We start from the raw sequence: 115,343 nt of genomic DNA, 5'->3' as shown, positions 1-115,343 counted from the left end.
CTCTTGTGCATTTAAATTTTTCTCTTCCGCCATCAAAATCCCTCCACTTTATGCTCTATTAATCTCTAAAATTTCATACTTACTTATTCCATCTGGAACAGGTATTTCCACTATATCTCCAACTCTCTTACCTATAAGTCCAATTCCAACTGGTGATTCATTAGATATTTTATTCTCCATTGGATCAGCTTCTGCAGAACCTACTATTATGAAATCAACTATTTCATCAAAGTCATAGTCCTTAACCTTTACTACTGTACCAACTCCAACAATTTCTTTATCTATTTCACTTTCATCCACTACAGATGCATTTTTAAGCATATTTTCTAGCTGAGCAATTCTTCCTTCCACAAAAGCCTGCTCATTTTTAGCTTCATCATATTCTGAGTTTTCACTTAAATCTCCAAAGGAAAGTGCCACTTTTATCTTTTCAGTTATCTCTTTTCTTTTCACTGTTTTTAAGTATTCTAATTCGTCTTCTAACTTTTTAACCCCTTCATAAGTCATTACATATTTCTTCTCGCTCATTTCTTGTCTCCCCTTTTAAATATTCTAATACTTTATCATTAAGATCATAATTTAATTCCAACACAACAAACTATTTTATTATAACATAAATTATAATTTATAATCATTTAAGTTATTATAAATCAGCAAATTTATAATGTCAACATTTATACTCTTCTAAGTAATTCCCTTAAATTAAGGGTTAAATCCAAACTCATTAATGTAAATATCATTACTTTTCAAATCCGCTTCTATTTCTCTTCCTGCAATATGGCTCAGAATAGCTCCAACCAACTGAGGTGTATATTTTAAGGATTGCTCTTCCCAAGGTACTGTAAAAGTAACATTGTTCACATGCAAATTATGACTATTTTGGGGCATATATCTGTCATCAATATACCATATATTTAGTTTTTCATTTTTAGGATCTATGTTTATAGAAGTTATAATAAAATCTACATCATTTAATAGGTATTCATATTCTCTAGTTATAACCGGCGTAACCCCATATCGAGCTATTAAATATTCTCTTACTTTTCCTAAATATTCTATATTTTTTGATACAAGTACTACATTATTACTGAATTTACAAAGTTCCTCTATTATATATTTATTAATATAATCACCTGCATCTATAACTCCTATACAACTACTTCTTATATTTTTAAAGTTTAGTCTCAAAAATAGTTTCACACTTTTAACTACGCTAAATGCAAATAGTCTTTTTTGATAATCATTGAACCACTTATAATCCAAAATTCTCCACACATCAGGTGCTAGTGATTTATATTTTAACCCTCCAATATTTTCTGCTCTCTTTATGTTCTTATTATATGACTCTGGATGAACATTAGAAGGTATATTTATATTTATAACAGAAAGATTCAACTCCTTTATAAATTTTTGATACTCATATGTTATTTTAAACCTGTCTTTAACTTTTCCTATAAAACTGTTATCTCTATAAAGCTCCTGGTAGGATTTTAAACTTAAAATATTATTCACGCAAACACCCTTATAATTGTTATATATAATTGTATTCAACTATATAAGTTTAGATTACTATAATTTAGTGCTTTTATTTTCTAAATATTGTCTATAATCTCTAAGTATGTTAAATACATCTTCTCCATTTTCTTGTCTATTTATAATGTCTTTAATTGCAGTACAATTACTTAATCCTTTTATATACCAAGCTAAATGTTTTCTCATTTCTCTAACTGCTTTTCTTTCTCCATGGTAGTATATAGCCTTCTTAAGATGTTCTATACACATATCTACTTTTTCCAAACTGGTAGGTGGATTAATATCTTTCCCATCAAATCTAGCTATAATATCTCTAAATATCCATGGATTTCCCATTACTCCTCTAGCTATCATTATCCCATCGCAATTAGTGACCTTTTTAATGTTTATAGCATTTTCTGAAGAAAAAACATCTCCATTTCCTATTACAGGTATACTCACACTTTCCTTAACTTTTCCTATAATACTCCAATCAGCTTTCCCAGTATACATTTGCTGTCTAGTTCTTCCATGAATTGTAACTCCATGTGCTCCTGCATCTTCCATATACTTAGCAAATTCTACTGCATTTATACTATTGGAATCAAAACCTTTTCTAAACTTCACAGTTACAGGTTTAGAGGATGCTTTTCTTACTTCTTTAACTATTTCTGCAGCTAATTTAGGCTCCCTCATAAGTGCAGAACCTTCTCCATTTTTAACTATTTTAGGCACTGGGCATCCCATGTTTATGTCCACTAAACATATATCTTCATTATCATTAAAAGTTTCTGCAGCCTTAGCCATTATATAGGGTTCACTGCCAAATATCTGTACTCCTACAGGACTCTCTTTATTTGAGATTTTTAAAAGCTCCACAGTATTTTCATTACCATAGTACATACCTTTAGCACTTATCATTTCAGTATATACCAATTCGCAACCCATTTCCTTACAAATTTCTCTAAAGGCAACATCTGTAACTCCTGCCATAGGAGCTAAAAAAACGCCCTTGGGGAAATTTAGGTTACCTATTTTCATCTTAACACCTACTTCATATTCTTTTCGTATATTATCTTTAGACCTTGTAATGTTAAAATTGGATTTATTACATCTATAGTTGTTGATTCTTCATATATAAGTTTAGAAAGCCCTCCTGTAGCCACTACTAAAGGCTCATTTTCTCCTAAGGATTTCATTTCTAATTTTATCTTATTGACTATGTAATCTACCTGTCCTATATATCCGTATATAATCCCAGCTTGCATACTAGCAACAGTATTTTTGCATATTATAGTTTCAGGTTTTACAAGTTCTACTCTAGGAAGTTTGGCTGCTCTCTCAAAAAGTGCATCAGATGCAATTCTCATACCTGGACAAATAACTCCTCCTAGATAATCACCCTTTTCTGATATAATACAAAAGGTAGTCGCAGTTCCAAAATCGATTATTATTAAAGGTCTTTTATATATTTCATGTGCTGCTACAGCATTGACTATTCTATCAGCACCCACTTCCTTGGGGTTATCATATTTTATATTTATTCCAGTTTTTACTCCAGGTCCAACCACTATTGGCTGAGTATGGAAATATTTTTTTATCATATGTTCCAAAGAATACATTATATTAGGCACTACAGAAGATATTATTACTCCTTTTATATCTTCTATACTTAATTTATGTAAATCAAATAACTCTTTTACTTGTATTCCATATTCATCTGCTGTTCTTCTTGAATCAGTTGACAATCTACATTCAACTATAAGCTCATCATGTTTATATATTCCTAATACAATATTAGTGTTTCCAACATCTAAAACCAAAACCATTTTAAACACCCCTTATATAAATCATAAGAGCAGCTTTTCAAGCTGCTCTTACTAAAACTCAAGTAATATAGAAATTAACAATTTAATTTTAACAATTACATTTATTTTGTCAAGTGTTTTATACTTTTATACACCAAATAATGAAAGCAATACTCCAGCTGCCACTGCAGTACCTATAACTCCAGCCACATTAGGTCCCATAGCATTCATAAGTAGGAAATTACCTGGATCTTCTTCTTGTCCCACTACTTGTGCAACTCTAGCTGCCATTGGCACTGCCGAAACCCCTGCAGCACCTATTAAAGGATTTACCTTTCCTTTAGTTATTTTATACATTATTTTTCCTATAATTACTCCTGCTGATGTACTTATACCAAAAGCTATCATTCCCAAAACTACTATCATTATAGTTTGAGGTTTTAAGAATATTTCTGCATTAGCTGTAGCCCCAACAGTAACTCCTAAGAATATAGTTACCACATTTATCAAACCATTTTGTGCCGTTTCTGAAAGTCTTTCAACTACACCACATTCTTTAAATAAATTTCCTAGCATCAACATACCAATTAGTGAAGCTACTGAAGGAAGTAATAATACCACCACTACTGTTACAGCTATAGGGAATATTATTTTTTCTACCTTCCTAACCTTTCTAAGCTGTCCCATTCTAACAGTTCTCTCTTCCTTAGTAGTAAGCGCCCTCATTATTGGAGGTTGAATCAACGGAACTAAAGCCATATAAGAATAGGCTGCCACTGCTATTGGACCTAAAAGCTCCGGTGCTAATTTACTTGAAAGATATATAGCTGTAGGACCATCTGCTCCTCCTATTATTCCAATAGAGGATGCTTGTTGTGGAGTAAATCCCATCAATATTGCACATATAAATGTAAAGAATACTCCAAATTGTGCACCTGCTCCCATTATAACACTAGATGGATTAGCAAGCAGTGGACCAAAATCTGTCATAGCTCCTACACCTAAGAATATAAGTGGTGGATATATGTCCGCTTCTACTCCCTGGTACAAGTACCATAAAAGTCCTCCCACGTGATCCTTTGTTGGTGGAGCCATAACTCCTGATGCTGGCAAATTAGCCAAAAGCATTCCAAAAGCTATTGGTAAAAGAAGCAGTGGTTCAAACTCCTTTTTAATAGCCAAATATATAAGCACAAAAGAAATAATAATCATTACCAATTGTTGCCATGTCATTCCTACAAACCCAGAAGAAAGCCACAGGTTCTTTAATGAATTTAAAATCATAGCTCTTTCCCCTCTTCCTATTATTGAATTACTGCTAATACATCTCCCGTATTAACCATAGCTCCTTCTGCTACGTTAACATCTATAACGTTTCCATCATGAGGTGCCATAATTTCATTTTCCATCTTCATAGCTTCTAGTACAAATAGTACATCTCCTTTTTTAAAGCTATCTCCTGCTGATTTATTTATCTTTAATATTTTTCCTGGCATTGGACACTCTACATTTTCTCCATCTGCATTAGATTTTTTAGTTTCCACTGTCTTTTTTTCTACCGGTTTGACTTCTTTTTTCTCTTCCTTAACCACAGAAGTTGTTGAAACCTCTGAAAAATCTCCTTTTACTTCTTCTACTTCAACTTCATATCTATTTCCATTAACAGTAATTACATACTTTTTCATATTATAAACCCTCCTAATTATCTCAAACTATTCTTTATAGCAGAATCTTTCCATCCATTTCCATTCAACCGCCTTATATTTTTAATTACTAAATTCTGAGATGGCACATCCATATAAGATGATAAAGCTGCCATTATAGCTGCAATAACTTCCAAATCTGCCTCTTCAGAGCTTATACTAATTTCTTCCTGATGCTTTTCAATAACTAATTCCTTTTTATCTATTTCTAAATCCTTTTTACTTTTTCCTGACACTTTATTTGAATTATTTAGTAAAAAAGTTTGAGCTTTTATTATTAAAGCTATAAAAACCAATATTGAAAATACTATAAGCATAGCAAATAACGTAACTTCTAATGCCCCTACAAAAGTTAATGTTTTCATTTAATCCGCCCCCCTAAACCAATATACTTCCATGTTTCTTAGGGTACCTTAACTCTCTTTTACTCCCTAGCATATCTATAACCGCAAATAATCTTTGCTTTGTTTCAGACGGCATTATTATATCATCCACATGTCCCTTTTCTGCCGCTGTATATGGATTTGTAATTTCATCTATGTGTTCACAAATCACTTTTTTCTCCTTTTCCTTAGGGTTTTCGCTAGCAACTATTTCTTCTCTAAATATTGTCTTTATCATATCTTCAGGCGTTGTTAATGATATTTTAGCACTTGGCCATGCATAGCATATATCAAAGCTAACTTCTTTACTTCCTAAAACTGCATATGCAGGTCCATATATTTCACCTATTATTAAAGAAATCTTAGGTACTGTTGCATCACTTAAAGCATAGATCAATTTAGACGCTTGTAATGCCATACCTTGTTTCTCCTGTTTTAAATCAATTTGGAATCCCTTAGTATCAACTAAAGATATTATAGGTATATTAAAACTATCACAAATCTTTACAAATCCTATTAGTTTATCTATACATTGAATATTTAAAGTACCCTCTTTTATATTTTTATTAGTGCCTAGTATTCCTACTGTGGTTCCATTTATTTTAGACAAACCCGTAAATACAGCTTCTGCCCATTTCTTATTAAGCTCTAAGAAGCTTTCTTTATCACTTATTCCATCTACTACTTCATATATATCATAGTTTTCACCATCGGCGATGCTATTTAATTTTTCCTTAGGTATATTTAATTCCACATCTTCAACACTCAAAGGAATGTTGTCCATATTATTTGAAGGTATATAGGATAAAATTCTTCTAGCAAAACCAATCGCTTCCTCTTCATTTTCTACTATTACATGAGCACTTCCATTTTCATTAGCATTTTCACCATCTGAATAAACTTTAGAATCTACAAATATCTTTTCTTTCTCTGTAAGTTTATTTGAAGGAGTTACACATAAAGTACTGTTATTCTTTGTCATTACAACAAAATCGCTCATAGCTGCACTTAAAGCCGATAATCCTTCGCATGGTCCCATTACCAACGTTATTTGTGGGATAACACCAGAATTTTGTGCATTTCTTTTTAACATTTTTCCATAAGCATTTAGAATATCTAACCCTTCTGCAATTTTAGCTCCTGAGGAGTCTAAAATCTGTACTAATGGTGCTCCCATCTTAACTGCCATATCCATTAATGAAGCTATTTTTTCAGCATTTACACTACCAATAGCTCCTCCATCCACAGTATAGTCTTGACCGTAAGCATAAACCAATCTACCATTTACTGTGCCATATCCAGTTACTACTCCAGCTCCGTTTTGGCAAATTAGACCTCCTAATTCTATAAAGGAGCCTGAGTCAAATAATTTAATCATTCTTTCCTTGCAAGTATTTTTACCCAAATTGTGTTGAGCTTGTATTTTTTCTCCACTTGCTTTTTCATTTTGAATTTTTACATTCATAAATTTTTCCACATAACTCATTGACGTTCCTCCTAACTAAAATAAACAACTAACCCCTACATTAAGGATAGCATATAAATCCTTTTTTGTATATAAATTTTTGCAAGTTTTATTTCATTTTTCTGTGTATTTAAAAAATAAAAAAAGCTAGCTTTTTTATCAAAAGCTAGCCTTTTTTAAACAATTTTATCTATAAACTTTTCTCATTTTCTTTAATCTCTTCACTATTTTGCTCTTTTGAAGAAACTTCTTCATCTGAAACATCTTCTTCTGCTAATTCATCAGTACTTTCCACAGAATCTACTGTTTCTTCTCTATTGTCCATTTCAGCTATGATCTCTTCTAAAGTTATTTTTCCGTCTATTAACGCATTAAACTCATCTGCATTTAATTTTTCCTTTGCCAATAATGCCTTTGCTACATCATGTAGTTTATTTACATGTTCAGTAAGCAATCTCTCTGCTTTCATATAAGCTTCATCTATTAATCTTTTTATTTCACTATCTATCTTAGAAGCTATCTCTTCACTAAAATCTCTATTTCTTCCAATATCTCTACCTAGAAAAACTTCTTCGTGTCCTGTTCCAAAGGCTATAGGTCCAAGTTCTTCACTCATACCAAATTCCATTACCATCTTTCTAGCTATATTAGTTGCTCTATCTATGTCATTTTTAGCACCAGTACTTATATCTCCTATGATAAGTCTTTCTGCAACCCTTCCACCTAACAATCCAACCATTTCGTCTTCCAATCTAGATTTAGAAGTATATGCTCTGTCCTCATCTGGAAGATGCATTGTATATCCACCAGCCATGCCTCTTGGAATTATGCTAATTTCATGCACTGGATCAGAATTAGGTAAAAATTTCATTACAACTGCATGACCTGCTTCATGGTAAGCAGTGAGGTTCTTATCCTTCTCACTTATTACCCTACTCTTCTTTTCTGGTCCAGCTATTACTCTAGTAATTGCCTCTTCTAGCTCATCCATGCCTATAACTTTTCTGTTGTTCCTTACAGTTAAAAGAGCTGCCTCATTCATTAGATTCTCTAAGTCTGCTCCAGTAAACCCTGGAGTTCTTTTTGCTAAAACATTAAGCTTAACTTGAGGATCCAAAGGTTTGCCTTTAGCATGAACCTTCAAAATTTCTTCTCTTCCTTTTACATCCGGCTGTCCTACAAGTATTTGTCTATCAAATCTGCCTGGTCTTAATAATGCAGGATCTAATATATCTGGTCTATTAGTTGCAGACATAATTATGATTCCCTCATTTACTCCAAATCCATCCATTTCAACTAACAACTGATTTAGAGTTTGCTCTCTTTCATCATGTCCTCCACCTAATCCTGCACCTCTTTGCCTTCCAACTGCATCAATTTCATCTATAAAAATTATACAAGGCGCATTTTTCTTTGCTTGTTCGAATAAATCTCTAACTCTTGATGCACCAACACCTACAAACATCTCAACAAAATCAGAACCTGATATACTAAAAAATGGTACTCCGGCTTCTCCTGCTACAGCTTTTGCAAGTAAAGTTTTTCCTGTACCTGGAGGTCCCACAAGTAAAACTCCTTTAGGTATTCTAGCACCAACTTCTAGGTATCTCCTAGGAGATTTTAAAAATTCTACTATTTCTTCCAGTTCTTCCTTTTCTTCTTCTGCTCCTGCCACATCCTCAAATGTAACCTTCTTTTTATCATTGGTAGCCAACTTAGCTCTGCTTTTTCCAAAATTCATAACACCCCTATTGCCGCCACCTTGAGACTGTTGCATAAATATAAATAAAAATCCCACTAATACAACAGTAATTATTATACTTGGTAGCCAGCTAATCCACATAGGTGTTTTAGATGGTTGATCATATTTTTCATCTATATAATATGATTTTGGATTTTGACTGATAAAATCATACAATCTTGCTTTATCTACATTAGCTTGTATTTGCTTATTATCTTTTAGTTTAGCTAAGACAGTACCATCTTGCTTAACTTGAATTTCTTTTACATTATCTTTTTTCCATTCCTGAGTAAATGTTCCGAAGGATACCCTTCCTGTACTGGTTCCTGATTCTACATAAGCCAATGCTGCAAACATAACCAATACAAGTACTATTATCCAAACTACTGCACCGGACATTTTCTTCATTTAAGGCCCTCCCCTCTATTTATACTACTATAAGATTTTATCATATAGTAAATTTATTGACAATAAATCCTCAACTAGTACCTATTACTTTTAATTTTTTATAGATTACAATCATAGTTTTTCACTAACATATTTAAGTTATTCTTAGCTTAAGTATAAGTCTACTTAAAAGTAACCACAAAAGTAGCCACCCACTAACACTATGATTACAAAAACTTATCCATGCTCCTAATGATTCTATCATACAGTTTAAAAAGTTAAGGTATTAGTTCTGCTAGACATGTGGCAAATTTATTATTTCATGTAAACTTCTTCTTTTAATATACCTACAAAAGGAAACTGTCTATAATTTTCAGCATAGTCCATGCCATATCCCACTAAAAAATAGTCTGGGACTTCATAACCTATGTATTTTACATCTATATCTACTTTTCTCCTTTCAGCTTTATTAAGCATGCATGCTATTTCTAAACTATTTGGGTTTCTTGAACTTAAATATTTCATAAGATATTTAAGAGTTATTCCTGTATCTATTATGTCTTCTACTATAAGCACATCTTTACCCTTAATTTCAAAATCTAAATCTTTTAGTATTCTTACAACTCCTGAAGTCTGAGAAGAGTTACCATAACTTGATACATCCATAAAGTCAATATGGCAAGGTATAGATATTTCTCTTATAAGATCTGTCATAAACATAACAGAGCCCTTTAGTATACCAATCAAAATCAAATCTTTCCCTTTGTACTCTTCACTTATTTTTTTTGCTATTTCCTTTGTCTTCTCTTTTAATTGTTCAGCAGTATATAGAACCTCTTTTACATCCTCACATACATATGCGGTCATCTTTATTCCCCTCTCTTAAACTGGATTTTTAATATTTTCTTTGTATTTTTATCAATTTTAAATTTCTCACTTATCCTATATCCCCACACCCATGCTATTTCATCTCCAAAGCATATCAGTGGTATTTCATCTCTCTCTTCCTTAGGAACTTTTAAATCCATGAATATATCCTTTAATTTTTTTGTACCTCTCATCCCAATAGGTTGAAATTTATCTCCTTGTCTTCTATATCTATAAGTTATTTCCCCTTTTACCTTTTCATAATCAAAATACTTGGTAAAATTATTTCCTTTTAAATTATATTCTTCTTCTTTTGTTTGTATTTCAATCTTTAAATAAAGATTTTTCTCTTTTATTAAATATTTTTTATCCATTTCTAATGTTAATTCTTTTTTTTCTTTATTCACAGTTGATATATTTACATACATATGAATGTCCCCATAATTATTTGTAGCAACTAAGTTCTCAGGTAAATTAATCTTTTTTCCCGTACAACCCTTTTGAATATGTATTATATCATATATGTGTTTTGTCTCTAAATTATACAAATTTCCTTTTAATTTTTTTAAGGCTATTCTTATAACTCTAGACAATATAGCCTCATGTTCTTTAAATAATTCTTTTCTTACTATAATTTTACCATATTCTAAAGTACAATACTCCTTATATTTATCACTTGCTACTAAATCTATGTATTCATTATCCTTAAAAAGTATATTTGCAAATCTATTTATAGTACTAACTATATCATTATTAAAATTTTTTTCTATGTATGGTATTAATTCCAACCTAACTTTATTTCGGGAATATATACTCTCAAAATTCGTTTTATCTATTCTAGCATTAATTTTATTATCATTGCAATAACTTTCTATTTCCTTTCTAGTTAATTTTATTATAGGTCTCACAACTATGCCATCTCTTATAGGCTTTATTCCAACTGCGCCAGCCAAACCAGTACCCCTCATTATCCTCATAAGCACAGTTTCCGCTTGATCGTTAGCGTTATGAGCCACAGCAATTTTTTGAGCTACCAGCTTATTTTTAAGTTCATAGAAAAAATTATACCTAGCATCTCTTCCTGCTGTTTCACAGGATATATTTTGTTCTAAAGCTATGGAATTTATATCTATTCTTTTACTATAGTACTGTACATTTATTTTTTTACAGTATTCTTTAACGTATCTCTCATCGTCATCTGCCTCATTTCCTCTTAAGCAATGATTTATATGTGCTACAACTATTTCTATATGTAGCTTTTCCTTAAGTAAATAAAGCATATGAAGTAAGCACATAGAATCTGGCCCTCCAGATACTCCAACTATTACCTTATCGCCCTTTTTAAACATTTGGTATTCATCGATAGTACTTAACACCTTTTGTAACATTTAAACACTTCCTACAAAATTATATTTTCATAATAAACAATTATAACATAAATAAAGAATGAGAATAAGTTTTTTTAGAACTTATTCCCATTCTATTAAAAAACATATATAAAAACAACCCTTTATGTGTGTTTTAGTATAAATTACCTGTACTTTTATTTAAGCCCCACTGAACTCCAATTTCTAGCATATGATATTTTTAATATAAATCATACACCTTTGACACCATTATAGTCATATCATCCCTAACCTTGCCCTTATTTAATTTCATAGATTGCTCCATAAGTCCTTCAGCAACTTCTCTAGGATTATTACTATTGATTCTTTCTAAATATTTAATTACCCAATCATTTCTACCTACATTTTCACTATTATAATCTACCACACCATCTGTAACCATTACAATCATATCTCCATTATTAAGTTTACATTTTTTCAAATCTGCATCCACCTTATCTAATATTCCAATAGGCAAACTTTTAGACTCTATGGTTTTTACTCTATTAGATTTTTTTATAAAAGTTGAGGCCGCTCCAACTTTTATAAATTCTGCTTCACCAGTATATAAGTTTATATTTCCCAAATCTACAGTAGAGAATTTTTCCTCTTCGTAAAACTTTAATGACATAATAGAATTAACCGCATTAATAGAGGTATTTTCACTAAATCCTGAGTTCATAAAATTTTCAATCATTTCTACTACTGCTGTGCTTTCCTCACTAGCCTCTGGGCCAGATCCCATTCCATCACTTAATAACATTATATAGTTTCCATCATTACCTTTCCCAAAACTATAACTATCTCCATTATATTCTTCTCCATCCTTGCACCTTCTCTTTACATAGGAGGATATATGGTATTTAGGCATCTCTTTAAAGTTTACAGTACATTGTCCTGTGTTATTGTCTATAAAACATCCCTCTTCCTCTATACACATACTTCTTCCAGTAACCTCATCTATCAAAGGCAATATTTCTTTAACACATTTTTGTTTGCTTGTACAACTATCCATAGTCAATTTTACAGCACTGCGCCCGTTTTTGTCTAAGAAGCATGTAACATCACTATATTTTATATTTTCCTTATTTAATATTCTTATAACTTCACGCTCTAAAGTAACATTAAAATGAACCCCGTATGCAAAGTCATCAGTAGCTTCTTTTATAGACTTTGCCATATTACTTATCTGATCTGATAATATCTTTCTTCCTTCCTGTAATCTTACATTTAAAAGCTCACTTATTATATAATTATTTCCTATTTCCTCCGTGTTCTTTAATAAAAATTCTTTGTTTATGCACTTTCTATCAATTTCTTTTGGAATTATCTTTCGCCCTTGTTGATAGTTTTGTATCAGTTCTCCAAAAGCAGAATAAGTATAGTGCAATTCTCTTTTCCAACACATGCCCTTCATACTGCAATTGCTACAAACCCTATCAGCTAAATTTTCTATCAAAGATGCACTTTTATTTTTCATACTCAAGTTTTCATTTTTGGATAAATGAGCCAAAGTATCTGACATATTATTAAGTACTGTTGAAAAACTATTTAATCTTTTTTCAAAAATTTTTTTAACCTTTTCAATATACTCTTCACTAATATACTTTTCCTTTTCTTCTCTATTAACCTCTAAACTCACCCTCTCATAAAAGCTCCTTGGTATTAATAAAAAAATTGTAGCAGCTATTATAGGCTCTATAAGTTTAAATTGCTGAACACTTTTAGAATAAACCGTCACTATAAAAAATGTTATTATAAATGCCAAAGACGTAGCCCATCTACCCATTTCTCTGAAAGCCCCTCCTATTAAGGCACACAAACCATAAATACTAGTATATATGCTTATATCCTTTGCTCCTAATCCTATGACTGCTCCAAGTGCTACCCCTGTAGCAGACCCAATACCACTTCCACTTACATAAGTTAAAATAGATATAAATGTCAATGACAATACATTCCATAAAGATATGTTTCGTATTTTTATTCCATAAGTACCCGCTAATACCAAGGATACAAATATAGCCATAGTTATTAATTCTTCACTGTTATATAGATGTTTTGTATTTAATTCTTTAAAGCATAAAATAGAATGATCAATAATAAAATATAATGGAATGATACACGCCATTTCTAAAAAACAAAACAATAAAGTTGTTCCCATGGGTTTTTTTAATATAAACAGCTGGTACATAATAAATTCTAAGAGTATTATGCTACACGTAACTATAACCTTTTTACTTCTACTAATACTTTTTAAGCAATAAAATATTACAGTTACCAGGGATATAGCTATTAAATATTTTCCTATTCCCTGTAATGAATTATGTATCCAAACATAACCTAAAACACTTCCAGCACAAGGGAACAAGAATACATAATCCTCAAAGTAGCACAACATAGCTATAAGCAATGCAATGCCAAAAGGAGCCATAAAATTCATTATAGTAACTCTGCTCATAAATAAAGCTATAATGAAACTAATTACCCCTTTCAGTATTACATTTAAATTTAAACTTTTTTTGTTTTCTTCCTCCTTCTGCACTCCAGATACTCTTTGGTATGGAAAAACATTAACACCGTATTGCATATTCACCCTCCCCAACCTTAATTAATAAATTAATTATAGCAAAATTGAGTGGTAATAATTGTCAATATATCTGTCTAAAACAAATTTCTTTAAGACAATAAAAAACATAAATTGGTAATTTTCTTCCATTATTTGTAATATGTATTGCTATATTATTATTGCCTCTATACTGGTTTTTAATATAAATTCTTAAGCTATATGTCATTTTAGACGTTACTTTTTTTTTAATAAACAAACTATATAAAAAAGTCGTTATATATACTCTTTTGATATGATTTAGGGAAATTTTTTTGTTAAAAGAATTTAAGAAATGTAAAGTTCTTAGAAACTAAAAAACCTCACAAAAATGTGAGGTTTCTTGGTAGCGGAAATAGGACTTGAACCTACGACACTTCGGGTATGAACCGAATGCTCTAGCCAGCTGAGCTATTCCGCCATGTGGTTGCGGGGACAGGACTTGAACCTGTGACCTTCGGGTTATGAGCCCGACGAGCTACCAGCTGCTCCACCCCGCGACATTTGGTGCTGAAGACCGGAATCGAACCGGTACGGTGTTTTAGCACCGCAGGATTTTAAGTCCTGTGCGTCTGCCAGTTCCGCCACTCCAGCGAGTTTTTGCCTAATCTCAAGGACAGATTTTATTATATAGTATATATGAAGACATGTCAACAACTTTTTAAAATATTTTTAATTTCCATTTTAAAAAACTCAATTTTCCAACCCCAAACATTAGTGCCATTAGCCCATCACCATCAGCACTTGATATTGAAATATATAATTTGACCACTGCACTTTCGAACATAATTTTCAAGTTATACATTAGATAAATAAAGGAAATAAAAATATAATTTTTATTTTATAACTGCGAAAATTGAATTAACTATTGATCCCTATTAATTTATGCAGTATTAAAAAGCATCAACCATATTAATAAATATGACTATGCTATAAATAAAGGGCTATTAAAGTCTTTATTTATACTTTAATAAGCCCTTAGTATTCTTTTAAATACTACATACCAGAACCTCTTTTATTGCGGCCACCATTCTTCATATTTTGGTGCTTCTTTATGTCTTGGAATTTTTCCTCACTTTCCTTTAGAAACTTTGAGATTCTATCTTCAAAGTTTACAACTTCATTCTTAGCTTTTTCCTTTTGCCAGTCAATTTCTACTGGCCTAACAGTTTTTTTAACTGGATTAGCCTGCTTTATTGATAGGCTCATTCTTCCATTATCATCTATGGAAAGAACTTTAACTTTAACTTTTTCTTTTTCTTTTAGATGTTTACTTACATCTTTTACATATGATTCTGAAACCTCAGAAATATGTACTAGTCCTGTTTTGCCCTCCACTTCTACAAACGCACCAAAATTAGTAATATTTACCACTGTACCTTCTGTAATACTTCCTACTTTTAAGGTCATGTTAAAAAGACTCCTCCTTAATAAAATAATGTTCTATAGAAAATAATTTTGAAAACTAATTTAAACTACTTTGAACTTTCCTTAGATGAATTGTTGATTACAGGAGTCTCTCCTTTTTTAATAAAGTTTAATTTTTCACGTGCTATCTTTTCTATATAGCCATCACTTTTAGACATTTGAACTTGATCCTGTAATTCATTATTTTTTTTCTTAACTGCACTTAATTCCTGTTTCTTTTGATTCTTTTCTTCTTTAACTCTTCCTATTGTCACTTGTTGATTTACAAAAATACCAATCATGTAAACCACTAATATAGCCAGTATTATTTTTTTAAAACTAATCTTTTTTTTCATAACACATATCCTCTTCTTTTTAATAATATAGACTATATATATATTTTAAGTTGCTTTTACTTTTTATTCAAGGTATTTTTGTACTTTTTATTTTTTTTCTTTTTTTTTGAAAATGCGTAGGTAAAAACTCCAAATATATAACTAACATTATTTACCGTTATACGCAATATTTTTCCAATACCTCTGTTAGTTTTACTTGTGAATCTCAAAAAATGTTTACTAACTATCTTCAAATAAACAAATAAACCAAAGGCAATATAAATATAACAATAAAATCCCATATATGCATAATTTGTAATAAACAAAAATATAAAAACAATTATAGCAGCAAAAATCCAAAATAGCACATCTTGTATAAATACTATTATCTTATTATTACATCTGCCCCGTATACTTCTATACACATCAAATAAAACCCCTGTTAGCACCCCTGCTAGAATATTATATAAAAGTAATTCTAATTGAGAAATAGTAGATAATATCATATGCGTATTTACTTAAACAGCTTGCTTATAATGCTGTCATTATCCTTTTTCTTTTCTCTATTCATGTAAGTGCAGGAGTCAATAGTTCCAGCTATTACCAGTTCACCATTTTGGACATCTAATTTATTCATTTTTAAGTTATTTCCCTTTACTTTTAACTGTCCTAATTCGGTAGTTAAATCTATTTCTTCTTCGTTAAAACTTATTACTTCTTGGACACCTGTAAGACTTAATCTTTTTCTACTATCCAAATTTAAAATACTTTTATGTTCTTCTATTTTAATCTCTTTTCTTACCTCCATATTAAACCTCCTATAATCCTATAGTATCTATACTTAATATATGATTATAGGCTTATCATTAGTACAATTACTCTATTAATTCATACATTTCCTTAGCTGCTTCCTTTTTAACGTGTTCTGCTATATTAATTATTTTTGCTTTTAATTTACCGTTTGCAAATTCTATTTCTATTATGTCTTCTTCATTTACTTCAGTGCTTGGTTTAGCAACCTTACCGTTAATCCAAACTCGTCCACTTTCACAAGCTTCTTTTGCGATAGTTCTTCTTTTTATTATTCTTGATACTTTAAGGTATTTATCTAATCTCATTTAATTCTCCCCCTCATACATTAATTTATTAGTAATTCAACTTTCGCAGTTGAAAAATAAAAATATAAAATTTAAAATGAAGAATAAAGCTCTTTTAGAAACTAACTATAATTTGAAATTTACATGTAAGTAATAGGTAATAGCTAAGAAGTAAGAGTTAAAGATAAAACTCAAAGAGTTTTTTATAATTAATTTATAAGTAACAGGTAATAAGTAATAGTTATGGTGAAAATTCAGCTTTGCTGAATTTTTTAAAGAAACTCTTACCTTTTACCTATTAGTTCTTACCTTTTCACTCTTACTTCTTACTTTTTACCTCTTACCTACTCTACAAATTCTTATTTTACATTCTAAATTTTAAATTTAAAACCCTTATTAATCTAATGTAGAGCTTGAACTTTATGTGCAAAAGTTGAGTTAGCAAAATAATTATTTGCATACCTTTTATTAAAGAAAAAACCTAGATTTGCATCTAGGTTTTCCTTTATGTAGCCAATATTATCCAGTAATTATTTGTTTACTCTTTCTTTAAATTCTTTTCCTGCTTTAAATACTGGAACAGTTGATGCTGGAATTGTTATTTCCTCTTTAGTTCTTGGATTTCTTCCAACTCTTTCAGCTCTTTCACGAGTTTCAAAAGTTCCAAATCCTATTAATTGAACCTTTTCACCTTTTTCTAATGTTTCTTGTACGCTTTCTATGAATGCCTTTAATGCTGTTTCTGCATCCTTCTTAGTTAATTTACTTTTTTCTGCCATACTAGCGATTAATTCTGCTTTGTTCACCTTTGTTACCTCCTTAAATAATTAGAGTACGCTATTGAATAAGCATATTCTTCATTTTTTTTTAAATTCCTTCTAAATATTAAATTAATTTTTTAATAATTTTGCTTCATTCCAGAAATTGTCCATTTGCTCTAATGTCATTTCTTCTAAAGTTAGCCCATTTTCTATGGCTTTATCCTCTATATACTGGAATCTACTTATAAATTTATATATAGTATAATTTAAAGCATCTTCAGGGTCAATGTCAAGAATTCTAGCTACATTTACACAAGAAAATATTAAATCTCCCAGTTCTTCTTTTATTTTGCCCTTATTTTTGCTTTTATATACATTTTTTACCTCATAAAATTCTTCTAGGACTTTCTCAAAGGCCGGTTCCACAGAATCCCAATCAAATCCCACCTTAGCTGCCTTGTATTGAACCTTATTAGCTCTTATAAGAGCCGGTAGCATCTTTGGTATATGATTTAATGAATCTGTATAGCTATTTAAACCTTGCTCTCTTTTCTTTATCTTATCCCAGTTATCTAGTACTTGACTTGAATTATCTACTTTTATGTCACCAAATATATGCGGATGTCTGTTTATCATCTTATCGCATATACATTTTATAACATCATTTATATTAAAATATCCCTCTTCTTCTCCAAGCTTTGAATGAAATACAACTTGAAGTAACACATCTCCTAGCTCTTCAATTAAATTATCATCATTTTGTTCATCTATTGCCTCTATTACTTCATAACACTCTTCTATTAAGCAACTTTTTAAAGTTTCATGAGTTTGTTCTTTGTCCCATGGACATCCATCTTCTCCTCTTAGTATATCCATTATTTCTTTTAAATCATAAAAATCTTTTGTATTTTCCAAATCTTTAGGAACGTATATAGAAGTTAGATAATCTATATCTTCCTGCCTATCCAGTTCATATAATTTTATTTTTCTTATACTCTCTAGTCCCTTTACTCCTGCAGCCCTAACAAAATATATGTCTGTTTCATCATGATAATATTCTAATAAAGCTAGTTTAACTTCTGAAGCTATAAACTTATTATATACTTGAGTTATTATAAGTCCAACCCTTTTATCTAATATTTGTTTTTTTATATCAAAAGCATCGATTATTTTAACTCCTTCTATAGGGTCTATCTTAAGACTTTCCATTAAGGCATCTACAAAACTTACTGCTGGCAAAATCTCACTGTCTATTCCTTTAGCTTCACAAATTTTATTTAATATATTCACAGATTTTTCTGCTACCAAAGGGTGACCCGGCACAGCATAAACTATATCTTCATTGTGCTGTACACTTTTGTTAATCAAATCCTCTGCAATAGAATTATAAACTTCATCAAAATTCTTATATTTTTCATATAATTCATCATAGGTTTTAAAACTTACACCCTGTTTTTTTATATATTCTACTGTAGGATGTTTTGCAGTTCTCAAATATACGTATTTTGATTTTTTTAATAGTTCTATAACTCCTATGGTCAATGCATCTGGGGACCCAGGTCCTAGTCCTACTATTTTAATCATAAGCTTCCCCTCTTTATTACTATTTTCTTATGAATCTCTTTTTTACATTATTATAACTAAATATGCCCAATACACATATTAATATGCCATAAACTACTATACCAGCTAATATTGATAAAAGGCAAGAAATATTTATGCTCATTGTATAATTATATACGTACTTATAAATAAATACAACAAAAAATGTCATTATTACTGATGCATATAAAGGTTTTATCATTACTTGATAATAATTAACAGATACTTTCAAATGTTTTTTAAGCACTTTCATGTTTAACATAGATGCCACAATATATCCTAAAATAGTTCCTATAACTGCTCCATATACGTTTATAGAGGGTATTGAAACTAAATAAAAAGTTACTAATGATTTTATTATGCATCCTATAAACAAATTTATTACTGGTTTTCTAAAATTTCCTGTACCTTGAAGAATAGATGTAGTAGTTTGTGCCATTATTATAAACGGTATTGATATACTTAAATATTGTAATATTTTGTACCCTCCTATTTGCCTATTAAAGACCAAATTTAAAATAGGATAGGACATAAAGTTCAATCCAAATAATGAAGGTATTGATATAATAAAAGAAATTTTTAATGCGGTTTCCACCTTCATTTTAACTTCTCTTTTCCTATTTAAAATAAAAGCTTCTGAAATTATAGGAACTAAAGAGCTTCCTAATGCCACAGATATGCCTAGTGGTACATTTATAAGCACAGATGCCTTTCCTGTAAGCTGACTATACAATACCGTGGCTTCTGTAGAATTAAAACCTGCCTGCAAAAGTTTTTGAGGTACTAATATTGAATCTACAAGGCTCATTATTCCTCCCACTGCTGCTCCTAAGGAAATAGGGATAGCTATATTCAGTAACTCTTCCATAATTCCTTTATCCCTTTTTATACGCCCAATATAAAACTCTTTTCTTACTCCTATATACTTGCCACATAAGTATATATCTGAAATTATACCTCCTGCGGCTGCTCCTAATGCTGCTCCCGCCGCTGCAAATTCTATTCCCTTCGGAAGTAATAAGTAAGCAAGTCCAACTCCAAATACAACTCTTCCAACCTGCTCTAAAATCTGAGAAATTGCTGTAGGATTCATATTTTGAAGTCCTTGAAAAAAACCTCTTAAACAACTCATAACAGCTATAAATACTGGAGCTATCGCTATGCAAATTAAAGCATAGTAAGCCTTAGGATTCCATTTTAATGCCTCCACTATATTTTTAGAAAAAGCTAATAAACTTCCTGTAAATCCTATGCTTAAAATACCCATTAATGCTATTGAATCTCTTAAAACTTGTACCGCTCCACCTCTGTCATTTACTGCATTTCTTTCAGAAACCATTTTTGACACTGCTATTGGTATTCCTGAAGATACTGCTATAAATACAGCATATAAGGGATATGACATTTGATAATATCCCATTCCTTCATCACCAATTAAATTTTGCACTGGTATCCTGAAAAATATACCTAAAAATCTTGTAAACACACTGGCAAGTCCTAAAATTAAGGTTCCCCTTATTAGTGACTGTTTTTTCATATACTCCCCAACCCCTAAATAATGTTATATCTAATAGATATTTTAAACTTTTTTCTAATATTACTTATGATTTTATTTTAAAATTGAATATTTATTAGTTTTAATGTCAATAATCTAAAATGAAAAATAAATGGCAGATAAACTGCCATTTATTCCATTTGTTTTCCTAAGAAGGTTGATGCTGTTTGAGCTAATTTAATCTCTAAGTCAGGAGACTCTTTGTTTTCTTCCTTACTTATTAAAATTACTGCTCCTATGGCGTCACCCTCTGCTATTATAGGTGCTATAACCTGACCAAAATATTTTTCTTCTACTTCTTCATCTTCGTACAAAGGTACTAATTTACTTTTTTCTAATAATACATTTTTCCTTGATTCTATTATTTCTCCTAATTCATTACTTATTCTCTTATCTAAATATTCTTTTTTTGTTGTTCCGCTAACTGAAACCATACTATCTTTGTCACATATTATTACTATGTTTCCAGTAGATTGGTTCAAAGCTTCAGCATATTCATTAGAAAAACTTGTAAGTTCATTAATTGGCGAATATTTCTTTAAAATTATACCGCCCTCTCTATCTGTAAATATCTCCAATGGATCTCCCTCTCTTATTCTTAGAGTCCTTCTAATTTCTTTTGGTATAACAACTCTTCCTAAATCGTCTATTCTTCTTACTATACCTGTTGCTTTCATTTATTTAATTCCCTCCTTAAAATTAAAGTATGTAAAATTACTTGTACTCATATTATCTTTCTAAATATGAAATTTTATACACAAATGTTATGTAATAGCCTCTATAATATAAAAAAAGATACTTAAAAGCCTTATATTAGCTTTCAAGTATCTTTTTTTATATTAATTAACACTATAAATTTTTTTCATAAGTTTTAATTTTAGCATCTTTTTTCCATTGTTCCAATAACTCTTTCCACTTATTTTCTTTCTTGCTTTCTACAACTAACTTATTTATTTCCTCTTTCACTTGATCATATTTTTTAATTGGATACTCTTCTTTTTCTATACACTTAATTATATGCCATCCAAATTGAGTTTTTATAGGTTCAGATATTTTTCCTTTTGAAAGAGCCTGTGATGCAGTCATAAACATTCTATCATAATTAGGATCGTTATAATTAATAAATCCTAAATCTCCACCTTGCTCATTTGCTGCTTTATCAGTAGACATTTCTTTAGCTACTTTTGCAAAATCCTCTTTTTTATCTAATCTAGCCTTGGCTTTTTTAGCTTCTTCCTCTGTTTTAACTAATATATGTGCTACATGTATTCTATTTGGTTTTTCAGTAAACTCTGCCATGTGTGAATCATAATATGACTTCATTTCTTTTTCACTAGCTTTCACGTCTTTTACAGCTTTCTCATATACCTTAGGTGCTAGTACTCTTATCCTTAAAAAATCCTTTAGAGTCTTTTCTGTAAAACCACCTGCAGTCATATCTTTTTTAAATTCTTTTTCATCTTTGTAATTTTTCTTTATAGTATCAAATTGCTTATTTACTTCTTCTTCAATTTTCTTTTCATCATTTACTTTAAGTTCTTTTGATTTTTGAACAATAATTTTTTCCATGGTTATTTCTTCCAATACGCTTTTTCTTGCTTCCTTCAATTGTGATTTAGCTTCTTCATTATTTTCATAATCCTTGCCATACTTAGCTTTTATACTCTCTACAGTTTTAACCATTTGAGGATGTTCATCTACTTCCCCTCTAGTTATCTTTTCTCCTTTAACTTTAGCTACTGTTGATTTTTTAATACGCTCTGGTGTTTTTTCTATTAAATTACATCCTGTCATAGATAGCATAAATGCACCTATCAATACCGACGCAATTATCTTTTTAGTCTTGTTCACAATACATTCCTCCCTATTTTCTAAGCCCTAAGTAAACTCATAAATTAATTCTATCATAAAACTAATGGTTTTCAACTAATTTACTTATAAATTGGACCACATCTTTCATAATTTTTACTATTTTTTGTCTTTTCATTCCTTCTAACTTATATGCTACAGCAGGTTTCTCACCAAGTTTAAATATTATATTTTTTCCATATTTATCTATGATGTTTTTAACAAGTTCCTGATTAAAATACCTTTTACTATGAAATCTAAATAGCAATTCTTCCTTTTGATCTATTATTTCTTCTATTCCATATCTACTTCCTAAAGCTCTGCTATATGATATGTCAATTAAATTATTAACCGCTTCTGGTATGTCAGAATACCTGTCTTCTATTTCTTCTTGTACATCCATCATATCATCATATGATTCTATTGCTGCTATCTTTTTATATATCTCTATCTTCTGAGTTTCGTCTTTTATATATGTTCCAGGTATATAAGCATCTACATTTACTTTAATATCTGTTTCTACTTTTTCCTTTTCTATGTCTCCTCTTAATTGTTTAACCGTTTCTTCTAGCATCCTGCAATACAAATCATAACCAACTGCAGCCATATGACCATGTTGAGCAGAGCCCATCATATTGCCTGCACCTCGTATTTCTAAATCTCTCATAGCTATCTTAAATCCTGAACCAAGTTCTGTGAAATCCTTAATGGCCTTTAATCTTTTTTCCGCTACTTCTGTTAGCACTTTATCTTTTCTGTAAGTAAAGTAAGCATAAGCTATCTTATTAGAACGCCCTACTCTTCCTCTCAATTGATATAATTGCGATAAACCCATTTTATCCGCATCATATATAATCATAGTATTTACATTTTGTATATCAATACCAGTTTCTATTATTGTAGTGCAAATTAATAAATTTATTTTGCCATCCATGAAATCCATCATAACTTGCTCTAATTCTCTTTCTGTCATCTGTCCATGAGCTATTCCTATAGAAGCTTCTGGCACCAGTTTGCTTAAATAACCTGCCATATCTTTTATATTCTTAACCCTATTGTACACAAAGAAAACCTGCCCCTCCCTACTTATTTCCTTTATGATAGCATCTCTCATTAGTTGTTCATTAAATTCTACCACATAAGTTTGCACAGGATATCTATCCTCTGGGGGAGTTTCAATTACACTTATATCCCTAACCCCTGTTAAAGACATATGCAAAGTTCTAGGTATTGGTGTAGCTGTTAAAGTCAACACATCTACATTTTTCTTCATTTCTTTAATTTTTTCTTTATGAGTAACTCCAAATCTCTGTTCCTCATCTACAATTAAAAGTCCAAGCTCTTTAAACTTTACATCCTTTTGTAGGATTCTATGAGTACCTATTAATATATCCACATTTCCTTCTCTCACGCTTTTCAATGTATTCTTTTGTTGTGCTGTTGTTCTAAATCTACTTATCATATCTATTTTTATGGGAAAATCAGAAAATCTTCTTATAAGGTTATTATAATGTTGTTCTGCCAATATAGTTGTAGGAACTAAAAAAGCTACTTGTTTTCCTTCCATTACTACTTTAAATGCCGCTCTCAACGCTACCTCAGTTTTACCATAGCCCACATCACCACAAAGAAGTCTGTCCATTGGTTTATCAGATTGTAGATCACATTTTATATCTTCTATTGCAGTAATTTGGTCTGGAGTTTCCTCAAAAGGAAATTCATCTTCAAATTGTTTTTGCCATACTGTATCTTTACTATATTTATGTCCTTTTACAGTAGACCTTATGGCATAAAGCTTAATAAGCTCTTCCGCTATATCATTTATAGATTTTTTAACCTTACTCTTAGTTTTATTCCATTCATTACTACTTAACTTATTTATTTTTGGTGCCTTTCCTTCACTACCTATATATTTCTGCACAAGATCCAGTTGTTCAACTGGCACATAAAGTTTATCATCCTTATCATACTCTAATTCTAAGTAATCCTTTTTGTGCCCTTGAACATCTAATTGTTTTATGCCTTTATATACACCAATACCATGATTGGCATGTACTACATAGTCTCCTAACCTTAGTTCTGAAAAACTCTTTATCTTACTAACACCTTTACCTTTTACCTTTTTTCTTTTTAATTTTCTTTTAGATTCACCAAAAACTTCCTTATCAGATATAATACATAACTTTACTTCATCAAATTGAAAACCTTTCAAAAGGCTTCCAGAAGTAATAATAACTTGCGATAACTTTATTTCATCTATATCCTCACTATAAAAACTTTCTATACCCATTTCTCTTAAAGTATTTACCAACCTTTGTCCTCTAGTCTTAGTTCCTGATAATATTACAGTAGTGTACCCCTTACTTTTTTTATCCCTTATATCATCTATCAAAAAATCTAGTTGTCCATGATAATTACTTAAAGTTGCAGCAAAAAAATCTACTTCTTTACTGTACTTTATGATATTACTTGGTTTTCTGATGGAGTCTATACTTATAAACAAGTTGTTCTTTAAAAGCTGAATACTCTCTTCTTTAGTAAACAGTAAGTCCCATTGTCTAGGAAGTATGCTTGCCCTTTGATAAAAGTTTTTATAATCTTCTTCAAATTCAAAATATACACTATCTAGCTTACCCATGCATCTCTGAGCATCTTCTAATATTATAAACGGATTATTTATATAATCCAGTAAAGAAGATTTTTTTTCGTAAAAGTACGGTATGAATCCTTCAATATTATCGAATTTCCACGTTTCCTTTAAATATTCTAGATTTTTATTTGTACTTTTAATTAAATTCTCTAGATTTTCCTTTAGTTCTTTACTTTTAAAATTACTCTTTGCATTTTCTAAATCTTTTAAAATTTCTTCATACCCTCTATCTAAATCCTCTGAAGTAATTATTACCTCTCTAGCTGGAAATATTTCTATAGAGTTCACCTTTTCTATACTTCTTTGAGTCTCTAAATTAAAGGTTCTTATGGAGTCTATTTCATCTCCAAAAAGTTCTATTCTATATGGTGCTGATACTGTTGGAGGGTATACATCTATTATACCTCCCCTTAAACAAAATTGACCTTTTCCATCTACTGATGGAGTCCTATCATATCCGCTTTCTACTAACTTTTTTATAAATTCTTTTAAATCTAAATTGCCTCCAGTAGAATATTTTAAAGTATACTTTTTAAATAATTCCACTGGAGTATATACTGATGCTATTGCTTCCACTGTAGTGATTATTATCTTCTTGCTCCTCTTCAGCATTTCTCTTATTACTTTCAATCTTTCCCATCTTAAATCTCCTGACAGTGCATATATATTATAAAATACTGTTTCCTTTGCTGGAAAATAATATACATTATTGGTATAGAAACACATATCTTCATATAAATTTCTTGCCTCTATATCACTATGAGTTAATATCAAAATATTTGTATTAAGTTCATCATATATGCCATTTATAAAATAGCTTCTGCTAGAATCAGCTATTCCATATACCTCTACAGGAACTCTCTTCTCTTCTATGCTAGTAAGTATTCTTTTAAATTTGTCATTTTCTTTTAAAGGCTTCATGAGCCCTTTTAATTTCATACAAAACACCTCTCAAGATTTCAAACTTATATATTTATGCCATTGAACTGATTCATAGCTTCACTCATACCCTTGCTTATTATACCCTCTGTAGCATCTGCGGCTACCACTAAAACTTTCTCTATTTTATCCCTTTGTTCTTTGGAGAATTTACCCAAAACATGAGAAACTAACCCACCTTCAGGTGAGCCTGCACCAACTTTAATTCTATTAAATTTATCTGAATTCAAATTAGCTATTATGCTTTTTATTCCATTATGCCCCCCAGCGCTTCCTTGAGGTCGCAATCTAATTCTACCAACTTCTAAGCTTATATCGTCATATATAACTATAATATTTTCATTGTTGACCTTGTAAAAATTCACAGCTTCTATAAGACTTTCTCCACTTAAATTCATATAGGTCTGTGGCTTCATTAATATTACTTTTTCATTACCTATTAATCCTTCACCATATATACTCTTAAATTTTCTCCTATTCAATTGAATATTATACTTCCTTCCAATACAATCAATTACATCAAATCCTAGATTATGCCTGGTCTTTTCATATTCTTTTCCTGGATTTCCTAGTCCTATTATTAAAAACATAATTACCTCCATTGATACTACACATGTTTGATATATATTTTAGTATATATTAGCATTTTTTATATGGCAAGTTATTCGAAATTATATAAACATTAAATAATAGTTATCTTGAACATCAAATTAAACAGCATACCCACTAGTGGAGCTGCTGTTTAATTTACTATAATATTATATTTAAACTAATCTGCTTCAGCTAATCTAACTTTATATTTTTCAGTCTTGCCATTTCTCCATACTTTACAGGATACCACATCTCCGACTTTATGTTCAAATAATATAGCTGATAAATCGGAAAAATTCCTTATCTTTTTATTATCAAATTCTATCATTATATCTCCTGCTTGGATTCCTGCTCTTTGCGCTCCTCCATTTGGCACTAATTTACTTACATAAACTCCCTCTATTCCACCGGTAGCTTGCGGATTAACTGTACCTCCGTATATTCCAACAACAGGTCTTACAACTTTACCATTATTCTTAAGCTGCTCTACTATTTCTTTAGCTTCATTTATAGCTATAGCAAATCCCATTCCTTCTGCATTAACCTGGGCTCCTATCTTTAAACTGTTTATTCCTATTATTTCTCCATTTTCATTGCATAGGGCTCCTCCACTATTACCAGGATTTATAGCTGCATCTGTTTGAAGTACTTTATATATAGATTCTCCAGATACTATTTTTCTATTTAAAGCACTTATAATTCCTGCTGTAACAGACCCTGCAAATTCTTCACCAAGTGGATTACCTATAGCTATAGCTAAATCTCCCACTTTAACTTTAGAAGAGTCACCAAATTTTGCCACAGGCAAATTTTTAGAATTTATTTTTATTACTGCTAAATCCGACTTAGGATCTGCTCCAATTACTTTAGCTTCTAATTCCTTTCCACTTGATAACTTAACGGTTAATTTAGTTGCATTTTCAATTACATGATTATTAGTAACAATATACCCTTCTTCACTAAAAATTATACCTGACCCAGTTCCTTGTTTTACATCTCCAAAGAACCCCTCAGCTCTATTGCTTATTGCTACTACTGCCGGTCCAACAGTCTCTGCCACTTTATTTATTGGGTTTCCTTTAACTATCTGTGTAACAGCACCATTACCGCTATTTATATTTTTAGTAGGTACATTTTTAGAATTATCATTTGATTGAGAATACTTATTTTCAACTACATAATTTGCTGTAACGGCTCCAGATACCATGGCTACTAATATAAAAACAATAAAATATGCTATTTTTTTAAAAAAGCTATTTTTTTTATTTTTCCTAAATTTTATATGATAATTATTATCACTGTTATTCATTTGTTCACTATTATTTTCTCTATACTCGCCCATACACAGTACCTCCCGAATTAGTAATATTTAATTCTAATATACTATAATTTAATTTATAAACTTTTATGAAAGGTTTAATTTTTTGTTAAAGTGAATGTAAATTCCACTCCATCTGCCTTATTTTCCACCCATATATCTTCTCCTAACTGTGACAATATACTCCTAACTATAGGTAGCCCCAATCCAGTGCTTACTTTAGAGGATCTAGCCTTATCTGCTTTATAAAATCTATCCCAAATATGATTTAAATCCTCTTCATCAATATTAGGTCCACTATTAAATATACTAATATACACTTTTTTACCTTTACTTTTTGTAGTTACTTTAATTTGACCACCTTCATTAACATACTTTAGTGCATTATCTATTACATTTGTTATTATTTGTATAGTTCTATCCCTGTCTGCTAAAACATATAACTCCTCTTGTTCAAAGCACACATCTACTTTTAATTCCTTTTTTATTATACGAGTTTCAAATTTTATCACTGCCAACCTAATTATTTCATTCAAATTTAATTCTCTTATTTTTAAAGTAAACCTTCCAGACTCTATAGCAGATAAATCTAATAAATCATTTACTAACCGGGTTAATCTTCCTATTTCCTCATAGACTATTGATAAATAATAATTTTTTTTATTTTCTGGTATTATTCCATCTAGCATTCCGCCTATAAAACCTTTAATAGATGTTATAGGTGATCTTATTTCATGAGATACGTTGGAGATAAATAATCTCCTATTGTTTTCAACTTTTTCCAAGGAATCTGCCATAATATTAAAAGAATTAGCTAATTCCCCTATTTCATCATTAGATTTAATACCTACTCTCTTATCTGCCTCACCTTTTGAAATTTTTCTGGCTACACCATTAATTTCTGCTAAAGGCTTTATTATAATTTTCTGTGAAAAATAATATATAACTATACTAGACACCACTATAGCTAAAATAGCCGATGCCCATATTATTTTGTATACATTTTTTAGCGCCTCTTTTATATTATCTAAAGAGGTATGCATTATTATAGTACCTTTAAAACTATTTCCGTAATCTATTGGTATTTCTATTGTATGCACAGGAACAGGAAATAAATTGCCGTAATTTCCTTTTTTTTCTATAAATCTTTTTAATCTTAACTCTTTTAAATCATTAGTTAATATCTGCTTTCCTAAAAGTTTTTTATATTTTTCATTAGATATAGCATATATGTATCCATATTTATCTGTAATCCATATATCTACATTCAGATAATCTCCTATTAATTTTAATTGTTTATTCATTTCATAGGAAGAAATATCCCCATACATATACTGTACTGCTGAGTCACCTATTAGTGTAGCTTTCTCAGCTAGTTCATTTTTATTCTGCTCAAAATAGTAGTTTTCAAACCATAGTGATAAAACTGTAGCAAGAATGGTAAAACTAATGGCTATTATTATAGTATACGTGGCAACCATTTTAGAAAACAAGCCTTTTTTCATGTTTATTTCACCTCAAACTTATAGCCAACACCCCATACAGTTTCTATTTTCCAATTAGAGCCGCCTTCCAATTTTTCTCTAAGCCTTTTTACATGAACATCAACAGTTCTAGAGTCACCTGGATAATCATATCCCCATACTTCACAAAGCAATTGCTCTCTTGTGAAAACCCTATTCTTATTACTTGCTAAGTAGTACAATAACTCAAACTCTTTAGGAGGCATCTTTATTTCTTCTTCTTTATAGATTACCTTATATGAATTAATATCTACCATTAATTCATCAAAATTTAAAACCTCCTTATTTATATTTTCAGAATTATATCTTCTTAAAACTGCCTTAACACGAGCTAACATTTCTTTTGGTTCAAATGGCTTTACTATATAATCATCAGCCCCTAATTCTAGTCCTAAAACTTTATCAAAAGTTTCTCCCTTAGCCGTTAGCATTATTACTGGTATTGAACTGTCTTTTCTTATCCATTTTAGTACATCTATACCATCAATACTAGGTAGCATTATGTCTAGGAGCACTAAATCTGGTTTATACTCTATGAACTTTTCCTCTGCAGCTTTTCCATTATGAACGCAAGTTGTGTTATAACCTGAATTTTCCAAATACATTTTAATTACTTCACATATGTTTTCATCATCATCAACAATTAATATTTTTCCTATGCTTCCTTCCATTTTTCTCGACCTCCTATATGTTAATTTTAAACATAATTTTTACATACTTATTTACTTTAAATTTACCACAAAATATATTATTTATTATAGTTTTAATTAAAAATTTACAAATATTTCACTGTATATACAAATAGGCATGCAATATCGTAAAATCATTACAATAGTGCATGCCTCAAGTAATTAATATGTATTATAGTCTAATCTAGTCTTCAAACAATTTGCTTACTGATATATCTTCATATATTCTTCTTATAGCTTCTGCAAATATTGAAGCCACAGATAATGTAGTAAATTTATCTAATTGCTTATCTTCTGGTAAATCTATAGTATTTAACATAACCAATTCCTTAATTGCAGATTTCTCTATTCTTTCTATTGCTGGTCCAGATAAAACTGCATGGCTACAACAAGCATAAACCTCTTTTGCTCCTAAATCAACTAAAGCATTAGCTCCATTAGTTATGGTACCTGCAGTATCTATCATATCATCCAATAGTATAACTCTTTTTCCTTTTATATCTCCTATTACATTCATAACTTCTGAAACATTTGCTTTTGGTCTTCTCTTATCTATTATAGCTATTGGACAATGTAATCTATCAGCAAATTTTCTAGATCTTGCCACGCTGCCTAAGTCCGGAGAAACCACTACAACATCATCTTGTTCTTGGAAGCCATTTTTAATAAAATGTTTAGATAAAGTAGCTGCTCCCATTAAATGATCCACTGGGATATTAAAATATCCTTGTATTTGTGATGCATGTAAATCCATAGTAAGAACTCTATCAGCCCCTGCTGCTGTTATTAAATCAGCAACTAGTTTAGCTGTAATTGGATCTCTTGCCTTTGCTTTTCTATCTTGTCTTGCATATCCATAATAAGGAATAACCGCTGTTACTCTTCCTGCAGATGCTCTCTTGAAAGCATCTATCATTATTAAAAGTTCCATTAAGTTATCATTTACTGGTGCATTTGTTGATTGAATTACAAAAACATCTGCTCCTCTCACTGTTTCTCCTATGTTTACAGAAATCTCTCCGTCACTAAAAGTAGAAACAACGGCGTCTCCAACATTTAATCCTAATATATCTGCAATTTCTTTAGCAAGTTTAGGATTAGAATTACCTGTGAATATTTTTATATTTTTGCCATGGGTTATCATTATGTAAACCTCCTTATATTTATTTCCTTAAACCTTTTTTATCTACCCATCCCTCTTTGTTTACCTGTTTTGCTCTGCCTATAGCAAGAGAACCTTCAGGCACCTTTTCAGTTATAGTAGAACCTGCTGCTATGTACGTGTTATCTTCTACTTCTACAGGTGATACTAAGTTTGTATTGCATCCTATGAAAGCGTTGTTTCCTATTATAGTTTTATATTTTTTCTTTCCATCATAGTTCACCACAACAGTTCCACATCCAAAATTGCATCCACTGCCCACTTCTGCATCACCTATATATGTTAAATGTGAAACTTTAGTTCCATCACCAATAGTAGACTTTTTAATTTCAACAAAGTCACCAATTCTAGCACTTTTACCTATATTACTTTCTGGTCTTATATACGCAAAAGGCCCAACAGTAGTATTTTCGCCAACTTTACTATCCAATATTACTGAGCTTTGAACAGTTACGTTATCTCCTATTACACTGCTATTTATTCTAGAATTAGGATACAAAATACATCCCTCTCCTATAGTAGTTTTTCCTTCCAACACATTTCCTGGATATACTATAGTATCTTGTCCTATTTGTACTTCGTCTCCTATATATGTGTTATCAGGACTTATTATAGTAACTCCATTTTCCATATGGTATTTATTTATCCTATTTTTCATTATTTCTTCCACTTGGGATAACTGTACTCTAGAATTTACACCTAAAGTCTCTTCAAAATCAGTGTCTATAGCACCAACCTTTTCTCCTTCATTCTTTAAAATTGATATAACATCGGTTAAATAGTACTCTCCTTGAGCATTATTATTATTTAGCTTTTCTAAAGAATTTAAAAGACTAGTTATGTTGAAACAATACATTCCTGAGTTTATTTCATTTACTTTCTTTTCTTCTTGGTTACAATCTTTAAACTCTACTATTTTCTCTACTGAACCTTCTGCATTTCTAATTATTCTTCCATATTCAGCAGGATCATCTATTACTGATGTTAAAATAGTAGCTTTAAAGTTATTTTCCAAATGATACTGTATAAGTTTTTTTACTGTTTCCGCTTTTATTAAAGGTGCATCTCCTGTAAAAATAGTAACTACACCTTCTTTATTTTGCAAAAATTCTTTAGCGCACATTACTGCATGACCTGTACCCAATTGCTGTTCTTGTAAAGAGTATATCACATTTCTATTTTGTGTAGCCTCTTTAACCATTTCAGAACCTGTTCCTATTACTACATTTACGTCATCTATTTCTGCTTTCCTCATAGTGTCTATTACGTGATTTATCATCTCTTTGCCGCATACTTTATGTAAAACCTTAGGCATACTAGATTTCATCCTTTTGCCTTTCCCTGCAGCTAATATCATAGCACATTTATACAATTCTAACACCTCTTTTAGGCATATTTTTAATATATTGTTCACTTTTACTTATTAATAAAACACACATATTCTATTATATTTTAAAGATAAATTATTTTCAACATAACTATGACTTTTTTCAAAAATTACTATAAAAAAAAACAAAAAGGAGTTAAAACCCCTTTTTATTCTACAACGTTATCTTCATTTTCTATATCTTTATTCTTTACCTTCTCATATTCATCAAAAATTGCTTGTTGAATTTTTTCTCTTGTATCTGTATTTATTGGGTGTGCGATATCTTTAAATTCCCCATCTGGTGTTTTCCTACTTGGCATTGCTATAAATAATCCACTTTTTCCTTCTATAACTTTTATATCATGAACTACGAATTCATTATCAAAAGTTATAGATACTATTGCTTTCATTTTGCCTTCAGTAGCAATTTTTCTAATTCTAACGTCTGTAACTTGCATATAAATCCACCTCCGCGAGTATTAACTATATACTAATTCTCTATTATTCTCAAAATTCCTCCTAAATATTCTAAAAAATATTCATTTTTTAGAATATTTCAACTTTCAGTTTTTATTCTATCACTTTATTCTGGAAGAAGGGCATATATTTACACTGCCATTTTCATCTATTCCTTCAAGTTCTGCCAATGCTATATAGTGTTCTACAAGTTTATTTTTAGTCTCCATATTATCAATTAAAACTCCTATGCCTAAAAGTTCGCTTTCAAATTCCTTCAATAAATTAAAAATACCTAAAGCGGTTCCCCCTGCTTTCATAAAATCATCTATGAAAACACATTTACTTCCTTTAGCAATAGCTTTTTTTGCAAGAGACATGGTTTGTATTCTCTTGCTTGAACCTGAAACATAATTAATGCTTACAGTAGTTCCCTCTGTAACTTTAGTATCTCTTCTTACTATTACAAGTTGTACTCCTAGCATCTTTGCTACTTCATAGGCTAAAGGAATTCCCTTTGTTTCTACAGTAACTACGTAGTCCACATCTAGCTCACTAAAGGTTGAAGCTAAAATTAGTCCTGCTTTGCGTATAATTTGAGGATTATACATAATATCAGTCATATATATAAAGTTTCCTGGTATAACTCTTTGTTTATCTTTTAATAATGTACAAAGTTCCTCCACAAATTCAGTCTTTTCTTTCTCCGATATACTACATCTATACTTTACTCCACCAGCTGCTCCTGATATAGTTTCTACCGTTCCCATGTTAAGGCTATTTAAAACTTCCCTTACTATCATTAAATCTTCACTTATAGAAGATTTTGCTGCATTAAACTTTTCAGTAAAAACATTTAAATTTACAACTTTATTTGGATTGTCTGTCAAAATTTTAGTAATTCCAACCACTCTTTGATTTCTATTTAACTTTTTCATCTAACCACCTATATCCTATTTCACGAATTTTTTTTATAAAAAAATCTTTATTATTCATATTCTATTCCAAAACCTTATTAAAATCAATATACTTTAATGCAAATTTATTAAAGCTTTAATTTAGAGCAAACTCTTGTATTATTCTACATTAATGACACGTAACTCAACTTTCACACATGATTTTTAAGTTCAACATTATATGAATAAAGAAAATACAAATAAAATTTAAAATTATGATTTTATAACTATAAAAATTAAATACATAAATAATATATTCAACTTTCGCAGTTAAAAAATAAAAATATAAAATTTAAAATGAGAATAAATCTCTTTTAGAAACTAACTATAATTTGAAATTTGCAGGTAAGTAGTAGGCAATAGTTAAGAGCTAAGAAGTAAGAAATAAGAGTTAAGGATAAAACTCAGAGAGTTTTTTATAATTAATTTGCAAGTAATAGGTAATAAGTAATAGTTGTGCTGAAAATTCAGCCTTGCTGAATTTTTTCAAGAGCTCTTACTTTTTTACCTATTAGTTCTTACCTTTTCACTCTTACTTTTTACTTCTTACTTTTTACCTTTTATTTTACATTCTAAATTTTAAATTAAAAACCCTTATTAATCGAATGTAGAGCTTGAACTTTATTTGCGAAAGTTAAGTAATAGAGCTTTGCTGACATATTTTATAAAAAACTATATAAAATATGTATCGTTTTATTTAAAATATGTATATAATTAAAAATAGAGCTTTTTTAATTAAGGAGGATTTTATATGTCTTTTAATTTTATACAAGATAAACATAAAAAGGTTCATTTTATCGGCATTGGTGGAATCAGCATGAGTGGCCTTGCTGAGATATTGATAGAAAATGGCTTTAAAGTTTCAGGTTCTGATAGAAGTTCTTCCCCTATAACAGAAAAATTAAAATCTATGGGAGTTGAAATATTCTATGGACATAAAAGTGAAAATATAAAGGATGCAGATTTAATAGTTTTTACTGCTGCTATTTCTCCTGATAATCCTGAAATAATAAAAGCCAAGGAATTAAACATACCTCTTATGGACAGAGCAGAATTCCTAGGTAACATAATGAAAGGCCATAAATACAATATAGCTATTTCTGGAACTCATGGTAAAACAACCACAACTTCTATGATGTCTCACATATTGTTAGAAGCTAATGTAGATCCTACTATACTAGTAGGTGGCCAATTAGAATCCATAAATGGAAATGTACGTACAGGAAAAAGTGAATATTTTTTAACAGAAGCATGTGAATATAAAGCTTCTTTTTTAAGATTTTTTCCTTATATAGGAGTTATTTTAAATATAGAAGAAGATCATCTAGACTTCTATAAAGATTTAGAGGATATAAAAAATACATTTTTAAAGTTCATCAAATTAATACCAAACGATGGTTTTTTAGTAGCTAACTATGATGACCCTGTAACAGCTGAAATATGCAAAAAAACCAATTGTACTATATTAAGCTTTGGAATAAATAATGGGGATGTAAGAGCTAAAGATATATCCTTTAATAAGGATGGTTGCCCTTCATTTAAAGTTTTTAAAAAAGATATTGAGCTTTTTACCATTAATTTAAATGTTCCTGGCACTCATAATATATTAAATGCCCTAGCATCTATATGTGCTGGTCTATGTTTAAATCTCTCTTATACTTCTATTGTAAAAGGTATCGAGTCTTTTAAAGGTACTCACAGACGTTTTGAAATAAAAGGTGTTAAAAACGGTGTTACTGTAATAGATGATTATGCTCATCATCCAACAGAAATAAAAGCTGCTCTAAACGCAACTAAAAACTATCCCCACAATAAAATATATTGTGTTTTTCAACCTCATACTTATACAAGAACTATAAGTCTATTCAATAATTTTGCTGAATCATTTTTTAATTGTGATGAATTAATTTTGGCGGATATATATGCGGCAAGAGAAAAGGATCCTGGAAATATAAATTCTCAAATGCTTTCAGATAAAATAAAAGAAAAAGGTGTTAAATGCTCAAATATCCATAACTTCGAAGATATAGTAAGTTATTTAGAACCTATTTTATGTGCTGGAGACATACTCTTAACTGTAGGTGCAGGGGATGTATTTAAAGTTGGGGAAATGTTTCTTAATAAATAACAATGAATAAATAAAGTAATCTCCTTTAAGCATTTACTAAATTTATGAATTTTATAACACCATTTTGTAAATAATATAGTAAGTGCTTGGAGGTGTGGTATATGAAAAATTTTTTAATTTCAGCTTTATCTGATATAGTACTAATCCTTGTTTCCTATGGAATATTTAGGGCAGTTATAAGTGGGCCAACACGCCATAAATTATATGAGAAATTTTTAAACTCTTTTGCAAAATTCGTAATATATCTTTTTGTAGCCACAGCTGTAATTACTGGTATAACAGCTCTTATTCTTTATAAAACTAGATATATAGTTTATCTAAATATAGTGGCTTCAGCTTTAGTTTCCATATTGGTTGGTTTTGTCATGTCCACTGTACCTACTCGAGGAATTGGAGATAAAGAGAAAAGAAAGTAAGTAAAATATTATTATATTGACAGGTATTTTAATAGCTCTATCAATATAATAATATTTTTTTATTTTTTTTATGTTGACATAAGAAGGTTAATCATATATAATTATTCTTGTCCTTCGGGGTGTGGCGCAGATGGGAGCGCGCGTGGTTTGGGACCATGAGGTCGCAGGTTCAAGCCCTGTCACCCCGACCAAAATCCTGTGTATTATACACAGGATTTTTTATTATATAATAAATTATTATTATAACTAATGCTAATGGCTTAAGCTAACTATAGCTTTATGCCAAAACAAATTTACAGTTTTTCTAAACTTTTTTAATTTTTCATAAAGAGGTGATTAATTTGTTAAAGGACATAAAAGCCGCTATATTTGACATGGACGGAACTTTAATAGATTCTATGTGGATATGGTCTAAAATTGATCAAGAATACTTAAAAAAAAGAGGTATCCCTGTGCCAAAAGACTTAAAAGCCTCTATAGAACATTTAACTTTTGAAGAAACAGCCACTTATTTTAAAAATAAATTCAATATTCAAGATTCTATAAACCAAATAATGGACGAATGGAATAACATGGCTTATGATGAATATAAGTTTAACGTAACTCTTAAACCTGGTGCAAAAGAATACTTGCAAGCTTTAAAATCCATGAATATTAAGATTGGACTAGCTACTAGTAATAATAAAATTCTTTTAGAAGCTGCCCTAAAGAAAAATGATATATATAATTTTTTTGACACCATATGTACCACAGATGAAGTAAACAGAGGCAAACAATTTCCAGATATATATCTTTTAACAGCTAATAGGCTTCAAGTAAATCCAAAGCATTGTATAGTCTTTGAAGATATATTACCTGCTGTTCAAGGCGCTAAATCTGCTGGAATGAAAGTTGTAGCTATACATGATACTTTTTCTGAAAATCAAAAGGAATCCCTAATTAAAGAAGCTGATAAATATATACACACCTATGAAGAATTACTAACGGTTGTGTAATATACACTATAAATATAACTCTCCTTACATTTGAAAATACAAGGAGAGTTATATTTATTATATTAATTAAATAAATATAATAAAGAATCCTTTATTAGGGGGAGTTTTTTTGGTTTTTCTTTTCTTAATGCTACTAATATCTTTAGGAGGCAATGCCTATACTCTATTTACATTTTCAAAGAAAAATGATATTTTAAAAAAACAGCTAATTCTACTTTCAAGGCAAAACGATGCCTTGAGAAGCAAACTAACTGAATTATATCCCAAAAGACCTATAAATATATCCTATAACATTCCTAAATACAAGTGGGGAATTATACAAAAAGGAGCCACGTTATATATTTCCCCATTAGAAAGTTCTCCAGAAATTATTACTTTTAAAGAAGATACTAAAGTTTATATATTGGATGAAGCTAAAGTAGATTCTGGAAATTGGTTTTATGTGTGTTTAGATCTACCAGATTCTGTAACCACCAAGGGTTGGATTAAAGAAAATTATATTTCATCAATTAACAACGGCCTTACAAATAAAATCTGCAATGACACACCCCAAAATGAAGATTTTTGACATATCAAACATAAATAAAAATCTGCCCTAGAGCAGATTTTTATTTATGTTTGATATGTTAATTTTATTTAGGCACATTCAAATAAATAACAAGTCAGTATGCTAGTCTATTTTGCGTCATACTGCGTCAGCAGAACCCACCGATAGTTCTACTAGCGGCGGAACCTGCTTCCTTGTCTGACACAAAATATACCAGCATCTTTCACTTGTTATTTATTTTCATGTACCTTACTCTTAGGTATTCCATTAAGTATACATCCATTTTTGTATTCTGGAACTATACTTATTATATCCTTACTACAACAATATGTAAGGTCATCTTCCAGCCCTAATTCTTTAAGTCTATTATAGTGTTTTGCTCCTTTAATAAAATCTATAACATTATTGTTACACTCATATATGTAATGAGATGTTTTAGCTATATCTGTCATTTCTACGTTAACATAATCCTTTATACATTGTATTATATATCCGCCACATATAAAGTCATCCATAGAAAATTCACCAGCAGTTCCGGAATTAACTATAACTAAGTCATTATTTATCTCTACTACTCTTTTAGCTGCAGCTTTAGCATTTAACATTGCACCTATTAAAATATTATTTGCATTTATACATGCATTTATAGCCCTAGTACCGTTGCTAGTAGTCATAATTAATACCTTATCTTTTGCAACATCTTTTTTGTAATCCAAGGGAGAATTAGAAAAATCAAATCCATCTATTTTAACAGCATTTCTTTCTCCTCCAAGTATACATGAATCCTTGCTATTTTTAGCTATTTCTTTAGCTTCTTCCACTGTAAGCACTGGAATAACCTTCTTGCATCCATTATTAAGTGCTGTAGTTATAACAGATGTAGCTCTTAACATATCTATTACCACCACTGTTTTTCCTTTTATTTTTTCTTCTTTTATATCATTAGCAGATATTATTACATCTATCTTCATTAGTAAATCCCCCACTCTTCTTTTAATAATTTATACCTTGATATATTTTTCTATCTTCTAAAGCTTTATTTATTCCATTTAAAACTTCCCACTTTTTAAGACTCCACATAGGACCTATAAGTAAATTTCTAGGAGCATCACCAGTAAGTCTGTGTACTACCATATGCGGTGGCAATACGGAAATAGCCTCACAAATCAAATCTATATATTCATCCTTTTCTAAAAATCTTAGTTTTCCCTGTTCATATAGTTTAACTAAAGGAGTGTTCTTCATAAGATGAAGAAGATGTATTTTTATTCCCTGTGCATCACAATTAGAAACGTACTTTATGGTATTTAACATATCTTCTTCATTTTCTCCTGGAAGTCCAAATATAGTGTGTACTACCACATCTATATTTCTTTTTCTTAAATTACAAACAGCTTCGTTAAAAACCTCCAATTTGTAACCTCTATTTATCAATTTAGCAGTTTTCTCATTAGAAGTCTGTAATCCTAGTTCTACCCACGTATAAACTTTTTTAGAAAACTCCTCTAATAAAGAAAGTACCTCATCATCTAAACAATCAGGTCTAGTAGCTATAGCTAATCCTACAACACCTTCCATCTCTATAGCTTCTTCATACTTTTTCCTAAGTACATCTACAGATGCATAGGTGTTAGTATAAGCTTGAAAGTATGCTATATATTTTCCATTTTTCCACTTGTTATTCATCATATTTTTTATATCTATAAATTGGTCACTTATAGAAAACTTTCTGTTTCCTGCAAAGTCCCCAGACCCTCTTTCACTGCAGTATATACACCCTTTAGTACCTATAGTACCATCTCTATTAGGGCATGAAAATCCTGCATCTAATGATATTTTAAATACCTTTTCCCCAAATTTATCTCTTAAAAAATAATTTAAGCTGTGATATCTTTTGTCTCCCCAAATCATCCTTTTCTTCCTTCCTAAATTCTATGAATTTTAAAATCTTTAAGATTTAATTTCCACTTTCCTATTAAATCTTTGTATTGTCCTTCTAAATTACCCTTAGGTAAAACTTGAAAATTTGCATTTTCTTTATCAAAATAAGAAAATTGAATATCTACTTTATCTATAGGAAAACTCTCTTCAAATTTTATTGGAATCATTTTACCACTATCACTTTCATAAATTCTAATACATTTTGCACCATTATTTTTAGTATATTGAATGGTAATAAATTTTTCATCTTGTGAAAAAATCATATAGTCTACAGTAGCATCCTTAATTATATCTAAATTAACTATTTCTTTTCCTATAGGTTTTTCCTTAATACCTTTATTTTTATTATCTTGTGATTGTTTATCTCCATCTTCTGCACCTTTACCAGCGCTCTTATTATTACCTTGAACAGCTAAGGTTTCGTCTATCAATATAGAAGCTGCATAAGCATCCTCAGCTTTAGTGGATACCAAAACCTTTGTACCATCAAAAGATATACTGGTATCATTAAAAATTCTACTTGGAACCTCCTGCTTATACATATTGAGTTTATCATCCTTAGAAAATGCAGATTTAGGCAATTTTTCAGTATCTATAACCAAATTAGTTTCAACATTACTTTTGTCCCTTATCCTAACCTCATCTCCATCTGAAAATATTTCCTTTTGTGGATTTATATTTACCTCACCTATTTTATATCCATCTTTCTCCTTTATTACGGAAATTCTATACTCATCCAAACTAGTATATGCACTTTTTTCCCTAGTACTGATAGTTTTAACTTTAAAAATAGAATTTTTTTCCATCTCAGATACATCTTCTATCCTATATCCTCTTACAATTATATCACTTTTTTTATAATTTCCCTGCTCCTTTATCATATCCTCAGTATACAAATTTTTAACTCCTTCATAATCTTTCATAATAAGCCCTATCATATACCTATCCACAAGATTAGAAGCTGCATTAGTATCAATTTTCTTTTCCTGCTCCTGTATATCTACTTCTTTATTTTTACATCCAATAATTGTGGTACAAAGAAAACATAAAATTCCCATTATAATTAAAAATCTTTTTCTCACATATATCACTCCTAATTTAAATAAGATATATTAGTGTTCTATTTTAGTTTCCCAAATAAATATAATTTTAATTTGTTAAATCATAATTTTAATATAAATAATTACTTGGAGGGATTGGGTTGAAAAAGAAATTTGCATTAACTTTTCAAATAGCAGCTGTTTTTATAGGTACTATAGTTGGAGCAGGATTAGCTTCTGGTCAAGAAATTACTCAATTTTTTACTACATACGGATATAAAAGTTTCTTAGGAATTATTTTCTGCTTCTTAATTTATTCATTTATAAGTAATATAATAATAAAAATAAGTATAAAATATAACCTTTCATCCTACAACGAATTAATAAGTCTTGTAATGCCCAATCATATTGGGGAATTCACTGATTTTGTCACAGGATTTTTTATGATAAGTAGCTCAGCTATAATACTAGCTGGAAGTGGAGCACTATTTCACCAATATTTTAAAATTTCTTCTTGGATAGGCATGGTTTTAATGGTTTTTATATCTATAATTGTTCTTATGAAGGACACAAAAGGTCTTATTACCATAAATTCCTTCATAGTGCCATCACTAATAACAGTAATTATAACTATATTTTGCTTATACCTTATTTTTCACCAAGACATTTTTAATATTCAGTATATAAAAACTATAGAGACCTATAAAAAACCTTGGCTAATCTCCGCTCTACTATATGGAGGATTTAATATACTTTGCTGTACTGGGGTTTTAGTTCCCTTAAGCAGTGAAATTAGAGAAACTAAACCTCTATGTATTGGTTCTACTTTAGGCGCTGCAGCCTTGACCCTTTTATGTTTTATGATAAATTTGATGCTCCTCCTAAACATTCCATATATTTTTCAATATGATATACCACTTTTATACATTGCAAATCCTTTTGGCAAGGGATTACAACTGGTTTTACTTATAATAATATTTTTTGAAATGTTCTCAACAGAAGTATCTGATATATATAGCGTAGCAAAAACCTTAAAATTCAAATTTAATATTCCATACAAAATAGCTGTATTACTAATATTATGTATAACTGTACCTATGGCAAGAATAGGTTTTAAAAATCTAATTACTTTTTTATATCCTGCCTTTGGTGCATTAAGCCTAATATTTATAATATGTTGCATAAGATTTTATAGAAAAAACTTTTAAATCTTTATATTACTCCTTATGCCCATTAAATAAGTAATTTTTTAATATATAATGATTATCCCACAATAAGTATTACATTGCTTGAATTATGAAATTTTCAATGATCAATTGAATATTCGTACATTAATCATTAATTAATAAAAATTCTTCAATTGCTTATAAAACTAAAATTTACATGCTATAATTACAAGGGACAATAATTAATTTAAACTTTGTTTATTATAGAGGTGTTTTATTATGATAAATTTACTTAAAAATTGCAAACTTTGTCCAAGAAATTGTGGTGTAAATAGATTAGAAGGTCAATTAGGTTTTTGTAAAAGTAGTAAAAATATTAAACTAGCCAAGGTTTCTTTGCATTCTTGGGAGGAACCCTGTGTATCTGGGAAAAATGGCTCTGGCACAGTATTCTTTTCTAATTGCAATTTGAGATGTGTCTTTTGCCAAAATCACAACATAAGCCAAGAATCCATAGGGAAAGAAGTATCTATTGATAGGTTAAGCAGAATATTTTTAGAACAACAAAAAAGAGGGGCTCACAATATAAATCTGGTAACTCCAACTCATTATGTTCCTCAAATAATAGAAGCACTAAAAATAGCTAAAGCTAATGGCCTCACTATACCTGTACTTTATAATTCTAATGGATATGAAAACATAGAAACTATAGAAGCCCTAAAAGGATATATAGACGTGTACTTGCCAGATCTTAAATATTTCAATGACAAATATGCCATAAAATACTCCTGCGCAAAAGACTATTTCACTAGCGCTTCAAAAGCCATTGAACATATGGTAGCTCAAGTTGGGAAAGCTCAATTAGATAGTAACGGGATTATTAAAAAAGGCGTCATCATAAGACACCTAATGCTACCTGGACTTTTATTTGATTCAAAGAAGATAATGGATTATATATATACTAACTTTGGAGATGATGTTTATATAAGCCTCATGAATCAATATACTCCAATGTTTAATGCCTACAAATACGCTGAAATAAATAAACCTTTGAATTCTAAGCATTACGATACTTTAATAGATTACTGCCTAGACTTAGGCATTACTAAGGCATTTATTCAAGGTGAAGGAACCTCCACACCAGAATTCACTCCAGACTTTGATTTGTCCGGAATATAAAAAATATATTGTAACACAGTACATTGAAGAAAAATCTGATTTTAATTCCGTAATAAATGTGTAATTTGAGACTGTTCACAACACGCCAATAAAAGATTTTCTGTAGCATAGCGGAGGAAAATCCTCCTTTAGTAGTCTGTCTCCCCCATAAGTAATGTACGTATGAACCGAAAAATCTGTCTTTAAGGTAACAATAAATATATTTTTTCAGACTATTGAGCTAGCCTTAGAAATTCTTTGTTTTCAAATTTCAATACCCATTAAGAAGCTTTCATGTTTGAGCGCCGTTAGAAGCGAGTTTGAAAGCTTTAGGGGATTGAAATTTGAAAACATTAGAATTTCTTGGCGTATTGCAAACAGTCTTAAAAAATATATTTATTGTGGACTTAAAGACAGATTTTTCTTATGACACTTACATCACACTCTTCTTATACGTGTCTATTAAGCCATCTTAATACGTTCTCCATTACTTCTTCTCTATTAATTTCATTCAGCATCTCGTGTCTTCCATCTTTATAAAGCTTATACTCTAAATCCTTTATCCCTAATGCTTTATATGTGTTTACTAATTTCATAACACCTTTTCCTGTCTTACCAACCGGATCCTTATCACCTGAAAAAATGTATATAGGCAACTCTTTAGGAACATTTACAATCTGACTTTTTTGCTGTATCAATTTCAATCCATTTAGAAAATCATAAAAGAATCCAGCTGTAAATATACCACCACAATATTGGTCACTTATATATTTATCTATTTCTTTTTCGTCTCTAGTTAACCAATCAGATTTAGTTCTATTAGGTTTAAACACCTTATTATAACTTCCAAAAGAAAGCTTATCCATTCTTTCACTTCTTCCGCTTCTGCCTATTTTACTAATCTCCCTTTTAGCTAACAGTATGCCTAAGTCCAACATAAGTCCTTGACTGCCACAGCTACCAGAAAGTATGGCTCCATCTATTTCTTCTCCATATAATTGTATATATCGTTGAGTCAAAAAAGACCCCATACTATGACCAAAAATAAAAATAGGCAAGTGGTATTGTTTTTTTATATACGTTGTTATTTCATACATATCCTGAACCATATTGTTAAAACCATCTTCACCTAAGTCTCCTACTTTATCCACAGACTCAGCGGTTTTTCCGTGTCCTCGATGATCATTTGCAAAAACTATATACCCTGCCTTAGCTAATTTGTTTGCGAATCTCTTATATCTTTCTGCTGTTTCTGCCATACCATGGGCTATTTGAACTATTCCTACAGGTTTTATATCCTCTTTTGGTAGCCATTTGTATACAAAAATATTTAATCCGCTTGTATCCTTAAATTTAAAATTTTCTTCTCTCATATACTAATCTACCCCCTTAATTTATAAAACTTTGCTCTATAAAAAGCAATATTTGCTGTTACCTTGATATAATAGTTTAATTACTTACCTTTAGCATAGGTTTTTTATCTATCTATTGCCCATCCTCTAGATCTTTCTACCGCATCATGCCAATCTTTTAATAACTTTTCTCTTTTTTCCTCAATCATAACTGGATTAAATATCTTAGATACAGCCCAATTAGTAGATATATCCTCTTTATTCTTCCAATATCCTGTAGCTAAACCTGCCAAATACGCTGCTCCTAAAGCTGTAGTTTCAGTAACCTTAGGTCTGTGTACTGATACATCTAATATGTCTGACTGAAATTGCATTAAAAAGTTGTTTGCACAAGCCCCACCGTCTACTTTTAGTTCTTTAAGCTTTATACCTGAATCCTCTTGCATAGCTCTTAAAATATCATAAGTTTGATAGGCTAAAGATTCCAATGTAGCTCGTATAAAATGTTCCTTTTTAGTTCCTCTAGTAAGTCCAACTACAGTACCTCTAGCATAAGGATCCCAATAAGGAGCTCCTAACCCCACAAAAGCAGGAACTAGATACACTCCATCTGTATCCTCTACGGCTAAAGCATACTCTTCTGAGTCTGCGGCATTTTTAAGCATTCTCATTTCATCCCTTAGCCACTGGATAGATGCGCCAGCCATAAATATACTTCCTTCTAAAGCATAATTCACTTTTCCATCTACTCCCCAAGCTATAGTGGTAAGTAGCCCATTTTGAGAGGCAACGGCTTTTTCCCCTGTATTCATAAGCATGAAACATCCAGTGCCATAAGTGTTCTTTGCAGCTCCCTCATCATAGCAAGTTTGTCCAAATAAAGCTGCCTGTTGGTCTCCCGCATCTCCTGATATCTTTATGGGCATTCCAAAGAGCACCTCATCTGTTTCTCCATAGACATAGCTAGATGGTTTTACCTGTGGTAACATAGACTCGGGAATGTCAAATTCTCTTAACAATTCTTCGTCCCACTTTAATTCATGAATGTTAAATAACATAGTTCGTGAAGCATTAGAATAATCAGTTACGTGAATCCTACCTTTAGTTAAATTCCATATAAGCCACGTATCTATATTTCCAAACAAAAGGTTTCCTCTTTCAGCTTCATTCCTTGCTCCAGGCACATTGTCTAGTATCCATTTTATTTTTGTAGCAGAAAAATATGCATCTAAAACTAAACCTGTTTTATTTCTTATTACTTTATCCATGCCCTTTTTTCTGAGTTCATCACAAATATCCGCAGTTCTTCTACATTGCCATACTATAGCATTATATATAGGAAGTCCTGTTCTCTTATCCCATACAATAGTAGTTTCTCTTTGATTTGTTATTCCTATAGCTTCTATATCCTTAGCGGATACATTTATAGTGAACATAGCTTCTGTAGCCACACTAAATTGAGTAGCCCAAATTTCCATAGGATTATGTTCTACCCAACCTGACCTTGGATAAATCTGTTTAAATTCCTTTTGAGCCATACTAACTATTTCGCCTTTTTTATTGAACAATATACATCTTGAACTGGTAGTTCCCTGATCAAGCGCCATTATTAATTTCTCCATAATAAATCCTCCATATCGAAATTTTATCCAGCAACATATCTACCGCTACCTTACCTATCTATGTTTCATAAAAGATTAGAGTACTACAGTAGGCATTACTGATATAATCGTTTGCATAGAACTAAGTTGGTATTCCATTTATATATATTCAATAATATTATCATCCTATCCTTTAACTAATTAAAAGATACTAAATAAATTTATATAGACTAATTAATCTCTTCTTTATTTGACCTTTATAAGATTCCCTATACTTATATATATCAATTCAGCTTATCCACTTGCTTTGTAGCTATTATATTAAAGCCAGTGCCTGCTACATTTTTTAATAATACATCTCCTATTTTTATAGGTGCTTTTACTGCCAATTCTCTTAATTCATCTATACATTGAAAAATATTATTTTTTGGTATATCATTTTCTGTTTTTACAGATACCACATCTATTACTCCATCTTCTACCTTTACAGAAGATGTAACTATTCTAGTTGGATTAGTACATTCCTTTTCAGCGTAAATCTTGCCCTTAGGGCAAGTATTCCCTTTAACATCTACTACTTCACCATTTTCTATACTAACCTCCAAAGAACATCCCATAGGACAACCTATACAAGTTAATTCTCTAATATTACTCATACTTCAATATTCTCCTTTCAGATATAATTAACCCAAAATCACTTATTAAGGTTTAATATCTACTTTTCTACCGCCACTGTAATAGTTTTACATTTAGGATATTTATTAAACATATCCTTATTAAGTTTTACTGTTTCCATTTCTCCCGGAGTGAGTATTCTCTTTTTCCTATGAATCTCTCTCACACCATCAAAATAAACTGCCACATAACTGTCATGAAAAACTTCTCCCACTCTAAATCTAACATCTATTTCCTTTTCTATATTATTGGGATTTATTCTCTTTGGAACAGTATATCTAACTCCACCTTTAGATACTATATCTATGCCTTCTTGTCCATATTCTTTTCCTTTTACATAATTAGCAGCACTTTTTCCCGCATTTATGCTTTCTATGGTTACATTATCCACTAAATCATGCACATGAAGAACATTCCCACAGGCGAATATTCCATCTATATTAGTCTGAAAACTTTCATTAACTTGTGGTCCGCCAGTAACACCTGACAATTCCACCTTTGCCTTAGTAGATAGCTCATTTTCTGGTAAAAGTCCTACAGATAAAAGTAATGTATCACAAGGTATATATTCTTCTGTTTCTTTTATAGGCTTTCTGTTCTCATCTACCTTTGCTATTGTTACACCCTCTAATCTATCTTTTCCATTAATATTCACCACTGTGTGTGAAAGTTTAAGAGGTATATTAAAGTCATCTAGACACTGTACTATATTTCTCTTTAATCCACTAGAATAAGGCATTAGTTCTACCACTGCTTTAACTTTAGCTCCTTCTAAAGTCATTCTTCTAGCCATTATAAGTCCTATATCACCGGAACCAAGTATAACTATTTCTTTGCCTGGCATTACTCCTTCTATATTTACAAACTTCTGAGCGGCCCCTGCAGAATATATTCCGGCACATCTACTTCCAGGTATATTTATAGCTCCTCTCGGTCTTTCTCTGCATCCCATAGCTAAAATAACTGCCTTAGCCTTTATTTCCAATAATCCCTCGGAAGAATTTACTACTGTTAAAACTTTTTCTTTATTTATATCTATAACCATGCTATTTAATATATTGGGAATCTGTAATTCCTCCACTCTATCTATAAATCTCTGGGCATATTCCGGTCCTGTTAACTCTTCCTTAAAAGTATGAAGTCCGAAACCATTGTGTATGCACTGATTAAGTATTCCCCCTAAGCAGTTGTCTCTTTCTATTATAATAATATTATCTATTCCCTGTTCCTTTGCAGCTATAGCTGCTGCAAGTCCCGCTGGGCCTCCACCTATTATTGCTATATCATAATTTTTCATGCTTTAACCTCCAAATTTACTTAATAACTACATATAAACATTTTAAATAAAACCTACTAAATCAAATGTGTATAAGAAATTTTTTGAATACCAAACTTCATATTTATCTCTTATTTTCACTCAATAATATATTGGATTTACCTCCAAACTTAGTTACATCCATTCTAGACATATTTAGTTCTTTAGCCAATATATCCACTATCTTAGTAGAACAAAATCCTGATTGACATCTTCCCATGCCAGCTCTAGTTCTTCTTTTAACTCCATCTAAGTCTCTAGCTCCTATAGGTCTTCTTATAGCCTCTACTATCTCCCCTTCTGTAACTAATTCACATCTACATATTATATTTCCATACAATGGATTTGTCTTTATAATTTCTTTTCTCTCCTCATTAGACATCTCTCTAAATTTAGGTATACTCTTTCTTATAGGATTGAATTTATCATTTTTATCTGGATTTAACTTATCTACAACTATCTTTTCAATCATCTCTGCTATAGCTGGCGCAGATGATAAACCTGGTGATTCAATTCCGGCAGCATTTATAAAATTATTTACATCTTTAGCTTCTCCAATTATAAAATCATCTTCTGTACTATGAGCTCTTAATCCCGCAAAAGATGTTATTATACTTCTCATAGGAATACTTTTTAACGTAAGCTTAGCTTTTTCTAGTATTTCTTCTAAACCTTGCTCAGTGGTATTCAAGTTCCCTTTATCCTCTATATCCACAGCATTAGGACCTATTAATAAATTTCCATCCACCGTTGGAGTCACTAGAACACCTTTGCCCATTTGAGTAGGCAATTGAAATATAGTTTTCTCTACAGTTTTTCCAGCTACTTTATCAAATAAGCAATACTCTCCTTTTCTAGCTACTATATTTATTTTATTTTCACTAACCATATTATTTATAATATCTGCATTTACCCCAGCAGCATTTATTATTAGTCTTCCTTTAATATCTTCTAAACTAGTTTTTACTATAAATTCATCTTTGTCCTTAACTACATCTAAAACTTCACAATTAAATTTAAAATCCACTCCATTGGTGTAAGCATTCTCTGCTAAAGCTATGGTCATTTCATAAGGACAAACTATTCCTCCTGTAGGAGCATACAAAGCAGCCACTATATTGGAATTTAAATTAGGCTCCATAGCCATAAGCTCATTCTTTTCTAATATCTTAAGTCCAGAAATTCCATTTTGCTCTCCTCTTTTTTTAAGTTCTTTAAGCTTCTCTAAATCCTTTTCATTAAAGCAAACCACTAAAGACCCATTTTTCTTAAAAGGAAAATCCAACTCCCTAGAAAGCTTATGAAACATAGAGTTTCCTTTTCTATTTAATATAGCTTTTAAAGAACCCGGCTTAGCATCATGACCAGCATGTACTATAGCACTATTAGCCTTAGTAGTCCCCACAGCAACATCAGATCCTTTTTCTAAAACACATATGTTTAAATTGTATTTTGAAAGTTCTCTAGCCACACTACATCCTATAATACCTGCACCTATAACAATAACATCAAACATTTTAATCCTCCTCAATCTCAAAAAGCAAAAAAACCACAATCTATAAAGAGGGTCTCCCTTTATAAACGTGGCTTTTTTCTCTCACTCTTGCCGCATATTTTATTATAAAATTATTATACTTTAATATAGATACCTTTGTCAACGGACATATGTGCCTTATAAAAAGTTAACTTTTTCACAAGAGTGATTGTATATAATATAGTGATTAACCCACAATAAGGTACAATGTAATGGAATTATGAAATTTCTCCTCCATAACTTGCATAAGAGCTCGGAACAATAAATTTAATTTAAGAAATTTCATAATTCAGGGAATGTAATGCTTTTTGTGGGATAATCATATAGTATGTTATATTTTCCTATACATAACAATTAAAACTCAAATATACTAAAGACCTACATATACCATATTTCTTCCTTACTAGTAGAAATAGCAATGGCTCCTGCCTTTAGACTTCCTATTACATCTTCCTTATCAGAAATTAATCCACCAGTTATTACTGGCACATTAATTTCTTTTCTGATTTTTTCCGTTATTTTATTCATCACACCAGGTAATATTTCCACTGCATCTGGTTTTATAGATTTAACCGTAGCTATTCCACTATTTAAAGATAAATTATCTAAAATAAATAATCTTTGAATGGCAAATAGCTCTATATCTTTTGCAACTTTTATTATACTTGCCTTTGTGCTTATTATACCATGTGGATTTATCTTCTCTTTTGTATATCTTAAGGCATATTCATCTTTTCCAAATCCTTCCATAAGGTCTACATGTATATAAATACTTTTTCCGGACTCTTTAACCTTATGAACTATTTTATCTAAGTTAAGAATATTACCTTTAAGTAAAAATATAATTTCACAGGGAGATTGTATTGCATTATCTAATTTTTTTAGATTATTTACTGCTGCTATTATAGGACTAATCTGTAATTTCGTATAAAACTCATTTTTCAAAAAGCTCACTCCCACTTATTTATTAAGTATATTAAATTTTATATTTTACTAATTCACCTTTAAATATTTGCGTAATTTTCTGGAATTTATCTATGTTATCAACTAACTTTCTCAACTCATTTGTATAGCTATTTACACTAGCACTTACTTCCTCTGAAGAAGCGGAATTTTCTTCTGCAATAGCTGCTAGAGACTCTATATTTTCATATATGCTAGCTATAGAATCTGCCTCTTTATTTAATTCATCTATAGTTTTTATCATAGATGAAGATACTGTTTGTATTGATTTATTAGCCTCATAACTAATTTCTTTAACCATTTCTAAGCTATTTGTTTCACTTTCTAGTACATCATACTGATTTCCTATACTGTCCACTAAATCCTTTATATCTCCTACAAATTCAGCTAAATTTGAATTTATATCTTCTACAGCAGTTTTAGTTTGTTCTGCTAAATTTCTAACTTCTTCTGCTACCACAGCAAAGCCCCTTCCTTGGTCTCCTGCTCTAGCCGCTTCTATAGAGGCATTTAATGCCAAAAGATTAGTTTGTTCAGATATTTGGGATACTATTAAAACTATATCAGTTATATCATTAGCTCTTCCCTGTAAATCTAATCCTTTATTCTTTACTCCTTGGAATTTTTCTAAAGTATCTAATATATTAGTACTGGTCTTTTGCACATTTTCATAACTATTATTTATTTTTTCAATAGCTTTTTCTAATTCTTCTTTGTTTACATTTTCACTCTCTACTATACGCTTTAGCATTTGTACATTGTCATTTAATGCCAATGCGGTTCCCTCTGTATTTTGTGCCTGACTCACTGCTCCATTAGCTACTTGCTCCACAACTCCAGCTATTTCCTCAGAAGTAACTCTCATAGTATCAGATATAGAATTTATATTATTCACAAAATTATTCATTTCATCTGTAACACCTTTAAACTCAACAAAATCAGCTTTTATAACTTCTTTATATCCTTTTAACAATTTGAATATATCTTGGAAAAAGTCATCCGTTTCTATATCAGAGTCTTCATTGTAATTGTGGCTATTAATTTGCTTTATAGTTTCCTCAATCATATTTTTAGGCCTCATAAGCAAATGAGTTCCTATACATGCTGCTACAGAAGAAACTAAAGATATTAATAATCCCTTTAGAATATTTTGAAACCCTAAAATAGGCACAGTTCCAATTAATGATATTAAAAATGTAAATACAGCAACCTTAATTTCTAATTTTTTTATAAAACCTAAGGATAATATCTTATTAAATTTATACACCTTTTTATAATAAATATCTTCATTAAAAGTAAGCCTCAACTTTAAGAAATCATCTCGTCTTTCTAATTCGTCAATATGTATTTCTTCTTTAAAAAATTGACAACTTCCTTGAATTAAGCCAAGAAAATAATCAAACATACCCCTATTGGAGCTATATGTAAATATAGCTTGCCTGTTAGATACTGGATTTATATTTAATATAGGTGGCTTAGCTCCTTTAAATTTTCTAGTCATTACTACGTGTACATTAAACATGGATTTAAAAAAAGAATACATATTTTCATGTTGAAAAAAAGCTGGAAAATCCTCGTGGAATGACATTATATTACTCTTTCCTATTTCCATCCAAAGTTTTTTGCTATCCAAACCTGCGCCAGAAGCTACATTTTCTATAACTCTTTTTATCTTAGAATCCTCCACATCTTCTAATGGAGAAAATATTCTACTAGTTTCCCACCCAGCAGATTCCATAGCTCTGTCTACAATTTCATCATTATATAATTTTCTACATGTTTTTAACCAAGTTGCTACTATTGTCCCCTTCATATTACTCCGTTACAAGAAACTTATAGTTTCTCTAACGATACACCTCCATTTCTTAATAATTTTTTATGGCATTTTATATATTTTTATAAGTCTTTACTAACTATTAATAGCCTCACTAACTAAAAAAGTATAATCACAATTATATATTCGTTTATATATATTTTTTATTAATAATTAATATTAAATAAATTTTATGTAAAATAGAGAATTGACGTGAATCAATTCTCCTAAACTTCCTAATTTTATATTAAAACTAAGTTCTACTATATAAATTATACCACTTTATTAATTTTTTTCTATATAGGATATTCTATTGTTGGATGATAAAGATTGGTATAAGGTGTTGGTGGAATAAAAACAGCTTTTTCCCCTCCCCTAGGTTGTAATTCTGCTATTTTAGTAACCGCCACATATATATCTGATATTTTATACCAAGTTGGGTAATCTACTACCCCTATTGGTGGTAAATAAAAAACTTTTTGGAATGTAGTAACTGCATTTTTAGTACTCTGTCCATATATTCCATCTACTATAACCTTAGGAATTGCTGGGTAGTCCTGAGAAATTCTGTTTAAGTAAGTTTGTATAGTTCTAACCGGCTCACCTGATGAGCCTAATTTTAACACATATCCTGGATAAGACATAGGGATTCCTCTAACCTGCTTTGCTGTTTGAAATTCCAAATTTGCTCCATAAAATCTAGTTAGTATTTCATACGGAACTTTTCCTTCATCTCCTAGATACTTACTTCCCCATTGAGTAAGCCACCCTGGACATTGAACTTTTACCCCATCACAATATTGTGTAAGAAGTGGTTGCTTTCTCGTTGGTCTTTTGGCATATGTGGAAAATATACCATCCACTATCCTGCTTATATTTGCATATATATTTCTTCTATAAGTAAAAGCATGATCATAAGCAGTAGAATTAGTTATATCAAAGTTTTTTCCCTTTCCCCTATACCATTCTGTATATATCCTATTCAATGTAAATGATATTATACAATATATATTAGCTCTTATAGTTGTTTCTGGCCAAGTAGCAAAAATTTCACTGGAAGCTACATTTTTTATATAGTCCTTATATCTAACTGTATAATTAGGTGCTGATTGATCATTAGGAACTCCAGCATGAACTACTATAAATTCTGGGACCACAGGTTCCGGTAGTACTACTCCTCCTGTTGGTTTAGGTTCTTCTTTATTAGGGTCCTCTGGTATCTTCGGAGGATAGTTTCCTACTAAAGTATTAGGTGGTATATCAACTAATTCTTCCCCTTGTCTATTTGGTGCTACCTTTTCCATTTTGCATTGTTGCACAGCCAAAGAATCGGGATATATCTGGCAATCTTTTACAAATAATGTTCTATATCCTGGCGCCTCTACCCTTATGTCACAAAAACTATACGGTAATTTGTCTGAAGGTTTCATAGAAAACTCCAAAGATGGAGCATTTAATCCTAACTCATTTGTTAAACCAGATGTATCTGTAGTAGTAGTTTCTTCTAACTGTCTTGTACTGTCTTCTGGTCTTTGAACTATGCTTACCTTAGCTCCTTCTATAGGTATATAGGTTTCACCTTCAAAAACTTGCACTTGAACGGTACCTTCATTTGGCATATTTAATCTCCTTATATAATTACTCTAATAACAATAATATGGATTTTACATACAAAATGTTCTTAATGCCTAATAATCTCTTAATCATTTAGATAATTATAATTGTGACTTTTATTTATTGAACTTTCGCAGTTAAAAAATAAAAATATAAAATTTAAAATGAAGAATAAAGCTCTTTTAGAAACTAACTATAATTTGAAATTTGCAGGTAAGTAATAGGTAATAGCTAAGAAGTAAGAGTTAAGGATAAAACTCAAAGAGTTTTTTAAATTAATTTGTAAGTAACAGGTAATAAGTAATAGTTGTGATAAAAATTCCGCTTTGCTGAATTTTTTAAAGAAACTCTTACCTTTTACCTATTAGTTCTTACTTTTTCACTCTTACTTCTTACTTTTTACCTCTTACCTACTTTACAAATTCCTATTTGAATGTGCCTTATATTATTAATTTAAAACATTATATATTAATTCATATATATCCTCAGGTATATTTATATAAATATTTTTCTCCTTCCTAGTAATTAAATTTTCCTCATACATTTGCTCTGTATTTATATTTGTATATATACGTTTTTTTGTTTTAATATTTCTTGCACTTATAAAAACTTTATCTAAATCTAATTGGCCATATCCCCATTCTCTATTAGGATAAATATCTCCAGTTCTCTGTCTGGCTCCTCTTATAAGATAAGTTTTTAATTTAGTAGAGTACATTGTAATATCATTTCCCTTAACTATACCCCATTCTAAAAGCAAAGCTGAAGCTCCTGCAGTTACTGCCGCTGCCACACTACTTCCGCTTACTGTAGTTATTCCTCCTCCTACAGCAGTAGTTGTTACATTCACTCCCCCTGCTGCTATATCTGGTTTAACTCTTAAGTCTCTAGTATAACCTTTACCAGAAGCTGCCACTACCGTATTATTATTTTGATTATAATAAGCACAAGATATAATTCTATTAGAAGTAGATGGTATGGTAAGAGTTACATATTGGGATGGTGCTAAAAATCTAGTTCCATTTTTAAGAAGTTCTCTTTGCGGAAGCCATATATCATATCTTCCACTTACTATATAATCCCCTATTAATTTAAATCTCCATATCCCACTAGTTATATTTTGAATGTTAACCCTGATAAGTTCATCTCCAGTTATTTCTTCTGGAATAAAATATTTTACGAATATAATGCTACCTTCATAAACTAATCTTACCTCTTCCTGCTCCTGAGCCTTTGCCGGTATTCTATCTACTACTTCTCCTGAAGGTGATATTATTCCTATAGATACTTTATCAGGTTTTTTACACCAAATTTCAAAACTTAAATCCCTCTCCATTTCATCTACCTTTATCTCAACAATTCTCTCTTCACCTTGTTTAAGTACCCCATCTGTATGAATATCTCCATCACCCTGGTTTCCACATCCAGTAACTACCACTATACCCCTTATTTTACTTATTTCATCTATATATCTTTCCACTATAGCACTTCCATCATGAGCCCCTTCATTAGTTCCTAAAGGTACATATATTACTGTTGGCATATTCAATTTCTTTGCTAAATTGTACAGATGCTTTATTGCCAATATTATATTTATACTGGAATATACAGGTGTACCCTTCCCTTCAATAGCGCCTACTGGTGGTATAACCCTATCTGGTTTTAACTTAACCACTGCAAATTCACAATCTGGTGCCGCTCCTACCAATTGAGGATTTATACCTCTACCTCCTATTATTCCTGCCATGTTGGTTCCATGTCCTATGTCATCTTTACTATTTACAATAGCATAAGGGTCCTCTCCCTTAGATTTAGCTTCTATAGCATTATTTATTTCCTGACTAACATATTCCCTCCCAAAACCAAAGTCTTTAGGGAAGCTATCTCCTGGTAATGTTTGATCCCATATATCTATTATTCTAGTGGTATCATTCTCATACATGAACTCTTTATTTAAATAATCAATTCCTGTATCTACCATACCCACTAGTACTCCCTGCCCCCTTAAATTTAAGAATGGACTAGTATGAAACTTTAATATATTAGCTGAATCTAAAGGTGAAACTTGATTTAAAGTGTAGTGGGTTAAGTCTTCTACATATATTATTTCTTTACTTTTACTAAAAAAATCTTCTGCCTTATCTGAATCAATATATACTACTGCATACCGCTCATCTAAAATAAGTGGATAAGCGAAATCCACATTATTAAACAAAGCAGTTATGTCACCATCATACTCCACTATATAAGATTTTTTATTGACCTGTTGTCTAAAAACATTAGTACCCTTTGCCAAATCCATCCCCCCTTTTACACACAATTTTCCATATCCCCAAATAGGTCCTGGGTATTTCACATCACTTTTGTCCCTTGTAGCTCCTTTAAGCAAAAAGTATTTTAACCTCTCTCCATACATATATACATCATTCCCCTGAACAATCCCCCACTGCATTAAAATCGCCGCCGCCCCTGCCACATGAGGTGCTGCCATAGAAGTACCTGACAAGCTATCAAACTCTCCCATAGGAATTGAAGATAATATTCCCTCTCCCGGTGCAACTAAATCAGGTTTATCTCCACCTATTTCTCCCCTTCCAGAAAAGCTAGATATACTATTTAATCTATAATTATAACTACCTACAGATATCACCCCTTGTACCGTGGCTGGAATACCTAGTGTATTAAATGGATTTGGGTTTAAAAATTTTGTATTTGGGTTTAGACCCTCAGCAATAGGCATCCATATATCATACTTTCCTCTAGTTCTACGTAAGGAATTTATAGTTATTTGCCAAACTCCCCCAAGTATGAACTCCTTTTGACTAGACAGTGTTATTACTATTTCTCCATTTATATCGAAAGGCTTAGGTCCACTATTGTATATATAATACCTATCATCACCTAGTGTACCCACATAGTATTCTTCATTTATGAATATATTTTGTGATACTAGACCTGCTGGATTTTTTATTTCTATACTTATATCATCAAGAAAATCTTTATAAAATTGCAACACTATAACTCTCTCATCTTCTGCTATGTTTATAGATATATTTTGGGAAGTTTCTAAAATTCCTCCCACATGGTGCGCCCTGTCTCCCTCATTTCCAGAAGCCACCACAAAGCTAATTCTTTCAAGATTACAAATAGTATTAATATACTTTTCTAACAAGCTACTGCCATTGTGTGCTCCATTATTAGTACTAAAACTCAAATTAATAACTAACGGTTTTTTAATTTCATTACTTTTATCCAATAAAAATTTTATTCCTCTCATTAACTGAGTACTCCTAGCATAGTTTACTTTTCCCTCTGGGGTCATTTTTACCATGGCTATAGAAGCTTCATATGCAACTCCATAGTATTTCTTATCTATATTGCCATCAGCACAAGCTATGCCTGCTACATGTGTTCCATGACCAGATAAATCTCTCTCATTCACTATTTCATATGGATTAGGAGATTCCAAAGCCCTATTTATCTCATTTTTACCCCATACTTTTCCTCCTTGAGACAAATCATATATATAATCTATCCTTGTATTACCTTCTATATCTTTAAAAGCGGGATGAGTAAAATCTATACCCGAATCTATAAATCCAACAAGTACATCTTTTCCCGTAAGCCCATACAAACTCCATACCTGTGGAACGCAAGAAGCTCTATTGCTTTCTAAATCTGAAGCATATAATATTTTAGGTAATTCTATGTATTGAATTTCTTCAATACTACCTACTTCTTCTAGCCTATCAACACTTATAGTTATTATCCCAAATCCATATCCTAAATCTTCAAATACTCCACCCATATTTTCTATTTTTTCTTTAACTATAATTCCTTTTTCTCCATATAAAACTACCAATTCTAAAAAACCCTTAAGTATATCATCATTTTTAGAAAGCTGAGCTATTTTTTCCTTTACACTAAGTGGCACATTATTTAATAGATTTAAAAATCCCTCTGTCTTTTTCGTAAATATTCACCTCGAAATATTGCTTAACATTATATTCTATGAAACTTCAACCTAATAAGTTACTAAAATATTAATTTCTATCCATTGCATTATGAAAATTTTTAAAATGAAAAACAAAGAGGCTGTCACACTAAGAATAAATCCTACAACATATTGTGTTAACTTTAAACTTGCAAAACAATATATTGTATATAAATTCCTTAATGCCACAGCCCCTTTTAAGAACTTTATTTAAGCATCTTCTTCTTTATCAATGATATACCAAGTATTATTTACTTTTTTAACAATATATTTTACCGAAACATCCCAAGATCCACCTACTTCTTTATTATTAGCATCATTTATAGAAACAGAATATGTTATATTAAAATATGTTTTGGTAAATACTGTTTTTTTAGAAATTATTTTTAATTCAAACTTATTTATTTTATATGGTTTTTTAAATGTTGAATCCCCTCTATATGTTTTAAAAACATTAATTTTTTCAAATAGTTCTTTTGACATATGCTTAGATATATCTTCTGTATAACCATTTTCAGTTACATATGCTTGTTTTATGAAACTATAAAATTCTTCTTCAGTTACTAATTTAGAATTAGCATTTTTAATAAAAAAAGTAATTATTAATACTAATATACACAGTATAATGGAACTTAATAAAAATTTCTTTTTTATAATATTCTCCTCCTTCTAATTAGTGCCAAAATTTTATATATCTTATATTTGTATAAGTTGAACTTGGATATACGTTTAGGATAATCTTTTCTATTTAAAATATATGTTCTTCATTTGAAGAAGATGATTTAACATCAGAGTTCACCAAATTAAAATCTATATTGTAGCTAACATATACATAGTACTTCTCTTTAACATTAAACATAAAGTACCACCTTACTTAAATAACATTATTATACAATAATAACATCATTTTTATAAATTGCAATAATATTATAAAATATTCTTTGTTTTTTTATTTATCCCATCCAACCAACTGTGTTTTTCGCTATAAGCATAAACCTTTTTAATACGTTGTATTTTCCCATTGGCATTTTTATATATTGCTAATGCATCCATTGATGTTACTTTATGTCCTTGAAATATTTTTTAAACTTCCTTAGCACCACTTTCCATATCAAATGCTTGCTTTGGAATTTCTTCAGCTTCTGCTACTGTAGCTAATACTTCATTAATTGCTTTAACTCTATTGCCATAAATGTAAAATCTTAAACCAATCACCTTTCTTACCGTTTTAATTCTTCAAATTCAAAACGTATATCGCTTATAATATCAACCTTTTTTTTAATTGATTACACTTTAAAAGCTCATATATCCGAAAATTTTTAAAATGGAAAACAAAGACTCTAATTTTACATTTAATGTAAAATTAGAGTCTTTGTTTTAGCTCACTCTCAATCTTTTATTGTCCATAGTAACTCTAACTACAACTCTACTATATAGCTAACCTTTGTATAAGCCAAATAAATTAAAGATTTTACATAGCGAAGCGGAGGAAAATCCTCATTTAGTCAGCTGTTCTTCCATCTGATAGCTTATGCATGAGCCAAAAAATCTGTCTTTAAGGTAACACTAAATATATTTATTGTAGACTTAAAGACAGATTTTTCTTAATGCGATATACCCTATTTTTATATATTAAAATTTATCCTTTACTAGCCCACTGGCCCACTAGCACACTGAAAATTATGACAAAGTCATAATTTTCTTATAGTATTATCTCTACTTTATCTATTTTAACTAATGGTTTAATATTTTTAATTTCTGCGGTTTCTGTAATTACATTTCCTCTGTTACTTATTAAAAGAACTTTATTGTTGCCTAGCTTTTTAATTTGTCTTATAACTCTTTCCCCTTTATGCTCTAATAAACAAACAGAGTTATTTTCAACTTCATTTATAGTATGCCCAAAAGCTATATCACCTTTCGCTATTCTAAAACCTATCATATCGTCATCTTCTATAGCCAAAAATAAAACCTTGTCTTGACTATGTCCTTCTATTTTGTTTGATACTAAAGGAAGTGTTTTCTTACCTAAAACCTTATTTAAGCTATAATCATATACTGGTATAGCCTTTAGTATAGATGAAAACGCCTCTCCCCAAACAGCTGAAACTTCTTTTTCTTTGGTTATACCTAATTTTCTATTTACGACTTTTACTTCATCATTTTCCTCTTCTTTAAAGTTCATAGTTAAGTCATTTAAATCTTCTCCTAATACCTTTGAAGCTTTTTCAATAAGATTTTCATTCATAACCTTTCTTCCTAATTCTACTTCGGTTATAAACTTTTCAGCAACTCCTAGTTTTTTAGCTAATTGCTTTGCACTTATTCCTTTTTCATTTCGTATTTTTTGTATTTTTTCCCCGATCCTGCTCATTTTTATACCTCGTTTCTTTATGCCCTTTTGTTAGAGTTATTCTTATACCATTCTCGTTCCCTTAAAAGCTCTCTTAAAAGTTCTTTAAATGTCCATTCTTTTGATGTTTTAGTAACCACCGCAAGAATGCACCCTAAATTTTTATTAGCTCTAATTCTAGCTATTAATTCTTCCAGCTTATGGTCTTCTATATTGTTAAATAATATTGCCTTTTCTTCTGGCATTTCTTTATCATATACTTCTATCATCAATCCATTCACTATATCTTTTACTTTCATATTAGCCATAGTATTTTTTATTATTTTAAACTTTAAAGATCCTTCACTGCATAGAGAATTTAAAATTTCATTTTCTTCATCACTGAACCCATAGGCTAGCATAGAAGAGTTGTTGTCCAAAGTTATCCCTTCTCTCTCATAAGTTTCTTATTACAATAGTTAACTATTGAATAAATTTTAAAATATCCCTACTACATTTTTTCTGGTTCGTTATATTCTACACCAAAAGTTTCTACAATAACTTCTTTCATAACTTGAGGTTCCATTGGATTATCTCTATGGTCTCTTTCTGTGGCTGCTATCTTTTGAGCAACCTCCATGCCTTCTGTAACTTTACCAAAGCCAGCATATTGTCCATCTAAATGTGGAGCCTCTCCTACCATTATAAAGAATTGGCTGCCAGCAGAATTAGGTGCCATAGTTCTAGCCATAGATAAAACACCTTCAGTATGCTTTAAATCATTTTTAAATCCGTTAGATTTAAATTCTCCTTTTATAGAATATCCTGGACCACCTACTCCTGTACCGTGAGGGCATCCTGCTTGAATGACAAAACCTGGTATAACTCTATGAAAGCATATGCCGTCATAGAACTTTTTATTTATCAAGCTTATAAAATTATTTACAGTATTAGGTGCTACCTCTGGGTACAATTCTGCCTTTATTATATCACCGTTTTCCATTTTAATAGTAACTATTGGATTTGCCATGTTTATCTCTCCTTTAACATACTTAATTTGTATTTTTAAATAATTATATCACATTTTATAGTATTATCCATTTATTTAATGCTTTAGTCTTTACTCTATATTTTCTTCTCTCCAAAGTATTTTTATGTCCATCTTATTAATAGGCTTGTCAACTTTAATACTTATAGATCCCTCTGGTAACAAAATTATACATTTATTTTTCAACAATTCCATTCTTTTTTCCTTATTATTATCTATACAAATTAAATGTATATATTCTCCCTCTTCTATGGTATCATTAAAAAAAAGAAATTTTTGCTCTTCTTCTCCAAAACAATTTTTTCTACCTCTACTACCTATACTTAAATAAAGTTTACTAATTTCTGATCTAATAAATATATTTTTAATTATATATATGCTGTTACTATTTTGGGGATTTGCAATTGTTATATTATCAAATTCATATTCCTTTATTATCTCTTTATCTATTACCTTTAGTTCATAATTTTTTAAATATTCCTCATCATCTTTATCTAATATAAATCCTTTCATATCATCACCCTCACCATGGTATTTTCATAAGAATACTAAATATTTTCCCTCCTTATCATTGTGCTATCCACCTTACATCTAAATCGGTGAAATTTCCGCACCGTATCGTAATATTATTTTATTCCCATAAAATTATAAGGTGCTTGTAACAGCTAATATAAATCTATAAAAGTCAAAAGATATTTATATAAATTTATGACTAGGCGCTACACAGAAGGTTATTGATAAAGTTCAAAAAAACAAAAAGAGCAATTAAAATAACTGCTCCACAAAATTAATATATAAAGTAAGGGTGTAATATTATGAGTATTAACTTTTTATTTTCAGAATCTTCTTCATTCCTTGTTACATTTATACTATATCAAATCCCATATTAGTTGTCAATGTTTTCACAAAGTTTTTAGTTTATATACTTATAAGTTTATAACTTAGCTCAATAATCTCCTGAGTATCTAAAGAGTTATATATAGTTAGTTTCCCTGGAACTGTTCTATTATTAAGTAAACTTGCTTTCTCCAATTGCCTTTTTAGTTGCATAGAAGTTCCCATACTTCCATCAATAATAGGCACATGCTCACCTACAATTTGTGACAATTTATTCTTTATAAATGGATAATGGGTACACCCTAAAACTATAGATGATATTTGTTCGTCAGTGAATTTATTAAGCTTTCCTTTTAAATATTCTTCTAATTCTAAGCTATCTATATTTCCACTTTCTATGAATTCCATTAATCCAGGGCAAGGCAATGGAACTATATTACAATCTTTTTTATATTTTTCCATTAAATTTTTAAACTTTTTCTCTGAAAGGGTTACAGTAGTTGCCATTATTATAATTTTCCCTTTTCTATTAAGTTCTACAGCAGGTTTTAAAGCAGGTTCTATACCTATAATAGGCAGAGAATACCTTTTTCTAAGTTCATCCACTGAAGCGCTAGTTGCCGTATTACATGCTATAACTATGGCTTTTACTTCTTTATCTAAGAGAAAATCCACCACACTATTTGTAAGTTTTCTTATTTCATTTACACTCTTAGTACCATAGGGTGCATTTTTTGTATCTCCATAATATATAAAATCTTCATAAGGCAATAATTTAATAGCTTCTTTTAAAACACTTAATCCGCCTAAACCTGAATCAAATATTCCTATAGGTTTACTGTTTTCTTCCATTTATACTGCACCACCTTGTGTTAAATAAATATAAATCCTTTTAGGTACATGAAAAGAAATAACAATTCAAAGATGCTAATATATTTTGTGCCAGACAAGGAAGCAGGTTCTGCCTTTGGTAAGACTATCGGCGGGTTCTGCTGACGCAGTATGACGCAAAAATAAACTAGCATACTGACTTATTATTTATTTGAATGTGCCTTACTTAGATATTTTAACAAACTACACTATAAAAACACAAATAAAATATTAAAAAATGTTAAAAATCAATGTTTTTTTTCACCATTATTAGGTTGTTTTAAATATTCATATGAAATTAACCTGTAAATCCAATTCATTTTTCTTGACATTGAATTGCTATTAATGTAGAATTTTTAGCATATTATTTTTCATGGAGGGATGAATATGAATGATTTGTTGTATAGAATTTCAAAAGAAAACCACTCCCCTAAGAAGCTAAAAGAAATATTATCTTCTTATACTGAAGTAAAATTTGTTTCTTTTGTGGGAATTGATTTAGCAGGAAATGATACAGATGAAAAAATTCCAATATCATTATTCCTAGACGATATAGAAGGATTTTTAACAGGTGCCATACAAACTGACGGCTCTTCCGTAGCACTACCCGGTATAGCCACTATAAATAACGCAAAAATAGACATGATTGCAGATAAAGACTCTACTTGGTTTGTAGACTATAATTATGAACACTTAGACCCTAAAAGTGGTAACCCTATAGGAACACTTAGAATACCTTGCTTTTTGTACCATGATAACAAATCCGTAGACTCTCGTTCTATCTTAAAAAATGCCATTCAATTTTTTAAAACTTCTCTTCTAAGTATATTTAAAGAAAACCCTAAACTTTTAATTCCATATAATATAAACTTTGAAGACATAGAAGATATTTCAGTTACCTCTGCCACAGAACTAGAATTTTGGGTGCAAACTCCTAACGACGAAGCCCATGTGGAAGAATTATCCACATCGCAAGTGCTTCAAGAACAATACTGGACACGAACTAAAGGTTCTGTAAGAACTTCCCTAGAGCAATGTTTAATGCTTATGGAGGATTATGGATTCGAGCCAGAAATGGGTCACAAGGAAGTAGGCGGAGTAAAAGCAAGAGTAGGAGAATCCGGAAGCTACACACATATAATGGAACAGTTAGAAATAGATTGGAAATACTCTAATGCTATCCAAACTGCAGATAATGAGGTTATTATTAAAAATTTAGTAAGAGAAATTTTTAGATTAAATGGTCTTGATGTTACTTTTTTAGCAAAACCAATTGACTCAGTAGCTGGAAGCGGAAAACATACCCACATAAGTATAACTCTAAAATGTAAATCTGGAAAAACTATAAATTTATTCACTGCAACCAAAGATCATTTTTTAAGCACTATAGGTTATGCTTCTATAATGGGGATATTAAAAAATTATGAAGTAATAAGTCCTTTTGTTTCCTCTACATATAACTCTCTTAAGAGATTAAAACCAGGTTTTGAAGCTCCTATTTGTATAGTCACTTCTTTAGGTCACAAAGTAGAAGTACCTTCTAGAAATAGAACTATACTATTAGCCCTTATTAGAGATTTAGCTAATCCTTTTTCTACTAGATTTGAATTAAGATCTCCTAACCCACATACAAATACTTATTTATGTATAGCTTCCATGTGTATGGCTATGCTGGATGGAATAAATTACGCCCTTAAAAATGAAAAAACTGAAGATGATCTATTAAAAGAACTATCTAAAGGTTATGGTGAAGAAGCTGATTATTTAGAAAAATATAGAATGTATAGAAGTGAGGACGATGTATTCCATAAATATTCAAAAGAAGATAGAGATAATTTCTTTGGGAAAGCTCCTGAAACTGTATATGAAAATCTTACATTTTTAGATAATTGTAAAAATAAAGTATCTGTTTTAAAGGAAGGAAACATATTCACTAATACACTGATAAACGGATTTAAAGCCACGTCTACTAAAAGATGGTTAATGGAAATAAACCATAGAATAATAAATAACTACATGAAAGAGGTTAGAGGCTTTAAGAAATTGCATTTAGACGATTTAGCTCTAGATTTAGATCTTTCATATTGGATAAAAATAAATGATTTAAGAAAATACATAATGAAAGATACTTACGACAGGAAGAGCCTATTTAGTCAAATAAAAGAAGCTACTATTAAAGAAGATTTAGCCCTTATATCTAAACTTCAATTAGAACTAGATAATAAGATGGAAGAGCTTAGAAAACTATATTGTACATATGAAAAAAACTTATTAGATATCTAAACTTAAATATAAAACTCCCAGTTCTAAATATTTAGAGCTGGGGGTTTTAATTTGCTAAAAAAACTAATACATCATTAATAACTATAATAACTATGTAAATTATGGAATTACTCGTATCTAATAGGTTTAGACATTTGCCATATGGTTAGAATAACAGATGTATTTTCTCTACATAATGCATATTGACAAATACTGTTTAAAAATATAAAATGTAAATGCAAATGATTAGCATTTAGGAGGCGATAATATGAATAAAAAATTATTTTCCCTTTGTGTTTTGGGAATTTTTATATTGTCATTTACTGGTTGTTCTAAAAAAAGTTCATCTAAAAACATAAGTTTAAACAATAATAAATTAACTGTGGCTGTTTCCATAGTTCCAGAAGAAACCTTTGTAAAAGCTGTAGCAGGAGATCTAGTAAATATGGTAACTCTAATACCACCTGGAAAAAGTCCTGAAAACAGCGAACCAACTACTGAAACCTTAGAAGCTTTCAGCAATGCTAAAACCTATTTCACCATAGGAGTCCCTAGTGAAGCTGCTAGTATACTTCCAAAAGCAAAATCTATAAATAAAGATTTAAAAATAGTATCGCTTTTTGATGAAGTAGCTAAAGTATATGCTCCAAGAAAGTTTGGAAAAGAAAGTTATGACCCTCACATATGGTTATCTCCTAAGAGAGTAAAAATTATGATAGATAGGATTAGCTCTGAACTATCCTCTTTAGATCCTAAAAACAAAACTCAATATGAGGCTAACGCAAAGAAATACATAAATAAATTAGATAATTTAGATAAAGAAATTAAAGATACTTTTAAAAATAATAAAAATAAAACATTTATTGTATATCATCCTGCTTTTGGCTATTTTGCAGAAGACTATGATTTAAATATGACTGCTCTTGAAAAAGAGGGCAAAGAAGCTTCCCCTAAGGACATGCAAAATTTAATTGATCTAGCTAAAAAACAAAATATAAATACTATTTTTTATGAAGAGGAAGTAGATAGTAAACAATCCAAAGCTTTTGCAGAATCCATAAATGGCAAAGCTGAAAAATTATCTCCTTTATCTGCTGACTACACAAATAACATAAAAGATATGGCTAAAAAAATATCTAATTCAATGAAATAAAAGGGGCTATAACATGAAAAATATAATAGAAATAAAAAATTTAACTGTTTATTATGATAGCCTTTGTGCCTTAGAACATATAAATTTAAATATTAAAAAAGGTGATTTTATGGGTATTTTAGGACCTAATGGTGGTGGAAAAAGCACTCTTTTAAAAAGTATTTTAGGTCTTATTAAACCCTCTGAAGGCTCCATTAAAATACTGGGAAATTCAATTAACAAAGATTGTTGTTCCCTTGGATATGTTCCGCAATTTTCAAAATTTGATAAAAAGTTTCCTATAAACGTAATGGATGTAGTTTTATCTGGAACTTTAAATAAAAAAGGGAACTTTTTTCATAGATATTCTTCAAAAGATAGGGAAGAAGCCCTTAAAATCTTAAAAGCTTTAGAGATAGATGAGTTTAAAGATAGACAAATTGGAATGCTTTCTGGTGGACAATTACAAAGAGTTTTAATTGCTAGAGCTCTCATAAGTAATCCTGAAGTTTTGCTTATGGATGAACCTACCGCTAGCTTAGACGTCAGCTCTAAAGCCCAAATATATACTTTACTTAAAGATTTAAATAAAAATAAAACAGTTTTAATAGTCAGTCACGATTTAGAATTTATTTCTTCTTATGTAAATTCAGTAGTATGCTTAAACAAAACACTTTACTTTAAAGATAAAACTCCTAAATATGAAGAACTTGTAGAAAAAATTTATGGAAATGCTTAATCAAAAGGGGTGATTTGGTGATTAATGCACTATTCAAATATACATTTTTACAACATGCCTTTGTAGCTGCTATTTTAGCTAGTATAGCCTGTGGCATAATTGGAACTATAATTGTAGAAAAAAAATTAGTAATGATGAGTGGAGGTATAGCTCATACAGCCTTCGGTGGAGTAGGGCTCGGATACTTTCTTAAAATAGAACCATTAATTGGAGCACTTATATTCTCAGTTACCTCCGCTATAGGAATAACTTCTATAAAGAGAAAAACCTCTACTAATTCAGATACTATAATAGGCATGTTTTGGTCTATGGGCATGGCTTTAGGAATCCTTTTTATATCTTTTATGCCATCATATCCTCCAGATATGTCTTCTTATTTATTCGGAGATATATTAACGGTCTCCTCTTTTGATATTAAATTAATGTTTATTATAGATTTAATAATATTATTTATAATTGCTTCCTTTTTCAACTTATTTAAAGCCTATTTATTTGATGAGGAATATTGCTCAACTTTAGGAATTAATACTACCTTTTTAGAATATCTATTATTCGTATTAATAGCTTGTACAATAGTAGTTTTAATAAGAGTAGTTGGAATTATACTTGTAATAGCTCTTTTAACTGTACCTCCAGCTATAGCTAAGGAATTCTCCCTGAACTTAAAAAACATAATGATTTCTTCTATATTCATAGGTATGTTCTTATGTATTTTAGGTCTTGGTATTTCATATGAGTTTCATATTCCTTCTGGAGCATCAATTATACTGCTTACAGTATGTACTTATCTATTTATACTGTTTATTAAATCATTATGTAAAAAATTTAATAAAGGAAGAAATCTAGTGGGCTAGTGGGCTAGTGGGCTAGTGGGCTAGTGGGCTAGTGGGCTAGTGGGCTAGTGGGCTAGTGGGCTAGTGGGCTAGTGGGCAGGAAAAGCTTCGCTTTTCCTGCCCACTAAACTTATAAATAAAAATTTTCCGCAGCATGGCGAATGAAAATTATCCTTCCCTAGCACTCTGGCACTCTAGCAAACTAATATATGTTCTTATAGTTTTTTAGCGCTCATTGCTGCTCCTATGGCACCAGCATATTTTGCTAATGGATGAGTTTCTACTTTTTTCTGTAACTTCTCTGAAAGTTTATCTACAAAATCTTTATTTCCACTAAGCCCGCCAGTAAAAAAGTAATTTTCTGAAGAAGAGTGTTTGTAACACAAAGATTTTACTTTACTTACTATAGAATCCACTATAGCATAAGCTATATCCTCTCTTTTCTTACCCTTTGCTACTAAACTTATAACTTCTGATTCTGCAAAAACAGTACACATAGAACTTATAGTTACTCCACTTCCTTCTTTAGAAAGCTTACATAAAGTTTCTAAGTCTACTCCTAATTTATTAGCCATTATCTCTAAAAATCTTCCTGTACCTGCAGAGCATTTGTCATTCATTAAAAAATCTGTAACCATTCCATTTTGAACAGTTATCACCTTAGTATCCTGTCCCCCTACATCTATTACTGTGCAATCATTATTATATAAATAATGTGCACCTTTCCCGTGACAAGTAATTTCTGTAATAGTCTTATGGGCATATGGCACTGAAATTCTTCCATATCCAGTAGCAACTACTTTAGAATTCTCCTTCTTTATTCCTTCCTGCTCTAATCTATTTTTTATGTCTTCAGAGGTCTCTACACTGTTCCATCCTGCTGGCACAGAAAATTTAGTTTTCAATTCCTCATCCTCAAAAGCTACTACCTTTGTGGCTGTGGAACCCATATCTATTCCTACATAGTACATGTTTCATCATCCTTTAAGCATAAAAATTAGTGTATTTCTTCTTTAAAGTATAAAATCCCATTATATCTATACTATTTTTTTCTACTATTCCTTTTATTTTTTCTTCATCTTCTTTTTTATAAACTACAGATATACCGCAGCAAGTAGATAACTCTCTAGGTGTTGGTGAAATCACATATTTTATATTATTTTCTCTTAAAAGTTCTTCTAATTTCATACCTTCAGTATGATTTTTAAAAAGTATATAATGATTCTCTTTTTCCATTTAAATCACCTTAAATCATTTCTAAAAATGCTTCTACTCTTGTTTTAATTTGTCCTGAATCTTCTGTAGAATAATCTGTTTCTATATGCATAACTGGTATGCTTTTTTCTTTTAGCATATCTCTAATACTCTTATCTTCCACAGCATATGTATGACAGAAAGATAAATTATAGTCAATAACTCCATCTACATCATATTCTTTTGCATATCTTAATATATCATCTATTCTGCCACTATTAGGTGTAAAGCAAGCACAGTTAACATTTAGGTATCTTCTAGCTAAATTATCTATTAACTCATCCAAAGTTTCTCCATCTTCACAAACTTCGTTTTCAAAATATCTTGTACCAGTACAAGTTTCTTCAACTACTATTTCAGCACCTAAATTCTCTATTATGCTATGTATTTTCCAGTTTGGAAGAGCCATAGGAGTTCCTGTTATCATAAGTCTCTTCTTTTCTTTAGCCTTTCCCTTTTTTATTCTTTCTTCTAATTCATCACATAGCTTATTTACATTATCTACAAATCTATTTATATCATCATAGAAAGCAATTTGAGATATTAAAAGACAATCTAGACCACTTATTGGAGATGGTTTATGTTTTCTTAAATCATATAATCTCTTTAAAGCTCTTCTCTTTTTATTAGCTAATTTTATAGCTTCTTTTAAATTCTCCACAGTAACTTTGTTTCCTGTTAACCTTTCCATTTTATCTATAAATATTCTTATTTCATCTTTCCACATACTATAATCTTTTTCTCTCTTCATTTGTGGCAAATCCATTACATGCACAGGAGTATATTCATTTAATAATTCCCAAGCTTTCTTCTTTCCATCACATGTAGTTTCTCCAACCAACATATCACAAGATTGGAAATATGGACATGTAGCTCCAATTTTAGCTCCTGTAAATGCTTTAATCAAAGGACATAGGTTTTTAGGAAGAACCTTTTCTCCGTCTTCTATCCAAAACTGAGATCCTGCACATAGTCCTACTCCTAAAGCACCTGTAGCCAGTATTACTTCATCTGGTACAAAAACACAAAATGTTCCTATAACCTTACCGCCTTTTTCCTTGTGTTCTTCTAATTCCTGAATTCTAGCACCATGAACCTCTGAAACCACATAGTTAAAATAATTCATTCCTTCTGGTCTATCCTCTTGTTGTAAATAAACTGAACCATATAACTCTGGTAAAATCTCGCACAATTGATCGTGCTTTTCTAAATTGACATTTAACTTTTTCCACATTTCTCTATAGTCTGCCATAAAATTCAACTCCTTTACTTATCATTCACCTAAATAGTAACACAAACTATTCTTATATAGATTTTGATTTTTCAATAGAACTTTAAGCAACTATTGTTTTTATAAATACTTTATATACTACTTTCACTTACACTATGGAATTCATCCTGTATTTCCTTTGAAGGTTCCCTATCAAGTAAACTAACAATAATAATAGTTAACGTTGCAAATAAAATTCCTGGAACTATTTCATATAATTCAAAGATACCTCCGTGAATATTTTTCCACAATATAACTGTAACTCCCCCTACTATCATTCCAGCTAAAGCCCCATTTCTAGTTGCCCTTTTCCAAAATAATGATAATAGTACCACAGGTCCAAAAGCTGCCCCAAATCCAGCCCAGGCATAGGCAACTAGCGAAAGTATTGAACTTTGAGGATTTAATGCCATAAAATACGCTATTACTGATATCACTATAATAGTAAACCTGCTAACCCAAACCAACTCTTTATCCGAAGCTTCCTTCTTTAAAATAGATTTATATATATCCTCTGTTAAAGCTGAAGATGAAACTAAAAGCTGTGAATCTGCTGTGCTCATAATAGCTGATAATATAGCTGATAAAAGCATTCCTTTAATAACAGAATTAAATATATCATTAACCATAAATATAAATACATTTTCTGAAAGGGTTCCCTTAAGACTTTCCCCTAAATATATACGCCCTATCATTCCTATCATCACTGCTGCCAAAAGGGATATGACTACCCATATCATGGCAATTGTTCTAGCTTTTTTAATTTTCTTTGAGGACTCTATAGCCATAAACTTAGTTAATATATGAGGTTGTCCAAAATATCCAAGTCCCCAGGCAAGTAAAGATATTATTGCTATTGCTGACATAGGACTTCCACTAATACCAACTATAGGATTCATAAAATTCACATCTATACTATTCCATTTAGTTATAAGAGTTCCCCATCCTCCAACTTTACTTGCAGCCACAATAGGTACCGCTGTAACTGCAAAGAACATTAAAATTCCCTGAATAAGATCCGTCCAGCACACTGCCATAAATCCACCTAAAAATGTATATGCTATTACTATTATTGAGCTTACGGTAAGTGCATATATATATGGCATACCAAAAACAGCGTTAAATAATTTTCCACCTGCCACAAAACCTGATGATGTGTATATAGTAAAAAACACTAAGATAACAATAGCTGAAATAACCCTTAAAGCCTTACTATCATCTCTAAATCTATTTTCAAAATATCCAGATATAGTTATAGAATTTCCTGCAATTTCTGTATATTTTCTAATTCTCTTAGCCACAACTTTCCAATTTATATAAGTACCTATTCCAAGTCCTAAAGCAATCCACATAGCTTCAACTCCACTTAAATAAGCATAGCCTGGAAGGCCCATAAGGAGCCACCCACTCATGTCTGATGCCTGTGAACTCATAGCTGTAACCCAACTATTTAATTTCCTGCCCCCTAAAACATATTGAGATAAAGTTTCTGATTTGTTATAATACTTTAACCCTATTGCAAGCATACACACTAGATATAATGAGAATATAAACACTACTGTAACATTTCCATTCATTTTTATTCCTCCTTTGTATATTTTTTACATAGATTTTTAAAAAGACTTCACTTTTCTCTTGTTCACTATTGAATAAATGAAGTAAATACTGTAAAATTTTAAATTGTAAAATATTAATTTTTACACCGTTGTTTTTTTACAATTAAAACATCTTATTAGAAATCATATATTGCTAAAAAGGCCCTAACTTTTAAGCAATGTATGATTTTTAATTTTTAGCTATTACAAACTTTAAATATAAGATTATTCTCATCTTTAGAATATACTCGATTAAACTTTAGTAAATATAAAAAAACTCCGTTCCTGCAAAAGCAGGGACGAAGTTTATCCGCGTTACCACCCTAGTTAATTAAAATCTTTTCATGCATGAATTATGATTCTAATTCTCTTTAAATATATATCGGTATTACCCGCCTTGACATACTTAATTTCAATCAAGGAGCTCCAGGTCTGGTTCAACATTCATAGGACTAGAAATCTTTCAGCTGTGGATTTCATCTCTGTAAATCATAAATGCCTACTATTACCCTTCAACACTATTTTCTAAATATATTTTAAAAATTATTTTAAAGGGTAATTAAACCTTTGTCAATAAGAATTTTATGGTAATTAATTCTAAAACCTATTAAAACTCTGCACTACCTGGAGTTCTTGGGAATGGTATAACATCTCTTATATTGCTCATACCTGTTAGATACATTATCATTCTCTCAAATCCTAAACCAAAACCAGCGTGCTTAGTTTCTCCATATTTTCTAAGCTCTAAATACCACCAGTAATCTTCCTTCTCTAATCCAAGCTCTGCAATTCTAGCCTCTAAAATATCAAGTCTTTCTTCCCTTTGGCTTGCTCCTATTATTTCTCCCACACCTGGTACTAGAAGGTCTGTAGCTGCAACAGTTTTGTTGTCATCATTAATTCTCATGTAGAAAGCTTTTATATCCTTTGGATAATCAGTTACAAATACTGGCTTATTGTATATTTTCTCTGTTATATATCTCTCATGCTCTGTTTGAAGATCACATCCCCATTCTACTGGGTACTTAAACTCTACATCTGCTTTTTTCAATAATTCTACAGCTTCAGTATAAGATATTCTTGCAAAATCAGAATTTAAAACATTGTTTAATCTATCCTTTAGTCCTTTATCTATAAAGCTATTGAAGAATTCTATTTCCTCTGGAGCATTTTCCATTACATATTTTATTATATATTTAACCATTTCTTCAGCTAAATCCATGTCATCTTCAAGATCCGCAAAAGCTATTTCTGGCTCTATCATCCAAAACTCTGAAGCGTGTCTTCCTGTGTTTGAATTTTCAGCTCTAAATGTTGGTCCAAAAGTATATATATTTCTAAATGCCAAAGCATATATCTCTCCCTCTAACTGACCACTTACAGTAAGGTTAGCAGATTTTCCAAAGAAATCCTGTGAATAATCTACCTTACCTTTTTCATCCTTTGGAAGATTCTCCATGTCTAAAGTAGTAACTCTAAACATTTCTCCTGCTCCTTCGCAATCACTAGCAGTTATTATTGGAGTGTGTACATATACAAAACCCTTCTCTTGAAAGAATTTATGAACAGCATAAGCAGCTATTGAACGTACTCTAAATACTGCTGAAAAAGCGTTACTTCTTGGTCTTAAGTGAGCTATACTTCTCAAATACTCAAAAGTATGTCTTTTCTTTTGTAGTGGATAATCTGATGATGAGTTTCCTATTTTAGTAACCTTTGAAGCTTTAATTTCAAAAGGCTGCTTTGATCCTGGCGTTTCAACTACCTCTCCTATTACTTCTATAGAAGCACTTATAGGTAATTTACCTAATTCACTAAAGTTTTCTAGAGATTCATCAAATACCATCTGTACATTCTTGAAAAAGCTTCCATCATTAACTTCTATAAAACCAAAAGCTTTTGATGCTCTTACTGTTCTCACCCAGCCTGATACTTTTACTTCTTTACCGATATACTGCTGTGTTTCTCTGTAAAGACTCTTAATTAGTGTGTCTTTCATTTCATTTCCTCTCCTTTTTATATTGATGTATAATTTTATACACCAATTAATTTTATATTTAAGTTTTCATGCAGTAAAAATAACGTCAAAAAAGCCTTTCATCCCACATTGGGACGAAAGGCTATGTTTCGCGGTACCACCCAGTTTGCCTAAAAAGGCCACCTCAATAAAGTACGAAAGCAATTAATGCTTCTTATACTCTCCCATTATAAGGGTTGGGTTCCCTCTAAGTCTACTCTCCTTTAGATTTCGATTAGAAACTCCGAGATGTTCTTCAATATAAGAGATTTATCGGTCTTACACCTTCACCGACTCGCTTTAAAACCTTTCTTATACCTACTCTTCTCTTCACAGTCTTATTACTATAAATTTACTTATAGTATATTCAAAAATATATAATTCGTTTCTTTACTATATATATTTGCCTATTGATTTATAATTATACTTTTCTTACTTATAAAAGTCAATACGTTCATACTAAAATTCTATTTAATGTATAATATGCTTATCCCACAAAAAGTATTAAATTACTTGAATTATAAAATTTCATAATTCCGCCACATTGTACCTTTTTTGTGGTGCAATTATACTATAACTCTCTAATTAATGATTATTTTACAATTTATGGTTTTACATGTTATAATATTATTTGTATCATAAGTACAGAGGGTAAATTGTATGTAAATCTACAATATGGGAGGTAATATATATGGACACACTTTCTAGAATAATTAAAGAACAAAGGGAATTCTTTAATTTAGGAATTACTAAAAATATAAATTTTAGAATAAATGCCTTAGAACATTTAAAAAACTCTATAGAAAATAATGAAGCACTTATATTAGATGCTTTAAAAAAAGATTTAAATAAAAATGAAATAGAATCATACATGACAGAAATAGGTATATCCTTAGCAGAAATAAACTATATGATAAAAAACATAAGGAGATTTTCTAGGACTAAAAGGGTACGAACTCCTCTAGCCTATGTGGGAAGTAGAAGTTATATTGTCCCTGAACCCTTAGGATTGACTCTAGTTATTTCCCCTTGGAATTATCCTTTTCAGCTAGCTGTAAATCCCCTTATAGGGAGCATAGCTGCGGGAAACTGCTGCATCATAAAAACTTCTAGCATGTCTCCTAATACTTCTATTGCCATAAAAAAAATAATAAGCGAGGCTTTTGAAGATAGACATGTTTACGTGGTAGAAAATTCAAAAGGCATGTCCTCTAGAGTTTTAGAGGAAAAATTTGACTATATTTTCTTTACCGGCTCACCAAATATAGGACGAGTTATAATGGAGGCTGCATCGAAAAACTTAACTCCTGTTACCCTTGAGCTAGGTGGTAAAAGTCCTTGCATAATTCATAATGACGCAGATATAAAAAATGCTGCTAAAGACATATGTTTTGGTAAATTTTCTAATGCTGGTCAAACCTGTGTATCACCTGACTATGTGTTAGTACAAAAGGATATTAAGAATGTTCTAATAGAAGAAATTAAAAATACACTGGTTCAGTTTTATGGTCAAGATGCTAAAAGCAGTCCTAACTTTGGAAGAATAATAAATGATAAACACTTCAATAGATTGAAAAATTTAATTAGTGGACAAGATGTAGTAGTAGGTGGTTATGTAGACGAAAAGGAAAGATTTATATCTCCTACTATTTTGAATAACGTATCCTTAGATGCTCCTGTAATGGGTGAGGAAATCTTCGGTCCTATCTTACCTATAATAGAATATAAAAATTTAAAGGATGCCATAAATATCATAAATGATAAACCTAAACCTTTAGCCCTATATATCTTCTCATCTTCTAAAGAAGTACAAAATGAGATTGTAAAGAAAACCTCCTCTGGTGGCGTGTGCATAAACGATACTTTAATCCATATGACCACTAATTATCTACCTTTTGGAGGTGTTGGTGAAAGTGGCATGGGTAGTTATCACGGCAGGGCCTCCTTTGATACCTTCTCTCATAATAAGAGCATTTTAAAAAGCAGCGTATCCATTGATACAAAAGTATATCCACCTTATAACATAACCTTGGATAAAATAAAGAAACTTTTCAAGTTTCTTTAGTAAAACTATTTCTAGAGTCTAATGATAATGGCAAGATAATAATGCGCAATCCTTTAATATATTTCAATTAAGGATTGGACATTATTATTATTTTAAACCTGTGACTATGGTTATCCCACAAAAAGCATTACATTACCTGAATTATGAAATTTCTCTGGAATGACTTGCATAAGAAGCAAAGGAACTATTTAAATTTAATTTTAGAAATTCTTCTTTTAGACAGATAAAATTATCGTAAGCCTGGCAAGGACGCCAGGCTAGGGAACCTGAGGCAGGACGCTGAATGTTAGCGTTACATAATTTTATATGGCTAAAAGATTAGAGTTTCTTAAATTAAATTTATTGTTCCGAGTCTTATGCAAGTCATGGAGGAGAAATTGCATAATTCTATCACCTTATACCTTTTTCTGGTTTAATCATGACTATGAATTAATAGTAAGAATTCCATTTTTCATTTTATATACATAATCACATAAAACCTCTATATCTTCTTTATTATGACTTGCCATAAGAATGGTTACTTCATTTTCTTTTAATTTTAATAATATACTTCTAACCAGCTCTACTCCTTCTTCATCAAGTGCATTCATAGGTTCATCTAAAATTAAAAACTTTGGTTTTTCCATAATAGCTTGTGCTATTCCTAATCTTTGCTTCATGCCTAAGGAAAACTTTTTAACAGGCTGTGCATCATTAGGGTCTAATCCTACTAAAGATATAATTTTTCTTATATCATCATCGCCTATTTTACTATTTATGGACGCTAACATTTTTAAATTTTTAAATGCAGAACATTGTCCTATAAATCCAGGATTCTCTATTATTGCTCCTGTATCTTCTGGTAATTCACCTTTATGTATGGGTTTAGTAAATATAAAAATTTCTCCACTTGTAGGTTTTATAAGTCCACACATGGCTTTAAATAACATTGATTTCCCTGAACCATTTCTTCCTATTATTCCGTATATATTTCCCTTTTTAAGCTTTAAATTTATATTATTTAGAATTACCTTATTCTTTATAGTTTTATTTAAATTATTTATTTCTACAATAGAATCGCTCATACTAAATCTCTCCTTATAAATATTGATTTTAAAACAAAAGACAAAATTACTGAAAAAAATAAACAATAACAATATGACCACTTAAAACTAATATTGTGGTAATAATGTTTTGAGAGAATGCCCTGAGTAAATATAATATATTTTGTTAAATTACTTTCTATTGATATTCCTATATAATAAAACAGTAGTACAATTGTAAATACCACAGATTCATATTTAATAATCAAAGCTATCAAAAATCCCACTAGGCATATACAGAAACTTGATATAATTAATAAAAACAATATCTTAATTATCAACGTGAAATTTACAGAAGTAGTTATTAAATTTAAATTTAATAACCCTAGTACAATTAACCCTAATAAGAAATATATAAAACAACTCACAAATATTGTAATAATCATACTGTTTATATACATCTTTCTGCTGTGAACTCTTAAAAAATTTAATTTTATTCTCTCACCAAACTCTTCATTAATAAAATTTAAAGCAATATATATTATAAACATTTGTATAGCAGTGAACTTTAACATTTCTATGGGCAAATCACCAATACCTATAGTTCCATAAAAAGAAAATTTTATAAGCTCATTGAAATTTTTTATGTTATACAATCCTTTTGTTATGAAGTTTACATTTATGTATAATAAAATTATTGATACTACTATTTTCAAATTAAATATAGCAATTAAATTATTAACTATGATTTTATTTATTTTTTTCATTATGAATCATCTCCGAAATTCATATCAATATTACCCTTTATTACATTTCCAATTATAATTAATGCGGAAATTAATATTACCCAATAAATTAATCTACTGTATATCATTGTGCTATTTAACTTTTCATAGCATGGACTTAAAAGTATTATATTATAGTAAAATGATAATTTTTCTACATAGGGAATATTTATACTATTATAAAATGCAATATTTATACAGTTTATAATAAAAACAGTAACAAAGGCTCTTATGTTATTTTTAAGTATCATAGAAAATATTAAATAGATCAAACCTATTGTTATAAAAAAACATATTAAATAAACTATGTTTATTACTGAATATTTTAAAGGAGATATTATTTTTATCACATATCCTAGTACTTTTGGATCATATAAATAAACTGTTGGATTATTACTTAGGGAAATACTGTAATTGCTCCATTCATTGGTAAAAGGCATTGTAAATATACCCTCTAAAATATTTATAATAACTATTATAGCTGTAAATGTTAAGGATGCTGCTATAATTAGAAATACATTATAGTAATACCATTGTGTTCTGCTTTTAAGTTTCAAAAATATATATTTATAAAAATTTTTCCTTGACATAATATTGTGAATATATAACATAAATAATATAAAAAATACATATGCTATATTTAAGTAATTGGATAAAATTGATATTATTAAATCATACCAATTTTTATTTATATGATTTCCTTCACCTATGAATTCCTTAAAACCTAATAAGTTAAATATAATTAATGCCCCTATAATAAAATATGAAATTTTATTTTTCCAAGAATTTACCTTTATATAATTCATTAATTTACGCATAATTTTTCTTTTCTCCAAAATAATAAAATAATAATACGCCTATTATAAATAATATCACTTCATAAAGTATGACATTTAAACTAGTTAAATCTAAACTATAGCCTATATCAAAAAGAGTCATAACATTTAAATTTACAATCCTGTTAACTCCCACCATTTCAAATACAGTACCTGAAATTATTACATATATGTAAGGTAAAATTATGGTTAAATACTTATTTTCCACTATTGAAGATATTCCTAAAGCAAACGTAGAAAATACTGCACTAGAAATAAAAAATACTACTAACATTATAATTACATATGCTATTTTTGAATTATAAAATACACTGCTGAACGCACCTACAACCTCTGTTGACGTATTATTGATTCCATGTCTAATGATTAAAAATATTAGCATTATAATCTGTGGAATAACTAAAACCAAACCACTTACTAAAAAATTTACTACTAAGCGTATTTTAAGATATTTTTTTCTTTTCATTTTTAATAATATATAATTTAAAATACCAGACTTTTTATCTACAATATAAGTAGTCGCAGAAGGTATGCATGCAATTAATGGTGCCAACAATGGAAGATAACTTAATGGAAGACAAGCTGAACTTCTTATAAAAAAAATAATTCCATCAGCATTAGGATATGGAATTTTCAAATCATCTATATAAGGTATGACCAAGCATATAAATGTTATCGCCATACCCAAAAAAGTTATTTTTGAAAAAAAACATCTTTTAAATTCATTTTTAAAAAAGTTATACAAATTAATCCCTCCTTATGAAATATAAATTCTATACACTTATGTAAATACCTTCTATATTTAATAATTACATTTAAAAATTTAAAATTTTAGTTAATTAAAATTTTAAATAATAATGCGCAATCCTTAATATATTTTAATTAAGGATTGCGCATTATTATTAGCTCTTCATAAAATACTTTTATACTATAGTATCTCTATTTCAGTTCTCTCCACTATAGCATCCGTATTACCTTCTATAAAACCCAAAACATTTTGTGCCATGCTATTAGCATGTCTAGTATCGTTACTTACACAAGCAATGCCTAAGACTATTGATTTATGGTAATCTTGATTTTCAATCTCCGCAATGGAAACATTATATTTATTGTGAACTTTTGCAATTAAACTCTTAACTATCATTCTCTTTTCCTTTAAGGAATGAACCCAATTAGCATATAAATATATTTTAGCTGTTCCTATAATCATAATTTTACGCTACTTCTTGTAGCAGTCCCTCCCTTCTGTTATACCTTGCATCCTTATTTAATTTTTGTTGTAATTTCAAATATTTTTTATACTTCTTAATATAAAATATTTTTCATTTATTATAATTATAACCTTTTAGTAATGAAATAACCCAAAGTTACTATATTTATTAAAAAAACACCTAAAGTAGATCAATGAACACCTCCCGTCTACTTAACTGGTGACTGTTCACAATTTACTCTTTAAATTCTCTAAAAAACACTAATCCTCTTATAAACTGCTCTTTATACAAAAAAACATAAAACCCCTTGTGGGTTAAGGGATTTTATGTTAGGTAGTTTTATATTATTTTAGGGTAGTTTTATATGAATGTGGGATAAATTTGTTTGTTATCTTAAAATATATATAAAAAACAGGGAGTAGTTATAATAGTATACCTATTGCTAACTACTCCCTGTCCTTTTATCTGAAAGTTTCCTCAAACACATTCTAGTTTAAGTTGCTTCGTTGATGTCCCACTTAAGGGCTCTCTCCAGGGTTGTGTCAGATCATTGTATCAAACCTGAAAGCTTCAATATAGATTCATAGCATAATCTATACTTTTCTTCTACGGTTACCCTTATAAAGGATATCTCCAACGACCTTCATCCACCGATATTTAATTTTCTTTAACTTACAACTATATTTTAAATCCCATCTACTAAATAGTCAATAGTTTTTTTCTATTTTCCCTATTATTTTTATCAATAGTTTTTTATTTAACTATTACCACATAGATATGAGAGTTTATGGTAACATTTTTTCCTTGAATAATTAATTTCATTAGAGTATACTTAATAATGATTATTAATTCATAATATTTTAATTAAATTCATAATCTCTAATAAGACAGGAGGACATTTTATGGAAAATAAAGATTGGGAACAAATGGAGTTTGATAGAATTTTTGATTCTGTATACCAAAATTTAAAGGATCATAAAAGATTAGTTCCTGAATATTCAATAAAAGATTTAGAAAATTTTTTAGAAACTTTATATATAAGCGATGGAAATGATTGGGACGGTAGAGGTTCTGTTTCTAGTATAAAAAGTAATGCTACAATTGCTGCTTGTGAAACCTTCCTTTCAGAATGGAGAGAAGCTGAAAAAAAGAATAATTAACATATAAATACAAGGAGTACCTTTGGTACTCCTTTAAACTTTTTAAATACTTTATATCTAATTTTTATTGTTTTATAAAAATTATGTGGTAGCGCTTACACATTGTATAAAAAAATATTAGTCTTCTTTACCTTGAATAAGAATTACTGATAATACTATAAGTACCATACCTACTATCTGCCAAATTTCTAGTTGTTCTTTAAATATTAAAAATCCGAGTATAGTCGCTATAATAGGCTCTATACTACAAACTATACTGGCCTTACTAGATTCTACATATTGTAATGCCTTTACAAACGCACCATTTGGTATAACTGTTGCAAAGAAACCTATTGCAATAATATAAAACCACGCTGTAGGTGAAGTTGCGTTACTGAATAATACCCATGGTGGTCTGAAGAACCATAAGAAAATAGCTGCAAATAAGAAAGAATATACTAAATGAGTTTTATAGTGATACTTATTAGCTCCTATTTTACCCATTACATTTTGAAGAGCAACTGTAAATCCTGACATAACTCCAAGTATAATTCCTAAAAAACTTACCTTAAACGCTTCCACATTGTAAGCTCTTACAACTAGTAAGCATCCAATTATAGATAATACTAAAGCCATTATCTTCTTTCTTGTAAGCTTTTCATTGAATAAAAATCTAGACATAATCATTACAAATATAGGATTAGTAAAAAGTAAAACGGATGCTGTAGCTATACTAGAATATTTAACTGCATAGGTAAAGGTTAAAAACATCCCGTCTAAAGTTACTACTCCATATATTAAGAAAAATATTAAGCTTTTGAAGTCAGTCTTAAGATATTTTGGCTCCTTTATTAAAGTATATAATAAATAAAAAACAGCAGCCACAGTAGGTCTTAGAGCTGAAACAGAAAATTCATCAAAGCCAAGAAGATCTAATTTCTTTGTAAGCACTCCCATTAGTCCCCAGCATGTTCCACACAATGCTACTAATAGATAACCTTGTACGACTTTTTTAGAATCCTCCATCTATTCATCTCCTTATACAAATTCCACATTAGTTTAACATAAATCAACATTTTTTTCAATATAAATTGCCTTTTGAATTTTCACTTGTTAAAATTTCTTTAATAACCACTTGAATTTTTATTGCAGTAATTTTGCATATACTACACTAGCTGCAACAATTTCTTAACAAAAAATCATACCACAGATTTTGTGGTATGATTTTTTTATTTTTATTCCTGTAATAACTTGGGTTTGCTTTTGATTCCCTTTATCCCAAGATTGCCATAAATCTCACTAACTGTTCCTGCCGTAATAAATGCATTAATTTGTTCCTTTTTAATAAACTCCATCAAATAAGAAAACTCATTTCTAGTCATCAAACTTTCTATTTCAAACTTGTCCTCATTTCCTAATCCACCTTTAACAGGATATAATGTTGCACCCCGATGCAAATCTTCTATAATAAATTTGCGAATCAACAGGTAATCTTTTGAAATAATACAAACCCTTTTTCTGGAGTTAAATCCTATCATAAAATGGTCTAGTACTAATCCATTAATATACGTTCCTAGCAATCCTATGATTACTGTTCTCATATCGTACACAAAGATAGCAGTACAACAAATAATTGCTCCTGAAATAGAGACTGATGTGCCTAGATCAATATGTAAATACTTATTTACTATTTTAGCCAAAATATCTAATCCGCCAGTGGATGCATTACGCCTAAATAAAATTGTTTGTGAAAAACTTAAAATAAGTACAAAGCATAATAGATCCAGCCACTGATCCTTCATCAATGATTCTTTCATTGGATATACTTTTTCCAATATGAAAAGCATTGGTGATAAAATTAATGCTGAATATATGGTCTTAACGCCAAATTCTTTTCCGATAAGAAAGTAAGATAGAATTAATAAAAAAGTATTTATAATAAAAACTAATACTGGCAACGATATTGAAGTAAGTAAATTAATTACAATGGATAAACCCGTAATTGATCCAACAATTAATTTACTTGGAATCAAAAAAAAATGTACGGCTAATGCCCCAATAAACATACCGACTGTTAATATTGGCAAATCCTTAATAAAAGACTTCATGGTTTCACTCATTTTTTTCTCCCCTTAAAATTAAAATTAACCTAACATACTATTTAATATATAAGCCCCTATGAAAACTTCCTATTTACAATGCCTAACGTAATCCCCCCTATCACTCGCATGCCCCTAATGCTTTCTTAAATTCCCACTTTTCACTTGCAAATTTATGTTTATTAAATCATTATTACCGTAAAAAAAGACATTAAAATAGGAAATTAAAGCGTTTATTTAGTATAACTAATCTAACAAAAAAGGAAAAATTTCTTATGATTAATTTTACCACAAATGCCTATGCTTTGTACTAATGAATATTAATTTTCTTTGATTAAATTCCCTAAATATTCTTTACCTTTTTTATAAAATTTGCTGCATTATTCTTTTCTTCAATTTCTCTTTCTTCGTTGTCTCCTCCTCTTCCCAATCTATCACATAAAAAAAGTAGGGCTACCTCATCTATATCTACTTCTTTAAGCATATTTTTGGGATCTGCAAAAGGTAAATCTTTTAATATGAATAATGGCTGCATATGCCATCTAACTAGCTTACAGACCTTATATATAAAGCTCTCCTCTTGATGAAATTGTTTTAAAAATTCTCTAGCCATCTCTTCGCCCACATTATCATGATTATAGGATGTTATTTTTCCCTTTCTTATTTTTGTAGTAGGAGCTTTACCTAAATCATGAAGAAGCGCTGCCCACATAAAAGCTCTTTTATCTTCACTTTTTGCCTTAACTTCTGCTGCCTTATCTAAAACAAGCATTGTGTGATTCCACACACTTCCCTCTGGATGATACTTAGGAGATTGAGGTGTATCTTTTAAATTCTTCAACATATTAAAAGGTTTTTCACTAAATAACTGCTCCTTGGAAATTTCTAAAATATATCTAGATGGTTTTTTATCTTCTAATATATGTTTATCTATTTCTTTAAACATATCTATTGTTGTCTTTAAATCCATAATAAACTCTCCATTCATACAAGTTTTATATCACAAAATACTTTACGCACCTATATAACCTTCATTTATATTAGTGAATCATTGAACTTTCATAAATATAAAATTACAAATTAAACTTGAAAATCATATGCAAAAATTCAGTAGATACCAAGTAAAACAATAATAATATTATACCCAAATAAGCTACCTATATTACCTTGATACTCTTACATTTAAAAAGATAGCTTGACTTTGTTATAATCAAACTATCTTTTAATCCTCATTCTTCATTTTGAGTTAATCATTATTAATCCTAAATTTTTCATTCTTTATTCTAATTATTTATTCTAAGTTCTCGCCTGCTAACTGCTAAAATTACCACTACATTAGTAATTAAACCTATATAAATAGAACTTATACTATGAAGCCCTAGTAAAATCCATATTATGCTAGCTAACGTTCCACATATTATGGAATAAAAACCTGCCCTCTTATGTATTTTATCCTTAAAAAATAGTGCGAATATAGTAGGTACAAATATAGGCACTGCTCTAAATATCATAGATAAAAATCCCCAGTTCAGTATCATTGAGTCTTGATTCTTGATAACTATAAAGAAAGTAGCTATTCCTATTGCAATTATAGAAAGTCTTAATACCAAAAGCTCTTTTTTATCATCAGCTTTTTTATTAATCAATTGCTTATAAACATCCTTAACAAACATTGTAGATATTCCTAATGTAAGCCCTGCTCCTGTTGCCATAGATGATATAAGAACTGTGGCTATAGACACCCCTGCCAAAGTTGGATTTAAATAATTTACTAAAAATAAAGGAAAAGCTTCACTTGGAACAATATTAGGGAAATGTATTCTCATATACATGCCTATCATTGTACATACTATTCCAACTGGAAAAACTAAAAAGGCTACTACAAAAGCACTTACTTTTGATACTTTTTGACTTCTTCCAGACATTATGGCTTGAAAATAGGTTTGAGTAGATAATATACCCACTACTGTTGAAAATCCAGAGGCTAAATCCTCAAAAACTCCATCACTAAATAAATTAAACCAAGGATTTTTAGGGAAAAAACTTATAATTTCCTTATGAGCTCCAAATTTAAAAATAAGAATAATTCCACATATAATGCTTGTACCATATAGTAATACTGTCTTTATTCCACCAACTAAAGTACTTCCCCAAAAACCACCAAATACCACATACACCACTAAGAGCACTACCACCATAAGCGCTGTTATATTTACATCTATTCCAAATATAGCCGTAAATAAAGCTATACAAGCTATAATTTGCCCATTTATGTGTATGAACATACCAATAGAAAGCAATATACTAGAAGAAGTTCTAGCCTTTTTGCCATAGGTATTTCCTATAATTTGTGGCAATGTCTCAGAATTCTTTTTATTAACAAGTCTCGAATATATAAGGCCCAAAATTATACTAGCTACAGCTACTCCGGTTATAAACCATATAGCTGCTATACCATGCTTATATGCCATTTGAGCTGTACCAACAGTTGACGCTCCTCCTATTATAGACCCCATAAGCATACTGGTAACGCCAATAATTCCAAGACCATCACCACCTCTTATAAAGTCCTTAGAATTTTTCACCTTTGTCTTCCCTAAATATCCTGCAACTCCTGTTAAAATTAAAGTAATTAATGCACTGATTAAAATCAAATTAACATCCCCTTAGAAATTTTAATACGCCCTTTATATTTTATCACAAATACTAAAATATCAATGACCATTTTTACCATTTATCACATTGAGACTTAATACATTTATATTATATAATTTAAATATATACTACTAAGAAAGAAGGGATTTCATGGGGAATAAATATATTTGTGGTAAGCCTCTAGATAGTTGGATTAAAGAATATCCGATTATAAAAAACTTAATAGATACAAAAGAAGTTTTTTGGCTAAATGAAAAATACACCAATTTTCCAAAGGCTATGGATAAAATTTCTCTAGGAGAAGAAAATGTAAAAGACGCTGAAGATAGACTTCTTAGATTTGCTCCTCTTATAGCCAAACTATTTCCTGAAACTGAAAAGTTAAACGGAATTATAGAATCTCCACTTATAGAAATACCAAAAATGAAAAGTAAAATGGAAATGACTTTTAATACAAATATTCCTAACAAACTTCTGTTAAAATGTGATAGTCATCTAGCCATAGCTGGCTCCATAAAGGCACGCGGCGGCATATATGAAGTTTTAAAACATGCTGAGAAAATAGCTATGGAAAATGATTTACTACACATAGAAGATGACTATTCAAAATTAAGTGAAAAAAAATATAAAGATTTCTTCAGTAAATACACTATACAAGTGGGATCTACTGGAAATCTTGGTCTAAGTATAGGTATAACCAGTGCAAAAATAGGTTTTAATGTAATAGTTCACATGTCTAAAGATGCTAAACAGTGGAAAAAGGATTTACTTAGAAGCAAAGGGGTTACTGTAATGGAGTATGAAGCAGATTATAGTAATGCTGTGAAAGAAGGAAGAAAACTTTCTAATAAAAATCCTAATAGTTATTTTATAGACGATGAAAATTCGAAGGATCTTTTCCTTGGATACAGCGTTGCCGCAGGAAGATTAAAAAAGCAATTAGAAGAAATGAATATAATAGTAGATAGCGAACACCCTTTATTTGTATATCTTCCTTGCGGAGTAGGGGGCGGTCCTGGTGGGGTAGCCTTCGGTTTGAAGCTAGTTTTTAAAGACAATGTGCACTGTTTCTTTGCAGAGCCTACTCATTCTCCATGTATGTTACTGGGCATGTGCACAGAAATGCATCAAAACATATGCGTTCAAGATTTCGGCATAGATAACATAACTGCCGCTGATGGATTAGCTGTGGGGCGTCCTTCTGGTTTTGTAGGTAAAACCTTAGAAGAATTATTAAGTGGAATTTATACTATAGATGATGAAAAATTATACTCTCTTCTAAAAAACATTAGAGCTGAGGAAAACATAAAATTAGAGCCTTCAGCCTGCGCCGGCTTAATAGGACCTGTTAAATTAATGCAAAATATAAACACACTGAAGTCTCCTTTGTTTAAAGACATAATAACTAAATTGCCAAACTCTACCCATATATGCTGGGCTACTGGCGGAAGCTTAGTTCCCGATAATACTTTATAAGGAAATTATGACTATGTCATAATTTTCAGGGGGCTAGGGGGCTAGTAAAGGATAAATCTTTTATTGGCGGTAGCCAGCCTAAATATTAAAGCTAAAGTTTATACAATCCAATGCATTGCGGCAAAATATATTAAATTTTATCCAATATTTTATTCTAATAAGTGGATATTCACTAGTATCTAATCAAAGTTAATAATTATATCTCACAATTAGTAGAAATATTATTAGGTACATGAAAATAAATAACAAGTCAAAGATGCAGGTATATTTTGTGTCAGACAAGGAAACAGGTTCCGTCGCTAGTAGAACTATCGATGGGTTCTGCTAACGCAGTATGACGCAAAATAGACTAGCATACTGACTTGTTATTTATTTGAATGTGCCTTATTAACTAGAATTGTAAATTAAACGAAAGGCTACGCCTAAAAAATATTATGAGCGCCTTCTTTTTTATAAATTAAAGATTTTCCGTAACATAGTGGAGGAAAATCATCCTTTAGTAGGCCGTATTCCCCATAAGTAATGAACGTATGAACCGAAAAATCTGTCTTTAAGGTAACGATAAATATATTTTTTAGACTATTGAGCTAGCCTTAGAAATTCTTTGTTTTCAAATTTCAATACCCGTTAAGAAGCTTTCATGTTTGAGCGCCGTTAGAAGCGAGTTTGAAAGCTTTAGGGGATTGAAATTTGAAAACATTAGAATTTCTTGGCGTACTGCGAACAGTCTTAAAAAATATATTTATTGTGGACTTAAAGACAGATTTTTCTTATGGCACTTGCCTCACAATTTATGCTTCTAGCGCATTCTTTAAGTCTTCTATTATGTCCTCTGCATTCTCTAGCCCTACAGCTATTCTTATTAGTCCATCACTAATTCCTGCCGCTTCTCTTTCCTCTTTTGAATAAGGAGAATGAGTCATAGAAGCTGGATGTTGAATTAATGTCTCTGCATCACCTAAACTTACTGCGATAGAAGCTAATTTAACATTATTTATAACCTTTATTCCCGCATCAAAACCACCTTTTACTTCAAAAGCCACCATGGCGCCTGGAAGTTTCATTTGCTTTCTTGCTAATTCGTATTGAGAAAAATCCTTTAATCCTGGATAGTATACCTTTTCTACTGCTGGATGAGACTCTAAAAACTCTGCTACTTTCATAGCATTTTTACAATGTTTCTCTAATCTTATATCTAGCGTTTTCATTCCTCTTCCTATTAAAAATGCATCAAAAGGACTTAAGGAAGCTCCCGTCATATCTTTTATTCCAAATAATCTTACAGTATCTATAAATTCTTTTTTACCTGCTACAAAGCCAGCTATAACATCTCCATGTCCATTTAAAAATTTGGTTGCAGAATGTATTACCACATCGGCTTCCAATTCTAGCGGCTTTTGTATATATGGAGTTGAAAAAGTATTATCTACTATTACCATGCACTCTTCATTTTTATGAGCTATTTTAGATATTTCCTCTATATCACTCAACTGCAATGTTGGATTTGCTGGTGTTTCTAAATATACCACTCTAGTGTTATCTCTCATGGCATTTCTTACATTTTCAGGTTCTGATGTATCTACAAAGGTTACATCTACATTAAATCTTGTTATACCATGATTTAAAAAAGCGAAAGTGCATCCGTATAAAGTTTTAGATGCTACTATATGGTCTCCTCCCTTTATAGCTGACCATATAGCTGACGCTACAGCACCTATACCTGATGCTGTAGATACACATGCTTCTGCTCCTTCTAATAATGCTACCTTTTCCTCTACAGATGTGTTAGTTGGATTGCCTAATCTAGTGTATATATACCCTTCTTCTTGTCCTTTAAATCTGTTACCACCCTGCTCAGCAGAATCAAATACAAAAGTAGAAGTTTGATATATAGGAGTTGCTAATGCTCCTACTGAATTTTTAGCATGTCCTCCATGTATTGCTTTAGTTGCAAAACCCTTATTTTTTAACTCTTCTTTATTCATTTTTTTACCCCCCAATGTTTTTTGTATACCCTCACCTATATCATACCATTTTAATTTATTTGTGTAAATATTAGCAATAATTTCAAAGTAACATTTATTTTCTTGAATTATGTTGTTTTTCCCCTTCATCATTTGTAAAAATGTCTTCATTCATACCTATAAATGATTTTAAAAGCTTCTTAAATGTACCCTCTTCATCTTTTTTAGCATAAAAATATCCAGAAAATGCTGCTATTAACCCTCCTACACCGTCAACTATTAGGTCCCACATAGTATCTACTAATCCTGATTTTTGCATATTTAATCCAAAAATATTGTCCATGCTGAATTCAAATATCTCCCATAAAGCTCCTACACTTAAAGCAAAAGTAAATGCAAACAATCCTATGAAAAAAGGACTTAAATAAACCTGTACATTTTCATCCTTATTAAGAGTATAAATTAGCAAAAATCCTGTAAAACCTAATATAATTCCTGAAAAAGTATGAAGCATTAAATCCCACCACCAGAATTTAATATAATATTCCCTCATCTCTCCTAAATATTGAGCAGCAAATATAAATAATAATATAACTATTTGAAAACTTGGAGGTAACTTAACTCTATTCTTTTCAGCTATAATAAAAGGTAAAAATGTAAGCCATAAAGTAAGTAATGCTGTGAAAAAATTTAAATAATTTTTAGTAACAAAACTAATTATCATTGATAATATTAAAAGTCCTCTTATAACATTAGCTAATACTACTTCAAATCTCTTTCCTCTGTTAATTTTAAATTTCATACAATCCCTCCTTATTTTTAACTATACAAATAATATATTATAATTCCCAATATATCCATGTATATTTTTTGTTAATATTTTATAAATTATCATTTATAATTCTCAAATCAAAGCTATAATTATACTTAAAATAGCAAATATATAAAGTAAACTGTATATATTAATTTTTATTTAAAAAGGAGCTTTAATATGAATTTTTTAACAATAGATGTATCCAAAGAAGCAAAGAATAAATTACTAGAACTACTTAAGAAAAACCCTAGTTATAGTTGCATTAAAATAGATTATTTACCGCAATGCGGCAATAGTCACCTGGATTTATGTTTAGATGAATTTAGAAGCGAATATGTAATAGATGAAGTGGATGATTTGTTTTTTATGTATAAAGATTATATACTTCTTTATGCTTCCTCTATAAGTATAATATATGAAGATTCTAGCTTTATGTTAAAGGTAGTTCCCGCAGATAAAAGTAAGGCTAAAGAAACATCATCTAAGTGTTGCAAAACTTCTAACTGTAGCAATATTGGTGTATGTAATAATTGCTCTGGCAGTAATTGCTCTAAATGCAATAAATGCAGCTGTAGTAATAAATCCAATTAAAAATATACAATGACTAGTTAAATTACATACCTTAACTAGTCATTGTATATTTTTTATATAAGGCACATTCAAATAAATAATAAGTTAGTATACTAGTATATTTGACTTGTTATTTCTTTTCATGTACCTTATTGTTTTAAGAAGTCTAAATTAAAAATTTTAGTATAAATAAAGCTCCAACCACATACGCTGGTATGCTCACTTCCTTATATCTTTTTGTTAACACTTTTAAAAATATATATGAAACCATTCCAAAAGCTATACCATCAGATATACTATATGTTAAAGGCATCATTATAATTGTGAAGAAAGCTGGTATCGCTTCTGTATAGTCTAATAAATCAATTTCTTTTATTGGCTCCATCATGAAAAGTCCTACTAATACAAGAGCTGGTGATGTAGCTGGTGCTGGTATCATTATAAATAATGGTGAAAAGAATAATGCTATAGCAAACATACCTGCAGTGGATACCGCTGTAAGTCCTGTTCTGCCTCCCTCAGCTACTCCTGATGCACTCTCTACAAAAGTACTGACTGTACTAGTTCCAAGACACGCTCCTAATGTAGTCCCTATGGCATCTGCAAATAAAGCCTTCTTTATTCTCGGCACATTTCCATTTTCATCCATCATATTAGCTTTTGTAGTTACTCCTACCAATGTACCTATGGTATCAAACATGTCCATAAAAAGCAGTGTAAATAGTGCTATAAACATGTCCATAGATAATATGTGGCTCCATTGAAATTTCATAAATATAGGTGATAATGAAGGTGGTGCACTTATTATATTATGAGGTACTTTTGTTATCCCCATTGGAATTCCTATAACTGTAGTGGCTACAATACCTATAAGCAATGCTCCTCTTATATTTTTAGCAAGAAGTACCCCAGTTATTAAAATTCCTATAAGAGCAAGTAGTGCATAGCCGCTAGTAATATCTCCGAGAGCTACTATAGTTCCTCCTTCAGGATGTAGAACTATTTTTGCATTTTCAAGACCTATAAATGCTATAAAGAGCCCTATTCCCACAGATATAGATTTTTTTATATTATCTGGTATTGAATCAACAATTGCCTCTCTAGCATTAAAAGCTGTTAATAATACAAATATAAGTCCTTCTAAAAATACAGCTGTCAAAGCAAATTCCCAACTATATCCCATTTGCTTAACAATGGTATAAGCAAAAAAAGCATTCAATCCCATACCTGGTGCTTGTGCAAAAGGTAATTTGGCATAAAGCCCCATTATTAATGTTGAAATAACTGCTGCTAATGCAGTAGCTGTAAATACTGCACCAAAATCCATACCTGCATCTGATAATATACCTGGATTAACCACAAGTATATATGCCATAGTCATAAATGTAGTTATGCCAGCTAATATTTCAGTTTTTGCATTTGTTCCATTTTCTTTTAATTTAAAAAATGCCTCCATAAATTTTCTCCTTTGTACTTATTTTTTTCAACATTGTTCATATTATCAAAATAAATTTTATAAGTCAATAAAATTCACGAACATTATTTATTATTTTATTAATAAAATTTGATTATTTATATTATTTTTTTAAGTATTCATTTTAATTCTTTGTAATATTCGTGTTTCTATTATTGCAAATTCTAACTTTGCAAATTATAAATATAATTAACTAATTAAATATTCGTATATTTTTAATAAAAAAATAAGGAACTAATTCTATAAAGAATTAGTTCCAATAAATTTATTTTGAAGTATGTTTAAAGCAAATCCTTCATTTTACTCAATTAATCCCAAAACTCCCCTATAATTTAATTAGCTACAAAGCTTTGGTGTAAATCCTTTTTTAAATCTATATTGTGCTCCCTTAAAACACTATTTAAAGCCCTTAGTGTTAAATACAATTTTTCTTCATAGCAATTTTCACCCATATGACCTACCCTTATAACCTTATCCTTTAAGAAGTCAAAGGCTCCAGCTATCATTATATTATGCTTATTTAACATATCATCATAAATTTCTTTATATGTTATTCCTTTAGGTATATTTATAGTAGTTACAGTATTAGAAAAGCTATCTAAAGGATACAATTCTAATCCTCCTTCTACAAGGCTCATTCTAACTCTATGTGCTATATCCCTATGTCTTTTTATTACACTTTTATCTTGAAGTATTCTATCAAAAGCCACATCTAAAGCATATAAATCACTTATAGGCTGAGTGTATGGAAACCATTTATCTTCATACCAATTACTCCAATTATTTAAATTTGCATAAAATCCCACTATAGGAGACTTTCTATTTTTTATTTTATTCCAAGCATCATGACTTATACTTAAGAATGTCAATCCCGGAGGAGCTGATATACATTTTTGTGATCCACCTAAAGCTATATCAATATTCCACTGATCTACCTTAAATTCTTCACCGCCCATACCAGCTACAGAATCCACTACTGTTATTATTCCATACTTTTTAAGAAGTGGACATAGCTTTTCAACATCATTAGTTATTCCTGATGGTGTTTCGCAATGAACTAAAGTAGCAACTTTAAAATCATTATTATTCTTTAAAAATTCCTCCAGCTCCTCATATTTTATGCCTCTTCTATAATCACCTTCAAAGTAAACTACATCTCCACCGTACATCTTCGCAAAGTCTCCAAAGCCCTTGCCAAAAATTCCATTGTGTATACATAAAACTTTATCTTCTGGTTCTATTAAAGATGCACAAGCTGCTTCTAGTCCTAAAATTCCCTCGCCGCATAAAACGAGTACTTCATTTTTAGTATTTAAGAATCTTTTTATTTTATTACAAAGCTCTCTATAAAATTCATAAAAATTCAAATCCAAATCTGGGTTAGTAATAGGTTTCATTAATGCCCTTCTAACATCCTCATGTACGTAAGTTGGACCTGGTGTCATTATAAGTGTTTCCTGCATAATGTATCCCTCTTTTCTTTTAATAGTATATAAATGATTATCACACAATAAGTATTACATTGCTTGAATTATGAAATTTCTCTGGAATGAGTTGCATAAGAAGCGAAGGAACTATTTAAATTTAATTTTAGAAATTCTTCTTTTAGACAGATAAAATTATCGTAAGCCTGGCAAGGACGCCAGGCTAGCGAACCTGAGGCAGGACGCTGAATGTGAGCGTTAGATAATTTTATATGGCTAAAAGATTAGAATTTCTTAAATTAAATTTATTGTTCCAAGCTCTTATGCAAGTCATGGAGGAGAAATTTCATAATTCCATTACATTGTACCTTATTGTGGGTTAATCATATAAATTAATACCTTGAATTTTTAATTCAAATTACTATCATTTTCAATGTTAACTAAGTGTTTAATGTAAAATGATTTATTACAATAATCACTACTTAATATTTTAAATTTCTAAAAAATCTTAGTTTTCTTTAAAGCCGCTGCTAGCGGAATTCCTATTATAGCTCCTATAATCAATTGTGTTATATTTCCTGGAATAGATGTTAACGGTGCTATCCAGTTACCGTATAAAATTCCCTCTGCCACATAGTATCCCACTATCATCCATATAGATGCTAAAATTATACCTACTACATTCCATAAAATCTTTTTTCCGTTTCTATCATTAGAATTTGCCATGGTTCCTATAATATATCCCATTATTCCCCTTATTATAAAAGTAGCTGGCGCCCAAATAGCCCACTCAGATAGTAAATCAAACAGTCCCATTCCAAATGCACCTGCAATAGCTCCTTTTTTACCTCCAAATACAATAGCAGCCACAAATAACATAGCATTTCCTAAATGTATAAGTCCACCATTTACAGCTATAGGTAATCTAATATTAATAAATCTTGTAGCAACAAATACTAATGCAATTAAAAGTGCTGATATAACCATATCCTTTAATTTAGAATTTACTGTAGAAATCTTAGTCTTTGAAACTCCTTCACCAATATTATTCACAATAAGAACCCCCTTTTTCGTATTATTAATCCTAGTGAATGCAATACATCACACTTACATTATATATTCGTTTCATATTTTTGTTCAAATGTATCCATACACTATCTATAAAATATACAATCGTAAGTATGACAAGGACGCCAGGCTAGCGAACCTGAGGCAGAACTCTGAATGTGAGCGTTAGATAATTTTATATGGCTAAAAGATTAGAATTTCTTAAATTAAATTTATTGTTCCGAGCTCTTATGCAAGTCATGAAGAATAAATTCCATAATTGTCCACATTGTACCTTATTGTGGGTTAATCATAATATTCTTATAGAACTATTAAAATATTGATATTCCGCATTGTAAATGTTTTAATATAGTTAGATTACTAAAAAGGACGGTGTTATTATGAATAAAAATAGAATAGAAAAAGTCATACAAAACATGAAAAATAAAAATATAGATCAACTTATAGTGACTTCTCCTACTTCCATATACTATTTATTGGATTTAACCATAGAACCAGGTGAAAGACTTATGGCATTATACATAAATAAAGAAGGTACTATAAAGTTCTTTGCCAATGAATTATTTGCACTAGATTCTAACATAGGTGTAGAATTAGTTCTTCATAAAGACGGTGAAGATCCTGTAAATCAAATAGCTTCTATATGCAAGGACAATTGCATATTTGGAATAGACAAAACCTGGCCTGCTCATTTTTTAATTTCATTAATGAATAAAAAGCCTAATCTTAAATTCATCAATAGTTCTATTGTTATAGACGAAGTTAGAATGATAAAGGATTCAAAAGAATTAGATCTTTTGAGAGAAGCTTCTCTTATAAACGATAAGGTTATAGAAGAACTAATAAACTCTATTCATCCAGAAAAAACTGAAAAAGACTTAGCAGAAAGCATAGCTGATTTATATAGAAAACATAATACTTATGAATTTTCCTTTTACCCTATAGCAGCTTATGGCCCAAATGCCGCATCTCCTCACCATGATTCAGATGGTACAAAACTAAAATCTGGAGACTGCATAATTCTAGATATAGGCGGCAGAACTAATGGTTATTGCTCAGATATGACAAGGACAGTATTCTATGGAGAGCCTGATGAAGAAAGCAAAAAAATATATAATACTGTATTAAAATCTAACCTGGCAGGCATAGCTGCTGTAAAGCCTGGCGTTAAACTTTGTGATATAGACAAAGCCTCAAGAGATGTTATAGAAAAAGCAGGCTACGGCAAATACTTTAATCACAGAACAGGTCACAACATAGGCATAGAAGATCACGAATACCCTAGCGTAGGACCTACTGATGAGGAAATAGCAAAACCTGGCATGGTTTTCTCTATAGAACCTGGCATATATGTACCTGGAAAATGTGGAGTTAGAATAGAAGATCTAGTTATAGTAACTGAAGATGGTTGCGAAGTGTTAAATAATTACCCTAAAGAACTAAAAATTGTGACAGAACCACAAATTTAAAATTATAGAGGGAAACATTAGGAAAAATCTTCACTTTTGTGATTATACATATTTTAATTTCAATTTTCCAAATAAAATTTCTCTCTATCTTTGATATAAAAAGTTCACAAACAATACAAAAATTCACTGAAAAGCCATAGTTTTTTCAGTGAATTCTTATTAAAAAACTTTTTAGTCTTTTATAGTAGTTGCACCATTAGCATCTTTAACTATAATCATATATTGAAAATAATCTGTAGTCATTCCATCCCTTGGTATATCTAATGTTTTCCCTGAAGAACTCCACTGAAGTGTATTTATAAAGTCCCACCTTAATTCTTTTGAAAATGGTGATTTACTTCCATTTAATTTGATTAGACTATATTGCTGCTTTAAAACTTTATCTAAGTCATCACTATCTTTATAAGTTGATATAGGAGTACCTTTTGAATTAGTACATTCTTTATAAAATATGGGAATACTGATTACTTTATTTCTAAATTGTTTATCACCCTCGTTAACACGTGCACCAAACCAGTTTATATTAACTTTGTGCAAAAAAACATGGTATAGCCCCATTTGTCCAAAATATTTTCCCCTTTGAAAATGACTATATATCTTTTTAAAATTTTCATACATTACACCTTCTCTTTTAAGATATGCCTCATCTTGTATTTCCTCAATACTATTACCTTTCTTACTAAAATCAAAAGTATCCATATTACTCTTTAAGTTATCTAGTACAATAAAAAAATTAAACTCCTCTTCATTTAAAATTTCTCTATAATATTTTTCTTTATTATATATTTTATTATATACATTATTAACCTTCTTTTTTAAATCCATGTAGTTATCTTTTAATTTATCTTCACTGCTTTTATCTCCATATTCTTGCTTAGATACATCTTGTATTTGCATATATATCTCTTTTAAAGATTGAAGATCCATCTTTTGTTCTAGTAATAAGTTTTTATCTTTAAGTTTTTCTACTAAATACTGAGAAGCATCAATACTAGGTATCGTATCTATGCCTACCACTGTTATTTTATCTTTGTCACTTAAACTCATATTGTAACGGTACATTTTACGAAAAAATTCATAGTCTTCCAAATTGGGCATAAAAACCTTTTTTAAATAATTCTCATTACCAGTTTCAACATATTTATTTATATTAAGTGAATCCAAAAAACCATATTCTATTATTAAATATTTAAAATTGGTTTCCTTTTTAAAATACTTCATGAATTTCCACTTAATATCATAATTTACATCTATATTATGAGCTTCTCCTATCAAAAATATCTCTTTGTCCTTAACATCCGAATTTAAAAGTGTGTATGATGAAAATTCTTCATTATCCCTAACATCAAGATTCTTAGTGTTCTTTTCTAGATACTCTATATACGCCTTTTTAGGTATCTTCTTATTTGAATTCTCTACATCTGTACCCGTTTTACTACATCCTACAAAATTTAAACATATTAATAAAACTACTAATACTGACAATAACCTTTTTTTCATATTTTTATCACCACCTAAATAATCTTATTAAGCTTGTACATAATTCCAAGGTCTTAATATTATTAGCCCAGTAAAGCTAATTTTTTAATTGCTCAAATATACATAATAGGATTTTGTCACATTTTATTCTAATTATAGTATATTAATACACCTAATATAAATAAGCTTTAAATGAGCAAATTTCATAACAAATTATGGAATAAAAATAGACATTCATAATATCCTAGTGTATTATATTTCTGTCAGAAAACATAAACAAAGGATGAATATAAATGTCTACAGAAAATAATATACCATATAATAAAGAGATTAACAATTTCATAATTAAACTTGGATTATCATTATATTTAACACTGCCTCAATTAAAACATGTTTGTGAATTTATCTTTGCATCCGTAGGTCGTGGGTATGATGGCAAAGTTATTCATATAGCTGAAAGTTGCTATCAGAGTACTTATAGAACATCCATAGGTCAATTTTTATCCAAAAGCCCATGGAATGAAGATTATATTTTGAGAGCATTACAAAAGTTCGCAGTTAATAAAATTTGGCAGTTATCTCGTGATACAGGAAAGCCTATTTATGTGATTATTGATGATACTATCTGTAAGAAGACAAAGCCTTCGTCACGGGCTAAAAATCCTATAGAAAAGTGTCAATTTCATCAATCACATTTAGAAAATAAAAAAGTCTATGGACACCAAGTTGTAGGTGCTTTACTACAATGTGGCGATGTTACAATTCCTTATCAGCTAACGCTTTATGATAAGACTAAAGTCGATAAAGACAATAAAAAATTTACTAAGATTAATATTGCTGTAAATATAATATCTTCATTACCCGAACCACCTATTCAAGGTTTCGTCTTAGGGGATAGTTGGTATAGTGCTGAAATAATTATAAAAACAGCAAAGGCAAAAGGCTTTGAATATATAGGAGCGTTAAAAACTAATAGAATTATATACCCAAAATGCTCGCGCATGAATCATAAAATTAATGGTTTTGCCAAAACTATAAACAAGGAAGACTTTCACCTCGTAACAGTGAATAAGCACTCTTACTATGTTTATAGATATGAGGGCAAAATCAATGGTTTTAAAAATGTTGTAATTCTTATTAGTTATCCTAAAGAAGCTCTCTATAATGAAAAAGCATTAAAATCTTTTATATCAACAGATATAAATCTCACAACAGAAGAAATACTTTTTCAATACCGTGAACGTTGGACAATTGAAGTATTTTTCCGTCAAAATAAGATGGAATTAGGTTTTGATAATTATCAAGTTCGTGGTGAAAAAGCCATAAAGAGATTTTGGATTTTAACTCAATTGACTTATCTTTATTGTACTTGTTGCATAAGCACAGATTGTTCTAAATTTGGAGAAGGTTTAAAAATAGCTCGTAAACAATCCCAACAAGAAGTAATTGCTTGGGTATATTCTCAATATAAAAAAGGAGTTAGTTTAAATGCTATTTTTGATACTCTTAAATTATCACACAATAAGTGTGCTTAAGTAATGTAAAATAATGTAAGTGTTTTTGCTCATTTAAAGAAATAAGAATAAAGGATGATTTCCATCTACCAGCGTCAAGAAATCTTTTACATAAATAAACTTATCAATTTTCATACAAAGTTTTTTATAATCTTGATCTATGTCAAGTGCCCAATAAATTATCTTATAATCAAAATCTACTTTTTTCAAATTATACTTTTAGCATCTATTATTTACATGAAATTTAGTTTTCTTACTTTCGTGTTATAGTTTATTTCTTCCGTACTCCATAGATATTTATGACAAAGAATCTATGAGTAAAATAGAGTTAACTAAAAATTTAATTACAAATCTGCCTAAACCTGAAAATGTAAGTTACGTTGTGTGTGATAGTTGGTATAATTGTAAAACTATTTTTAATAGCTTCGTGAAAACTGGTTACAACTATATTGAAGTTCTAAAAACTAATAAAGTTATTTATCTAAAAAAATCTTTTCAAAATGATTGCTCATTAAAGATATTTATTTCTTTAGATAAATCATTAATTCTTATATATATTTTTTAACTTTAGTTGCGAAAATCTCTCAACATAAGCTTACAGTTAAAAAATTATAAAAAATAGAGACAAACTTCACATTTTATTGTATAAATTAATTTGCACAAAAACTTTAATAACAGGAGTGAAACATATGTTTCATAAAAGTATTTTATGAAAGAAATCACCAATAAGCCAGTTTTTATTTAACATTGGATTCTTTTTATACTTCTCAAAACCTATATTAAAGCATATTAGAGAATTTATAAAAGTTTCTACCCAAAAGGTTCACAAAGGAACAATAAATGATATTGTCTTACTAAGTCTTGCTAATTGTAATAGAACAACCTTTGGTAAATTTTTAAGTGAAGGTGTTTGGAATATTAATTTTGCATGGAAAGACATTAGAAAATTTATTGTAAGTTCCATTTATGAATATTAATCATCAACTGATTTACCTATATTTGCAATTTATGATGATACTATTGCTGAAAAAACTAAGCCCTCGTCAAAGGCTAAAAACACAATTTAGGAAATAGGATTTCATCATTCACATTTAAAAGGTAAAAAAGTTTTGGGACATCAATTACTTACAACCATGCTTTCCTGTGGTAAAAAAATTTCACCCTATTCTATTAAGCATTATAAAAAAAGTTTAAAAAAGCAAAATAGAAATGATTTGTCAAATAGTAGCGAGTCTTCCTTCACCTAATGGCGCAGCCTACGGATTGTGTGATTCATGCTTTACCAACAAAAACGTTGTAAATGCTCATTTCAAAAAGCTTTATCATCTTATTGGTGCATTAAAAACTAACCAAGTTATTTATCCGAAAGGATTTGGTATTCAAGTTCATAATTTTTCCCAGTATATTCAAAAGGATGATGTTTGCCTTGTTACAGTAAACGTTGGCCTATTGAAATATTTTTTAGGCAGACAAAGAACAATCTTGGACTTAATACTTATCAAGTAAGCTCTACAAAATCTCTTGATAGATTATCATTTCTAATTTCTTTGACATATATTTATTATTCAGTTCAAGAGGACGCTAATGATTCCTTCGGAAAAGGCTTAATAATTTGCAGAGATCAATTTAAAAGAGATAACATTCAATGGGTTTATGAATCTGCAAAAGATAATTTACCTCTTGAAGCTATTTTTAAGCTTTGAAAGTAGCATAAGGTACAATATAAATACAAACTATAAAATTTTGTATCTAAATATACTGGCAGCTGGATTATTGAACTATTTTTTAAAGATTGCAAAGATAGATACCAAATAAAAAGTGAAAAGTATATCAATATATACTTCACAATAATTATAATAAGTTATACTTATTGCACATTATATTCTAATTGCTGCTGTCACTTTAATACTAGGTATAAATTAGTCAATAAAGATTTAGCAAAATCGAAAACAATATATATTTTATAAAGCAATTTCTAATGGAAAGTCATTAGAAGAATTTTTTGAGTTATTAAAAATAGCTTAGGAATCTGTTTAGTTATTTAACTGTAAAATTATTTAAGATAAGATGCACTATTATAGTTTTGTATATTTTGCAGATTTTCAAAATGTAAAATAATCTTAACCTTTACCCAAATAATTTAATTCACACACCTCAAACCTATTAATTAAAAGTTTTTATCACCCCCTTAATTCTAAAAATAATAGCCTTGAGCATAACTCTGAGGGGTTAATATCACGAGCTCATTAGGGCTAATTTTTTTAATCACTCAAATATATATATCATGGGATCTCTCTACATTTTTGTCGAATTATACTAGATTATCACACATAATATAAAAACAATAAGGTGAAAATCCCTATGTATCAACGTCAAGAAATCTTTAATATAATTGAACTTTTTATTTCCCAAAAACTTATCAATTTTTATACAAAAATTTTTGATAACCTTGATTTATCTTCATTACCCGATAGGGTGCCTTCTAAATACGGCGCTACAGGCTTTTCACGAAATACCCTTTTTAGAGAATTTATTGTTATAAAATGTGAAAAGTTTGCTCAAATTATTGACCTTAAAAATTTTTTAGAAAATAATTTAATTATAGCGCAGCTTTGCAGTTTCAATATTTTAAAGCCTTTGCCTTCATACTATGTTTTTCAAAGATTTATAAAAAATCTTTCTAACTCTTATATTAAAGAAATTATGAAAAATCAAGTTACTCTCCTTAAAGAGTTAGGTTTTATTGATAATAACTTTGTAGCCGTTGACGCTGCTCCTGTTAAATCCAATAAATCAACGAAATTTTATAATTTTTACTGAGGTTATAAACACCACATTATTTGTGATGTTATATCGGGTCTTCCTATTGCCAAATTTACTACAACTGCAGATATTAATGAAATTTCTACTCTTATAAAAATTCCTACTGCTACAAATGAATGGTTTTCACTTAACAGTAGTTATATTATCGCTGATAAAGGTTATGACTCAAAGCAAAATCATGATTTTATTCGTAATATACTTAAAGTTCACGCCTTTATTGCCTTAAATAAACGCGGCACTAAGAAAAAGACTTTAACATCTAAAGGGAATATAATATGTGATTGCGGTTTAGCCATGCACAAAGATGGTAAACAATATTTTGATTCTTATATTAAGCAAAAATTTTGTTGTCCTTATAGAAAATCAAAAGATGATTCATCGCGTCCATGTAAACGTGAAAAATATTTTAATGGCAAAATGAATAGAGGTTGTGTAAAATAAATAAGCATTCATACTGATTATAGAGCTTCTATAAATCTTGATTCTATATTTTTTTAAAAAACATATGGTCTTAGAACTGAATCTGAAAGATACAATTCTAGGTGGAAAAATCTTAATACCGAACAAGCTTATGTTAAAAATATTAACTCTGTTACTAACCTAAATACCATTGGACACATTTGCCTTTTAAACATTGTGCTTGCTGCTATAAAAGCTGGTGGTGTAGATAAATCCAAATCCCTATCGGGATTAAAAAGAACTGCTTAATTAAAATATATTTTTTAACATTAAAATTTACTAGAGAAGTAGCTTACCCCTTTTTTGCTTTTTTATTATCAATTCCTAGCTCAAATTTATCTTAACAAGCTACGCTTAATAAAAATTGGAATCATTTTACTTTAACTATTTAGTTTTTTATTAATTATACTCATATCTACTAAAAATAATTATAGATTAAGTATCCAATTCTTATAACCATAATACATTCTATTGATTACTTATATATTTAATAACTTTAATAAATATATTTTTTAACTTGCAAAATTATAAAGTTTATTTATTAATAACATCCCCTATATTAATAATATAATCTGCATTTTCTATAAGTTCACGATCATGAGTTATTACAATTATTATAGAATTTTTCTTCAACTTTTTAAGAATTTGTTTCAATTTTTTTACACTATCCTTGTCTAAAGCTGATGAAGGTTCATCTAACAGTAATATATCAAATTTTTTATTCAAACACATATTTAAAGCACTCTTTTGCTTTTCCCCTCCAGATAAATTTTTATAATTATTAAAAATACAGTTAAAATAACTATTTTTTTTATTTTTATTTATAGTATAACTAAAAACATCAGGCTCTTGCTGACAAATAGAAACATTTTCTTTTCTAAAATTATATAAATTTATATATTTTAAATTTGTACTATTTATATAAATCTCTCCAGAATAATTGTCATATAGCCCTAATAAAAGATCAAATAAAGTACTTTTTCCACTTCCATTTTTACCACAAATACAATATATTTTTCCTTTTTTAAATTTATAATTCAAATTTTTAATTATTTGATTTTCTTTTTCATAATAAAAAGATAAATTTCTTATTTGTAAATCTTCTACTTCTTTTAAAGTAACATTTCCAATAATCTCTTCCTTTATTAATAATAATTTATCAATCCTATTCTTAGACGCAAGATATTGTTGATATTGCTGACTAAGTGATAAGAAATAATTAATGCCAGATATTATTACATTAAAAAAAGAGTTGAAAACTATGAGTTTACCTATAGTTATGATATTTTTTTCAACCAGTGAAACACCATATAATAAAATTACTATATTAGAACTAAAGGTAACTACATTTTGAACATTAGAATACATATATGAAATTTTAGAAAAATTGACTCCTTTATTAAACAACAAAACAAAAGCATTATATAACTCATTTTTACTCTCTTTATGCCAACTATTGATTTTTATTGATTTTATATTTTTTAATTCACGAATTAATTTTGAAAAAAATTTGCTGTGTTCATCTGTATATGTATAATTACTTAAATATATCTTTTCTTTAAAAAAAATATATAGCATGCTATATATTAAAAACATAGGCAAAAGTATTAATCCAAATAAAAAATATATTTTAAATATCATAAAATAAGAAATTGTTATAGAAAGAATATTAATAGTCACCTCAAATATATTTTCAATAATAAAATTTGAAATTTCTGAGGCATCTGAAACTAATCTATCACATAAATAACCGCTATCTAGTTTTATATATTCAGAATAGGGAATTACTTTTAAATGTTCTATAACATTAGATAATATATTAAACATAAATTTGCTATCTAATTTTATCTTTTCCATATTAAAAAAATATCCTGTGATTATTTGATTCATCCAAATTAAAATTAGTAAATATATATTGTTCACTACCTTTTTTGTATCTCTAAGGTTATTAGTTAGTAAGTCAAAAAAATTTGAAATTATATAAGGCTTCAATAATGATGTAACTGTTAGTAAAATACATAATACCATCATAATTAATATTCTAATTTTATATTTATTTAAATAATTAAAATAAACGTTTTTTTCCATAAATCCTCCATATGTACAATTATGTTTGATAAACTTATATGAATATTGCTTTTTTAATCCTCTGATGATAAAATAACTTTCATAATAAATTCAATTTTTTTAACTTTATAAAATAAAAAATAAATATAACACACTAACTTTTCAGTATTAACGATGAACTTTATAATTACTTACTTAACTTCTTTAATTTTAAAAGCTAAAAACCCAAATATAGATGTAAGTTCTTTAATAGGAATATAGTTACAGCATTTAATTCTATACTTTCCCTATAAGTAACTTACAAAATTTTTTAAGAAACTAATTTTAATTCAGCAAGTATTGTGTCTAAAGGTATATCATTTTTAGCTTCCTCATAAACAAAACGCACCAATTCTTTAGCCGATAGGCTTTTTATAGACTTTATAGTATCACCAATGGTTTCAAGTTTTTTAGGATTATATAATCTATAAATCTCTAAAAAATTGATTGCTAAAAATGTAAGTAGAAAATACCTCTCGATAGAGAGTATACCTTGAACTTTATATTCGTCAAAACCTAAGTGTGTTTTAAGATATTTGTAATTAGTTTCAATGTTCCATCTATATAGATAGTATTTTATTATAGCTTTATTACTAAGTTCTATGTCTGTAGACATTAGATATACTGGTTCTTTAAAGCTGTCCCCATCAACTTCATAGCAAATTAAGGCTAATGCATTTTCAATCTTTGAAACTTTGCCTTCGTATTTATATACTCTATAATCCTTACCTTCGACGGTAACTACATCTAAGGTAGATGGATTTATATATTTAGCAAATTCCTTAATTTGCATTGAAATTCCTAATGGAGAGATTTTTCTATTAGATTTTAAAGCCCCAATAAAGTTAAAACCTTTTAAAATACAACCATTAATTAACTTTTCGCTAGTGTACCAACTATCAGTAAGACAATATATTTTATCGCAGTTAGAAGGTTTTTCAAAAGAATTAATAAAACCTAAAGCTATATCTGGTTTACTCATAAATTTTTTATTATGATTTTTGCAGTTTTCTTCGTTAAAATAAGACTTATAGTTTAGCGGAATAGACATATCCTCTGCTACAAAATTAGAAGTAACTACACAGTGGGACCAAAGATTTTTACCTTCTGTATGGCAATGATTATAGCTTAATCCTTGCATCTTCTTTGCTTGAGTTTTTGGATTAACAGTATCATCTATAACTAAGAATCCTACGGATTTAGGCTTTATGAGTTTATTAAAATGTAGTTTTAAATAATTAATACGATTTCTATCTATGAGACTATCGTCCCATTTAGAGTTACTCAAAAATCTATATATGGAACTGCTGCTTTTAGCAGCTAGTATATATTCTGAAATCTTTAATAAAGATTTAGTGCCATCTAAATTTATTAATCCATTAATAATAGTGGATATATGATGAAATTGAGGTTTACTCATTCCATAATTTACATCATTTAAGTAATTGTAAAGTTCATCATTAATGGATACAATATGATTAGTAAATTTACTTGGCATACTGACAACCTCCCGTGTTTTAATTGAGTAGTAACTTTTATATATCACGGATAAGGTCAGTGTGCCATATTTATTTTTTGGTAATACTACCAATTTAACTTTTTATTTTGCAGAAGTTAAGTTACTTATATAATTAACACTATAAAATTAATAAGCCAACATTAAATATTGAGTTATACCTTAAGAAGAGATTAGAGAAGATTTACTTAATAAACTAATTGACTATAAAAAATAAATTCTTGCTTTCTCCATATGTAACTTTAATATATCTTTTACAAATAACTTATTATAACGTAATTTACGCATGGATAAAGTTAAATAAATATTTCAGATACATTTAGAATTTATGTCATGTCTAATGCTTAAGTACATATCATAAATAAAGAATACAAAAATACTTTAAACTGGTATAAAACCATTGTTTTTTTACAAATCAAACCAATATAAAATAATAATAGTAGTCTCTCCTCTTCTTAGTATACATAAATTTAATACATCATTTTACGAACAAATATATAATAATTTTAACCTAATTAATTGAATATTAATGGAATTTTTTGAAATACTGCATGTCGTAAAAAACATAATAATACAAGCTCTCAATAAAATTGCAAGTTGCTTTAATTACTACATTTGGAAAACTTAAGTTTACTTTCTTAAATCAGCGTATTATTTTTTTATTGTTATTTTATAATTTTCTATATTCTTCAGTATATTAAACTATTTCATCTTTTAAATACTTTCTGTAATATCTCTTTAAGCCTTCAATTATTACTTTCTCATTACTAGCACATCTAAACGAATCACCTTTCCCATTAAACTTATGATATGAACAACCTCCTTGGCAAATAGGCAATAATATACACTTTTTACATTCATCTTCAATATCTTCAATTAACCACTTTAATGTATAGCCATCTAGTTTTTCTCCATAAAAAATATCACCTGAATTTTTATCTTTAATGCCTATATCAGTCCAACATCTATATATATATCCTTCAGGATCTATTCCAAAACAGTTAATTGAAAGTGCTCCACAAGCAACTGGAACAGTACTTGGTGTTTCAATATAATGAAATCTATTAAAAGCATATTCCTCCCACTGAGGTAATAAATTATAAAATTCATCTTTACTATAACAATTATCTTTATTTTTATCATCTTCATATATAAACGTAACAGGAGCAAAAGCTATATTTTTAATCTTGAACTCATTGGAATAAAAGTATTCCACTATTTCTTTTGCTTCTTTTGAGTTATTTTTATCTATATTAACTCTTAGTAAAATATCCATTATATCTTGAGTTGTTTTTATATTTTTACAAATAATATCAAAACTACTTTTATTATTTTTTAAATGTCTTCTTTTATCATTAGTATCTCTTAATCCATCTAATGTAATTTGAACATTTTTTATTTTACACTTCTCTAACAATATTTGTGCAGTATTTCTGTCTAATAAAACTCCATTTGTTATAATCTTAGTATTATATTTAACATTTAATCTTTCACATATTTCTATAAAACTTTCAGATAACTCTACTATTGTATTTAACTCTAATAGTGGTTCTCCTCCAAACCAAGTTATTGATAATGATTTAGTATTACTTGATTTTAATGAATTTTCAATGAACTCGATTAATTTTATCTTTACATTTTCCTCCATTCTTTTAGTGTTTTTCTTCTCAAAACAATAAGGACAATTCATATTACAATTCATTGTTACAGCTATTGTTATAGCTAGTGTCTCTTTAGTAAATCTACCTACTTCTCTATAATATTTGAGAATATCTAACTCATTTAAATCTTGTTCTATTAAGAAACCATTTTCAAAAGCCAGCATAATATTTTCTACTATTTTTTTATTAAACTTTTCCTCATAATTTTTCAAATATTCAATTTCATCTATTGCTTTCAACGTTTCTTCATCAAATAATGCAAACGCATTAGTTAATGTATTAAATATTAATTGATTTCCCTTAGAATCCTTATCTACTTTAATGTTAAATTTTGATTTTTTTAACAACATATAAAATTCCCCCTATTCTTAATTTCTTATATAAATATTTAACTATCTTAACCTTATAGTTAAATAACTTCACCACAAAACATTATTTCCCTTTAGAAGTTGAAGGTTCAATATCAAGAGTTACATCAAGCTGTACCATATGCCACAGTAAAAAACTATATCAGTTTATTAAAAATAAAAATGATAATAAAAAAATATCAATATACTAATTCTAAACATCAATTTTGGTATACTACTATTAAGAAAGAAACTTAAGTTCACTGAATACCTACATATATACATTATTGTTAACCTAAATATCCATATTAATCATATAATTATTCAAGCTAAAGCGTCTTAAGATATAATTCCTTAATCTCATCGCCTAATCTAGAATAAAACAACTTTAAAGTATCAGATATCCTATTCTTTTTATACTCAATGCTTTAACCTTATATTTTCATATTACTCTTCAAAAAAGTAATTTCCGAATATTTAGAAATCACAGTAAATACTAAAACATTCTATATTACAATTGCATCTTACATCAAAAAATTTACTCAATATTTAAAAAATACATGATAATGTGCTTTTATCTATAAATTTATTTGCTACTACAAGTAGCATGTTGATGAAATTATAATTTTTACAAAAGATAAAAAACATTATATTGGGTTAGTAATAAATCATTACCGCATTTTTATTATCTAACTTCCTCCAGAAATAGTTATCAATTTTATTCAGTATTAAACAATAGTAAAACCTAGTTATTAGTAAATCTATAAATTTCTAATGACTGTCATCATGCAATGAACTTCCTGGTTATAAACATATTAGAATTCAAATTTATTATGATTGCATAACTAATATCCTTATATTTATGCCTATTTTTCATTATACGCCTCTTCTTTAAATAATTTATCATCTTGTGAAGTAGGTAGATTGAAATTTAATAACATTAAAAAATCTAATGGACTATTAGTAATCTAATAACTTAAAAATATACTATTTAAATATTTTTTGTCATGCCTAAATTTAAAATCAAATATGAAATTAAACCGGCTAGTGTCTAAATTTGTAAATTTCTTATTGTAATAGCTAACTTTTCATAATTAATCTATTAATTTTAATTATTTATGCATCTAAAAAATTTCAATTTACTTTTATTGTCGATTTTTAAAAATTAAGATACATCACCATTCCATAAGTAAAAATATAGCTATCTTTTAATGAAATACTAAACTACAACTATATCGGGAAAATATCCAAATATAATAATAATAAATTTAAGCATTTCTAAAAATAAGCTTAATGTCGCATACCCTATGTAATACTCATATATTGGAAAAACCACTAAATATAACTTAATCTTAAACTGAGTAAACCTATTTAAAATTTATTTTACCGATAATAAAAATAACTTTAATTATGAATACATACAATACCTGCCTTTAATAGAATAAAAATTTAAAATGTTTTAAAAAGACTTTTAAAATATATAGAGGTCATATTTATATAAAATATTTCAAGTCAGCATAAAAGTTTCATACTTATAAAAATTATAACTTTATTTTTAATATTCCTAAATTTAGTATTAGCACCTTACTATCAGATATATAATAATTTGAAAATAAGGTGCTCCTTAAAACATACTTTTTAGAACAACTGACTATCTACTGGTAATTTATATAGTGTAAAAATTAAAAACATTTACAGGCACTTATAAATCCCCATTTTCCTGGACACCCTTGTATTGGACAGGTTTGCCCACATCCAAATTCTAAAATATCACATTGAGAACTCATTACTGTGACCTCTCCATTATCCTTATTAATTTTTTTCTTTAGCTTTAATTTAGCAGGTTGAATTATCTTCATATAACCAACATCTCCTTTTATTAAAATATTAATTCATCATAATAACATTTCTACATATTTTTACATTTTCCTCCTTTTAGTTCATAAACTCTAAATATTTTACATTATATCAATTTAAAATATCTTATGTAACATACTAGTATTATTCAAATAACATATAAAAAATGTAGTTTTCTAAATTTTAAAAACTTACACTAGAAAGTTATATATGAGCCGAGCCATACTTCTTTTTTAAATTAACTTGTTGTGCTAGTTAAATGCACTGTATTATTTACAAATATAAAAACCATAGCGAAACATGTTATCGTATCATTAGAAAAGCACGACCACTCTTAATGATAGGGGGAAACATATATGCTAGAGCTTTTCAAAACTGATTCTATATCACAGCTATAGAAGATCTAAAAGACTTTATAACTGTCATATTTGTCATTGTTAATGATATTTACCAAGAAGTAATTCCAGCATACATTAAAAATGGAATAAACAGTAATGATCCAATAATGAGCGCTGACCTGCGGACAGTAAAAAAGGAAACATAGACACCTAAGATTAAAATTAAATATCACAGGTAAAATTACCAATAAAAAAGCATAGAAAAAACATAGCCAACCCTTAAAATAAGTTGAGTTTCCAAAACAACTTATAGAAAAGGAGAAAATGGCTATGCTAAATAATCAAGAATATATTACAACAGAATTAGAAAAAAATAACTATTCAGCTATTAAAATAACTTAAATTCCATGTTATTATTATTTTATTAAAAATGCCCCTTCTATTTATCATTGTTTTTTGATATCATAAAACATGTCTTGCAAAAACTAATGATAAGTGGTGGCACGTAGTGAGCGAAGGCAAAATTATTGAAATTTATAATCAAGGTATATCTCGAGTTATAAGTGTTATTAAGGAATTATCAAACCAAATTAAAACACTAAATTCTCAAGTGGAAACACTTTCAAAAGATAACAAGGCTCTAACCGAGCGTGTAAAATTATTAGAAAATCAAGTCAATAAAACTAGTAATAACAGCAGTAACCCTCCATCGTCAGATGGTTTCAAAAAGAAAACTAAAAGTTTAAGAACAAAATCAGGTAAAAAACCTGGTGGTCAATAAGATCATGAAGGAACAACACTGTGGCTAAATGATACTCCTGGTGAAATTGAAATTCATACTGTAAAACACTGTACTGAATGCGGAGCATCCCTAAAAAATGTCTCTCCCGAAAGATATATTGTTCGTCAAATTATAGATGTACCAGATATCAAAGTTAAAATTGTAGAGCATAGAGCAGAAGTTAAAATATGTCCTCATTGTAAAAGGGGAACATCCATAGATTTGTGTAAACAAATCTACGGATGTTCTTTTTTATGTATGTATAGCTTACATTAATGGAAATAATAACTACAAAATAATTTGTAAAAGGAGAGAAAAAAATGAACCCATTAGAAATACCTGATATTAATTTGAATAAAGAATTAAAGAAGTGTAAAAGTATGGAGGACCTAGTAGACAAGAATGGTTTAATGCAAAGATTATTTGGAGGTATAATTCAACAATTCTTAGAGGCTGAAATGGAAGAACATTTGGGAAGAGAGAGGTATGAAAGACAGATCCAAGAAGAAAAAAATTATAGAAATGGATATAGCCCTAAGAAAATTAAAACCAGTTTTGGTGAAGTGGATGTATCTGTACCAAGAGATAGAAATGCAGAGTTTGAACCAAAGATTGTTAGAAAATATGAAACAGTATGCAACGAACTTGATAAGAAAGTTATAGGCTTATATGCAAGAGGTATGTCTGTGGATGATATTCATTTTAAAGTTAGAGATGAACATAGAATTGTTAGTAAAGCGGCCTATATATGCATGGCACTTAATATGAAAGGGTATAAAGATATTCTTGGTATATGGGTTGGTGAACAAGAGGGAGCAAAGTTTTGATTATCAGTTTGCAATGACCTTAAAAACAGAGGAGTTAAGGATATATTAATAGCATGTATGGATGGACTTAAAGGGCTTCCAGAAGCTATTAAAACTGTTTTTCCAGAGGTCAATATACAAAGTTGTATAATACACCAAATAAGAAATTCTATAAAATATATAGCTTCAAAGGACATGAGAGCTTTTATGAAAGATTTAAAAACTGTATATCAAGCAGTTAATGAAACTATGGCAACTCAAGCGTTGCAATCATTAGAAGCTACTTGGGGTGATAAATATCCCATAGTTATACAGTCATGGAACAATAATTGGGATAATTTATCTACTTATTTTAACTTTGCACCAGAAATTCGAAAAATAATATATACAACTAATGCATTAGAAGGCTTTAACAGGCAGCTTAGAAAATTCACTAAAATAAGAACTGTTTTTCCTACAGATGACTCCTTAATGAAAGCTCTATATCTAGCTACTGAGCAGATTATGCTTAAGTGGACTTCTCCACGTCAAAATTGGTGTTGGATCTTAACTCAACTTAATATAATGCATAAGGATAGACTTGAACAATATATGTAAAATAAATTTTAAGCTTGTACTAATTTATATATATATGCATAATAATAAAAATTATACAAATAATAATAACAAGATAAAGCTATACTTCATATTTTTAGTAATAACCTAAAATAAAAAAGTGGCTATTGCCGCGTTATTTCGCTTCGCTCAACTTCTTTTGGCAAAACTCTTTAACTAGGCTGCTTTATTATATTTTTTATTATCAAATTTATATATACTTTTTATGCGGTAACATATTAATGTTTTTATCTTTAAAATTCATATGTTATCCCATGAACACCTTCATATTTTTGGGGTCTCATTATAGCTCCACATTTTTCACAACTAAATGTAGGTGGCTCTATTATATTTTCATCATCTATTTCATCAAACATTTCAACCACATCTCTTGGTATATATTCTTTTATCCCACATTCTGTACATATATACAAAATATCCTTCTCCTTAATTTGTTTTTCTTTTATTTTTGCTTTGTATTTTGCTCTTTATTTATCTTTTACTTTCTTAATATTTCTTGCCATATCAATAACCCCCATTTATATATATAATGGCTCTATTTTATCACGAATTATACCTTTAATAACACCATAACTGTACATTAACTCTTCTATTTTTCTCTCATTTTCATCCATTATTTTTTCTCTAAATTTTTCTCTTACTCTTTTATTTTTATAATATATATCATGAAATTTCATTTGTGCTTCACACTTCTCACATCTTAAAGGATTCACACCAAATGTAAGCATTATTCTTGATTCAGCTATTGCTGGCCTTGCAGTATATCTTCCAACATATCTTCCTTCTTCCTTTGCTGTTTTTATTTTTCCTTTTCCATATACATAAAATCCATTTTTAAATTTTTTATACAGTTCATTTTTTAATTTTTTAAACTTCTTTCTGTCACTCTTAATGTTATTTCCTATCTCATCTAACAATATTTTCTGCCATCTTTTTCTTAATGCTGTATAGTTTATATGCTTGATATTTTTCCAAGCTGTAATTTCACCTGCCCCACCTTCGGTAACAATCAAATATACATGGGGATTCCACTTTAAATCTCTACCAAAAGTATGAATAACTGATATTATTCCTGGAGTAAAACATTCTTTTTTATTTAAATCTTTAAACCAACTCACAATTGCTTTAGATGAACATTGCGGCAATAAAGATAGTAATTTTCTATCACGGGCAAAGTATATTCTTAACTCTTCTGGGATGGTGAATACCATATGTCTATGTTTTGAGTTAATGAGCCTCGCCACCATTTCATCTGACCATTCTTCAGATTTTTTCTTGCCACAAGACGTACAAAATCTGCTTTTACATCTGAAACCAACTCTCTTAATTTCTCCACAACTCTCACACTTAAATTCAATAAACCCATTGTCTAGCGACCCACAGTTAATCATTTTGTAAACTTCTCTATCTATGTTAGCTCTGATTTTGCCTTTATTTATTTCACGGAATTTTTCCCAATTATCAATAAATATTTGTTTTATTACTCCACGCATTTATATCAATCCTATTCTAGTTTTTACAAATAATTATACCAAAAATACGTTTCCAAAATATAACTTGTAATATTTTCCTCAAACATCTACTCTCTGATTTTTCAGGCCCTAACGGGCTCTTTTTTTTAGTCAATTTTTTTAAATTCCTAAGAAAAAATAAAATTATTACTGGAACTAAATTCCAGTAATAATTTCCAAATATTTTTTATCATGTCTATTCTATTTTACACAAATTTATGGGCGTTCTCCAATTTATGCTTAAAACTCTCTTTCAAAAATCTGTATTTTCTCTTTATTCTTAAAGTCCTCTACTCCGTCAATTCCTATAAGCTTTAAGACTTCATTCATACACTCGTTATTTAAGGATACCCTTACCTTTGAATTTTCAGCAGTTTCATCTACTATTTTCTTGCCTTCTTCTGCTGGAATTAAAGCTTTAGGTCCTCCTACACAACCGCCTATACATCCCATACCTTCTATGAAGTTGGCATCTATTTCTCCTTTTACTGCTTTATCAAGTATTTCCTTGCACTCCTTAACTCCGTGAGCTTGAGCTGTCTTTACTTTTCCTTTTCTTTCTGGGAATAGAGTCTCTATGGCTTCACTTACAGCTATAGAAACTCCACCAGTTCTCGCATATAGTCTTCCTTCTCTAGATGCATATTCACTGGTGAAATCCTCTTCCATATCACTAGGATTTATATCCAAAACCTCAAATATTCCTTTAACCTCTTCAAAGGTTAAAACAAAATCTATGGCTCCTTTTATGTCTTCATTTTTAGCTTCAGCTTTTTTAGCAATACATGGCCCTACAAACACCACTTTACAATTTGGATTTAATTTCTTCAAAACTCTTCCCGCTGCAATCATTGGAGAAACTGAAGGTGAAACATCCTTTACTAAATCTTTATAAACCCTTTTA

99 protein-coding genes, 4 tRNA genes, 3 pseudogenes, 1 riboswitch and 2 other annotated features (1 of these 109 only partly in view) are annotated in these 115,343 nt (G+C 29.6%); of the genes and pseudogenes, 24 read left to right on the top strand and 82 right to left on the bottom strand.

The window, feature by feature from the left end; all coding sequences use genetic code 11:
- Window positions 1-48: 48 nt before the first annotated feature.
- The 34 genes from greA to purR all read right to left on the bottom strand — a co-directional run bounded on the left by greA (window position 49) and on the right by purR (window position 34,096).
- Window positions 49-528 carry a transcription elongation factor GreA gene (gene greA / locus C1715_RS04735; RefSeq protein ID WP_102399477.1) on the bottom strand — a complete coding sequence of 160 codons (480 nt, stop codon included), beginning with the start codon at window positions 526-528 and terminating at the stop codon, window positions 49-51.
- Window positions 529-702: 174 nt separating this feature from the next.
- Window positions 703-1,512 (bottom strand): hypothetical protein, encoded by an 810-nt coding sequence (locus C1715_RS04730; protein WP_102399476.1) that lies wholly within the window; start codon window positions 1,510-1,512, stop codon window positions 703-705.
- A gap of 57 nt (window positions 1,513-1,569) precedes the next feature.
- Window positions 1,570-2,553 (bottom strand): tRNA dihydrouridine synthase DusB, encoded by a 984-nt coding sequence (gene dusB, locus C1715_RS04725; RefSeq protein ID WP_102399475.1) that lies wholly within the window; start codon window positions 2,551-2,553, stop codon window positions 1,570-1,572.
- A gap of 8 nt (window positions 2,554-2,561) precedes the next feature.
- Entirely contained in the window at window positions 2,562-3,341 is a 780-nt protein-coding gene (locus C1715_RS04720; protein WP_102399474.1) for a type III pantothenate kinase, read from the bottom strand.
- A gap of 126 nt (window positions 3,342-3,467) precedes the next feature.
- On the bottom strand, window positions 3,468-4,604 hold the full coding sequence (locus tag C1715_RS04715) for a sodium ion-translocating decarboxylase subunit beta (RefSeq protein ID WP_102399473.1): 1,137 nt from the start codon (window positions 4,602-4,604) through the stop codon (window positions 3,468-3,470).
- A 20-nt stretch (window positions 4,605-4,624) separates the two neighbouring features.
- Complete coding sequence (locus tag C1715_RS04710) at window positions 4,625-5,005, bottom strand: biotin/lipoyl-containing protein (protein WP_102399472.1); 381 nt, start codon at window positions 5,003-5,005, stop codon at window positions 4,625-4,627.
- A gap of 17 nt (window positions 5,006-5,022) precedes the next feature.
- A complete protein-coding gene (locus C1715_RS04705; RefSeq protein ID WP_102399471.1) occupies window positions 5,023-5,388 on the bottom strand; it encodes an OadG family protein in 366 nt (121 codons plus the stop codon).
- A 13-nt stretch (window positions 5,389-5,401) separates the two neighbouring features.
- The gene (locus C1715_RS04700; protein WP_102399470.1) at window positions 5,402-6,892 is read right to left on the bottom strand and encodes an acyl-CoA carboxylase subunit beta; all 1,491 of its coding nucleotides are present in this window, start codon (window positions 6,890-6,892) and stop codon (window positions 5,402-5,404) included.
- 169 nt (window positions 6,893-7,061) lie between these two features.
- The gene (gene ftsH, locus C1715_RS04695) at window positions 7,062-9,020 is read right to left on the bottom strand and encodes an ATP-dependent zinc metalloprotease FtsH (RefSeq protein WP_102399469.1); all 1,959 of its coding nucleotides are present in this window, start codon (window positions 9,018-9,020) and stop codon (window positions 7,062-7,064) included.
- A 294-nt stretch (window positions 9,021-9,314) separates the two neighbouring features.
- A complete protein-coding gene (gene hpt / locus C1715_RS04690) occupies window positions 9,315-9,866 on the bottom strand; it encodes a hypoxanthine phosphoribosyltransferase (RefSeq protein WP_102399468.1) in 552 nt (183 codons plus the stop codon).
- Between the two features lie 2 nt (window positions 9,867-9,868).
- A complete protein-coding gene (gene tilS / locus C1715_RS04685) occupies window positions 9,869-11,254 on the bottom strand; it encodes a tRNA lysidine(34) synthetase TilS (protein ID WP_102399467.1) in 1,386 nt (461 codons plus the stop codon).
- A gap of 199 nt (window positions 11,255-11,453) precedes the next feature.
- Window positions 11,454-13,841: a stage II sporulation protein E gene (spoIIE, locus tag C1715_RS04680; protein ID WP_102399466.1), complete on the bottom strand. Its 2,388-nt coding sequence runs from the start codon at window positions 13,839-13,841 to the stop codon at window positions 11,454-11,456.
- Between the two features lie 359 nt (window positions 13,842-14,200).
- Window positions 14,201-14,277, bottom strand: a tRNA-Met gene (locus C1715_RS04675).
- A 3-nt stretch (window positions 14,278-14,280) separates the two neighbouring features.
- A tRNA-Met gene (locus C1715_RS04670) sits at window positions 14,281-14,356 on the bottom strand.
- Window positions 14,357-14,361: 5 nt separating this feature from the next.
- Window positions 14,362-14,450: transfer RNA gene (locus tag C1715_RS04665), tRNA-Leu, on the bottom strand.
- Between the two features lie 402 nt (window positions 14,451-14,852).
- Entirely contained in the window at window positions 14,853-15,266 is a 414-nt protein-coding gene (locus C1715_RS04660) for a S1 domain-containing RNA-binding protein (RefSeq protein WP_102399465.1), read from the bottom strand.
- A gap of 65 nt (window positions 15,267-15,331) precedes the next feature.
- Window positions 15,332-15,619: an FtsB family cell division protein gene (locus C1715_RS04655; protein ID WP_102399464.1), complete on the bottom strand. Its 288-nt coding sequence runs from the start codon at window positions 15,617-15,619 to the stop codon at window positions 15,332-15,334.
- 56 nt (window positions 15,620-15,675) lie between these two features.
- Complete coding sequence (gene yabQ, locus C1715_RS04650) at window positions 15,676-16,104, bottom strand: spore cortex biosynthesis protein YabQ (RefSeq protein WP_102399463.1); 429 nt, start codon at window positions 16,102-16,104, stop codon at window positions 15,676-15,678.
- Window positions 16,105-16,112: 8 nt separating this feature from the next.
- On the bottom strand, window positions 16,113-16,406 hold the full coding sequence (yabP, locus tag C1715_RS04645) for a sporulation protein YabP (RefSeq protein ID WP_102399462.1): 294 nt from the start codon (window positions 16,404-16,406) through the stop codon (window positions 16,113-16,115).
- Window positions 16,407-16,473: 67 nt separating this feature from the next.
- Window positions 16,474-16,716, bottom strand: coding sequence for an RNA-binding S4 domain-containing protein (locus C1715_RS04640; RefSeq protein ID WP_102399461.1), 243 nt, complete (start codon window positions 16,714-16,716; stop codon window positions 16,474-16,476).
- Between the two features lie 509 nt (window positions 16,717-17,225).
- Window positions 17,226-17,501: an HU family DNA-binding protein gene (locus C1715_RS04635; protein WP_035292693.1), complete on the bottom strand. Its 276-nt coding sequence runs from the start codon at window positions 17,499-17,501 to the stop codon at window positions 17,226-17,228.
- An 84-nt stretch (window positions 17,502-17,585) separates the two neighbouring features.
- Window positions 17,586-19,040 carry a bifunctional methyltransferase/pyrophosphohydrolase YabN gene (gene yabN, locus C1715_RS04630; RefSeq protein ID WP_102399460.1) on the bottom strand — a complete coding sequence of 485 codons (1,455 nt, stop codon included), beginning with the start codon at window positions 19,038-19,040 and terminating at the stop codon, window positions 17,586-17,588.
- Window positions 19,041-19,059: 19 nt separating this feature from the next.
- Window positions 19,060-20,595 carry a putative polysaccharide biosynthesis protein gene (locus tag C1715_RS04625; RefSeq protein ID WP_102399459.1) on the bottom strand — a complete coding sequence of 512 codons (1,536 nt, stop codon included), beginning with the start codon at window positions 20,593-20,595 and terminating at the stop codon, window positions 19,060-19,062.
- 149 nt (window positions 20,596-20,744) lie between these two features.
- Window positions 20,745-21,290, bottom strand: a complete 546-nt coding sequence (gene spoVT, locus C1715_RS04620) for a stage V sporulation protein T (protein ID WP_102399458.1) — start codon at window positions 21,288-21,290, stop codon at window positions 20,745-20,747.
- A 172-nt stretch (window positions 21,291-21,462) separates the two neighbouring features.
- Window positions 21,463-22,464, bottom strand: a complete 1,002-nt coding sequence (locus C1715_RS04615; protein ID WP_102399457.1) for a peptidylprolyl isomerase — start codon at window positions 22,462-22,464, stop codon at window positions 21,463-21,465.
- Between the two features lie 61 nt (window positions 22,465-22,525).
- The gene (mfd, locus tag C1715_RS04610) at window positions 22,526-26,050 is read right to left on the bottom strand and encodes a transcription-repair coupling factor (RefSeq protein WP_102399456.1); all 3,525 of its coding nucleotides are present in this window, start codon (window positions 26,048-26,050) and stop codon (window positions 22,526-22,528) included.
- Window positions 26,051-26,076: 26 nt separating this feature from the next.
- Entirely contained in the window at window positions 26,077-26,640 is a 564-nt protein-coding gene (gene pth / locus C1715_RS04605) for an aminoacyl-tRNA hydrolase (protein WP_102399455.1), read from the bottom strand.
- Between the two features lie 179 nt (window positions 26,641-26,819).
- Window positions 26,820-27,983: a S1C family serine protease gene (locus tag C1715_RS04600; protein WP_102399454.1), complete on the bottom strand. Its 1,164-nt coding sequence runs from the start codon at window positions 27,981-27,983 to the stop codon at window positions 26,820-26,822.
- Between the two features lie 74 nt (window positions 27,984-28,057).
- Window positions 28,058-29,464, bottom strand: coding sequence for a sensor histidine kinase (locus tag C1715_RS04595; protein ID WP_102399453.1), 1,407 nt, complete (start codon window positions 29,462-29,464; stop codon window positions 28,058-28,060).
- Between the two features lie 2 nt (window positions 29,465-29,466).
- Window positions 29,467-30,153 (bottom strand): response regulator transcription factor, encoded by a 687-nt coding sequence (locus C1715_RS04590; protein WP_102399452.1) that lies wholly within the window; start codon window positions 30,151-30,153, stop codon window positions 29,467-29,469.
- 202 nt (window positions 30,154-30,355) lie between these two features.
- On the bottom strand, window positions 30,356-31,315 hold the full coding sequence (locus tag C1715_RS04585) for a ribose-phosphate pyrophosphokinase (RefSeq protein WP_102399451.1): 960 nt from the start codon (window positions 31,313-31,315) through the stop codon (window positions 30,356-30,358).
- Between the two features lie 19 nt (window positions 31,316-31,334).
- Window positions 31,335-32,705, bottom strand: a complete 1,371-nt coding sequence (gene glmU / locus C1715_RS04580; RefSeq protein ID WP_102399450.1) for a bifunctional UDP-N-acetylglucosamine diphosphorylase/glucosamine-1-phosphate N-acetyltransferase GlmU — start codon at window positions 32,703-32,705, stop codon at window positions 31,335-31,337.
- 164 nt (window positions 32,706-32,869) lie between these two features.
- A complete protein-coding gene (spoVG, locus tag C1715_RS04575; RefSeq protein WP_102399449.1) occupies window positions 32,870-33,160 on the bottom strand; it encodes a septation regulator SpoVG in 291 nt (96 codons plus the stop codon).
- 120 nt (window positions 33,161-33,280) lie between these two features.
- On the bottom strand, window positions 33,281-34,096 hold the full coding sequence (purR, locus tag C1715_RS04570) for a pur operon repressor (RefSeq protein ID WP_102399448.1): 816 nt from the start codon (window positions 34,094-34,096) through the stop codon (window positions 33,281-33,283).
- 769 nt (window positions 34,097-34,865) lie between these two features.
- On the opposite strand from purR, the gene murC reads away from it, so the two are divergent.
- From murC to C1715_RS04545, 5 genes are all read left to right on the top strand, one after another.
- Window positions 34,866-36,242: a UDP-N-acetylmuramate--L-alanine ligase gene (murC, locus tag C1715_RS04565; protein ID WP_102399447.1), complete on the top strand. Its 1,377-nt coding sequence runs from the start codon at window positions 34,866-34,868 to the stop codon at window positions 36,240-36,242.
- Between the two features lie 101 nt (window positions 36,243-36,343).
- On the top strand, window positions 36,344-36,658 hold the full coding sequence (locus tag C1715_RS04560; RefSeq protein ID WP_102399446.1) for a hypothetical protein: 315 nt from the start codon (window positions 36,344-36,346) through the stop codon (window positions 36,656-36,658).
- Window positions 36,659-36,773: 115 nt separating this feature from the next.
- Window positions 36,774-36,849, top strand: a tRNA-Pro gene (locus C1715_RS04555).
- A gap of 150 nt (window positions 36,850-36,999) precedes the next feature.
- Window positions 37,000-37,653, top strand: coding sequence for an HAD family hydrolase (locus C1715_RS04550; protein ID WP_102399445.1), 654 nt, complete (start codon window positions 37,000-37,002; stop codon window positions 37,651-37,653).
- Between the two features lie 109 nt (window positions 37,654-37,762).
- On the top strand, window positions 37,763-38,221 hold the full coding sequence (locus C1715_RS04545) for a hypothetical protein (RefSeq protein WP_102399444.1): 459 nt from the start codon (window positions 37,763-37,765) through the stop codon (window positions 38,219-38,221).
- A 209-nt stretch (window positions 38,222-38,430) separates the two neighbouring features.
- Here C1715_RS04545 and C1715_RS04540 read toward each other — a convergent pair whose 3' ends face one another.
- From C1715_RS04540 to C1715_RS04530, 3 genes are read right to left on the bottom strand one after another with little or no spacing between them, the layout of a single operon-like run.
- The gene (locus C1715_RS04540; protein ID WP_102399443.1) at window positions 38,431-39,171 is read right to left on the bottom strand and encodes a 2-phosphosulfolactate phosphatase family protein; all 741 of its coding nucleotides are present in this window, start codon (window positions 39,169-39,171) and stop codon (window positions 38,431-38,433) included.
- Window positions 39,172-39,193: 22 nt separating this feature from the next.
- On the bottom strand, window positions 39,194-40,111 hold the full coding sequence (gene mnmL, locus C1715_RS04535) for a tRNA modification radical SAM protein MnmL/YtqA (protein WP_102399442.1): 918 nt from the start codon (window positions 40,109-40,111) through the stop codon (window positions 39,194-39,196).
- 14 nt (window positions 40,112-40,125) lie between these two features.
- On the bottom strand, window positions 40,126-41,223 hold the full coding sequence (locus tag C1715_RS04530) for a hypothetical protein (RefSeq protein ID WP_102399441.1): 1,098 nt from the start codon (window positions 41,221-41,223) through the stop codon (window positions 40,126-40,128).
- A 119-nt stretch (window positions 41,224-41,342) separates the two neighbouring features.
- Between C1715_RS04530 and C1715_RS04525 the strand changes: the two genes are divergently transcribed.
- The gene (locus C1715_RS04525; protein ID WP_102399440.1) at window positions 41,343-42,389 is read left to right on the top strand and encodes a YkvI family membrane protein; all 1,047 of its coding nucleotides are present in this window, start codon (window positions 41,343-41,345) and stop codon (window positions 42,387-42,389) included.
- Between the two features lie 237 nt (window positions 42,390-42,626).
- Window positions 42,627-43,526, top strand: coding sequence for a radical SAM protein (locus C1715_RS04520; RefSeq protein ID WP_102399439.1), 900 nt, complete (start codon window positions 42,627-42,629; stop codon window positions 43,524-43,526).
- Window positions 43,527-43,954: 428 nt separating this feature from the next.
- Here the strand turns inward: C1715_RS04520 and C1715_RS04515 are convergent, their stop codons facing one another.
- The 17 genes from C1715_RS04515 to murI form a co-directional block, all read right to left on the bottom strand.
- The gene (locus C1715_RS04515) at window positions 43,955-44,878 is read right to left on the bottom strand and encodes an alpha/beta hydrolase (protein WP_102399438.1); all 924 of its coding nucleotides are present in this window, start codon (window positions 44,876-44,878) and stop codon (window positions 43,955-43,957) included.
- A 104-nt stretch (window positions 44,879-44,982) separates the two neighbouring features.
- Window positions 44,983-46,479, bottom strand: coding sequence for a glycerol kinase GlpK (glpK, locus tag C1715_RS04510; RefSeq protein WP_102399437.1), 1,497 nt, complete (start codon window positions 46,477-46,479; stop codon window positions 44,983-44,985).
- A 263-nt stretch (window positions 46,480-46,742) separates the two neighbouring features.
- Window positions 46,743-47,114 carry a DUF1667 domain-containing protein gene (locus C1715_RS04505; protein WP_102399436.1) on the bottom strand — a complete coding sequence of 124 codons (372 nt, stop codon included), beginning with the start codon at window positions 47,112-47,114 and terminating at the stop codon, window positions 46,743-46,745.
- A gap of 59 nt (window positions 47,115-47,173) precedes the next feature.
- A complete protein-coding gene (locus C1715_RS04500; protein ID WP_102399435.1) occupies window positions 47,174-48,430 on the bottom strand; it encodes an NAD(P)/FAD-dependent oxidoreductase in 1,257 nt (418 codons plus the stop codon).
- 103 nt (window positions 48,431-48,533) lie between these two features.
- Complete coding sequence (locus tag C1715_RS04495; protein WP_102399434.1) at window positions 48,534-49,964, bottom strand: NAD(P)/FAD-dependent oxidoreductase; 1,431 nt, start codon at window positions 49,962-49,964, stop codon at window positions 48,534-48,536.
- 396 nt (window positions 49,965-50,360) lie between these two features.
- A complete protein-coding gene (locus tag C1715_RS04490) occupies window positions 50,361-50,936 on the bottom strand; it encodes a glycerol-3-phosphate responsive antiterminator (RefSeq protein ID WP_242971885.1) in 576 nt (191 codons plus the stop codon).
- Between the two features lie 22 nt (window positions 50,937-50,958).
- Window positions 50,959-52,758, bottom strand: coding sequence for a heme NO-binding domain-containing protein (locus C1715_RS04485; RefSeq protein WP_102399432.1), 1,800 nt, complete (start codon window positions 52,756-52,758; stop codon window positions 50,959-50,961).
- A 296-nt stretch (window positions 52,759-53,054) separates the two neighbouring features.
- Complete coding sequence (locus C1715_RS04480) at window positions 53,055-54,377, bottom strand: peptidoglycan-binding domain-containing protein (protein ID WP_102399431.1); 1,323 nt, start codon at window positions 54,375-54,377, stop codon at window positions 53,055-53,057.
- A gap of 443 nt (window positions 54,378-54,820) precedes the next feature.
- The gene (locus tag C1715_RS04475) at window positions 54,821-58,351 is read right to left on the bottom strand and encodes a S8 family peptidase (protein ID WP_278320089.1); all 3,531 of its coding nucleotides are present in this window, start codon (window positions 58,349-58,351) and stop codon (window positions 54,821-54,823) included.
- Between the two features lie 225 nt (window positions 58,352-58,576).
- Window positions 58,577-58,849 (bottom strand): hypothetical protein, encoded by a 273-nt coding sequence (locus C1715_RS04470; RefSeq protein ID WP_102399430.1) that lies wholly within the window; start codon window positions 58,847-58,849, stop codon window positions 58,577-58,579.
- A gap of 444 nt (window positions 58,850-59,293) precedes the next feature.
- Window positions 59,294-59,419: a hypothetical protein gene (locus C1715_RS19990; RefSeq protein WP_278320085.1), complete on the bottom strand. Its 126-nt coding sequence runs from the start codon at window positions 59,417-59,419 to the stop codon at window positions 59,294-59,296.
- Between the two features lie 30 nt (window positions 59,420-59,449).
- Window positions 59,450-59,581: a hypothetical protein gene (locus C1715_RS19985; RefSeq protein ID WP_278320084.1), complete on the bottom strand. Its 132-nt coding sequence runs from the start codon at window positions 59,579-59,581 to the stop codon at window positions 59,450-59,452.
- Window positions 59,582-60,068: 487 nt separating this feature from the next.
- A complete protein-coding gene (locus tag C1715_RS04465; protein ID WP_102399429.1) occupies window positions 60,069-60,740 on the bottom strand; it encodes a helix-turn-helix domain-containing protein in 672 nt (223 codons plus the stop codon).
- Window positions 60,741-60,757: 17 nt separating this feature from the next.
- Window positions 60,758-61,138 carry a DUF3783 domain-containing protein gene (locus C1715_RS04460; protein WP_102399428.1) on the bottom strand — a complete coding sequence of 127 codons (381 nt, stop codon included), beginning with the start codon at window positions 61,136-61,138 and terminating at the stop codon, window positions 60,758-60,760.
- 71 nt (window positions 61,139-61,209) lie between these two features.
- Entirely contained in the window at window positions 61,210-61,728 is a 519-nt protein-coding gene (locus C1715_RS04455; RefSeq protein ID WP_102399427.1) for a peptidylprolyl isomerase, read from the bottom strand.
- 90 nt (window positions 61,729-61,818) lie between these two features.
- Window positions 61,819-62,259 carry a hypothetical protein gene (locus C1715_RS04450; protein ID WP_102399426.1) on the bottom strand — a complete coding sequence of 147 codons (441 nt, stop codon included), beginning with the start codon at window positions 62,257-62,259 and terminating at the stop codon, window positions 61,819-61,821.
- A gap of 405 nt (window positions 62,260-62,664) precedes the next feature.
- Window positions 62,665-63,435: a glutamate racemase gene (gene murI / locus C1715_RS04445; protein WP_102399425.1), complete on the bottom strand. Its 771-nt coding sequence runs from the start codon at window positions 63,433-63,435 to the stop codon at window positions 62,665-62,667.
- Window positions 63,436-63,834: 399 nt separating this feature from the next.
- Here murI and C1715_RS04440 point away from each other — a divergent pair, with 399 nt between their 5' ends.
- The 4 genes from C1715_RS04440 to C1715_RS04425 all read left to right on the top strand — a co-directional run bounded on the left by C1715_RS04440 (window position 63,835) and on the right by C1715_RS04425 (window position 68,440).
- On the top strand, window positions 63,835-65,736 hold the full coding sequence (locus C1715_RS04440; protein WP_102399424.1) for a type I glutamate--ammonia ligase: 1,902 nt from the start codon (window positions 63,835-63,837) through the stop codon (window positions 65,734-65,736).
- A gap of 247 nt (window positions 65,737-65,983) precedes the next feature.
- The gene (locus C1715_RS04435; protein ID WP_102399423.1) at window positions 65,984-66,868 is read left to right on the top strand and encodes a metal ABC transporter solute-binding protein, Zn/Mn family; all 885 of its coding nucleotides are present in this window, start codon (window positions 65,984-65,986) and stop codon (window positions 66,866-66,868) included.
- Window positions 66,869-66,881: 13 nt separating this feature from the next.
- Entirely contained in the window at window positions 66,882-67,586 is a 705-nt protein-coding gene (locus C1715_RS04430; RefSeq protein WP_102399422.1) for a metal ABC transporter ATP-binding protein, read from the top strand.
- A 17-nt stretch (window positions 67,587-67,603) separates the two neighbouring features.
- The gene (locus C1715_RS04425; RefSeq protein ID WP_102399421.1) at window positions 67,604-68,440 is read left to right on the top strand and encodes a metal ABC transporter permease; all 837 of its coding nucleotides are present in this window, start codon (window positions 67,604-67,606) and stop codon (window positions 68,438-68,440) included.
- Between the two features lie 194 nt (window positions 68,441-68,634).
- On the opposite strand, the gene C1715_RS04420 is transcribed toward C1715_RS04425, so the two are convergent.
- The 5 genes from C1715_RS04420 to asnS form a co-directional block, all read right to left on the bottom strand.
- Window positions 68,635-69,390 (bottom strand): acyl-CoA dehydratase activase, encoded by a 756-nt coding sequence (locus C1715_RS04420; protein ID WP_102399420.1) that lies wholly within the window; start codon window positions 69,388-69,390, stop codon window positions 68,635-68,637.
- A 13-nt stretch (window positions 69,391-69,403) separates the two neighbouring features.
- Entirely contained in the window at window positions 69,404-69,655 is a 252-nt protein-coding gene (locus C1715_RS04415; protein WP_102399419.1) for a putative Se/S carrier protein, read from the bottom strand.
- A 10-nt stretch (window positions 69,656-69,665) separates the two neighbouring features.
- Entirely contained in the window at window positions 69,666-70,925 is a 1,260-nt protein-coding gene (locus C1715_RS04410) for a double-cubane-cluster-containing anaerobic reductase (RefSeq protein WP_102399418.1), read from the bottom strand.
- A 110-nt stretch (window positions 70,926-71,035) separates the two neighbouring features.
- A complete protein-coding gene (putP, locus tag C1715_RS04405; RefSeq protein ID WP_102399417.1) occupies window positions 71,036-72,520 on the bottom strand; it encodes a sodium/proline symporter PutP in 1,485 nt (494 codons plus the stop codon).
- Window positions 72,521-72,830: 310 nt separating this feature from the next.
- Window positions 72,831-73,063, bottom strand: a binding site (T-box leader).
- 82 nt (window positions 73,064-73,145) lie between these two features.
- Window positions 73,146-74,537: an asparagine--tRNA ligase gene (gene asnS, locus C1715_RS04400; RefSeq protein WP_102399416.1), complete on the bottom strand. Its 1,392-nt coding sequence runs from the start codon at window positions 74,535-74,537 to the stop codon at window positions 73,146-73,148.
- A 106-nt stretch (window positions 74,538-74,643) separates the two neighbouring features.
- Window positions 74,644-74,898, bottom strand: a binding site (T-box leader).
- 348 nt (window positions 74,899-75,246) lie between these two features.
- Here asnS and C1715_RS04395 point away from each other — a divergent pair.
- Window positions 75,247-76,620, top strand: a complete 1,374-nt coding sequence (locus tag C1715_RS04395) for an aldehyde dehydrogenase (RefSeq protein ID WP_102399415.1) — start codon at window positions 75,247-75,249, stop codon at window positions 76,618-76,620.
- A 422-nt stretch (window positions 76,621-77,042) separates the two neighbouring features.
- On the opposite strand, the gene C1715_RS04390 is transcribed toward C1715_RS04395, so the two are convergent.
- The 5 genes from C1715_RS04390 to C1715_RS04370 form a co-directional block, all read right to left on the bottom strand.
- The gene (locus tag C1715_RS04390; RefSeq protein ID WP_102399414.1) at window positions 77,043-77,684 is read right to left on the bottom strand and encodes an ABC transporter ATP-binding protein; all 642 of its coding nucleotides are present in this window, start codon (window positions 77,682-77,684) and stop codon (window positions 77,043-77,045) included.
- Window positions 77,681-78,409, bottom strand: coding sequence for a hypothetical protein (locus C1715_RS04385; protein ID WP_102399413.1), 729 nt, complete (start codon window positions 78,407-78,409; stop codon window positions 77,681-77,683). Before C1715_RS04385 ends, C1715_RS04390 begins: the two co-directional genes overlap by 4 nt.
- Window positions 78,409-79,233 (bottom strand): hypothetical protein, encoded by an 825-nt coding sequence (locus C1715_RS04380; RefSeq protein WP_207654961.1) that lies wholly within the window; start codon window positions 79,231-79,233, stop codon window positions 78,409-78,411. The genes C1715_RS04385 and C1715_RS04380 overlap by 1 nt, the downstream gene beginning before the upstream one ends.
- 4 nt (window positions 79,234-79,237) lie before the next feature.
- Window positions 79,238-80,008 carry a hypothetical protein gene (locus tag C1715_RS04375; protein WP_102399411.1) on the bottom strand — a complete coding sequence of 257 codons (771 nt, stop codon included), beginning with the start codon at window positions 80,006-80,008 and terminating at the stop codon, window positions 79,238-79,240.
- A 183-nt stretch (window positions 80,009-80,191) separates the two neighbouring features.
- Window positions 80,192-80,473 (bottom strand): DUF503 domain-containing protein, encoded by a 282-nt coding sequence (locus tag C1715_RS04370; protein WP_102399410.1) that lies wholly within the window; start codon window positions 80,471-80,473, stop codon window positions 80,192-80,194.
- 444 nt (window positions 80,474-80,917) lie between these two features.
- A riboswitch (glycine riboswitch) is annotated at window positions 80,918-81,019 on the bottom strand.
- A gap of 357 nt (window positions 81,020-81,376) precedes the next feature.
- On the opposite strand from C1715_RS04370, the gene C1715_RS04365 reads away from it, so the two are divergent.
- A complete protein-coding gene (locus tag C1715_RS04365) occupies window positions 81,377-81,634 on the top strand; it encodes a hypothetical protein (RefSeq protein ID WP_102399409.1) in 258 nt (85 codons plus the stop codon).
- Between the two features lie 117 nt (window positions 81,635-81,751).
- On the opposite strand, the gene C1715_RS04360 is transcribed toward C1715_RS04365, so the two are convergent.
- From C1715_RS04360 to C1715_RS04345, 4 genes are all read right to left on the bottom strand, one after another.
- A complete protein-coding gene (locus C1715_RS04360; RefSeq protein ID WP_102399408.1) occupies window positions 81,752-82,639 on the bottom strand; it encodes a DMT family transporter in 888 nt (295 codons plus the stop codon).
- Between the two features lie 209 nt (window positions 82,640-82,848).
- Window positions 82,849-83,733 carry a YitT family protein gene (locus C1715_RS04355; protein WP_102399407.1) on the bottom strand — a complete coding sequence of 295 codons (885 nt, stop codon included), beginning with the start codon at window positions 83,731-83,733 and terminating at the stop codon, window positions 82,849-82,851.
- A gap of 322 nt (window positions 83,734-84,055) precedes the next feature.
- Window positions 84,056-84,682 (bottom strand): HD domain-containing protein, encoded by a 627-nt coding sequence (locus C1715_RS04350; protein ID WP_102399406.1) that lies wholly within the window; start codon window positions 84,680-84,682, stop codon window positions 84,056-84,058.
- Window positions 84,683-84,995: 313 nt separating this feature from the next.
- Window positions 84,996-86,366 carry a sodium:solute symporter family protein gene (locus C1715_RS04345; protein WP_102399405.1) on the bottom strand — a complete coding sequence of 457 codons (1,371 nt, stop codon included), beginning with the start codon at window positions 86,364-86,366 and terminating at the stop codon, window positions 84,996-84,998.
- A 151-nt stretch (window positions 86,367-86,517) separates the two neighbouring features.
- Between C1715_RS04345 and dsdA the strand changes: the two genes are divergently transcribed.
- A complete protein-coding gene (dsdA, locus tag C1715_RS04340; RefSeq protein WP_102399404.1) occupies window positions 86,518-87,843 on the top strand; it encodes a D-serine ammonia-lyase in 1,326 nt (441 codons plus the stop codon).
- Between the two features lie 791 nt (window positions 87,844-88,634).
- Here the strand turns inward: dsdA and megL are convergent.
- Window positions 88,635-89,828, bottom strand: a complete 1,194-nt coding sequence (gene megL / locus C1715_RS04335) for a methionine gamma-lyase (RefSeq protein WP_102399497.1) — start codon at window positions 89,826-89,828, stop codon at window positions 88,635-88,637.
- 94 nt (window positions 89,829-89,922) lie between these two features.
- Window positions 89,923-90,609: a DUF2238 domain-containing protein gene (locus C1715_RS04330; protein ID WP_180963988.1), complete on the bottom strand. Its 687-nt coding sequence runs from the start codon at window positions 90,607-90,609 to the stop codon at window positions 89,923-89,925.
- A 189-nt stretch (window positions 90,610-90,798) separates the two neighbouring features.
- Between C1715_RS04330 and C1715_RS04325 the strand changes: the two genes are divergently transcribed.
- The gene (locus tag C1715_RS04325; protein ID WP_102399403.1) at window positions 90,799-91,212 is read left to right on the top strand and encodes a hypothetical protein; all 414 of its coding nucleotides are present in this window, start codon (window positions 90,799-90,801) and stop codon (window positions 91,210-91,212) included.
- 145 nt (window positions 91,213-91,357) lie between these two features.
- On the opposite strand, the gene C1715_RS04320 is transcribed toward C1715_RS04325, so the two are convergent.
- The 3 genes from C1715_RS04320 to C1715_RS04310 form a co-directional block, all read right to left on the bottom strand.
- On the bottom strand, window positions 91,358-92,647 hold the full coding sequence (locus C1715_RS04320) for an NCS2 family permease (RefSeq protein WP_102399402.1): 1,290 nt from the start codon (window positions 92,645-92,647) through the stop codon (window positions 91,358-91,360).
- A 350-nt stretch (window positions 92,648-92,997) separates the two neighbouring features.
- Complete coding sequence (locus C1715_RS04315) at window positions 92,998-94,128, bottom strand: pyridoxal-phosphate-dependent aminotransferase family protein (RefSeq protein ID WP_102399401.1); 1,131 nt, start codon at window positions 94,126-94,128, stop codon at window positions 92,998-93,000.
- Window positions 94,129-94,587: 459 nt separating this feature from the next.
- Window positions 94,588-95,142 carry an ECF transporter S component gene (locus C1715_RS04310; protein WP_341457736.1) on the bottom strand — a complete coding sequence of 185 codons (555 nt, stop codon included), beginning with the start codon at window positions 95,140-95,142 and terminating at the stop codon, window positions 94,588-94,590.
- 395 nt (window positions 95,143-95,537) lie between these two features.
- On the opposite strand from C1715_RS04310, the gene C1715_RS04305 reads away from it, so the two are divergent.
- Entirely contained in the window at window positions 95,538-96,626 is a 1,089-nt protein-coding gene (locus tag C1715_RS04305) for a M24 family metallopeptidase (RefSeq protein WP_102399400.1), read from the top strand.
- Between the two features lie 171 nt (window positions 96,627-96,797).
- Here C1715_RS04305 and C1715_RS04300 read toward each other — a convergent pair whose 3' ends face one another.
- Window positions 96,798-98,126 (bottom strand): erythromycin esterase family protein, encoded by a 1,329-nt coding sequence (locus C1715_RS04300; RefSeq protein WP_035292832.1) that lies wholly within the window; start codon window positions 98,124-98,126, stop codon window positions 96,798-96,800.
- Window positions 98,127-98,398: 272 nt separating this feature from the next.
- Between C1715_RS04300 and C1715_RS04295 the strand changes: the two genes are divergently transcribed.
- A complete protein-coding gene (locus tag C1715_RS04295) occupies window positions 98,399-99,640 on the top strand; it encodes an IS701 family transposase (protein ID WP_102399399.1) in 1,242 nt (413 codons plus the stop codon).
- Window positions 99,641-99,673: 33 nt separating this feature from the next.
- On the opposite strand, the gene C1715_RS19265 is transcribed toward C1715_RS04295, so the two are convergent.
- Window positions 99,674-99,829 (bottom strand): hypothetical protein, encoded by a 156-nt coding sequence (locus C1715_RS19265; protein ID WP_180963987.1) that lies wholly within the window; start codon window positions 99,827-99,829, stop codon window positions 99,674-99,676.
- A gap of 1,211 nt (window positions 99,830-101,040) precedes the next feature.
- Here C1715_RS19265 and C1715_RS19615 point away from each other — a divergent pair.
- The 3 genes and pseudogenes from C1715_RS19615 to C1715_RS19720 all read left to right on the top strand — a co-directional run.
- Entirely contained in the window at window positions 101,041-101,322 is a 282-nt protein-coding gene (locus tag C1715_RS19615) for a hypothetical protein (protein WP_051931770.1), read from the top strand.
- Window positions 101,323-101,980: 658 nt separating this feature from the next.
- A complete protein-coding gene (locus C1715_RS19725; RefSeq protein WP_242971884.1) occupies window positions 101,981-102,439 on the top strand; it encodes a hypothetical protein in 459 nt (152 codons plus the stop codon).
- Between the two features lie 12 nt (window positions 102,440-102,451).
- Window positions 102,452-102,883, top strand: a pseudogene (locus tag C1715_RS19720) (transposase); the annotation flags it as partial.
- Window positions 102,884-103,435: 552 nt separating this feature from the next.
- Here the strand turns inward: C1715_RS19720 and C1715_RS04280 are convergent.
- The 4 genes from C1715_RS04280 to C1715_RS19260 form a co-directional block, all read right to left on the bottom strand.
- Window positions 103,436-104,989, bottom strand: a complete 1,554-nt coding sequence (locus C1715_RS04280; RefSeq protein WP_035292836.1) for an ABC transporter transmembrane domain-containing protein — start codon at window positions 104,987-104,989, stop codon at window positions 103,436-103,438.
- A 289-nt stretch (window positions 104,990-105,278) separates the two neighbouring features.
- Window positions 105,279-106,505 carry an IS701 family transposase gene (locus tag C1715_RS04275; protein WP_102398934.1) on the bottom strand — a complete coding sequence of 409 codons (1,227 nt, stop codon included), beginning with the start codon at window positions 106,503-106,505 and terminating at the stop codon, window positions 105,279-105,281.
- A 715-nt stretch (window positions 106,506-107,220) separates the two neighbouring features.
- Window positions 107,221-108,534, bottom strand: coding sequence for a radical SAM/SPASM domain-containing protein (locus C1715_RS04270; RefSeq protein ID WP_035292838.1), 1,314 nt, complete (start codon window positions 108,532-108,534; stop codon window positions 107,221-107,223).
- A gap of 1,679 nt (window positions 108,535-110,213) precedes the next feature.
- A complete protein-coding gene (locus C1715_RS19260; RefSeq protein WP_180963986.1) occupies window positions 110,214-110,390 on the bottom strand; it encodes a hypothetical protein in 177 nt (58 codons plus the stop codon).
- Window positions 110,391-110,744: 354 nt separating this feature from the next.
- Here C1715_RS19260 and C1715_RS20270 point away from each other — a divergent pair.
- The 4 genes and pseudogenes from C1715_RS20270 to C1715_RS04260 all read left to right on the top strand — a co-directional run.
- Window positions 110,745-110,899: pseudogene (locus C1715_RS20270) on the top strand (IS982 family transposase); the annotation flags it as partial.
- 335 nt (window positions 110,900-111,234) lie between these two features.
- Entirely contained in the window at window positions 111,235-111,507 is a 273-nt protein-coding gene (locus tag C1715_RS19715) for a DUF6444 domain-containing protein (RefSeq protein WP_051931773.1), read from the top strand.
- Window positions 111,508-111,525: 18 nt separating this feature from the next.
- Window positions 111,526-111,783 carry an IS66 family transposase zinc-finger binding domain-containing protein gene (locus tag C1715_RS19710; RefSeq protein WP_341457738.1) on the top strand — a complete coding sequence of 86 codons (258 nt, stop codon included), beginning with the start codon at window positions 111,526-111,528 and terminating at the stop codon, window positions 111,781-111,783.
- Between the two features lie 44 nt (window positions 111,784-111,827).
- Window positions 111,828-112,910, top strand: a pseudogene (locus C1715_RS04260) (IS256 family transposase).
- A 251-nt stretch (window positions 112,911-113,161) separates the two neighbouring features.
- Here C1715_RS04260 and C1715_RS04255 read toward each other — a convergent pair.
- The 3 genes from C1715_RS04255 to C1715_RS04245 form a co-directional block, all read right to left on the bottom strand.
- Window positions 113,162-113,341 (bottom strand): hypothetical protein, encoded by a 180-nt coding sequence (locus C1715_RS04255; RefSeq protein ID WP_051931774.1) that lies wholly within the window; start codon window positions 113,339-113,341, stop codon window positions 113,162-113,164.
- Window positions 113,342-113,446: 105 nt separating this feature from the next.
- Window positions 113,447-114,421 (bottom strand): IS91 family transposase, encoded by a 975-nt coding sequence (locus tag C1715_RS04250; protein ID WP_035292841.1) that lies wholly within the window; start codon window positions 114,419-114,421, stop codon window positions 113,447-113,449.
- Window positions 114,422-114,679: 258 nt separating this feature from the next.
- On the bottom strand, window positions 114,680-115,343 hold the end of the coding sequence (locus C1715_RS04245; protein WP_035292843.1) for a [Fe-Fe] hydrogenase large subunit C-terminal domain-containing protein. It continues 683 nt past the right edge of the window; only the last 664 of its 1,347 coding nucleotides appear in the window; its start codon lies off the right edge, out of view; its stop codon occupies window positions 114,680-114,682.

The organism is Haloimpatiens massiliensis, assembly GCF_900184255.1.
In the GTDB taxonomy this organism is placed as follows: domain Bacteria; phylum Bacillota; class Clostridia; order Clostridiales; family Clostridiaceae; genus Haloimpatiens; species Haloimpatiens massiliensis.
The sequence above is the reverse complement of the archived record's forward strand: the minus strand, read 5'-3'. Positions and strand labels throughout refer to the sequence as shown.

Excerpts from the sequence above, each read along its gene's own strand:
- C1715_RS04270 (WP_035292838.1), bottom strand. The coding sequence starts at position 108,534 with ATGTTGTTAAAAAAATCAAAATTTAACATTAAAGTAGATAAGGATTCT.
- C1715_RS04520 (WP_102399439.1), top strand. The coding sequence starts at position 42,627 with ATGATAAATTTACTTAAAAATTGCAAACTTTGTCCAAGAAATTGTGGT.
- glpK (WP_102399437.1), bottom strand. The coding sequence starts at position 46,479 with ATGGAGAAATTAATAATGGCGCTTGATCAGGGAACTACCAGTTCAAGA.
- C1715_RS04305 (WP_102399400.1), top strand. The coding sequence starts at position 95,538 with ATGAATAAAAATAGAATAGAAAAAGTCATACAAAACATGAAAAATAAA.
- C1715_RS04350 (WP_102399406.1), bottom strand. The coding sequence starts at position 84,682 with ATGGATTTAAAGACAACAATAGATATGTTTAAAGAAATAGATAAACAT.
- C1715_RS04455 (WP_102399427.1), bottom strand. The coding sequence starts at position 61,728 with ATGGCAAATCCAATAGTTACTATTAAAATGGAAAACGGTGATATAATA.
- C1715_RS04470 (WP_102399430.1), bottom strand. The coding sequence starts at position 58,849 with ATGTCAAAAGAACTATTTGAAAAAATTAATGTTTTTAAAACATATAGA.
- C1715_RS04365 (WP_102399409.1), top strand. The coding sequence starts at position 81,377 with ATGGAAAATAAAGATTGGGAACAAATGGAGTTTGATAGAATTTTTGAT.
- C1715_RS04450 (WP_102399426.1), bottom strand. The coding sequence starts at position 62,259 with ATGAAAGGATTTATATTAGATAAAGATGATGAGGAATATTTAAAAAAT.
- C1715_RS04410 (WP_102399418.1), bottom strand. The coding sequence starts at position 70,925 with ATGGCAGACTATAGAGAAATGTGGAAAAAGTTAAATGTCAATTTAGAA.
- mnmL (WP_102399442.1), bottom strand. The coding sequence starts at position 40,111 with ATGATTTGGGGAGACAAAAGATATCACAGCTTAAATTATTTTTTAAGA.
- C1715_RS04280 (WP_035292836.1), bottom strand. The coding sequence starts at position 104,989 with ATGGAAAAAAACGTTTATTTTAATTATTTAAATAAATATAAAATTAGA.
- C1715_RS04540 (WP_102399443.1), bottom strand. The coding sequence starts at position 39,171 with ATGAAGATAGATGTAATAATATCTGCTAATGATATAAAAGAAGAAAAA.
- C1715_RS04590 (WP_102399452.1), bottom strand. The coding sequence starts at position 30,153 with ATGGAAGGAAGCATAGGAAAAATATTAATTGTTGATGATGATGAAAAC.
- C1715_RS04515 (WP_102399438.1), bottom strand. The coding sequence starts at position 44,878 with ATGAGAGAAGAAAATTTTAAATTTAAGGATACAAGCGGATTAAATATT.
- ftsH (WP_102399469.1), bottom strand. The coding sequence starts at position 9,020 with ATGAAGAAAATGTCCGGTGCAGTAGTTTGGATAATAGTACTTGTATTG.
- spoVG (WP_102399449.1), bottom strand. The coding sequence starts at position 33,160 with ATGCAAGTTACAGACGTTAGAATTAGAAAAATTGCTACTGAAGGCAAA.
- C1715_RS04360 (WP_102399408.1), bottom strand. The coding sequence starts at position 82,639 with ATGGAGGATTCTAAAAAAGTCGTACAAGGTTATCTATTAGTAGCATTG.
- C1715_RS04385 (WP_102399413.1), bottom strand. The coding sequence starts at position 78,409 with ATGAAAAAAATAAATAAAATCATAGTTAATAATTTAATTGCTATATTT.
- C1715_RS04465 (WP_102399429.1), bottom strand. The coding sequence starts at position 60,740 with ATGAGCAGGATCGGGGAAAAAATACAAAAAATACGAAATGAAAAAGGA.
- greA (WP_102399477.1), bottom strand. The coding sequence starts at position 528 with ATGAGCGAGAAGAAATATGTAATGACTTATGAAGGGGTTAAAAAGTTA.
- C1715_RS04715 (WP_102399473.1), bottom strand. The coding sequence starts at position 4,604 with ATGATTTTAAATTCATTAAAGAACCTGTGGCTTTCTTCTGGGTTTGTA.
- C1715_RS04380 (WP_207654961.1), bottom strand. The coding sequence starts at position 79,233 with ATGAATTATATAAAGGTAAATTCTTGGAAAAATAAAATTTCATATTTT.
- pth (WP_102399455.1), bottom strand. The coding sequence starts at position 26,640 with ATGTTTTTAATAATAGGACTAGGAAATCCAGGAAAAGAATATGAAAAG.
- C1715_RS04320 (WP_102399402.1), bottom strand. The coding sequence starts at position 92,647 with ATGGAGGCATTTTTTAAATTAAAAGAAAATGGAACAAATGCAAAAACT.
- C1715_RS04370 (WP_102399410.1), bottom strand. The coding sequence starts at position 80,473 with ATGATTATAGGAACAGCTAAAATATATTTATATGCTAATTGGGTTCAT.
- C1715_RS04415 (WP_102399419.1), bottom strand. The coding sequence starts at position 69,655 with ATGGAAAAAGAGAATCATTATATACTTTTTAAAAATCATACTGAAGGT.
- spoIIE (WP_102399466.1), bottom strand. The coding sequence starts at position 13,841 with ATGCAATACGGTGTTAATGTTTTTCCATACCAAAGAGTATCTGGAGTG.
- C1715_RS04640 (WP_102399461.1), bottom strand. The coding sequence starts at position 16,716 with ATGAGATTAGATAAATACCTTAAAGTATCAAGAATAATAAAAAGAAGA.
- C1715_RS04325 (WP_102399403.1), top strand. The coding sequence starts at position 90,799 with ATGAATTTTTTAACAATAGATGTATCCAAAGAAGCAAAGAATAAATTA.
- C1715_RS04275 (WP_102398934.1), bottom strand. The coding sequence starts at position 106,505 with ATGCCAAGTAAATTTACTAATCATATTGTATCCATTAATGATGAACTT.
- C1715_RS04700 (WP_102399470.1), bottom strand. The coding sequence starts at position 6,892 with ATGAGTTATGTGGAAAAATTTATGAATGTAAAAATTCAAAATGAAAAA.
- C1715_RS04720 (WP_102399474.1), bottom strand. The coding sequence starts at position 3,341 with ATGGTTTTGGTTTTAGATGTTGGAAACACTAATATTGTATTAGGAATA.
- C1715_RS04500 (WP_102399435.1), bottom strand. The coding sequence starts at position 48,430 with ATGAAAAATTATGATATAGCAATAATAGGTGGAGGCCCAGCGGGACTT.
- yabP (WP_102399462.1), bottom strand. The coding sequence starts at position 16,406 with ATGGAGGTAAGAAAAGAGATTAAAATAGAAGAACATAAAAGTATTTTA.
- purR (WP_102399448.1), bottom strand. The coding sequence starts at position 34,096 with ATGAAAAAGTTAAATAGAAATCAAAGAGTGGTTGGAATTACTAAAATT.
- putP (WP_102399417.1), bottom strand. The coding sequence starts at position 72,520 with ATGAATGGAAATGTTACAGTAGTGTTTATATTCTCATTATATCTAGTG.
- dusB (WP_102399475.1), bottom strand. The coding sequence starts at position 2,553 with ATGAAAATAGGTAACCTAAATTTCCCCAAGGGCGTTTTTTTAGCTCCT.
- asnS (WP_102399416.1), bottom strand. The coding sequence starts at position 74,537 with ATGAAAGACACACTAATTAAGAGTCTTTACAGAGAAACACAGCAGTAT.
- C1715_RS04585 (WP_102399451.1), bottom strand. The coding sequence starts at position 31,315 with ATGATAACCCATGGCAAAAATATAAAAATATTCACAGGTAATTCTAAT.
- C1715_RS19260 (WP_180963986.1), bottom strand. The coding sequence starts at position 110,390 with ATGAAGATAATTCAACCTGCTAAATTAAAGCTAAAGAAAAAAATTAAT.
- C1715_RS04595 (WP_102399453.1), bottom strand. The coding sequence starts at position 29,464 with ATGAAAAAAGGCTTGTTTTCTAAAATGGTTGCCACGTATACTATAATA.
- C1715_RS04315 (WP_102399401.1), bottom strand. The coding sequence starts at position 94,128 with ATGCAGGAAACACTTATAATGACACCAGGTCCAACTTACGTACATGAG.
- C1715_RS04395 (WP_102399415.1), top strand. The coding sequence starts at position 75,247 with ATGGACACACTTTCTAGAATAATTAAAGAACAAAGGGAATTCTTTAAT.
- C1715_RS04355 (WP_102399407.1), bottom strand. The coding sequence starts at position 83,733 with ATGAGTGAAACCATGAAGTCTTTTATTAAGGATTTGCCAATATTAACA.
- murI (WP_102399425.1), bottom strand. The coding sequence starts at position 63,435 with ATGGAAGAAAACAGTAAACCTATAGGAATATTTGATTCAGGTTTAGGC.
- C1715_RS04655 (WP_102399464.1), bottom strand. The coding sequence starts at position 15,619 with ATGAAAAAAAAGATTAGTTTTAAAAAAATAATACTGGCTATATTAGTG.
- tilS (WP_102399467.1), bottom strand. The coding sequence starts at position 11,254 with ATGTTACAAAAGGTGTTAAGTACTATCGATGAATACCAAATGTTTAAA.
- spoVT (WP_102399458.1), bottom strand. The coding sequence starts at position 21,290 with ATGAAAGCAACAGGTATAGTAAGAAGAATAGACGATTTAGGAAGAGTT.
- yabN (WP_102399460.1), bottom strand. The coding sequence starts at position 19,040 with ATGATTAAAATAGTAGGACTAGGACCTGGGTCCCCAGATGCATTGACC.
- C1715_RS04480 (WP_102399431.1), bottom strand. The coding sequence starts at position 54,377 with ATGCCAAATGAAGGTACCGTTCAAGTGCAAGTTTTTGAAGGTGAAACC.
- C1715_RS04390 (WP_102399414.1), bottom strand. The coding sequence starts at position 77,684 with ATGAGCGATTCTATTGTAGAAATAAATAATTTAAATAAAACTATAAAG.
- C1715_RS04485 (WP_102399432.1), bottom strand. The coding sequence starts at position 52,758 with ATGAAGGGGACAATAGTAGCAACTTGGTTAAAAACATGTAGAAAATTA.
- C1715_RS19725 (WP_242971884.1), top strand. The coding sequence starts at position 101,981 with ATGTATCAACGTCAAGAAATCTTTAATATAATTGAACTTTTTATTTCC.
- C1715_RS04600 (WP_102399454.1), bottom strand. The coding sequence starts at position 27,983 with ATGGGCGAGTATAGAGAAAATAATAGTGAACAAATGAATAACAGTGAT.
- C1715_RS04295 (WP_102399399.1), top strand. The coding sequence starts at position 98,399 with ATGTCTACAGAAAATAATATACCATATAATAAAGAGATTAACAATTTC.
- hpt (WP_102399468.1), bottom strand. The coding sequence starts at position 9,866 with ATGACCGCATATGTATGTGAGGATGTAAAAGAGGTTCTATATACTGCT.
- C1715_RS04300 (WP_035292832.1), bottom strand. The coding sequence starts at position 98,126 with ATGAAAAAAAGGTTATTGTCAGTATTAGTAGTTTTATTAATATGTTTA.
- C1715_RS04250 (WP_035292841.1), bottom strand. The coding sequence starts at position 114,421 with ATGCGTGGAGTAATAAAACAAATATTTATTGATAATTGGGAAAAATTC.
- C1715_RS04710 (WP_102399472.1), bottom strand. The coding sequence starts at position 5,005 with ATGAAAAAGTATGTAATTACTGTTAATGGAAATAGATATGAAGTTGAA.
- dsdA (WP_102399404.1), top strand. The coding sequence starts at position 86,518 with ATGGGGAATAAATATATTTGTGGTAAGCCTCTAGATAGTTGGATTAAA.
- C1715_RS04505 (WP_102399436.1), bottom strand. The coding sequence starts at position 47,114 with ATGAGTAATATTAGAGAATTAACTTGTATAGGTTGTCCTATGGGATGT.
- C1715_RS04440 (WP_102399424.1), top strand. The coding sequence starts at position 63,835 with ATGAATATGAATGATTTGTTGTATAGAATTTCAAAAGAAAACCACTCC.
- mfd (WP_102399456.1), bottom strand. The coding sequence starts at position 26,050 with ATGAAATTAAAAGGGCTCATGAAGCCTTTAAAAGAAAATGACAAATTT.
- C1715_RS04330 (WP_180963988.1), bottom strand. The coding sequence starts at position 90,609 with ATGAAATTTAAAATTAACAGAGGAAAGAGATTTGAAGTAGTATTAGCT.
- C1715_RS04495 (WP_102399434.1), bottom strand. The coding sequence starts at position 49,964 with ATGTTTGATGTTATTGTTATAGGTGCAGGTATTATAGGATGTAGTGTG.
- murC (WP_102399447.1), top strand. The coding sequence starts at position 34,866 with ATGTCTTTTAATTTTATACAAGATAAACATAAAAAGGTTCATTTTATC.
- C1715_RS04430 (WP_102399422.1), top strand. The coding sequence starts at position 66,882 with ATGAAAAATATAATAGAAATAAAAAATTTAACTGTTTATTATGATAGC.
- yabQ (WP_102399463.1), bottom strand. The coding sequence starts at position 16,104 with ATGATATTATCTACTATTTCTCAATTAGAATTACTTTTATATAATATT.
- C1715_RS19990 (WP_278320085.1), bottom strand. The coding sequence starts at position 59,419 with ATGGATGCATTAGCAATATATAAAAATGCCAATGGGAAAATACAACGT.
- C1715_RS04660 (WP_102399465.1), bottom strand. The coding sequence starts at position 15,266 with ATGACCTTAAAAGTAGGAAGTATTACAGAAGGTACAGTGGTAAATATT.
- megL (WP_102399497.1), bottom strand. The coding sequence starts at position 89,828 with ATGAATAAAGAAGAGTTAAAAAATAAGGGTTTTGCAACTAAAGCAATA.
- C1715_RS04420 (WP_102399420.1), bottom strand. The coding sequence starts at position 69,390 with ATGTACTATGTAGGAATAGATATGGGTTCCACAGCCACAAAGGTAGTA.
- C1715_RS04625 (WP_102399459.1), bottom strand. The coding sequence starts at position 20,595 with ATGAAAAAACAGTCACTAATAAGGGGAACCTTAATTTTAGGACTTGCC.
- C1715_RS04705 (WP_102399471.1), bottom strand. The coding sequence starts at position 5,388 with ATGAAAACATTAACTTTTGTAGGGGCATTAGAAGTTACGTTATTTGCT.
- C1715_RS04560 (WP_102399446.1), top strand. The coding sequence starts at position 36,344 with ATGAAAAATTTTTTAATTTCAGCTTTATCTGATATAGTACTAATCCTT.
- C1715_RS04435 (WP_102399423.1), top strand. The coding sequence starts at position 65,984 with ATGAATAAAAAATTATTTTCCCTTTGTGTTTTGGGAATTTTTATATTG.